Consider the following 114,060-nt stretch of genomic DNA (forward strand, 5'->3'; position numbering starts at 1 on the left):
CAAATCCTGATCGCGGCCATGGGCCGCTCCTACAACAAGATGAGAACAACGGAGGTAACAAGATGAAAAAAACTCTTTACGCCCTCTCCCTGCTCCTCCCCATGCTCGCCCAGGCTGAAACCCTCTATATGGCCGGCGATTCCACCATGGCGTTCAAACCGGTCAAGGACCACCCGGAAAACGGTTGGGGCATGCCCTTCTCGCTGTTTTTCAATGAAAGCGTCAAAGTGGAAAACCGCGCGATGAACGGCCGCAGCACCCGCACTTTTATCGAGGAGGGGCGCTGGGGAAGTATCGAAAAATCCCTGCAGCCCGGGGATTTCGTCGTCATCCAGTTCGGCCACAACGACGAGTCGGAGAAGAAGAAGGATCGCTACACTCCTCCGGAACAGTACAAAGCCAACCTGGCCCGCTTTATCCGCGAAACCCGCGCCAAGGGCGCCACGCCACTGTTGATGAGCCCGATCACCCGGCGCTATTTCAAGGAGGACGGCACCATCAAACACACCCATCCCTACGCTCCCTTGAGCCGGGAAGTGGCCAAGGAAGAGAAGGTGGATTTTATCGACATGGAAGCCATTACCCGCGAACACTTCCAGCAACAGGGCGACGAGAACTCCGCCCTGCGCTTCCTGCACATACCGCCGGACACCCATCCAAACTACCCTAACGGCGTACGCGACGACACCCACCTGAATCAATTGGGCGCGCGGGAAGTTGCACAGCTGGCACTAAGGGAAATGAAAAAAATGGGCCACCCACTGGCAAAAAAATTACGCGAACCGGAAGCCAAGCACCTGACGTTCAGTTATTGATCGGGACTCGGGACTCGGGACTCGGGACTCGGGATTCGGGGTTCAATATGATCGTTCGCTGTAGGAGCGGCCCATGGCCGCGATCGACATCCGCTACGAAGCGAGGCAGATTGCGGCCATGGACGGATGGCCGCCCCGCCGTCCCCACAAGGTGATGGCCCCCCCTGGGACCGCGGAGCTCCAGCTCCGCAAGTGGGCCGCAGGCCCGCCCCCGGGCTACGATAGAACTTGGGAAGCAACACCATGCGATATCTGATTATTGCCATCACGGCGCTCTTCTTCTGCAACGTCAGCATCGCCCAGTCCGACTACCACGCGGTAGTGGACCCGCAATCCCCAATCACAAAGAACACCTACCACACCATCGGCGCAGCTCTCGAAGCCGCACCCGCCGCCGCGGAGAAACCCCATATAATCTATATCCGCAACGGCCACTACCGCGAAAAACTCACCGTGGACAAACCCAACATCACCCTGCTGGGTGAGAACACGGACAATACGGTAATCACCTACGACGCCTACGCCGGCCAGAAAATGCCCGGCTCGGACGAAACCTGGGGCACCTTCCGCTCCGCCACCCTCTCCGTATACGCACCCGGCTTTCGCGCGGAAGACCTCACCATAGAGAACAGCTTCGACTTCCTCGCCAACGACGCCCTGGAGCCGGATGCCACGGAAAAAGTACGCGGCACCCAGGCGGTGGCCCTCACCCTTGCCCAAAACAGCGACCGCGCCGCCTTCCGCAACGTGCGCCTCTCCGGGTACCAGGATACCCTCTACGCCAACAGTGGCCGCAGTTATTTCCTCGACAGCGAAATTCTCGGCAATGTGGATTTTATTTTCGGCGCCGGCACTGTGCTGTTTGAAAACAGCGATATCATCAACCGGCCGCGGGCCAGGAAGATGGGCACCACCGGCTACGTCACCGCGCCCAGCACCAATATCGGCAACCCCTACGGACTGGTATTCCTCAACTGCCGCCTGTTGAAGGAAACCGGCGTACCGGCGGATTCAGTGCCCCTGGGCCGCCCCTGGCACCCCACCACCACCTTTGCCGACGGCCGCTACGCGGACCCGGATGCGATAGGCGCTAGCGTATTTATCGGTACCTGGATGGACGACCATATCGCCCGCGACGGCTGGGCTTCGATGGGCGGCACCAGCCGTGACGGCGGCAAGCGCACCGTTTTCGAGCCGGAAGGCGCGCGCTTTTACGAATACCAAAGCCGCGGCCCTGGCGCCGCCGTCAATACCAAACGGCGCCAGCTCAGCGATGAGCAGGCCGTAGAATACACCCGGGAAAAAATCCTCGGCGACTGGTTGCGGCCCTTTAAAGAGCCCTCCTCTGAATAACAGCGACAACCAGCCATGAAACGATTACTACAATTCATCGCCCTGGCCTGCAATCTGCTGGTTGCCGTGGCCCCAGCCGACGCCACCACCCGGGAAAAGGCCGTAGACCCGGAGGATAAAAGCCTCACGCTTTGGTACGAAAAACCCGCGGAAAACTGGTCCCAGGCCCTGCCGGTTGGGAGCGATGATCTACGTCGGTGTGGTTCGCGAGGAGCTACAGCTCAACGAGGACACCGTGTGGGCCGGGGGGCCCAATAACAACGTCAATGAAGACTCAGCCCCTTATGTCGGCAAGGTAATCGAGGCTTCCACCGCCTCCACCTGGATCTGGGAACTACGGAGGCAGCGGCCCTGCCCACAGACAAGCGCGTTGAGAACTTCGCCAAAACCCAAGATCCGGAGCTGGCCGCGCTCTATTTCCAGTTCGGGCGCTACCTGCTGATCTCCAGCTCCCAGCCAGGCACCCAGCCGGCCAACCTGCAGGGAATCTGGAACCGCCACCTCAATCCACCCTGGGACAGCAAGTACACGGTAAACATCAACACCGAGATGAATTACTGGCCCGCCGAAAGCACCAACCTGTCGGAACTGCACCAGCCGCTCTTCTCCATGCTTGAGGATCTTTCCGTAACGGGCCGGGAAAGCGCCAGTAAAATTTACGGCGGCCGCGGCTGGATGATGCACCACAACACCGACCTCTGGCGCATCACCGGCGAGGTCGACGGGGGCTTTTACGGCCAGTGGCAGGGCGGCGGCGCCTGGCTGAGTCAGCATATCTGGCAACACTACCTGTATACCGGCGACAGGGAATTCCTGCGCAAGTATTATCCGGTACTGCGCGATGCCGCTCTGTTCTTCGCCGATACCTTGCGCAGGGAACCAGAGTCAGGCTGGCTGGTAGTCGCACCCTCGAATTCTCCCGAGAACAAGTATCTGGGTGGCGAACCCCGCGTATCGGTTTCCGCCGGGACCACAATGGACAACCAACTGGTATTTGATCTTTTCTCCGCGGTAATCGATGCCTCGGCGGTTCTGGACGTCGACCACCGCTTCGCCAAAGAGCTGGCCGACAAGCGCGCGCAGTTGCCGCCGATGCATATCGGCCGCTTCAGTCAATTGCAGGAATGGCTTTGGGACTGGGACAACCCCGAGGACCGCCACCGGCACGTTTCCCACCTGTACGGTGCCCACCCCGGCAACCTGATTTCCCCCTACCGCACCCCCGAGCTTTTTTCAGCGGCGAAAACCTCCCTGGAACACCGCGGGGATGTTTCCACCGGCTGGTCCATGGGCTGGAAGGTAAACCTGTGGGCCCGGTTCCTGGATGGCAACCGCGCCTATAAACTGCTGCAGGACCAGCTGACCCTGGTGGATGAGCGGGAAGACAAGGTCAATAAACGGGGCGGAACCTATGCCAACCTGTTCGACGCCCATCCCCCCTTTCAGATCGACGGCAATTTCGGGGTCACCGCCGGTATTGCGGAAATGCTGGTGCAGAGCCACGACGGCGCCATCCACCTGCTGCCCGCCCTGCCCGATGCCTGGCCGGACGGCAGCGTGAAGGGATTGGTGACCCGCGGCGGTTTCGTGGTGAATATGAGTTGGAAAGAGGGCGCCGTTGAAAGCCTGGAGGTCACCTCCCGACTGGGCGGCAACTGCCGCTTACGCCTGCACAGCCCCCTGCGGCCCGCGCAAAGCCTGGAACTCCGCGAGCCGGGGTCGGAAAGCACCAACCCCAATCCGTTCTTCTCGGTACCGGCCACCGCGGCCCCGGTAATTTCACCCCTGGCCAGTCTGCAGAAGGTGATTTTGCCGGATACCAAGCTGATCGAGTTTTCCACTACCGCCGGCGAAAGCTATCGCTTTCGCGCGCCGGAAGGAAAACTTGCCAGGCGGAAATAGGGGAGCAGTTAGGGCCGCCGGGCTGTTCTTCACGCAATTCTTACTTCCTCAAATTTCGGGCTTCAGAGATGGGCCGGGGACTGGTACTTGGTAATGGGTGGCCAGCTGTGGGAGCCGGCCCTGCTGGCGAGAAGGCCACTGCGCATAGCAGTATTGTTCTCATCTGCAGGGCAGCCGTAGGGTGCGCCGTGCGCACCAAAAGTCTGAGACCCCCACCAGTCCTGGAGCGGTGCGCACGGCGCACCCTACGGCTGTCCCGGAAGCGTTGCCACGCCAATAGTGGACGGCAGTCAATTGTAGTGATTCTCTCTGGTCTATGCTTGGGCGGATGACACATCGCTCCCTCCGACAAGGGACTGACAAAGTGGGACAGCCCCCACAATCCAACGACCTCGTGTGTAACTTCGCGCCGGAGCGGCTTTACAGTATTCCTTTCAAGAACTAGCCTCTCAAACCCAATTTGGTTGGGCTAAATTTATCTTGACATGCCAGCGGTATAGCGAGGAAGTCACGGATTACTCACCCCGACAGTCCCCTCTCCCCTTTGGGGAGAGGGGAGAGTAATTACCAATCAACAACAACAAAATGGAGCGATGAAAACAATGATCCGACCAAAGAAAAAGGTCTTGGGGCTTGCACTACTCCTGTTCGGCTCTGTGAGCCTGCAGGCACAAACGGGCGATAATCTTTCCATCGGTGCCGGCGCTGACGGCTCATCAAAGCTCAGCGGCACCAGTTACGGTAACGTTATTGACGGCGACACCGGCACCTACTGGATACCTGACAGTTCAACCGGTCGCGTATCCGTGAAGTGGCCTTCGGCAACCACTGTCAGCAGCGCGGTGATTCGGGAAGCCGAAGGCTTCGCGGGCAATATCGGTTCATGGCGGATGGTCAACCACAGCACCGGCGATGTGCTCGCAAGCGGTGCGGGTGCGGGCACAATCAACTTCAGCAGTACCAGCCTCACCAAGCTGAATTTCGAAATCCTGAGCAGCAACGGCACGCCAGCGGTTGCCGAGTTCGAAACCTATGAAAGCGGTTCATCCGGCGCCACCGGAAACGTAAACCTGGCGGTGAGTGTTTCCGGCGCCGATGCGACTCTGAACTGGGATGTCAGCAATATCGATATCTCCTACCAGTCGGTTTACCGCGACACCGACTCCAACCCGCAGGGTCGCACCCGCATCGTCGCCAATGTCGCGGGAAACAGCTACACCGACCGCGACCTGGCCGATGGCACCTATTACTACTGGGTCAAAGTCGTTGACACCAGTGGTAACGTCTTCAACTCCAATGGCGATGACGCGGTTATCGCCGCCACTACAGCGCTGACCCTTCAGGAAAGCGACGGTTTCTGTTCGGTGGACGGTTCAATAGATAGTAATCATGCTGGTTTCACCGGCAGTGGATTTGCCAATACGGATAACAAACTTGGCGCGAGCGCTACCTACAGCATTAATGCGGACTCGGCGCAGAGCGTGCAGGTCGATATTCGATATGCTTCGACCAGTAATCGCCCGGCAGACATCGAGGTGAACGGTTCCGTAGTGGGTACGGTTGATTTTACTTCCAGTGGGGCATGGACAAGCTGGACCACCGAAGGCGTTACTGTTCCCTTGCAGGCAGGTGAAAATACCATCAGGTTGGTTGCGCAAACCGCAGATGGATTACCCAATATCGATTCCCTGACTGCCGTTGGCGTCAGTTTGCTTCCGGGGGCCTGTGGTGTTGGACCTGACCCTGCTGACTGTAATGATGTCACAGGTGTGCCGGTCATAACGGTCGCTAAGGACGGCAGTGGGCAGTACAGCACGGTGCAGGCTGCGATCAACAGTGTTTCATCCTCGAATAGCCAGCCGACACACATTCGCATCAAGCCCGGCGTCTACTATGAAAAACTCGTTATCGACCGGCCGAACCTGACCCTGTGCGGTGAAACCGGGAAAACCGCTTCGACCGTTCTGACCTATGACGACACGGCGGACACACCCGACGGAAACGGAGGCACCCTCGGTACTTTCGGTAGTACGAGTGTTGCTATTAAAGCGGACGATATTTCGGTGGAAAATATCACCATGGAAAACAGCCATGGCCCGGGAATCCAGGCGGTTGCCGTACGGATTACGGCGGATCGTGTGCAATTCCGCAATACCCGCTTTCTCGGCAACCAGGATACGCTCTATGTGCACAGTGGATCCCAGTACTTCAGGGACTGTTATGTCGAGGGAACTGTCGATTATATTTTCGGCCGCGCCGCGGCGGTCTTTGATAACTGCCGGATTCACAGTGTAGGCAACGGCACGGCGATTACCGCACCCAGCACGGAACAGGCAGAGCCTTACGGTATCGTCTTTCTTGGCGGGCAGGTGACAGCTTCTTCCAATGTCAGCAACGGCAGTGTTGCACTCGGCAGAAACTGGCGCCCCTACGGTTCGGCAACCTATCTGGGAGTAGATCTGGGTGCGCATATTTTGCCTGAGGGCTGGAGACCCATGGGCGGCAACACGCTCGACACTGCGCGTTTTGCCGAATATGAAAATACCGGTCCCGGCGCGGATACCTCACGACGGGTGCCCCAGTCCAGGCAGCTGTCCTTTGCGGAAGCAGCAGACTACACCGTGGAAAACATCTTTGGCGCCTGGGTACCGAGCTATAGTGGCAGCAGTGTTAACAGCGCCCGCGTCCCCCTATTGCCACAGGAGGGCAACCCGGTACACAGCCGCTTTAACCGATATCTGACTGAGTGGAGCCTGAGCACCAATCAGGCGGATATCATTCTCTCTTATCAGTACGACAACGGCGGCTGGCCGAAGAACCAGTCCTACAGCAGCATGGGCAGCGGCGGCACCGGTCCCGCCACCATTGATAACGGTGCGACCACGCTGGAAATGACCTACCTGGCGGAAATGTATAAACGCACGGGCAATACCACTTACCGCGATTCCGTCAGAAGAGCCATGGATTATCTGTTGGAAGCGCAATATTCCACAGGCGGCTGGCCGCAGTTTTATCCTTTAAAGGGCGGCTACGCGGATCATGTCACCTTTAACGATGACGCCATGACGCGTGTTTTGACTGCGCTATATCATGCGGAGAAGGGTTCAGCGCCTTTTGATACGGATATTTTCAACAGTAGCGACCGAGCGGAATTCCGGGCTGCCATTGACAAAGGGGTGGAATATGTCTTGCGCGCACAGTGGAGGCAAAACGGTGTATTGACAGCGTGGTGCGCGCAGCACGGGGCAACGGATTATTTACCGAAGGCCGCGCGCGCATACGAACTTGAATCACTCAGTGGCAGCGAATCGGTTGAAATCATCGGGTTCTTGATGACTCAACCGCAAACGCCGGAAATTGAAACTGCAGTGAAAGCTGCTCTGGCTTGGTATCGCAGCCCGAATACCATTCTGAAAGATTACACCTACGACAAATCCACCGCAGAAAAAATCGTTTCCTCACCTGGCGACAGAATGTGGTATCGCTTTTACGACCTCGACACCAACGAAGGTTTCTTCAGTGATCGCGATGGCGGAAAGTATTACGACATCATGGACATCTCGGAAGAGCGCCGCGAAGGCTATAGCTGGGGCGGAAGTTATGGAGAAAAAATAATATCCTATGCCGGGAGTGTAGGTTACTGATAAATAAAATACCTCTGGCTCGGCAAATGCCGAGTCACAGGAAACTCTGTCGAAAGCCGCTTTCAAAAGCGGCTTTTTATTACCTGGGTGTAACTGCTCTCCCCTCTCCCGCTTGCGGGGGAGGGGCCGGGGGAGGGGGACTGTCGGGGTGAGGTGGCCTCCTTGAACCGCGAGGCCATCAACCCGTCTATGGCGGGCTAGTGCCCATCAAGGCTGGAAGATGAGCAAGTCGCTGCGCTCCCCGATCCTCGCTGCAGGGTGCGCCGTGCGCACCATCCCAGAGCTGACGTGGACTCCACTCTCCATGGTGCGCACGGCGCACCTGCGTCCGAGCTTATAGAGACCCTCCATTACTCCTTATTCCTGCGCCCGGTATAGAACCGGCCACTCGGACGACTCCACAGGTTCACCCCCGCATTCGCGGGCCCGGAACTCGACGAGTTGAAATGTGCCGGCACGCCAGAGCCACTTGCCCATGGAGCCGCAATCGCCAATCCCGCGGGCTTTGTTGAAGCTGGTCAATACACCACTCTCCGGATTGAATGCGGCATTGACCAGGACTTCCGTTCGTGTGCGTTTGCCATCCGGCAGGTATTCATCAAACGTAACCAGTTGCGGCTCCTCGCCTTTCGCCCCCGTCACGAAAACCAGGCTGCCGAGATTGTAGGCGCCGGCCCAGCAGGGGACGATATGAAGTAGCCGGCCGGCGCCCAGGGGATGGGTCGTCGGCTCAAGCCCTTCCGGGAGCTCTTCGTGTCGGCATTCCCCATGACTGTCGCGAAGCTCGGCGGGGAATCCATCGGTGGAAGCGCTATCGGCCTTGTCCATTGGATTGACGTAAGTGGCTGCAACGACCGCTGCGGCCACTACGATGACGATGACAAGAGCGAAGTTTCTGTTGGAAATCATGAAGTTACGGATCCAGGTATCCCGATTCGGGAGCGGCTATCGAACTCAAGTTTCGGGGTTCAACCGTAGGGTGCGCCGTGCGCACCGCTCCAGGCCGGCGGGCCCGGGGCTTTCGGTGCGCACGGCGCACCCTACGGCTGTCCCGGAAGCACTCCCCCGGCTTTCGCCTTTGACAGGACCCTCGAATCCCGAAACTTGAGTATCGAATTTAGTGGGCACAGGCCTTAGAATGAAGGCTGCCAGGCTCCGTGGAATATAAAGATGAAACAAAGCGATTCACCCAATATACCGGTTCCCAACCTTGGGGTTGCATTGATTCCCATCGTGCTGACCATCGGATTGCTTGGTATTCAGATTTTCTACTACGATGACTTTACTCCGCATATCGCCTTGGCGCTGGGTTTCGCCATTACCGCATTGGTGGGCTGGTTTCAGGGCTATCGGTGGAAAGATATTGAATCCGGTGCCTTCCATGTGCTGCACGTTGCAATGCCCGCTGTCGCCACGCTGATTCTGGTGGGAATGTTGGTGGGGACATGGATTTCCAGCGGCACGGTGCCACTGCTGATCTACTATGGGTTGGAATTGATCAACCCTGCCTGGTTTCTCGCGGCATCCATGCTGCTGTGTTCCGTGGTTGCCGTGGTTATCGGTTCCAGTTGGACAACCGTTGGGACTGTCGGTCTCGCGCTTGTTGGAATCGGGACTACATTCGGCATTCCCGTTTACTGGACCGTGGGTGCGGTGGTATCGGGGGCTTTCTTTGGGGACAAGGTTTCTCCCCTGTCGGACACGACGAACCTGGCGGCCGCCGTTACCGAAACCAATGTGTTTGATCATATTCGCAACATGATGCCCACTACAATCCCGGCAATGATTATTGCCTTTTGCATTTATTTGATTGTGGGTGGGGAAGCCAATGTCGAAGCGGCGCAACTGGCGCAAATTGAGCAACTTAAAGCGGGGCTGAAAGCCCATTTTGATATGGGGTTCCTCCCGGTAATACCCTTGCTGGTTCTAATGGGGCTGGCATTCTTTAAAGTATCACCGATTCCCGCTTTATTTATTGGCTGCTGCTTTGGGGCATTGGTGGCGGTTATCAACTACGGCTACAACCTGCACGACGTGCTGACGATCGCCCACAGTGGCTTCAAAATTTCCAGTGATTCAGAGTCGCTGAACACTTTGTTGAACCGGGGCGGCGTCACTTCAATGACCTGGGTGGTGACTCTGATTATGTTTGCGCTGACCTTTGGCGGCGCCCTGGAACGCACCCGCTGCCTGGAATCGGTGGTTGGGGCCATTATGCGCTTAACCAGGGGTTTTCGCGGTTTGCAGACAAGCGCCATCCTTACATCTATCGCCACTAATGTGGTGTCGGGTGATGTCTATCTGTCCATCGCGCTTCCCGGCCGCATGTATGGTCCCGAATACGACAAAATTGCCTACAGCCGGCTCAACCTGTCCCGCGCGATTGAGGAGGGTGGGACACTGATTTCACCGTTGATCCCCTGGAATGCCGGCGGGGCGTTTGTCATAGGTGCCCTCGGGCTGAGCATGGGCGCGGGGGATTTCAGCGCATTGCTGTATATACCGCTGTCGTTTGCCTGTTGGCTGTCCCCTGCAATTGGCATTTTGTACGCACAGACCGGTTGGTTTTCCAAACGCGCAGAGGCAACGGCTCCCCGGACTGCAGCAACCCCTCAGTCGGATGACTATGTTGTAAAAACACCTAAGGAGACGTCTGATGCAGGGCTGGGGCTGTGACGGCACAGCTGGCGCCCAGGCTAGCCCGCATTTCTCACAAAGAGCCGCAGTAGGAGATTTGTGAGAAATGCGGGCTAAGACGGTTGCCATTGTCGGCGCAGGGGTGGTGGGGCTCTGTACGGCATTGGAGGCCCAGCGAAAGGGCTACAAAGTAACTCTTGTAGACAAGGGTGCACCGGGACTGGGTGCTTCCTTTGGTAACGCCGGCTATCTTGCAACGGAATTGATCGATCCATTGTCGACGCCGAAAACGCTGCGATCAGCCCTGCCCATGTGGGCTAACCCCTATGGGCCATTGTCATTACCGCTTGCCTATATCCCCCGAATAATACCCTGGTTGATGCGGTTTATCCGGGCCGCCCGCCCTGCCGCCGTTGAGTCTGGCCGCAGCGCCCTGCAACAGCTCAATCAAGCCGCGGTGCCGGCCTGGAAGCGGTGCCTGGCGGATATCCAGGCCGGGGAGCAATTGGTGCACTCGGGATATCTGCTGGTATGGGAGTCACCGGAAAAATTGGAGGAAGCCAGGCAGCACGCCGCCTATCTGTCACAGTGGGGCGTTAGATCGGAACTGGTCGATGGTGAGAGGCTGGCACAACTGGAACCTGAACTGGCGGAGAACATCAGTCACGCCTTATTTTTCCCCGAAGCCTGCCGGGTCAGAGATCCCTATCAGCTGTGCGGAATACTGTTTTCCGCTTTCCAGGCCCGGGGCGGAACCTTTGTACAACAGGCGGTTGACGCCTTGTTGCCCGATACGAAGGGTATAACCCTGCAGACATCGACAGCGCGGCTCGCGTTTGATTATGCCGTGGTTTGCGCCGGGGCGTGGAGCAAATCCTTGCTGGAAAGCGTCGGTTTACACATTCCACTTGAAGCCGAGCGGGGCTACCAACTGACCTTCAATGCACCGCATGTCACCCTCAATCACCCGATAGGATCCGCGGAACGCCGTTTTGTGATGACGCCTCTCGACTCCAGTTTGCGGGTGGTTGGTATAACCGAACTGGGGGGGTTAAAGCTCAAGCCGTTTAAACGGCGCTTTGCTGCGCTCTACCATCACTGCCGCAAACTCCTGGGGGGGCTGAACGATCCATTCGTGCAGGTCAGCGAGTGGATGGGGCATCGCCCCACGCTACCGGATTCACTGCCTGTCATCGATAGGCATCCGCGGCATCCGCAACTGTTGTTTGCTTTTGGTAATCAGCACCTGGGGCTGACCCAGGCAGCCGTCAGCGCGGAACTGGTCGTGAGCCGGTTAACGGGAAAAAATCCCACGGCCATTGATGCCGCGCCGTTTAGCGTTGACAGGTTTTAGAGGTATCGGCAAGTCTGGGACAAAAAAAGGCGCCCCGAGGGGCGCCCAATAGATCCTGCGAGAGAGGAATTACTGTTGACCGGCGCCGGTTCGGCATTGGCCGTGGCTGGGCATATGGCCGTCGATCATCGCTGAACGGTTGCTTCAGACTTTGGCCTGCCCGCCCCCGAAATTGGCAATACCAAAATTTCAAAAAGGTTAGTCAGGTGGTAAATTTTTGTAAAGCCTTTTATTGGACGGAATGTGCGAAAAGGCAGGAAAGCTAAGAGGGTCGCGTCCTGGCTCACGGTAACAGGTTGATTCTGATACCAATGGCGCAAACAGAATCTGGCGTCTAGTCTTCGTAGAGTGGCGTATTTTTCGCCCGACACCTTATCGATTGACACCGATTGACTAGTAGTTCCGAGAGAGGTAGACCATGACCAAGGCCGCCAAGAGAGAAGTGCACCGGAAAGAGCCCCCGCAGCTCAAAACCCCCACCGCCCTGGGCGAGAGTGCAAGGGAGGATATCGCCGGGGCGGTGAATGCCCTGCTCGCCGACACTTTTGCGCTCTATATGAAGACAAAGAACTTTCACTGGCATGTAAGCGGTCCCCATTTCCGGGATTATCACCTGCTGTTCGATGAGCAGGCGGGGGAGATTCTGGAGATGACCGACGAACTGGCCGAGCGGGTGCGCAAGCTCGGCGGCACCACCCTGCGCTCCATTGGCCAGGTCGCCAAGCTGCAACGGAGTTCGGACAACGACGCGGACTTTGTCGATCCGCAGGACATGCTGGCGGAGTTGCGCGAAGACAACCTGACGCTGGCCGAACGCCTGCGGGAGACTCACGAATTGTGCGACGAGCACCGGGATCTGGGCACCAACAATCTGTTGGAAGAGCTGATCGACCAGGCCGAAGAACGCGCCTGGTTCCTCTTCGAAGCCAGTCGCGAGGGCCCTGTAATCCGACACTGACGGGCGTGGCGGCTGCGATACCAACAAGGAGTAGTATGAGACACCACACTGGTATGTCACAGCGGGATGACCTTCTGCTCTGGATCGGCGGCCGCTATACCCCCGCCCGCGGCGGGAACTTCTTCGATACCCTGAACCCCGCCACTGGCGAGGTGATCTGCCGGGTCGCCGAGGCCAGCGCCGAGGATGTGGACCTGGCGGTGGAAGCCGCGGCGCGGGCGCAGCCCGAATGGGCCGCCATAGGCGGCGCCGCGCGTGGCCGGATACTGGCGCGGGCCGCGCAGTTGCTGCGCGATCACGGTGACGAACTGGCGCGCCTGGAATCCCTGGACGGCGGCAAGCCGGTGGTGGAGACCCCGGAGGCGGACGTAGGCTCCGCCGCGGACTGCCTGGAGTTCTTCGCCGGCCAGGCCTCCTCCCTGGCCGGGGAATACCAGCCGGTCCCCGGCGGTTTTTTCTATACCCGCCCGGAACCCCTGGGTATCTGCGCCGGCATCGGCGCCTGGAACTACCCGCTGCAGATTGCCGCCTGGAAGTCCGCGCCGGCCCTGGCGGCGGGCAACGCGATGATTTTCAAGCCGGCGGAACTGACCCCGCTGTCCGCATTGCGCCTGGCGGAGCTGTTCCGCGAGGCGGGCCTGCCGGACGGGATTTTCAATGTGGTACAGGGGTTCGCCGAAACCGGCCGTGCACTCACCCGTCACCCGCACATTGCCAAGATCTCCCTTACCGGAAAGGTGGACACCGGCAAAGCGGTGATGCGCGACGCCGCCGAGGGCCTGAAGGCGGTGACCCTGGAGCTGGGGGGCAAGTCGCCGCTGATCGTGTTCGAGGACGCCGACCTGGACAATGCCGTGGGCGCGGCCATGCTGGGTAACTTTTACACCCAGGGGCAGATCTGCACCAACAGCACGCGGGTATTTGTGCACGAGTCGGTCAAGGATGCCTTTGCGGAAAAACTGCTGGTGCGCACCGCCAAGCTCAAGGTGGGCGACCCCCTGGACCCGGCTACCGACGTGGGGCCTCTGATCAGTACTGAGCATATGCAGGGTGTCCTGAATTACATCGACAAGGGCCGTCAGGAGGGCGGAAAACTGCTGATCGGTGGGGGCAGGGCCGAGGTGCCGGGCTTCGAAGGGGGGAATTTTGTCGAGCCCGCCATCTTCGACGGCCTCGATGACGATATGACCATCGTGCGCGAGGAGATCTTCGGGCCGGTACTGTCGCTGCTCAGTTTCCGCAACGAGGACGAGGTGCTCGCGCGGGCCAACGACACCGCATTCGGCCTCGCCGGCGGGGTGTTTACCCGCGATATCCAGCGCGCCCACCGGGTGGTGGACAATCTGGACGCGGGTATCGTGTGGATCAACCACTACAACCTGACCCCGGTGGAAATGCCCTTCGGCGGATTCAAGCAGTCCGGTATCGGCAAGGAAAACAGCCGCAGGGCCCTTGAGCACTATACGCGGCTGAAAACCGTGTATGTGGCGCAGGGGGATGTGGAAGCGCCGTATTGAATACCGAATACAGGGGCAACCCCATTCCCATGTAGGAGCGGCCCATGGCCGCGATCGATCTGTGGGATGGCACCTTGTTGGATACCCCGCTCGCGGCCATGGGCCGCTCCTACAGGGATTTGCTTTGCCTGAAGGTGCAGGGAGGGTTGGGGTCGCTCCCTGGGAACGCCGAGCTCCAGCTCGGCAACGGGCCGAAGGCCCGCATGAATAAAAATTCCGGGCTTTGCCGGCTATTCCGATCGCGGCCATGGGCCGCTCCTACAAAATCTTCGAAATTAATTTACTTCGGCGGCCGATCCGGTTCCCTTTCTCTCTGGGTATTTTGCCAATTCTCTGCCACGTAGCTCTCCGCGGAAGAAGGCTCCAGTAGCTTTTTTCCCAGAATATGATCCGCCGCTTTCTCTGCGATCATAATCGTCGGCGCATTGATATTGCCGTTGGTCAGCGTGGGCATGATGGAGGAATCCACCACGCGCAGGTTTTCCACCCCGCGCACCCGGCACTCCGGGTCCACCACCGCCATGTCGTCGGTGCCCATGCGGCAGCTGCCGGCGGGGTGGTAGGCGGTCTCGCAGCTCTCCGCCAGCCAGTTGTCGATCTCGTCGTCGCTCTGCACCTCCGGCCCGGGGGATATTTCGCGGCCGCGGTAGGGGTCCATGGCTTTTTGCGCGAAAATCTCGCGGGTGAAATGCAGGCCGGCGCGGAAGGCCCGTTTGTCCTCTTCGTGGGCAAAATAGTTGAACACCATCTCCGGCGGTTCCTCCGGACTGGTGGATTTCAGCTTTACCCAGCCGCGGCTCAGGGGTTTGTTCGCCCCCAGGTGCACCTGGAAGCCGTGCCCCTTCACCGCGCTGGAGCCGTCGTAGGCGATGGCGCCGGCGAGAAAGTGATACTGGATATCCGGGTACCTGAGGCCGGCGCGGCTGCGGATATAGCCGTTGGATTCGAAGTGATTGGAAGTGCCGAGGCCGCGCTTGAAGAACAGCCAGTTGGCGCCGATCCAGGCCTTGGCCAGTGGATTCAGCCAGCCGTTCAGGGTGATTTTCTGCGTGCACTCCTGCTGCACCCAGCATTCCAGGTGATCCTGCAGGTTCTGGCCCACCCCGGGGAGGTCCTGTATCACCTCGATGCTGTGCTCCTTCAAATGCTCCGCCGGGCCAATGCCGGACAGCATCAGCAGTTTGGGGGAGTTGAATGAACTGGCGGATAGGATGACTTCTTTTTCCGCCTTTGCCCGAAAGGTTTTACTGCCCTGACGGTATTCCACGCCCAGGGCTTTTTTCCCCTGCATGATCACCCGGGTGGTGAGCGCGTGCATTTTCAGTTCGAGATTTTTGCGCGGGTACGCCGGCTTTAAATAGGCCAGCGCAGTGGAGCAGCGCACGCCGTTGCGCACGGTCATATCCATGCGCCCGAAGCCCTCCTGGCGGTAGCCGTTGTAGTCCTCGGTGAAACCATAACCCGCCTGTTTGCCCGCTTCGATAAAGGCGCGGTACAGCGGGTTTTTCATATTGTTGCCGTTGCAGGTGGTCAGCGGTCCCTCGGTGCCGCGGTATTCGTCGGCGCCGTAAACGCAGTCCTCGGCGCGTTTGAAATAGGGCAGCACGTCCGCATAGCCCCAGCCGGTCGCGCCCTGTTCCACCCACTCCTCGAAATCCCCTGCGCAGCCGCGCACATACACCATGCCGTTGATGGAGGAAGAGCCGCCGATCACCTTGCCGCGGGCCTGGTGGATGCGCCGCCCGTGCAGGCCGGGTTCCGGTTCGCTGTAAAATCCCCAGTCGAAGCGCGGCATATTCAGGGGAATGGAAAATGCTGTGGGCATTTGGATATAGATGGAATTGTCCTTGCCGCCGAACTCCAGCAGCAGCACGGTATTTTTGCCGTCTTCACTGAGGCGGTTGGCGAGCACCGCACCGGCGGAACCGGCGCCGACGATAACGTAGTCGAATGCGTGGTCGAAACGGATTGCGTTCATTACCGGTTTCCTATGTCGGGCCGGGTTGGCCCTCTTCCCCCGGCGTGCGGGCGGCCCGCTCGCGGCGTGTATACAGGTACTGCAGATGGGCTTCGAAGTGGTCGATGATATCGCCGATGACCTGGTCGCGGGTGTAGCCCATCAGGTCGTAGGTGAGGCCGCCCTCGCGCAGGTGTGGCTCCAGGCGGTAGTAGCTGGAGCGCGGTTTTTCCGCGAGCAGGGTAAAGGCGGGCATGGAGCATTGGCGCGGCCACACCTGGTAGGTGAAATCCACTTCCTCTCCCAGGTCCACGTCCAGCTTCAGGTGCAGATCCTCACCGGTTCCGCCGCTGATCCGGACGGGATAGCCCTTTTCGGTGAGCTCCTCCTTCACCGCTTCGAAAGCCGGCTGCACTTCGCGCTGGATATACTGCTCCACCTGCTTCAGGGAGGGGAAGCTTATCGCCCGCGACAGCCGTTGGGCCCAGTTGCTGGGGCCTTCCCGGGAGACGGTGCGGCCCGACAGGTGGCCGGAGAGAGCCTCCTGCATGCTGGCGGATTTCAGCCCCTCCAGACTCAGCGCCCTGTACAGGCTGAGCATGATCAGGATCAGCACGATGGCGAATGGCAGGCCCATGATCACCACCGCGCTCTGCAGCGCTACCAGTCCGTCGGCCATCAGCAGCGCCACTGTCACTATGCCGATGATCGCCGCCCAGGTGATGCGCATCCACGGCGGTGCATCGTGGTTCGGGTCCTTTAGGCGGCTGGTGAGGTTGGACAGTACCAGCGAACCGGAATCCCCGGAGGTGACGAAAAACACGATGGACAGGATGGTGACTGAAATGGTGGTAATCAGCACCCAGGGCAACTGTTCCAGGAAAAGATAGATCGCCGAGCCCGGGCGAGCCATCGCCTGTTCGCCAAATCCGGTGGCGCCGCCCATCACCATGTCGATCGCCGAGTTGCCCATGATCGCCATCCACGCGGCCATAAAGGTGAATGGCAGTATCAGGGTGCCGGCGACGAAGGCGCGGATGGTGCGCCCGCGGGATATCCGCGCGAGGAAGAGCCCCACAAAGGGCCCCCAGGCGATCCACCAGGCCCAGAAGAACACCGTCCAGGCGTTCAGCCAGTCGGTGGGCGGGTCGAAGGCGTAGGTGTTGAAGGAGAGCTCCATGAAATGCTGCAGGTAGTCCCCCAGGTTGGTGACAAAGGCGTCGAGCAGGAAGCGGGTCTTGCCGCTGACCAACACGAACAGCATCAGCAGCACCGCCAGCAGCATATTGAACTCCGACAGGCGGCGGATACCCCGCTCCACCCCGGTGGCGGCGGAAATGGCGGAAAACAGCACAATCATCACCGCCAGCGCCGCCTGGGTGGCGGTGCCCTCCGGAATCCCGAACATATAATTGAGGCCGAAATTGAGCTGGATAATGCCGATGCCCAGGCTGGTGGCCACCCCGAATACCGTGCCCAGCACCGCGGCGATATCCACCGTGTTGCCCACCGGTCCGTAGATACGCTTGCCGAACAGCGGATAGAGCGCGGAGCGGATGGTGAGCGGCAGCCCGTGGCGGTAGCTGAAGAAGGCCAGTGCCATACCCACCAGGGTGTAGACCCCCCAGCCGGACAGCCCCCAGTGCAGGAGGGTCAGTTCCATCGCGTGGCGCGCCGCTTCCACGGTACCCCCCTCCATATCCGGGGGCGCCAGGAATTGGGTCACCGGTTCCACGATGCAGTAGAAGATAAGATCGATGCCGATACCGGCGGCGAACAGCATCGCCGCCCAGGTGACCACATTGAACTCCGGCTCCGCGTGGTCCGGCCCCAGCTTGATATCGCCGAACTTGGACACCGCCACTACGATCACGAACACCAGGTAGGCCACTACCGCGAGAAAATAGAACCAGCCGAAGCTGCTGGAAATCCACGACAGCACCAGGCCGATCACCTCGTTGGCCTGCTCGGTAAAGAACATGACCCAGAGGGAGAAGAGCACTATGCCGATCACCGAGCCGTAGAACACCAGCGGCTTGATATGGGCTTCCTCTGTTGTGGCTTTGGACGTCTCTGGTGAGGGCTTCTCGGCGTGCATGGCGCTTTCCTTTGCCGTGATCCGTTGATGGACGGTTCACTTTTGCGGGTTACCGCATAGGATAGACGACTGGTAAACGAGTCACGCTTCGCCGCCTTCGAGGCGGCCGACATCATCCGGGAGACTTGGCACCTTCGCAGTGATTCTGGCAACCTTGTCAGGTCTTCTCGCATGGAGCTGAAGCATGTCAGAGGTCCTGATTCCCTTCGCCATCCACCGCGATAACCACATGGTGGAGGTCTTCGACGTTCCCCGTGGTCGGGACTGTAACTGCCGTTGTCCGTCATGCGGGCAAGGTGTGATTGCGCGTCACGGACAAAAGACCGTCTGGCATTTCGCACACGACCCCAAGGCTGATGACAAACCGTATCAGGCCTGCGAACTCTCGTTCTTCAGTTGTTGCAGGTTGTACTTGATTGAGCGGGCCCTCGCCGGCGAGCTAAGCAGCCTCTCTCTACCCGAGCTGGTGGTGGCCGAACGCATCGGCAAATACCGCCCGATACTGAAGAAAGGCCGGGTTAACCGGGCTCAGAAACTGGAGATTTCCGAGTATCGAACCGATGGCCCCTTCGATCTGCAGGCCAGACTCGGTAACCACACACTGGCTATATACATTGACTACCCTGGCCGCTTACCGCCGGATCTCCCGGAAGATGAGTTCACCGGGGTCCTTGCTGTCGATATAACCCAATTGGAGGCCCGGTATCGTCGAGGTCCCGAACGCCAGAAGCGTATACTTCCGGTCCTTCAATCCCTTTTCAGCGACTCACCGGATTGGCCCGAGAGTATTTACTGGCTGTACCATCCCCGTACCGAGGCAGTGCGTGCGAAACTGCGCAATGCCCTCTTGAAAGAGTATGACCCCGCAAAAGATCAACCTTGTTTCACATCCCAGTCCCGGCGTCGAGTTCCAGGGTTCAATCCTGCCCCTCCCAAGCCACCGCAGCCAGTGCAGATTCGTGAAAGTGGTCCATCTGGCGTTTTCCGTTGTCTGAAGTGCCAAAGCAAATGGAAGGGGCGCAAGTTTCTCCACGCTACATGCGATTCCTGCCGGACTCACCTGTACAGCCAGTTTCACGAGCATCAAATCCCTGACCGATCAGTCTAAGCTTGAGTTGTTCATATTTGAACAAATATCTATAATCCGTATAGATATGAACGTCCGAGGTGGATGATGTCTCTTTCGCAACCTGCCCCTCAGAAGATATCTACAGCTGCCATGGCCGCTGCCGGCCTGCAGTTCTTTTTCAATGTCACCGGCCCGGAGCACTGGAAACTGTCCCAGGACGAGCAGTGCCAGCTGCTCGGCATCAGCTCCCGGACCACGCTCCATGCCTGGAAAAAGAAGGTGGAGAGCGGTGCTCCCGTGCAGCTCAGCCATGACACCCTGGAGCGGCTCAGTCTCCTGATGGGGATTCGCAAGGGGGTGGAGATCCTGGAGGAGCGCCGCGACTGGGACGAGTATATGCGCCGGCCCAATCGGGCCTTTGGAGGTCAGTCCGCCCTGCAGCGCATGCTCGCGGGCAATGTCTCCGATTTGTTGGACGTGCGCCGGTACCTGGACAGCTGGAGAGGCGCGCATTTTGGCTAAGCGGGACTATTCGCGCATGGATGCGCCCACCTACCGCATTATCCCCAGCTGGTATCCCCCGATTCAGCTTTTCGAGTCCCTGGTGGACCCGGAGCATCTGGATGCTGCTTATGCCCTGGAATCCATGACGAATGACCGGTTGCGAGACGAGGTTGGTGAAATCGCTTTGGTTCCTCCCGAGGACCGGGTTGTGGGCCCCGGCACTTCCCCTATCATGGCGGCCTTCACCCATATCGGGATGGCATCGCGATTCACTGACGGGAGTTTTGGGATCTACTATGCCGGACTGAGCTTCGAGACTGCAGTAGCCGAGAGTATGCACAGCCAGCGCCGGCGAATGGAGGATACAGAGGAACCTCCGCGACAGCTCACCATGCGTTGTTTCCGCTGTACGGTGACTGCAGACTTGGTTGACGCGAGAGGGATTGCCGACCTGCACACGCCGGATTCGTGGAACGCAGGCCAGGCGTTCGGCCGCGACTGCAGGGACCGCTCGGAGTTCGGAATTCACTACCGGTCAGTCCGCTACGATGGAGGTGAGAGTGTCGCAATACTCCGCCCGCCGGCTCTCATCCCCCCGGCCGTCCAGACGCGACATTTGGCCTATCACTGGGATGGCGAGAGATTCACGGGCTTCAGTTATATGCAGGAAGGTCAGTTGTAACTTCAGCGGATAGTGTTCTTGGGGTCATAAGTTGTCCGGTTTTTGAGGCCACAGTTTGACGAGGCAAAAATCGGTTGCTCGCAAATAAACTCACTATCACGCCGCGCTCGCTCCGCCAGGGTTCACTGTCCCTCACCGACCACCTTCTTGGCATCGGGCCCGGAAATTCCCTTTTGGACGGCTTTCACCTGGGCGGCGGGCGACAAGAAGGTGATAGGGTCTTGGTGCAGAACCTCGGCGGCCTGTTCATAACTAAGGACGGCGGTCGTCACTCTACCTCGTGAGAGGTTTTGGTACTCATATTGACAATCATGGCTGCAGCTATACAGGTCGCCAGTCCCGAGAAAACCCTCTTCCCGGCCGCGGGCATCGGCAAGCGGCAGCTTCTCTACTACCCGCTCGCCTTTGCCCCCAACCGCTGCAGGAGCTGCGCAACCGGCCGCTGGCGTTGTTGCGCTGCCCGGATGGCGCGGGCGAGCACTGTTCTCTACCAGAAGCACTGCCCCTGTGGGCGCTGCTGTGCGCGTACGTGGAGGTGGGAAAAGCAGTCTGAACATAAAATGACCAATCCAGATAACTTGCTGAAAAATAAAGATATATTTGTTCTTTTGGGGTGGGGAAATATCTTTTGGCGGGTTTGGTTTGCGTGGAAGATGGGGACTTTGCAGTGGAATAAAATATAACATATATACACTATTTTTTCTTCAAATCTATTCTATATATGCTATGGTTTGGGTTTTTATCTAGTTGGTATATGTTATGTCCTGGGATAAAGAGCTGAATCTGCAACACATGGACGAAACCGTTGCTGCAGTCAAAAGAGCAAAGATCGCACGTCCGGCGACGGGTTGGTTGAAGGCCATCCGCTGCGCCCTTGGGATGAGCACGCGCTCCCTGGGAGAGCGGATCGGCCTGTCTCAGGCGCGGGTGAGTGGTATCGAGAAGGGGGAGATTAACGGAGTCCTGACTCTTAACACCCTGGAAAAGGTGGCTCAGGGACTGGGCTGCCGGGTCGTATACGCGCTGGTGCCAGAGTCGGAGTCTCTGCAGGCTATGCGTGAAGACCAGGCTATGAAGAAGGCGCGAGCTTTGAATCGGTATGCTGAACGCCACATGGAATTGGAAGATCAAGGGACCGAGGCCAGCTTCCGGGAAGATGCCACCCGAAAGCTCGCCGAGGAGTACCTTAGGACTTGGCCGAGGGATTTCTGGGATGATTAACGATGACCTCCCGGTTGGAGCCACACCGCTCACGCCTGACGACTCGAAAGGTCTGATCCCATCGGGTATCTCAACTCGCGGCCAGCTCGACCAGTTTGAATCCCGGAATATCCAGCAGGCGTTGTCGTGGGCGTTTCGCGGCAATCGGGCGCCGGACAAGGTATTGACCCTGGATTTCTGTCAGTCGCTACACAAGCGGATGTTTGATAAGACCTGGCAATGGGCTGGCCTGTTTCGTCGGTACGAAGTGAACATTGGCAATACACCCCCGCTGCAGGTTCCTATGAGCCTGCGCAACCTGTGTGACGATGCCAAGGTGTGGGTAGAGTGTGACACTTACCCGCGAGAGGAGCTTTGCGTTCGATTCCACCACCGTATGGTATGGATTCACCCCTACCCCAATGGCAATGGTCGCCATTCCCGGATCATGGCTGACATTCTGGCGAAAGCGCTGGGCTTGCCCATTTTCACCTGGGGGAGCGCCAATTTAATGTGGCCGGGTAAAAGCCGGATTGATTACATTGCCGGGCTGCAGGCCGCGGATGCGGGGGATTACGGCCCACTGATGGCGTTTGCGCAATCCTGAAAATTCTTTTCCCCTTTCTATGGGTTGGCGAGGAAGCCCCACCAGTCAGGTGGAAGGTACCCGTCTGCGTTTGCTATGCGGCCAATGTGGACGGGCTTCGGTCCCAATAACAGGAGGGAAGGCAAATACCTGGCCCTGCGGGAAGGGGGGGCATTTGGGATACCCTATGCGACCAATGTTTGGCCAAAGCGGACAAACTTAGGTCTCAATACACACACACTTTTTGCTTTGGATTTGGGTGGTGGTGGGCCCTCCGGGACTTGAACCCAGGACCTGCCGATTATGAGTCGTGAATCGTGTGCTACAGGCTGAAATGCAATGCAATGAAATACAAGCCTAAATAGTTGAAATTCAAGCGTTTTTACCACTCCCGTTTATTTCACCTCATTGCAAACAACCGCACTAAGTTGCACACTAACAGCACCCATAACAGCACCCATGGGAGGGGCAGGGAAATGGCGCTAACTGATCGGCAGGTCCTGGCGGCGAAGCCCAGGGCCAGCAAGTACGAGCTCACCGATGACACCCGCGAGCGAGGTGTCGGCCGCTTGGTGGTGAGGGTTCACCCTTCCGGGGCTAAGTCGTTTGAGTACAAATACGCATGGGAGGGTAGACGCAAGTACATACAGATCGGCCGGCACCCGAGCATGAGACTGGCGGACGCGCGGGAGGCTATCAGACCGCTGGCGGCACAGGTGAAAGCCGGTATTGACCCCAAGGAGGAACTCGAGCGAGAGCATCGCGAAAAAGCGGAGACGGCGCGCAGGGAGGCCAGTCGCGGCGACTTGGAACAGCTCTTCAGGGCCTACACAGCGCACATGAAGAAGAACGACAAGCGCACCCATCAAGCTGTGCTCTACTCCCTGGAGAAGGAGGTGTACCCGGTGATCGACAAGAGCACCAAAGCCAAGGACGTGACCCGCGATGATGTTAAACAGGTACTGGCCCGGATGATCCAGCGCGGCGCGGCGACCCAGTCAAACCGAGTGCGCAGCTACCTGATGGCCGCGTTCAACTACGCCCTCAAACACGACAACGACCCCGCCAGCGAGGCCGGGGGAGTTACCTTTGCGGTGGAGCACAACCCCGTTGTGGGTATTCCCAAGCAAACGTCCGCCGAGCGCGTGGGAGATAACCACCTCACCCTGGATCAGGTGCGCATCCTACTGGCTGAATTCGTCCACACTCCTAAGGTTGGCGAAACCGTGGCTGCACTGCTGAAGCTGTGTTTCTACACTGGTGGGCAGCGCCCTTATGAGCTGGCGGCCAGCAGGTGGGAGTCGGTCAACTGGGAAGAGAAGACGCTGCTGATTACCGCGGACATCTCGAAGAACAAGCGCGAGCACCTTGTTCCGCTCACCAAGAGCGCCATGGTGATGCTCAGGGATATGCACAGCCGTGCCGCAGACAATCGCTTCATCTTCCCCCACGGCCACGACAAGACGCGCCATATCCGTACTGACAGCCTGGCGCAAGCCATTGCCCGGTTCCGAGCTGCGCACCCTGAGTTCGCCGGATTCATACCTCGAGATATTCGGCGGACCTGCAAGACGCTCTTAGGCGAGTTGGGGGTGTCGAAACTAATCCGAGACATCCTGCAAAATCACGCCCTGCAGGATGTGTCTGCCAAGCATTACGACCGGTACAGCTACCTGCGAGAAAAGCGGGGCGCCCTGGATAAGTGGGAGCGGCGGCTTAGCGGTGTTCGTGACAATGTGATCGAGATGGAGGTGACCGCATGATCGACGAATTCGATACGCCTACACATAAGCGGATAGGCTTCCTGTTAGATGAGTTCATCTTCGGCCCCGCCGGAGACAGGGAGCACCTAAACCTAGACGATAGCGATGACCTGCTCGCTAGGATAACCAACATATTGGCGGAAGAGTGCGGGCATAGAGTTGTATTTCGAGATGCCGCACGGGATCTATTTCGATACGGGATGGACGAGGCAAGAGCATTAGCCGGTAGAGACGAGGACACTCGCGAGTCGGTGGAGTTCATGTTGGGCAATATAACTATGGGCATGGTATGTCTGATTAATGAGGTGGTCTGTGCCAATACTCAGGAAGAGCGTACCAATAATGTACGAACCAGCAACCACGCGAAGGGTGAAGCCAAGAAAGCATTGATACCCATTATTCAAAGGAAAATCCGGGATGATGTGGACCAGAATTATAGAATCGGAAGACTTCTTGACGAGTGTTTTAATGAACTGAAAGGTACCGAACACGAACCGATTTTGCCTCAGTCACAACAATCGAAGCGCCGGTGGGCAAGGGAATTGAAGTCGGATATGGGGCTTTCAATCCCTGAATATATGAGCCGACCGGGCAAAAAATAGTGTAAAGAAGTGTAAAGATTAAACCCATCAACCGAACGGTTAAACATATCAACCGGCCGGTTGATGGGAAAAGGGGGTTGTAGACTTCTAGCCGATTCGCAATACATTGGGTGACGTCATTTCAACACGAGACGTCGCCATGCAAGCTACACAAAACCATTCCACCGAAGCCGACCGGCTTCTCAAGTTAAAGCAGGCCCAAGAAATCGTGCCGGCCAGCCCAGCCACATACTGGCGTTGGGAGCGCGCCGGAAAGCTCGTGCCTGTCCGTGTGGGCCCCAGCAAATACTGGCGGCACTCTGACCTGATGCGGATAGTCCGCGAGGGGGTGTGAATGATGCACCCGACAAAAAACCCGCGAGCGGTGGGGGCCGCAGGCGGGTTATCAAATTACTTTCAGCCCGCACAGTATAACAGCATGGCCGCCCCCCTGGACAAGGTGCTGGCGCGCCTGGACAGAGTGAAACCCGCAGGAAAAAGCCGCTGGCGTGCGCAGTGCCCGGTACACGACGGGCACAGCCTGCAGGTGACTGAAGCCGACGATGGCAAAGTACTCTTCAAGTGTTGGGGGTGCGATGCCCCCGCGGCGGAAATCTGCCGCGCCCTGGGGCTGGAGCTCCGCGATCTTTTCCCGTACGACCCTGCATTGCGGTCTATCCCCAGCCGCCCACGCCTGACTGCTGAGCTGCGCGAGCAGTTGGCCTTGGACCGATGGTTGGGTCACATCTGCCTATATGACCTATTTCTCGATCGCCCTGTTTCCGACCGGGACCTTGATTGCGCCGCTACGGCTTTCAACCGACTCCGCCGGTACCGGCCACATTTCTTCGATGAAGCTGCTCGGGTTCACCGCCTGGAGGTGAGCCGATGAAAGACCTCACACCGATGGAGGAAGAAGCAATCGCTGCGCGTATCGCCAAGGACACACAGCGCTTGGCGGAAAGACACAACGCCAGTTTTGCCCATGCTGCTCCAGTTTTGCCCACTCCGGGAGAGGGCAAAACTAACGAAAAAGGGCAACACTGTGAAGCGGAGATAGGTTGGAAAGTTGAGGCGCTCAGGGCGTCGGCAATCATACCCGAGCCGATCAGCTGGATATGGCCCGGCTATATCGCCCGCGGAAAAATCACGGTCCTCGCTGGTGCTGGCGGGGATGGGAAAACCACCTTACTCCTGGGCCTGATCGCGATCATAACCACCGGAGGGTTCTGGCCGGATGGGTCCCGCTATTCCTCACCCGGGCACGTCGTCATCTGGAGTGGAGAAGATGATGCAAGGGATACCCTGGTGCCCCGCCTAATCGCCGCCGGAGCCGACTTGGACCGCGTGCACATCATCCTTGGCCGCGTTGATGACAGGGGCGAGCGCGAGCCTTTCGACCCCGCCGTACACATTGGCTCCATGTACGAGGCGATCCGGGAAATTGGAGGCGTTCACTTGGTCATGATCGACCCGCTTATGAGCGCCATTAAAGGTGATGCGCACAGGGCGAATGACGTGCGCCGCGGTCTGCAGGTTGTCGTGGATATGGCCGCAGCAGCGGATTGCGCGGTAGTCGGGATCAGCCATTTTGCCAAAGGCAGCGCCGGATCTTCACCGGCCGATCGCGTGATTGGAAGCCAGGCCTTCGGCGCACTGGCCCGCACCGTACTGGTAACCGCGAAGGAGGAGGACGGTGAGACGCGGGTGCTGGCCCGCGCCAAGTCCAACATCGCGTTGGATACGGGCGGAGTGCAGTACACCGTCGAGTCCGCCACTCTGGGGAACGGGATTGAAACCACCAGGGTGGTGTGGGGCGAAGCCCTGGAGGGGAGTTCGCGGGACATCCTCGCAGACATTGAACGCCGATGCGATATGGAAGAGGTGGACGAGCCTGTCGAAACGCTGCGGGATGTTCTGCGCGAAGGGCCCATGCCAAGTAAACAGGCAGAAGCGGTAATGAAGCGCAGCGGGTTCACCGACAAGCAGATCAGGCGCGCCCGCGAGAAACTGGGGGTGGTTTCCAGTCGGTCTGGTTTCGGCGCCGACTTGGTTAGCTATTGGTCCCTGCCCGACGGCCCTAAGCCATCTGGACCCACAGGCCCCGGCGCGACAGTTTTGCCCCTGAATGTCAGTTCTGCCCACTCCCTGGAGAGGGCAAAACTGGACACAGAGGGCAAAACTGACAAAAAAACGCCAACAGAAAAACCCATCTGCCAGCGCTGCGCCGGTGAGGGGTGCGCGCACTGTGGGGGTGGCCGATGAATCAGATTTCGCCTGGCCAAGCCATCCTGGAGGCTTATTGGGGAAGCTGGAAGATTTCCCCGGAACCCGCCGCGCGGGTGTGGCGCTGCCGCATAGACGGACGCCGCGTTACGTGCATCGATCCTTCCAGGCTGACAGCGACTGCGATGCGTCGATCCTTGGGGGTGAAATTCGGCCGGCATCGCGTCGGTGATCTTCGGGAGGGTGGCCATGAATGAGACGCTGAGTGATCGCGCCCTGGCGACAGCACGGTTGTGGGCCGAGGCCGCGCGGGAACGCGGCTGGTGGATCTCGCCGGATAGTCGAGTGGGGCTCCGCACTGCTGCCGACCTGATGGGGCTCTCCTACGGCACAGTGCGCAATCTGGTATCAGAGGGGAAATTTGCTCCTACGTATCGGATAGGTGGCGGTGGGCACCAAAAAACGGTCCGCCTGCTGGAACTCGCCGAGTGGCTGGAGCAAAAAAGGGAATCTTGATTCACTGGCTGTCATTACTTGTCACCGCGCGGTTTTATCTTTCTGGCTCTCCGCGGTTCAATGACAACCAGCTATCGATTTATTTTTTTTGGAGAAGGAATACATGAACAGAGTGGAAAAAGTGGACCAGCTCACGCTGGAGTCTGAAATTCGCGAACGCCACGTTCAGAGAAATCGCAAAAAAGATTTTGTTCTCGCGGCCCGGCTGATTACCAAAACCGGCGGCGATGCCAAAGCGCTGCGCTCCGCGATTCGGGAACGCACCGGCCACGGGTTCCATCATTCCGACGGGCTGAGAAATATCACCGAGCGCGCTGTTGCTCAAACCCTGAGTGATGCATGGGGCTCTGAGGGCGGCCGGGAGCTGGCGCAGGCGTACCTGGGAGAGATCGCGCACCGGGACGGTTTGAGCATCTTGGCCATGTTTGCCCGCACTATTCCGTTGACGCTGAACCGCGCACTCGTCGCAACCGGTGCCGTTGCTGGGCCGGTGGGCGAAGACCTGCCGAAAGCTGTTCGGGATTTGACCCTGAACGACCTGGGCGTCGATCCGCTGAAGGTGGTTTCGCTGGTTGTCTTGTCAGAAGAGTTGATCGACTCAAACGACGGCGCAGCGCAGACGTTGTTCGAGCGCGAGCTGGAGAATGCGGTTATCGGGGGCGGGAATAACGAAATTCCCCGTGCGTTTATTAATTTCGGAACCACTGCCGCGCCTGCTGGCGCCGACATGCGGGGAACCCTGCAGAATATGCTGGAAGCGGCGGAACCGAGCGCCGGTTATATCCTGTTCGCGCCCGCCGGCACGGTGCAGGGACTGGCCGCAGACGCGTTCGCGACCAACATGACCCCGCGCGGGGGAGAGTTTGCGCCAGGAATATTTGTTCTGCCGTGGGAACCGGATTCGTCCGACTCGGACCTGGCCTTGGTGCCGGCTTCAAAGTGCGCGTTCAAAGACTACGGCCTGGCCATCGAGTCCGCCCGCCACGCCACTGTTGACATGTCCGACACGCCGCAGTCGCCTTCGGAGCAGGTTTCACTTTGGCAAACTAATTCGGTGGGGGTGGTCGTCGAGCGTCGCTTCGCAATCGTGCCGTCCGCACCAGCAGTTACAGCTGACTTGCCGGCGTGAGGTGCGCAATGGATCAGACCATAATGGCATCGGCCCTGGGCAAGGCCGTAGGAAAAAGACTGTCAACGATACGCAAAGCGATTATCCAGCTTACGGAGGCGGCGATTGATACAGAAAAGCGGCTGCAGGCCTTGGAGGAGCGGGTCGCGAAGGGCGGCGAACAGATGCGATACCGGGGGCTTTGGCAGCCGTCGCAAAGCTACCAGGCCGGTGATGTGGTGACGCACGAGGATTGCTTGTGGCATTGCAGCGCAGATTCCGAGGTCGGAGTCAGGCCGAGGCGCGCGGATCAGTTTTCAAAAATGTTTAACCCAAAGGCGAGTGAGCGATGATTGACGAAACTCCAGCTTGGCGCGAGCTCTCAGACAGGGAGGTGGAAGAGCTGGCGCCCGTCACACTGCGGGCCGCGGGGCTGGGTGACGATGCCGTTGCCGGCCTGTGGCAGGAAGCTCGCGAAATGACCCGAAGGTCGTATGGCGCGGCGGCGGACACTCTGGGCCGCGAGCTGACCGAGAGGGAGTTCCATATGCTGGTGGAAGCTGTGGTTTCTCACCTGAATCGGTACCGGATACCGGAACTACGGGCGCGCGAGGTTCTGCATTGATGGCCAGGCGATTCAAGTTCAGGGCCCAGCAGTGGGAAGGACGCGGCGGAAAGAGGGACGCGAAGGGAAGACCGGCCGTGGACCGTGACACTCGCAAGGCTGTGAGAGCGCCTAAGCGGCGATCTCATCGCGATTAGATCCGGCCTACCAGCGCACTGAATGCGCGACAGGGGGGGGTGGGTAGCCATGAAATATCGCATCCAGCGGACACCGCGCCCCAACTAAATTTTTCGCAAAGCCACATTAAAATTTCAAACATGGAAACATGGCCATGACTCGAGGAAAAAAACCCAAACCAGCCGCCCTTAGACTGGTAGATGGAACCCATCGACCCACCCGCCACGGACCCGCCACGGAACTGAAGGCGCGCTCTGACCGCGCCCGTGCCGCTTTCGGGGAGCTGAGAAAGCCCCCAAGCCTGAAGGGCGAGGCCGCGAAAGCCTGGAAGCGCTGGATTGAGCCCGCCGTTTGGCTGGACGCATCCAGGGAGCCGGCCGCTATCGCGTTCTGTGAGTTGTACCGCGAATTCCTGATGGCACCGGCTGCATTCCAGGCCGCGAAGCACTCACAATTGCGCGCCTACATGGCCGACCTCGGCCTGACCGATGAGCGCAATCGACCGGAGAAGCTAGGTGACGACGCAGACGAGTTCTTCGAGGATTAAAAAATGGGAGGAATTGTTTTTTAATGGGAAACATTTTTAAGCCGCGCGGCATACAATCCCCGAATAGTCCTAACTTCCAGTCGGGAAAAGTCGGCGCCCCAAGACCAATTATTTTCGGCACCGTTCGCCCGGTCGTTGGAAATCTAATTGCCACGACCCCGCCTTTGATTGTTCGGGGCGCGGACAAGACCAGGATCGCCTCTTTCCCCTTCTCAACTACCATCAGAACGCCGCGAAAGGAAATTTTTCGAACCTACGCCATACGCATATGCGAGGGCCCGGTGACCTCGGTCGACAGGATTTGGCGAAATAATGAATTATTTTACGTGCGCGATCCAGAAAGCTATGTGACGACTTTTTACAAAGATGCCGATCTGCCTGACCAACTTGAGTACGTTGAAGCTATTACTGGGAACAATAGTCTGTTCGATGCAAAGTTCGAGATTTTTTTGGGCGGCTTCGACCAAATGCCCTCGGCTGCGATGCAGTCCGCGTTCGGGATTGAGAATGTGCACGCCTATCGCGGTACTTGCTATATCGTCGCCGAGGGTGACCAACTGACCGCAACCGGCGGTGCTATCCCACAATATGCTTTTGAGGTTTCGCGCTGCCCCGGGACGCCCATGATGTTCGACGTTGAAGGCGAGCACCTAGCGAATCAGCAGGAATAAAAAAGCCCGGCGGTGCCGGGCTTTCTTGTTTTTGCATGTGCTTACCGACTGGCCGTTCCGGTAACCATATATTCAGAAAAGACAGCAAAGAACCCGCTGGCCACCCCGTCATCTGAGCTTCTCTCGCGCACGATTTCTTGCGCCACACATCTAAAAACGTGGTCAACCTCTCCTTTCTTGTTGGGATTGTTAATCAGGTCCAGCAGCTCAAACGCATACCCGCGCCCGAGATACTCCAGGGCATGCCAATAATCGGTCTTTGGCCGCGTTATATCCCACCACCGGATACGACCTTCTGGATCGCGTGAGGTAAAGTTGAGCTCGTCAACTGTGCGCGGGGCATCATCAGGAACGCGCCATTTAGCTTTGCGGTTTACCTTGGCGGTTGAGTTAAGACGTTGGACTTTGGCTTTCATTGCTTCGCCCCCTCCTGCAGATTTTCTTGCAGACAGTCGATGTGGTTTTCCATATCGTCGGCGAGATACCGGCCGATTTCGGCAAGTCCCTTTGTGGCGTCCTCGCTGCGGTCACCTATCGCCACGAATAGCGCGCTGAGTTTGTTGAGGGTATCCAGCGCGCAGTCTGCGATTTCCTGAGCCAATTCCTTCGCCTGTTCCACATCAACGGTAAGCGCCCCGAACGCTTCGGTCGCCCTAAGCATCCTGAGTATTTCTTTTTCGTCGGATGTGGTGAGTTGAGTGGTCATAGTGAGCTCCTTATTTTTGTGGAGCCCCCAGCCGGTACCGCTGGCAGTGGAGGCGGGCGTACGGGTTCGCAGTACCGTACACAAGGTGACGGCCACCCAGAGGGTGCCCGTACGCCCACCATAAAAAAAACCGCTGGACGCGGTTCTGGCGTCTCGTGTTTTCAGGCTGCGAATCCCGGCCGCGGATGTGCCGCGGCAGCGCCAGTATCCGCCGATCCCTCCGGCGCCGTCAACCCTGTCGCCCGACCTGGTGCCCGTCACGCACCCGCTGAGCAGCGCCCCTGCAGGTTTTCAGTATCCTGTACGTCCGTACAAATATAGCTAAATAATCTAGTTTGAATTTCGATCGTTTTTAAAAATAAGCAAATACTAACTTGTTATTACTTAGAATTACTTGATTTTATAGAGTCAAAAATCATGCCGGTTAATTTGGGACATTTTCACTTTGTTATAAGGGGAAAATTCGTGCTACATGATGGGCCGCTCAGGGACTGCCGATGGCCCCTGGCGCGCGGCCACCGCCCCGGTGGTGCCTGCCGGCGGGTGAGCGGCGGCCGGTTCCGTGCCGGGATCAGCAGCACCTGGCCCGCGGCGCCCGCAGTTGGGAGTTCGGCGAAGGGTTGAGCAGCGGTACCCTAACAGCACCCATAACGACACCCGCAATCAGGTTTTGCTTTCTTTTGTGAGTGGGTGCTAACGGGGGAGGTGTTGCTGTGACTGGTGGGCCCTGCTGGACTTGAACCAGCGACCTGCCGATTATGAGTCGGATGCTCTAACCAACTGAGCTAAGGGCCCCCACGGCGCCCACGGCGAGACGCGCGAGCGGGTTGGCAAATTACTCGATTTTTCCTTGTAGATCAATGCTTTTCGGCACGGCGGCGGCGGCCGGCACCCGGCGAAGCCGAGCGGCGTTGGGCCGGGCAGATCGCGGGTGTCGCAGGGGGGGGTAAAAAGGGCAGGGGCCTTCCGGCCCCTGCCGCAGGCGGTTACTCGAAGTCGTGCGCGTGAGGGTGGGTGTCCCGGCCCTTTTCTTCGCTGGGCCTGTCGGCCACCATCACTTCCGTCGTGAGCATCAGGCCCGCAATTGACGCGGCGTTCTGCAGCGCGGAGCGGGTGACCTTGGTGGGGTCGATAATGCCCAGCTCGAGCATGTCGCCGTATTCACCGGTCTGGGCGTTATAGCCGTAGGCGTTGCTCTCTCCGGTGCGGACCTTTTCCAGTATCACGCTGCCCTCGACGCCGGCGTTGGCGACTATCTGGCGGAAGGGTTCCTCCATCGCGCGCAGGGCGATGTTGATACCCAGCTGCTGGTCGTCATTGGCGCCCTTCAGGCCGGATTTGCGCAGTTGGTCCGCGGCGCGCACCAGGCTGATGCCGCCGCCGGGAACTATGCCCTCTTCCACGGCGGCGCGGGTCGCGTGCAGGGCGTCGTCCACCAGGTCCTTTTTCTCCTTCATTTCAGTCTCGGTTGCCGCGCCCACCTTGATCACGGCGACACCGCCGGCGAGCTTGGCCACGCGCTCCTGCAGCTTTTCGCGGTCGTAGTCCGAAGTCGACTCCTCGATCTCGGCACGGATCTGGGCCGCGCGCGCGTCTATGTCGGCCCTCTTGCCGGCGCCGTCGACGATAGTGGTGTTCTCCTTGCTGATCACCACGCGCTTGGCACTGCCCAACTGCTCCAGCTCGACTTTCTCCAGGGACAGGCCGACTTCTTCGGATATCAGGGTACCGCCGGTGAGGGTGGCGATATCCTGCAGCATGGCTTTGCGGCGGTCGCCGAAGCCCGGAGCCTTCACCGCGGCGGCTTTGAGTATGCCGCGCAGGTTGTTGACGACCAGCGTTGCCAGCGCCTCGCCCTCGATATCCTCGGCGATGAGCAGCAGCGGGCGCCCGGCCTTGGCCACCGCCTCGAGCAGCGAGAGGAGGTCGCGGATATTGCTGATCTTTTTGTCGAACAGCAGGATATAGGGGTTTTCCAGCTCGACCTGCATCTTGTCCTGGTTGGTGATGAAGTAGGGCGACAGGTAGCCGCGATCGAACTGCATACCCTCGACGACTTCCAGTTCGTTTTGCAGCGACTTGCCTTCTTCGACGGTGATGACCCCGTCGCGACCCACTTTCTCCATGGCCTCGGCGAGAATCTCCCCTATGTCGGGGTTCCAGTTGGCGGATACCGTCGCCACCTGGCCGATGGACTTACTGTCGTCGCAGGGCTTGGACAGCTCGGTCAGCTGTTCGGTGGCGGCCCTGACGGCGGCGTCGATACCGCGCTTGAGGTCCATCGGATTCATGCCCGCGGCGATGGCCTTGTGGCCTTCGCGAACCAGGGCCTGGGCCAGCACCGTCGCGGTGGTGGTGCCGTCGCCGGCCACGTCGGCGGTCTTGGATGCGACCTCCTTCACCATTTGCGCGCCCATGTTTTCGAACTTGTCTTTCAGCTCGATTTCCTTGGCGACGGATACGCCGTCTTTGGTGACCCGCGGTGCGCCGAAGCTTTTATCGAGCACGACGTTGCGGCCCTTGGGGCCGAGTGTGGCCTTTACCGCGTTAGCCAGAATGTTTACGCCGGACAACATGCGTTCGCGGGCATCGTCGGAAAATTTTACGGTCTTCGCACTCATGCTGCTTGCTCCTGTACGCTGGTTTGATCGAGTACCGCCAAAATGTCGGATTCCTTGATGATCAGGTAGGTCTCGCCGTCGATCTTGACTTCCGGGCCGGAGTACTGGCCAAACAAAATGCGATCGCCGGCTTTTACCGCCAGCGGCCGCAGTTCTCCATTGTCCAGTAGAGCACCTTCACCCACCGCGTAAACCTCACCCTGGGTGGATTTCTCGGCGGCCTTGTCCGGAATAACAATGCCGCCTTTGGTGACGGTTTCTGCGGGAAGACGTTTGACAACCACCCGGTCGTAGAGCGGTCTGATACTCATTGGATTTCCTCCTATAAGTAAACGCAACAATTGCAGGTAAAAGCAGAAATCATAAAATGGATGCAGGAAAGCTGGGGAATGCGGTATATATTCCTCCCGGCCTCCTGAACGGCAAAATAGGATCGACCCGATGCTTTTCAAGAGAGGCCAATGGGTAATTTTTATAATTTTTTTTTATTAAAAGTGACCCAATGGAAATGGAAATTTTCTAAGCCTGGTTTATAGTTTTTGAAAGGCTTCTAGTGAGCCCGAAGAGCCCGAAGAGCCCGAAGAGCCCGAAGAGCCCGAGGAGGTCCCAGATGTCCCTGGTGCAGCAACAAAAATTTGCAATGACCCTGGCCGACTACTTTCGCGAGCGACTGGAGGAGTGCGGACAGCAGCTGACGCCCCCACCGCACAAGGACACGCTCTGGTATATGGCCACTATGCTCGCCCGTTTCGGCGACAGTGACCAGCTCTTCAGCTACGACCGGGGCGAGGTGAGTATCCGTCCCCTGGCCATGCTCTACAAGGACGCCTGGGAGGCCGGTGATCCCAGGGAGCGCTGCCTGATCCTGCGGCAGCTGGGTGACCTGGCGCTGTTTCTCGGGGCGCTGTTTCCGGAGAGTTTCGCCCGCCGCGGCATCCTCAAGGATTACTTTATCGGCATGGGTGGCGGTGCCTATGACTACCTCTCTGAAAATTCGCGGCAAAACCGCCATATCTTTTCCGAACTCGCGGCGATGTTTGCGCGTATGTTGGAACTCGTTGCACAGGTATGTGCCCGGCAGAAGCTGTTCGACGCCGCCGATGTCCTGAACCTCTACCAGCGCTGGCGCCAGAGCCGGGACCCGCGACTCGCCGGCCAACTGCTGGCCCTGGGAATCAGTCTGCCCGAGTCGGACCTGCCGCATTAGGCTCAATACTGTTGAGTTAAGCCCGGCCGTAGGGTGCGCCGTGCGCACCAAAAGGTCTGAAATCCGCGCGAGCCCTGGGGCGGTGCGCACGGCGCACCCTACGGCCGGATGCGCTCGGAATCGGGATCGGCATCGGGCCCTCCGGTATCGCCACGGCTACCAGCGCCAGTCGAAGCCGAGGTTGGCGCTGCCCCCCTTCCAGTCCAGGTCGTCGATGGAGCGCTGGTAGCCGATATTGGCGAAGGCGCTGCCGCCGCGCCCTTCCAACCATACAAAGCCCGCGCCTATCTCCGCCCAACTGGTGCGGCGCTCGCCGTCCAGCCGGGTCTTGCCGAACAGCAGTTCGTCGTTGCCGCCGAGGGTGTGCCAGAGGTTGGTGAACAGATAGTAGCGGTTGTCCCCGCGGCTGTTGTAGCCGCGCAGGCCGGCGCGCAGGGTGGCTTCCGGGGTCATGTCCGGTTCCGCGAGGGAGATGTCGTCGCGAAAGGCGCTGAAATTGGTGTAGTTGGCCACCGCCTGGAGCTGGGGTTCCAGGTTGATGCCGTCGGTGGCGGCGAAGGTGAAGCCTTTCTCCACCGAGATCGTCAGCTGGGGGCCGCGGACGGTATCGCCGATATCCCGGGTGGAGAGGCTTTCCAGTTCCAGTAAGGCGGCCCTGAATACTATGTCCAGGTAGCCGCGGTCCGCTTGGTGGTGGGTCATATAGCCGCCCAGGTAATAGCTGTCCAGCTCGTTGCGGCCTGCGCGGTAGTCTTTGAAACCCCGGGCGAATCCGCGCACGTCGCCGCCGGTGCGGCTGCCGCCGAAAAACAGGCCCCACTCCCGCAGGCCGGCGTCGGTGGGCCAACTGAAGAGATTGGCCCCCAGTTGAAAGCCGCTGGTACGGCCGTCGAAGCGATTTTCCACCGCGCCGCCCCAGCCGAGCCGCCCGTCCCTGTGGTGCAGGCGTACCCAGGCGCAGCTGTTCGCTTCGGTCCAGTTGCCCTGGTCGCCGCAGCGGTCGCGATAGCTGCCGATCTCCTCCAGGGCGACCCGGTGGGCCAGGGGTTTGGCCTGGGCGTAGAGGGGGATTTCCGGTCGGTAGAGTGGCAGTGGGTCCGCGCCCGGCGGTGGTGCCGGTGCCACCAGGGGAGGGGAGGACGTTCCCGTGGCCGGCGGTGCGCTGCCCGCTAGCAGGCTGGAGCGCAGGTACCAGTTGTTCTCCAGAGACCGGTTCTCTCCGGCGCCGCGAAACAGGAAGTATTCGTAGGGGCCGGCGGACAGGGAGTCCTGCATGTGGAAGGCGTCGCCTGCGGTAGCGCCGCCGCCGGTAGTCTCTACCAGGAGTATGCCGGTGTCCGTCTGCGTTCCCCTGCCGCCCGCCCAGTTGACCTGGATTTCGGTGCTGCCGGTGGCGCGGCCGCCATCGATAACCAGCCTGTCCGCCGGGGAATCGTCGCCCAGGAGCACCCCGTCCAGATGCAGGGTGCCGCTGCCGATGTAGTCGCCGCCGATGGTGAGATGGTTCGCGGTGTTTCCCCGCAGATCGATGGCTCCGCGATTTTCCACCACCAGATGTCGCCCGGCGGGAGGGTCGATACGGGCATTGATTTCCGGCACCCGCAGTACCCCGTCGGGGTTGACGATCAGACGGGTGGGCGGGGAGTCGCTGCCGGCGGAGAGGGCGATTCTCGGGGCGCAGTAGCCGGCGCAGAGCGTTAAGAGGAGAACGGCAGCGCGGCGGATATGGGAAATACGCGGGCGCGTCATAAACCTGTCCCTGGTTTATAGCGGTATTGGTACGTTAGTGCAGGAAGTCTAGTGGAGCCGGGGATAGGTGGGGGCCGCGGCGGCGGGTAAAACTCTGGGTTGGGATGGGGGTGGAACCGAATGCCGCTAAGTTAAGGGGGCCGGACATTTTTGTAGGGTGGATAAGCGAAGCGCATCCACCAGAAGCCTGGAGTGGTGGATGCGCTTCGCTTATCCACCCTACATCGGGCCAATCGCGCTTAACTTAGTGCCATTCGGGTCGGAACTGAATGGCACTAAGTTAAGCGGAAAATCCGAGTCCCTGTAGGATGGGCAAAGCGTAGCGTGCCTATCAAGACCTCGGAAGATGGGCACGTCGCTTCGCTCCTTTGCCCATCCTACAAGGGACCTCTGCTTAATTCAGATCAAAGCCAGCGCGGCAGCAGGATGCAACTCCAGGTGGTGAGCCACAGCAGGAGGGAGAGGGAGACGGCGGCGGAGCCGGTGTCCTTGGCGATTTTCGACAGCGGGTGTTTTTCCGGGCCCACCCGGTCCACCACCGCTTCCACCGCGCTGTTGAGCAGTTCCACGATCATCACCAGCAGGGTGACGCCGATCAGCAGCGCGCGCTCGAGGCCGCTCTGTCCCTGCCACAGGGCGATGGGGATCAGGAAGGTGGCGAGGGTCACCTCCTGGCGGAAGGCGGCCTCGTTGCGCCAGGTGGCGGCGAGACCGTGCCAGGAATAGCTGGTGGCGTCGATCAGGCGGGCGACGCCGGTTTTGCCGGGTTTGTTGACGAACTCTTCTTGCATGCTGTGTTTCTATCGGCCTGTTTGCCAAACGCTGGCCTCAATCGCGGCCATGGGCCGCTCCTACAGGAGGAGCCCCATGGCCATTCCGCATTCGCATTACCCCTCGTCCAGGAAGCTGCGCAGGTGCTCCGAGCGGGACGGGTGGCGCAGCTTGCGCAGGGCCTTGGCCTCGATCTGGCGGATGCGCTCGCGGGTGACGTCGAACTGCTTGCCCACTTCCTCTAGGGTGTGGTCGGTGTTCATGTCGATTCCGAAACGCATGCGCAGGACCTTGGCCTCGCGCGCGGTCAGGCCGGAGAGCACGGAGCGGGTGGCATCGTGCAGGCCGGTCTGGGTGGCGGTGTCTATCGGCGAGGACTGGTTCTGGTCCTCGATGAAGTCGCCCAGGTGCGAGTCCTCATCGTCGCCGATGGGGGTCTCCATGGAGATGGGTTCCTTGGCGATCTTCAGCACCTTGCGCACCTTGTCCTCGGGCATTTCCATGCGCTCGCCCAGCTCTTCCGGGGTCGGCTCGCGGCCCATCTCCTGCAGCATCTGCCGGCTGATGCGATTGAGCTTGTTGATGGTCTCAATCATATGCACCGGGATGCGGATGGTGCGCGCCTGGTCCGCGATGGAGCGGGTGATGGCCTGTCGGATCCACCAGGTGGCGTAGGTGGAGAACTTGTAGCCGCGGCGGTATTCGAACTTGTCCACCGCCTTCATCAGGCCGATGTTGCCCTCCTGGATCAGGTCCAGGAACTGCAGGCCGCGGTTGGTGTACTTCTTGGCGATGGAGATCACCAGGCGCAGGTTGGCCTCCACCATCTCCTTCTTGGCGCGGCGGGAGCGGGCCTCGCCGATGGACATGCGGCGGTTGATCTCCTTGATCTGGCCGATCTCCAGGCCGGCGTGCTCCTGGCACTGGGCCAGCTTGCGCTGGGCGCGGATGATGTCCTCGGCCATCTGGCGCAGGGCGTCGGAGTAGTCGCGCTTCTTCTTGATGATGCCCGGGATCCAGTCTTCGTTGGTTTCGTTGCCGGGGAACTCCTTGATGAAGGTCTTACGCGGCATCTTCGCCCGCCTGATGCACAGGTTCATCACGGTGCGCTCCTGCGCGCGCACCTCGTCGAGAATGCTGCGCACCTCGTTGTACAGCGGGTCGAACTGGCGCGGGGCCAGCTTGAAGTAGCGGAATACCTCGGCCACCGCCTCCAGGGCCTCGCCGGCCTCTTTGGAGTCGCGGTCGTGCTTCTTGATCGCGGCGTCGGCTTTCTTCTGCGCGGCGATCAGCTTCTTCATGCGTTCGGCGAGTTCTTCCGGGTCGATGCCGCCGGTGTTCTCCTCCTCCTCCTGGGTGGAGTCGTCGTCGTCATCGTCGGAGTCGTCGTCCTTGGTGCTGGTGTCGGGAGCGGCGCTCTGGCCGGTCTGTGCCCCGGGGGGCACGTCCTCGGCCGGGTCGAGCCAGCCGGCGATCACGTCGGGGATGCGGCGCTCTTCCTTCTCGATCAGCCTGTATTCGTCGATGACATGCTGCACGGCGCCGGGCCAGTAGGCCAGGGCGGCCATCAGTTCGCGCAGGCCCTCTTCGATGCGCTTGGCAATGGCAATCTCACCCTCGCGGGTGAGCAGCTCCACAGTGCCCATTTCGCGCATGTACATGCGCACCGGGTCGGTGGTGCGGCCCACGTCGGATTCCACTGCGGCCAGGGCGGCGGCGGCCTCGGCGGCGGCGATTTCATCGGCGGAGCTATCGCCTTCGGCCATCAGCAACTCTTCGGCATCCGGTGCGATTTCGTACACCTTGATGCCCATGTCGTTGATCATGCCAATGATGTCTTCCACCTGATCCGGATCGGAAATGTCCTCCGGCAGGTGATCGTTTACTTCTGCGTAGGTCAGATAGCCCTGCTCTTTACCGCGGGCGATCAGTTCCTTGATACGGGAAGTCTGCTGTTGGGTGTTGTCGGTCATGCACAACCCTGAAAAATTTGGTGGGCTAATAACGGAGTAATAACGGGACAAAGACTCGAGATTATAGCGTATTTGCGATAGCAATAACCACTGTGACTGTCAAGTGACGTCTGGGTTCGGTGTCTGGAGTGCTCGGGTTTCCCGGCCCCGTCCGGGGTTGACTGGATATGGTGTTGTACCGCGGGTTTTCAAGGGCTGCAGCGGAGTTATTCGCGACTGCGTCGCCAGTGTGCCAGCAGCGCCATCTGCTCCTCCGCGCTGAGCTTGCCGCTGCCGCCTTTCAGCTGCTCCAGCAGGTCGCGGTTGCGCCGCTTCTGCTCGGCCAGCTCCAGACGTCGCAGGCAGTCGGAGAACTCCGCCTGGGGGTCGTACTCCATCTGCCTGTCGTGGTTTCCGGCAATCGGATGGTTGGAGGACAACCGGGTCAGAATCTCCAGTGACTGCTTGTCCTTGTGCGCCATCCAGTGACCGAAGAACTGGTTCTGGTTGCAGTCCGGGCGCTGGTGGATAACCTCAAGCACCTCGCCGAAGAGACGCAGGTCGGGGTGGTCGCTGTCGAGAAACCGGCGGCTGTCGCCGATCTGCTGTGCCAGTTGGGGGTGGTGCAGCAGCAGGGCGATCAGCATCCGCTCCGCCGGCAGGCGGTACTGGCCGCTGCGGCGGGGTTCGGGGGAGGGCGATCGCCGGGGTTCGCGGGCCGGTTCGTATTCCGGCGGCGGCGGTATATCGCCGTGGTCATCGGGGCCGGGGGGCCGCTCGGCCCCGGCCTGTTCCGGCTGCGGCTCGCGCCGGGGCTGGGCCTGGGTCTGGACCTGGGCGGCCTGGGCCCTGGTCTTTTCCGTGCTGATCACTTCTTCCAGGGTGTCCCTGTCCAGGCCGGTGCGCGCGGCCAGTTGCTGGAACATCAGTTGGCGATAGACGCCGGCGGGCAGCTGGTCGAGCAGCGGCGCGGCCAGTTTGGACAGGCGCGCGCGGCCGTCCATGGTCTGCAGGTTGATGCCCTCGGCGAGCAGGTCGAACAGGAAGTCCTCCAGCGGTCGCGCCTGCTCTTCGATCAACTGGGTAAAGCGCTCCCCGCCCAGTTGGCGCACCAGGGTGTCCGGGTCCTCGCCCTCTGGCAGCAGCAGGAAGCGCAAGCTGTGCCCGTCCTGCATCTGCGGCAGGGCGGACTCCATGGCGCGGCGGGCGGCGCTGCGCCCGGCGCGGTCGCCGTCGAAGCAGAACACCAGCTCCGGCGCGTGGCGGAAGGCCAACTGGATATGTTCTTCGCCGCAGGCGGTGCCCAGGGTGGCCACGGCGCAGCGGATGCCGAACTGGGCCAGGGCCACCACGTCCATATAGCCCTCCACCAGGATCAGCCGCTCCAGTTCGCGGTTGGCCTGGCGGGCTTCCCAGAGGCCGTAGAGCTCGCGGCCCTTGTGGAAGATGGGGGTCTCCGGGGAGTTCAGGTATTTGGGTTTTTCGTCCCCCAGCACCCGCCCGCCGAAGGCGATGGCGCGCCCCTGGCGGTCGCGGATCGGGAACATAATGCGGTTGCGGAAACGGTCGTAGTGGTGGCGTGCGCCGGGTTTGGTGGTGCCGTCGCTGTCCTGGCGGCGGATGGCGAGGCCCGCGAGCTCCAACTGGTCGGCCTTTTCGGCGCTGTCGCCCAGGTGGTTGAGCAGGTTGTCCCAGCCCGGTGGCGCCAGGCCGATGCCGAAGTCCCGGGCTATCTCGCCGGACAGGCCGCGCTGCCTGAGGTAGGCGATCGCGCGGCCGGCGGACGGATGCTCGCGCAGTTGCGCGCGAAAGTAGTCCGCGGCCTTTTCGGTGATCTGGTACAGCGACTGGCTCCGGCGCTGGCGCTGCTCTTGCCCCGGGGCCAATTGCTCTCGCGGGACTTCCAGCCCCTGGCTGGCGGCCAGTTTTTCCACCGCCTCGGGGAAACCCAGGCGGTCGTACTCCATCAGGAAGCCGACGGCGTTGCCGTTGGCGCCGCAGCCGAAGCAGTAGTAGAACTGCTTTTGCGGGCTGACGGTGAAAGACGGGGTCTTTTCATCGTGGAACGGGCAGCAGGCGGAATAGTTTTTCCCGGTCTTGCGCAGTTTGACCCGGCTGTCGATCACCTCGACGATATCCGCCCGCGCGAGCAGGTCGTCGATAAAGTGCTGGGGGATCTTGCCGGCCATAGATTCTCTGCTGTGTAGGTAAGAGCCTGCGCCCTTAGCCGAGCTGCGCCTTGACCAGTCTGCTTACCGCGCCCATGTCCGCGCGGCCCTGCACCTGGGGCTTCACCAGGGCCATTACCTTACCCATGTCCGCCATGCCGCTGGCGCCGGTTTCTTTTACCGCGGCGGCGACGATTTCACTGATCTCCGCCTCGGAGAGCTGCTCCGGCAGGAATTCCTGGATTACGTCGATTTCTGCCTGTTCCACCGCCGCTAGTTCTGCGCGGCCGGCTTTCTCGTACTGGGCGATGGAATCGCGGCGCTGTTTGGTCATCTTGTCCAGCAGGGCGAGAATACGCGCGTCGTCCAGCTCGATGCGCTCGTCCACCTCCACCCGCTTGATCTCCGCATTGATCAGGCGCAGGGTGGCCAGGCGCTCCTTGGCGCGGGCTCTCATGGCGTCTTTGGTGGCTTGGGCGATGGAGTCCTTCAGTGTGCTCATGGTTCTTATTCCGGGTGGGGTTGCACTGATTCTGTAGGGGCGGCCATGGGCGGATGGCCGCCCCGCCGCTCCTACAGGTGGCAAGCTTGTGGGTGAGAGCCAAGAATAACGCTTTCCCCAACAACAAAAAACGGCGCGCGGGTTCGGCCCGCGCGCCGTTCTGTGTTCTGTTCCGGGCCTCTGGCTTCTGGCCAGTGGCGCCTGCAGACCCTTTTTAATGGCGCCTGCAGCCTCTTTTTTTTAGTAGAGGCGCTGGAACTTGCGGTTCTCGCGCTGCAGCTTCTTGGCGTGGCGCTTCACAGCCGCGGCCGCCTTGCGCTTGCGCACAGCGGTGGGCTTTTCGTAGAACTCGCGGCGGCGCACTTCAGACAGTACACCGGCTTTTTCGCAGGAGCGCTTGAAGCGGCGCAGGGCGATATCAAAAGGTTCGTTGTCTTTCAGTCGTACTGATGGCATTGGTTTACCTGTAATTCGTTTCTCTCGGCCTTTCCGGCAATCGCGTCTCGCAGCTGCATTCCGGAGGCCGGTCCAGAGCGAGGGCGCAAATTCTATACACTCGCCCCGGCGATCGCAAGCCTCATTTCAGGTATGATAGCCGGCCTCGAAAATGGTCCCCAACGGAGTCGAAGTGCGAGTCCTCGGTATTGAAACCTCCTGCGATGAAACCGGCGTCGCCCTGTACGACAGCGAGCAGGGGCTGCTGGGTCACGCGCTGTTCAGCCAGGTGGACCTGCACGCGGACTACGGCGGTGTGGTGCCGGAGCTGGCCAGCCGCGACCACGTGCGCAAGCTGCTGCCGCTGGTGCGCCGGGTGATGGAGCAGACCGGTACTCGCCCCGGCGACCTGGACGGCGTCGCCTATACCGCCGGTCCCGGCCTGATCGGCGCGTTGATGGTGGGCGCCTGCGCCGGCCGCGCCCTGGCCTACGGCTGGAACCTGCCGGCGGTGGCGGTGCACCATATGGAGGGCCACCTGTTGGCGCCAATGCTGGAGGAGAATCCCCCCGCCTTCCCGTTTGTGGCCCTGCTGGTCTCCGGCGGCCACACTCAATTGGTGGACGTGTGCGGCCTGGGGCAATACCGACTCCTGGGGGAATCCCTGGACGACGCCGCCGGCGAGGCCTTCGACAAGGCCGCCAAGATGCTCGATCTGGACTACCCCGGAGGCCCGCGCCTGGCGGCGCTGGCGGAAAAGGGCGACCCGCGGCGTTTCACCTTCCCCCGCCCGATGACCGACAGGCCGGGCCTGGATTTCAGCTTCTCCGGGCTCAAGACTTACACCCTGAACACCGTGCGCGATCACGCCCTCGAAGACGGCCTGCCGGACGAGCAGACCTGCGCGGATATCGCCGCCGCTTTTCAGGTGGCGGTGGTGGATACCCTGGTGATCAAATGCCGCCGGGCGATCCGGGCCACCGGGCGCAAGACCCTGGTGGTGGCCGGTGGCGTGTCCGCCAACAGGCTGCTGCGCGAGCGGCTGGAGGCGCGTTTGGCGCGGGAGGGCGCCGGCGTCTACTATCCGCGCCACGAATTCTGTACCGACAACGGCGCGATGATCGCCTACGCCGGCTGCCTGCGCCTGAAGGCGGGCCAGCGCGAGAACCTGAGCATCACAGTGCGGCCCCGCTGGCCGCTGACGGAACTGGCGGAGAGTTGAGTTGGATGGAGAGTTGAGTTGGATGGAGAGTTGAGTTGGATATCGTCTATATACGCGATTTGAAGGTGGACACCATTATCGGTATCTACGACTGGGAGCGGGAAGTGCGCCAGACGGTGAGCCTGGACCTGGAGATGGCGTTCAATATTGCCGAGGCTGCGCGCACCGACAATATCGAGTACACGCTCAACTACAAGGCGGTGGCCAAGCGCCTGATCGCCTTTATCGAAGGCAGTGAGTTCCTGCTGGTGGAAACCATGGCGGAGAAGGTTGCGGCCATAGTGCGCGAGGAGTTCGGGGTACCCTGGCTGCGCCTGCGCCTGTCCAAGCCCGGTGCCGTGCGCGGTGCGCGGGATGTGGGGGTGCTGATCGAGCGGGGCGAGCGTGGGGCTTTATCGGCCGCAGGCGCCAAACCGGCAGGGGCCGGATAACCGTGGCACAGGTATTTCTGAGCCTGGGCAGCAATATCGACCGGGAACGCCATATCCGCGCGGGGCTGGACGCGCTCGCAGCGGAATTCGGCGAACTGCAGATTTCCCGCGTCTTCGAGAGCGTGGCGGTGGGTTTCACAAGCGACAACTTCTACAACCTGGTAGTGGGTATCCGCACGGAACTGCCACTGGGGCAGCTGGCGCTGCGCCTGCGAGAGATCGAGGACGCCAACGGCCGCCTGCGCAGCGGCCCCAAGTTCAGCGCGCGCACCCTGGATATCGATATCCTCACCTACGATGACCTGAGCGGCACCGTCGACGGCGTCAAACTGCCCCGCGCCGAAATCGAGAAAAACGCCTTTGTACTGCAGCCGCTGGCGGAGCTGGCGCCGGAGGTCGTACACCCGCTGACCGGCAAAACCTTTGCGCGGATGTGGGCGGAGTACGACAAGTCGAAGCAGAAACTCTGGCCGGTGCCTTTTACTTGGCCTTGATAGCACTTGGCCCAAAGACGCGGAAACCTAAAAGAATAGCTCCCCTCTTCCGCCTGCGGGAGAGGGGCCGGGGGAGAGGGCCAGGCCGCAGGTCCGCTTTCTGTAGGAGCGGCGGGGCGGCCCCGCCCATGGCCGCGATCGACATTTCAGGTTCGCTGCGGCCTGATCGCGGCCATGGGCCGCTCCTACAGCCGCTCAGCCAAAACTTCCACGTAACTGTCCGGGAGTATATGGCCTCCGCTAAAGGTCAGGTGTTCCTTACCCTCGCTTGCAACCGAATCATACAGGCGCAGGTTATCCTCTTTCGACGCATATTCGTCATCATTTGCCGTGATCAGAAGTACCGAAGATTTTTTTATCAGGGCGGCGAGATTCTTGGGCGCCACTAAGGCCGTTTTATCGCTGATGTGGGGCGGGACCATGGCGATAACCCGGTCCACCCGCGGGTCGAGAGCAGCGGCCAGTAGGGCGACCTGCGCCCCCATACTGTAACCCGCGAGAGTGAGATTGCCTCCGTCCAGATTCGGTTGCCGTGAAATCCAGTCGATAAGAACCCGGTAATCCAATACGGTGTTCCGGACCATTTCTTCGTAGTAACTTTTGTTTCCGAAGAAATGGAGGTCGCTCATTATCGATCTGAGGGACCTGTGCGAATCTTTTCTGGTTCCGTGATAGCGGGCATCGATGGCAATCATCGCGTAGCCTTTTTCGGTAGCGAGCCGGGTAATTTCATTTACCCGGGTTACCGTGGGCCGCCCCTTGAACGAATCCACCCACCAGCGCTGATAACCTCTTCCCATCGCCGAGATGCCGATCAGCACTGGGTACTTTTCCCGCTCGATGGGTGGATAGCTGATTCGGCCGTTGACTGGTGCCCCGTCAAAGCTCCTGTAGGAAAAAGCAAACTGGCGGTCGCCGATATCCCTGAAGGACATTTCAATATTGTCTGGCGTCCGGTAAGCGTAAGACGCCACAATTTTATCCTGTGGTATCGGTTCCTCCTTGAGAGCAATAAAGGCGTACCAGAGTGCGGCAAGGAAGCAGAAGGCCAGCCCCGGGAAAAGGAAGACCTTGACCGTAAATGGCAGTTTTTTGTCCATATGTAGTTCTCCTGATTGACAGGAGAACTTTACAAACCGCAGGGTAAAATTCAGGTGAAAGCGGGTGCCGGTTAGGCTGCGGCCGGGTGCAGGGCGCGAACAGGCTCTCTCTCCCGGCCCGCAGGCTCACTTTCTGTAGGAGCGGCCGCTGGCCGCGATCGATCCGGGTTCGTAGAAATATTGATCGCGGCCAGCGGTCGCTCCTACAGGAATTATTGGGCTTCGTATTTCCCGGCCCGGGCCAGCAGCCGGACAAGATCCAGCGATTTGCCTATCTCGCCGCGCATAGCGGCCACTATCCCATGCATCGCCAACAGCCGCCGGTCGATGGCCTTGCTCTCCTGCTGTTGCATTTGCTGCAGCCTTTTCCCCGCCGTTGCGATTCCCCGTTGTTCATAGGTCAACAGAACTTCCACGGTATTTTCCGCCGGCGTGATTGCGCGCGGAACCGGCTTGTAGCCCAGCGCCTTCACCATCGCCTCCGCCACAGGCCAGGTGGACCAGGGGTTCTGCCCCGTCAGCAACTGGCCGTCGATACTGACCCGCTTCAGGTAGGCCGGTCCCGGCTCGAAAATCGCACCGCTGTTGCGCAGCCGGTCTTCCAGCAAATAGGGAAATATTTCCCGTGCATCGGGAATCAGGAACAGCTCCTCTTCATTGGTGAAGCCCGTCACCCGACGGTTGGACACCAGCGCTTCGCCGTTTTCCATTGTGACATTGGCCAGCGCCGCCGGCCCGTGGCACACGGCGCCGATCACCTTGCCGTCCCGGTATAGCCCGCGCACCAGGCGCTGGATCGCTGGGTTGTCGGGAAAATCGAACATGGCGCCCTTGCCGCCGACGAAGAATACCGCCCGGTAATTTTTGTCGGCTACCTGCTCTATCGGAATGCTGTTGTGCAGCTTCTCCTGTGCTTCCATATCGTTGAGAAAGGCGTAATCGAAGGGACCCATGTCGTCGTTGTCGATAACCACGGGCGGCAGGCCGCCCTGGGGGCTGGCGATATCCACGTCAAAACCGTTGGCGACAAACACGTAGTAGGGGCGGGCCAGTTCGGTCAGTTCGTAGCCGGTGGATTTTCCGCTGTCGCCCAGGGTGGCGGTACTGGTGACTACCGCCAGTATTTTGCCCCGGTTTTTCCCGGGCCTCTGCCGCAGATAATCCAGGTCCGCGGGGAGGGTTTGCGCCAGTGCGTGGTGATCCTGCGGCGGCGGAATCAGGCTCTTCAGCCAGAACCCGCTTGCCAGCAACAACAGAACAAAAGAGGAAAATATAAATAGCAGTTTTTTACCCATGGTGTAGTTCTCCTGATTGACAGAAGAACTTTACAAGCCGCCGGGTAAAATTCTGGTGAAGGATGGATACCTGTCAAGCCGCAGCCGGATAGACAGCGCAGGTGAACAGCTCTTCATCGCACTTGGTGGACAAGTGCCAGCCCAGTGCACCGGCTATTCTTTTGACCAGGTAAAGGCCCTGGCCCATTCCGTCACTCTGTTCACTTTTTTCTCCCGGGAGCAGGGAGATATCCGTATCGAAGAGCTCGCCAATCGGGTTCTCGAAAACCAGGGCATATCCGTCTTCCCTGACGCGCAATTGCGGCCGGGACGCGTGCCGGACGGCGTTGTTGAGCAGGTTGTCGATCAGCAGAGTCGCAAGATGGCTGTTGCCGGCAACCGGGTAGCTGTCCGGTATCTCCAGCCGCACCTGGAACTGCCTTTCCGGAACTCTGCTGTGCAGGGCGAGTATGCGATTTTCCAGCAGCGGGCGGAGGTCGAATGGCCTCTGTTCGATGGACTCGGCGCGCGCCAGTGCGAGCAGCGCGGAGATGGTGTTCTCCATGGCTTCCACGGTAGTGCGCAGCTCTTTCGTCTCCTGTGGCGACAGGTTTCGCAGATGGGAGAGCGCCAGGGTGTTTTTGATGATGGTGATCGCCGTGCGCAGCTCGTGGCTGACATCCCGGGTAAATTCGGATTCGCGCCGCAACGCGAGCTTGAGTTGATTGAGCGACCTTTCCAGGGTTCTGGCCAAAAAGCCGATTTCATCCCTGTCGGCACTGGAGGGCAGGGACAGTGGCGCGTCGCCGTGCTGCCGGTCTTTGACCTCTTCGGCGAGGGCGATCACCGGCCTGACAGTCCTGGAGGACAGCCGGTAGGCCAGCCACAGTGCCAGCGCAGAAGTGGCCAGCAGGGCGGCGAACAGCAGCCAAAGCAGTTCGCCGGAATGGCGGGAAACAGTGAGCAGCCGCCCCACCTCCGCGGCGAGTATCGGCGAAGTGTCGCTGTCGAGGCTGAGCCTGCGCAGGTGAAAGTGCCGTTCGCCGTCGCTGAACCACTCGGCTCTTGTTGTCCCCTCGGGCAGTGCAGCTGGGACACCGGCCGGGGGCGGGTTGCTCTCGGAGTAGAGCTCGACATAAGGAAGCCGCGGCGGGGGAATTTCTCCGTTGGCCCGGAACCGCTGTTCGATGTAGCGGGCCTCATCGGCTAGCAGGTTGTCCAGCACCTGGTCCTCGATGACATAGGCCACCAGCACGCAGATGCCGGTGTAGACGAGGCAGAGCAGCAGGGTGAAGGCGCCGAAGGCGGTGACCACTCGCCGGTGGATACTGTGCTCAATCTTCACGGGGTGTTTCCAACTGGTAGCCCACATTGGTGATGGTTTTCAGCATGGGTGTGGCGAAGGGTTTGTCCAGGGACTGGCGCAGGCTGTAGATATGGGATTTCAGCGCATCGGTTTCCGGCGGGTTGTCCCCCCAGAGCTGGTGCGTGATGGCCGAGCGGCTCACCGCTTCCGGGTAGGCGTGGGCGAGGATGGTCAGTATGCGGAAGCCGATGGAAGTGAGTTTCAACGGCCGTCCGGCCCGGTATGCAATATGTTCGCGGTGGCGAATGGTCAGTTCGCCGATACAGGTCCGGTTGCTCCGGTGCAACTGGTTTCTGCGCGCCAGGGCGCGGCAGCGCAGTGCCAGTTCCCTGGGGTCGAACGGCTTGGTGAGGTAGTCGTCGGCGCCGGTATTGAAACCCTGCGCCTTGTCCGCAAAGGCATCCCGCGCGGTGAGCATCAGCACCGGTAGGTTTACCTGGGCTCTCTCCCCAATCTGCCGGCAGACGTCCAGGCCGTCGATATCCGGTAGGTTGAGATCGAGGATGACCAGGTCGTAGATCTGGTCCAGCGCCAGCCCGATGCCCAGGCGCCCATTGTGGGCGAAGTCCAGCTGCCAGCCGTGCGCCTGGAGGAGTTCGCCAATCTGGCGGGCGATGGTGGGGTTGTCTTCGATCAGCAGTATCTTAAGGGGTTTCACCGGCGCGCTTCTTTATTTGTCATCTGCTCGCCGGGTCATTGTGACAAAGTGCGGGTGAAATTGAAGTGAAATCTAGAGCGGCCGCGGGATAATCTGAAGGAATGATCGCGGCCATGGGCCGCTCCTACAGGGCAGCCATTTCCTCCTCGGGGTTTTTAAGTCTGTTCAACAGTTTCAGATGTTTTCGCAGCGCGGGCTTATGCCGGGCGATTTCCTCCGGAGTCAGGCCCTTCAGTTCGTGGGGAAACACCAGCCACTCGTCGGTGCTGTGCAGATAGTAGTCGGGTACGCGGCCGGTCTGGTTGCGGCCGGGCTTGTAGTAGGGGCAGGCCACGCGGATGTCCGGGGTGTTTTTCTTGCAGGCGTTCCGCAGGTCGCTGACCGCCTGTTGGATGCTGAGGCCGGTGTCGTAGACGTCGTCGACGATCAACAGCGATTCGTGGGACTGCACCCGCTTGATCAGGTAGGTGAGGCCGTGCACCCGGACCTCTTTGCGCCGCTGGTCGATGCCGTGGTAGGAGGAGGTGCGGATGGCAATATGGTCGGCGTGCATGCCCAGGTAGTCGAACATCTCCTGCACCGCGATGCCCACCGGCGCGCCTCCGCGCCAGACGCCGACGATATAGTCGGGCCGGAAACCGCTTTCGAACACCTGCAGGGCCAGGCCGTAGGAGTCTTCCAGCAGGGTCTGGGCGTCGATAAAGGTTTTGCTGTCCACTCCGGTTGCTCCCGCTTCAAATATTGAGGCTGCGGCCGCCGTCCACCGCGATGACCTGGCCGCTGATATAGGGCGCCTCGCTCACCAGGAAACGCAGGGTGCGGACTATATCCTCCTCACCGCCGGTGCGGGCCAGGGGAATGCGCGAGAGTATCCGCGCCCTGGCCGCGTCGTCCACCCTTTCCTGCTCGGGCCCCCCTTGGTTGGGCCCCCCTTGGTTGGGCCACAGTATCGCACCGGGGGCGATGGCGTTGACCCGCACCCGGGGGGCCAGTTCCAGCGCGAGGCTTTTGGTCAACATCACCAGGCCGGCCTTGGCGGCACAGTACAGAGTGTGACGGGGCATGGGGCGCTCGGCGTGGATGTCCGCCATATTGACGATGCAGCCGTTGTCCCGGGCCAGTGTCTCTGCCAGGGCCTGTGAGAGAAAGAAGGGCGCCTTCAGATTGCTTCCGATCAACCGGTCCCACTGTTTCTCGTCCGCATCACCGATTGGCGTGGGGTGGAAGGCGGAGGCGTTGTTGACAAGGGTATCCACCCCGCCCCAGAGGTCCACCGCTTCCGCGGCGAGCCGCTCGCAGTCACCGGCGCCGGCCAGTTCGCTGTGCAGGGCCGCGGCGGAGTCGGGACGGATTCCATTGAGTTCGTCCACCAGTTCCGCGGCCGCGGCCGCGGAGTTGCGGTAGTGCACTATCACCCGGTGATCCCGGTGCAGCTCGCGGGCCATGGCGCGGCCGAGGCGGACGGCGGCTCCGGTGACAAGGGCGTTACGCATCGTAGGTTTTCCTCAGCCGGGTGAGTGCGGCGACGCGCTCCCGGTCCAGGGCTTTGCCCAGTGCGGCGCCCTCGAAGCCCTGCGCCATCAGCGCCTCCGCGGAAACTGCCGCGGCGGCCTCGCGCACCGCGCGCAGGTAGTCCACCTGCGGGTAGTCCCGGTCCCGCAACCCTGTGCGTCCGCGGGCGTCGGCTTCGCAGGAGAGCAGGAACTGCTCGAAACGCTCCGGTCGTCGGAGGGCGTCCAGAGCCCGCAGGATCTTGAGCAGGGTCTGCGGGCGCAGTTCGAAGGCCTTGTGGCAGTGCAGATGGTATTCGCACACGCCCAGGGCCAGGGCGGTGAGCTGTCGGGGCGCGCGCAGCCGCCGGCAGACATCCCGCACCAGGGGCAGGCCGGCGCGCTCGTGGCCGCGGTGGCTGGGCAGTATGTCGGCGGGGGTGACGCCTTTGCCCAGGTCGTGCAGCAGTACCGCAAAGCGCACCGGCAGTTGCGCGGGGGCGGCGCGCAGGGCCAGGAGTACATGTTCTCCGGTGTCGATTTCCGGATGGTGCTGTGGTGGCTGGGGCACACCGAACAGGCGGTCCACCTCCGGCAGCAGGATTGCCAGCGCGCCGCAGTCCCGCAGCACGCGGATGAATACGTCCGGGTCGGGCTCGGTGAGGGCGCGGCTCACTTCCTTCCAGACCCGCTCGGCCACCAGGTGCTGGACTTCCCCTGCATCCACCATGCGCCGCATCAGCGTCATAGTGTCGTCGGCGATGGTGAAGCCCAGGTGGTGATAGCGGGCGGCAAAACGGGCCACCCGCAGGATGCGCAACGGGTCTTCGGCGAAGGCGGAGGAGACGTGGCGCAGCAGGCGCGCCTCCAGGTCGGCGCGGCCGCCGTAGGGATCGATCAGTTCGCCGTCCTCCCCCTCCGCCATGGCGTTGATGGTGAGATCGCGGCGCAGCAGGTCCTGTTCCAGGGTGACGTCCGCTTCGGCGTGCACGGTGAAGCCGCCGTAGCCGTGGCCGCTCTTGCGCTCGGTGCGCGCCAGGGCGTATTCCTCGCCGGTGTCCGGGTGCAGGAATACCGGGAAGTCGCGGCCGACCGGGGTAAAGCCCAGGTCGCGCATCCGCTTTTCGTCGGCACCCACGACCACCCAGTCGCGCTCCTGTATCGGGCGCCCGAGCAGTTTGTCGCGCACTGCGCCACCCACCAGGTAGACCTTCATGTTGCGGGAGCCCCGCCGGAGGGAGTGGTTTGTCGGGTAGCGCTGTGAGCTGCCATAGATCCGCTGGTGCTGGCGCCCCGGAAGGGCGGAGGGAGGGAATTGGAAGAATTCAGCAAGATAAAAAAAAGGCCCCGAAATTACAAGGGGGCCAGGGTCTTAGGGTATTCGCTAGGGGAGTATTCACTCGCCATTCAATACCGGCTATTCTATTTAACCTGTCATAACTGTCAACTCTATCTTTCGAGGTTTTTTTGAGGGGCTTGGCTTTCTGTTCGTCTCACAATGAGCAAGGCCCGAGCTAAAGACTGGTTTTGCAGTATTGAGCAGCATAATTTATAAGGTTTGTGCGAAATAACAGAATTTTTTGTGACAAAGTGCCGGTTTTGGTCATTGGCACAAAAAAATACTATCGCAATGACTTATTTAGCAATCGCCGGATGTTTGGGGGAGAAATAATAAGATGAACGAACTGCACGTGCTCACCACTGGGGAGGCAGCCAAATACTGCGGGGTGAACTTTCGCACCGTAATCCGCTGGATCGAGCGGGGCCAGCTGAAGGCCTACAAACTGCCCGGGCGCGGCGACCACCGTATCTGTGTCGAGGACTTTGTCGGCTTTCTGCGCGACAACGCCATGCCGGTGCCGAACGAGCTGGCCGCCGCCAGTCGCAAGGTGCTGATTCTGGCGAGCGATCCGGAGCTGACCGCCGCCGGGCGCCAGGCGCTGCAGCAGGCGGGCTGTGATGTGGATGTCGCCGGTGACATCTTTGTGGCCGGCACGCTGATGGCCGGCTACAAGCCGGCGCTCCTGGTGCTGGACGCCGGACTGGTGGGGGCGGACGGCTTCCGCATACTGGACCACCTGCGCTCGCGCAGCGAGTACTCCACGGTGCGTGTACTGGTGATAACCCCCGCCGGGGAGTCAGACCGGCAGCGCTGGCTCGATGCCGGTGCCGATGCGTTGGTGGCGCACCCGGGGGAACGCAGCGAGTTGGCGGCCAAAGCCAGGTTGTTGCTGGAAGTGTAATCAATTCGTTAGTGACCAAAGGCCAGCAACCAGTTCTCCGCTATTGGTCATTGGTTAAATCGGCTTAGGTACCAGCATGGATTCCTCTTCCCCTTCCAGCTGGTCGCGCCCCAGTTCCGGGCAGTGGTAGCTGGCGGTGATTTCGTCCCCGAGCAGGCTGTGCAGGTGCACGTCGAACCCCCACAGCCGGTGCAGGTGGCGCAGCACTTCGCCGGTGTCCTTGCCCAGGGGGCGGCGGCGGTGCTGGGTGTGGTGCAGGGTCATTGAGCGGTCGCCGCGGGTATCCACGGTGAACACCTGGATATTCGGCTCGCGGTTGCCCAGATTGTATTGCCCCGCGAGGTTGGCCCGCAGCTGGCGGTAGCCGTCTTCGTCGTGGATGGCGTTGACTACGATTTCGTTTTCGCGGTCGTCGTCGCTGATGCAGAAGAGTTTCATGTCGCGCATCACCTTGGGCGAGAGAAACTGCAGGATAAAGCTCTCGTCCTTGAAGTCGCGCATGGCAAATTGCAGCGTTTCCTTCCAGTTGCTGCCGGCGATGTCCGGAAACCACTGGCGATCCTCTTCGGTGGGATTTTCGCAGATGCGCCGCAGGTCGGTGAAAATACTAAACCCCAGGGTGTAGGGGTTGATGCCATTGTAATAGGGGCTGTCGAAGGGCGGCTGGTAGATCACACTGGTGTGACTCTGCAGGAATTCCATCATGAAGCCTTCGGTCACCCGCCCCCGCTTGTACAGTTCGCTGAGCAGGGTGTAGTGCCAGAAGGTGGCCCAGCCTTCGTTCATCACCTGGGTCTGCCGCTGCGGGTAAAAGTACTGTGCCAGTTTGCGCACGATGCGCACCAGTTCCCGCTGCCAGTTTTCCAGCAGCGGTGCATGCTTTTCCACGAAATAGAGAATATTTTCCTGGGGTTCCTCGGGGAAGCGCTGCTGTTCCTCTTCCTCTTCCGCGGCACCGAGGTTGGGGATGGTGCGCCACAGATCGTTGAGCTGGCGCTGGCGGTATTCCTCCCGCTCTTTCTGCCGCCGCTCCTCTTCTATCGCGGAAATGGGATAGGGGCGTTTGTAGCGGTCCACGCCGTAATTCATCAGCGCGTGGCAGGAATCGAGGATTGCTTCCACCTCGTCCACTCCGTGGCGCTCCTCGCAGCGGGCGATGTAGTTTTTGGCAAAGATCAGGTAGTCGATGATGCTGCTGGCATCGGTCCAGCTGCGGAACAGGTAGTTGCCCTTGAAAAAGGAATTGTGGCCGTAACTGGCGTGGGCGATCACCAGCGCCTGCATGGTCATGGTGTTCTCTTCCATGAGGTAGGCGATGCAGGGGTTGGAATTGATCACGATTTCGTAGGCCAAACCCATGAGCCCGCGCTGATAATTGTTATCCACGCTGATAAATTGCTTGCCGAAGGACCAGTGGTTGTAGCCCACCGGCATGCCCACCGAGGAGTAGGCGTCCATCATCTGCTCGGAGCAGATCACTTCGATCTGGTTGGGGTAGGTGTCCAACCCGAACTCTTCCGCCAGCGCGGAGATTTCCCGGTCGTATTCCTGGATCAGTTCGAAAGTCCATTCGGAGCTGGTGGATATGGGCCGGCGCTCTGTGGGTTCTGAGGTGGTGAAGGTATCGAGCATCAGGCGGCCACCTTCTGGCTGAACAGTTGGCGGAATACGGGGTAGATGTCCTGCATGTCGACAATCTGTTCCATGGCGAAGTGATCGGGGAACACCGCCCGCACGCTCTCGTATTCCTCCCACAGGGCCTGGTGGTCCCGCGGGGTGATTTCCACATAGGAGTAGTACTGCACCGCGGGCATGATGTCGTCGATCAGTATCTTGTGGCAGGTGCTGGAGTCGTCGTTCCAGTTGTCGCCGTCGGAGGCCTGGGCGCCGTAGATGTTCCACTCGCTGACGGGATAGCGCTCGCGCATGATGCGGCGCATTAGTTTGAGTGCGCTGGAGACAATGGTGCCACCGGTTTCCCGGGAGTAGAAAAATTCCTCTTCATCCACTTCCTTGGCGCTGGTGTGGTGGCGGATAAACACCACCTCGGTGTACTCGTAGCTGCGTTGTAAAAACAGGTACAGCAGCAGGAAAAAGCGCTTGGCCATGTCCTTGGTGGCCTGGTTCATGGAGCCGGAAACGTCCATGAGGCAGAACATGACAGCGCGCGAGCGGGGTTTTGGCTGGCGTACCAGCAGGTTGTACTTGAGGTCGAAATCGTCGAGAAAGGGTACCCGGCCGATGCGTGCGTGCAGTTCTTCGATCTTGCTGTTCAACTGGTCGATTATGCGCTGGTCGCGCAGGGTGGGGTCCTTGCTCTCCTCCAGCGCGAGTTCCTTTTCCAGTTCGCGGATGCTGCGCCGCTTGCTGCCGGTGAGTGCGATGCGGCGGGCGTTGGCGGCGCGCATGGAGCGCACCACATTGAGCCTGCCGGGGGTGCCCTCGTTGCTGATGCCGGCGCGTACCACCTGGAAGGACTCGTTGCCGGCCAGGCGACGCTTGATCATGTTGGGCAGGCGCAAGCCTTCGAACATGAAATCGAGGAATTCTTCCTGGGATATCTGGAAGACAAATTCATCCATCCCTTCGCCGCTATCGCTGGCGCCACTGCCGTTACCTCCCCCGCCGCCTTGTTGCCCCTGGCGGGGAATGCGGTCGCCGGCGATAAATTCCCGGTTGCCGGGCAGCACCCGCTCCACGTGTCCGCCGGGGCCGTGGGCGAATACCGGCTCGTTGATATCGCGGGTGGGGATGCTGATGCGCTCGCCCTTGTCCATATCGGTGATGGAGCGGCTGTTCATCGCCTCTCCCACGGCCTTCTTGATATGGGCCTTGTAGCGCCTGAGAAAGCGCTGCCGGTTGACAGTGCTTTTCTTCTTGCCGTTGAGGCGGCGGTCGATGATATAGCTCATATTACTGCCTTTGACCGGGGGGCTCGATTGGCGCAGTGGCGGCCGCGCTGCCGGGGGCTTTTTGCGGGACACGGGCTGGGCGCCCCCTTAAATCCATCCCTGGAAGCTTGTCCGCGAGGTCCTTCTCGCAGGCAAAACGGCAGGATTGCCGTTTTGGACGCCTAAGGCGTCCGTAGGGCGAGCGGGTCGGCGCTCCGAGCCATGGATGGCTCGAGTCACAGTCTCGCAAAGCATCACCCGGCATCACGTCCTTCGCATCACGCTTTTTGCTATCCCAGATTTCCAGCCCCTTTTGCTTATCGATCTATCACTGCGATTTCCGTACTCTCAGATACCACTCAGAAAGCAACCGCACCTGCTTCTCGGTATAGCCCCTCTCCACCATCCGCGCGACAAAATCCGCGTGCTTTTTCTTGTCGTCGGCGGAGGCCTTGGTGTTGAAGGAGATAACCGGCAGCAGGTCTTCGGTATTGGAAAACATTTTCTTTTCGATCACTGCGCGCAATTTCTCGTAGGAGCGCCAGTCCGGATTCTTGCCCTGGTTGTTGGCGCGCGCGCGCAGTACGAAATTGACGATCTCGTTGCGGAAGTCCTTGGGGTTGGAAATGCCGGCGGGCTTTTCGGTCTTTTCCAGTTCTTCGTTCAGGGCGCCGCGGTCGAGAATTTCGCCGGTTTCCGGGTCGCGGTATTCCTGGTCCTGGATCCAGAAGTCGGCGTAGGTGACATAGCGATCGAACAGGTTCTGGCCGTACTCCGCATAGGATTCCAGGTAGGCGGTCTGAATTTCCTTGCCGATAAACTCCACATAGCGCGGCGCCAGGTATTCCTTGATGAATCCCAGGTAGTTTTCCTGCACTTCCGGGGGAAATTGCTCCTGCTCTATCTGCTGCTCCAGCACGTAGAGGAGATGCACCGGGTTGGCGGCGACTTCGGTGGCGTCGAAGTTGAATACCTTGGACAGGATTTTGAATGCGAAGCGGGTGGACAGGCCGTTCATGCCCTCGTCCACACCGGCGTTGTCGCGATATTCCTGGATGGTTTTGGCTTTGGGGTCTGTGTCCTTGAGGTTTTCGCCGTCGTAGATGCGCATTTTGGAGTAGATGCTGGAGTTCTCCGGGTTTTTGACCCGCGACAGCACCGAGAACTGCGCCAGCATGCGCAGGGTGTCCGGCGCGCAGGGCGCCTTGGACAGTGAACTGTTCTCCAGCAGTTTCTGGTAGATTCGGATCTCTTCCTGCACCCGCACACAGTAGGGCACCTTGACGATATAGATGCGGTCGAGGAAGGCCTCGTTGTTGCGGTTGTTGCGGAAGGTCTGCCACTCGGATTCGTTGGAGTGCGCCAGGATGGTGCCGTTGAAGGGGAGGCAGCCCAGGCCCTCGGTGCTATTGTAGTTGCCCTCCTGGGTGGCGGTGAGCAGCGGGTGCAGCACCTTGATCGGCGCTTTGAACATCTCCACGAACTCCATCAGCCCCTGGTTGGAGCGGCACAGGCTGCCGGAGAAGCTGTAGGCGTCCGGGTCGTTCTGCGGGAAGTCCTCCAGCTTGCGGATATCCACTTTGCCCACCAGGGAGGAGATATCCTGGTTGTTTTCATCCCCCGGCTCGGTCTTGGAGATGGCCACCTGATCGAGGATCGAGGGGCGGATTTTAACCACCCGGAACTGACTGATATCCCCCTGGTATTCGTGCAGGCGTTTTACCGCCCAGGGGGACATGATGGTGTTGACGTAGCGCCGGGGAATACCGTAGTCCTCCTCCAGGATCTGGCCGTCCTCATCGGGAGAGAAGAGGCCCAGGGGGGACTCGAATACCGGCGAACCTTTTATGGCGTAGATGGGGATTTTTTCCATCAGTGCTTTCAACCGCTCCGCCAGGGAGGACTTGCCGCCACCTACCGGGCCCAGCAGGTAGAGAATCTGTTTTTTCTCCTCCAGCCCCTGGGCGGCGTGGCGGAAGAAGGAGACAATCTGCTCTATCGCCTCCTCCATGCCGTAGAATTCGTTGAAAGCTTCGTAGCGCCGGATTACCTTGTTGGAGAAGATGCGCGACAGGCGCGGGTCGCGGGAGGTGTCTACCAATTCCGCCTCGCCGATTGCCATCAGCATGCGCTCGGCGGGCGACGCGTAGACGCTGCGGTCGGTTTTGCACAGTTCCAGGTACTCCTGGATACTGAGCTCCTCTTCCTGAATGGATTCGTACCTTTCCAGGTAGTGGTTGAAAATCGTCATGGCGGTAAACTCCCTGTCGCGTGTTCGGCAGCACTCGGCGTCCATTCCCGGAGCGCTGGTTGTTCTGAGTCCGCGGGTTGGGTGCGCTTTGCGGGCCCAACAGGCCGCGGGCACTCTGGAAGGCGCTTGCGCGCGAGAACACTATCTTTATTGCCGGCGGCAGCGGTGCTATCCGCTGCGCAGGGGAAACATCGTTTCTCCCCGCTTATTGAGCATAGTGGGCCCGTTCAATTGGCGCCAATGCGCCTGGTCTCAATTGGCGGGAAAAAACACAGCCTGAGTGGCGCAAGTGCGCTTGAACTTGGTGGTGGTTTTGCGCTCTACTGGGCGCCCTCGACTACCTCACAGGGTTTATAGGAAGTTGTTATGACAATCCTGGTTACCGGCGGCGCCGGCTATATCGGCAGCCATACCTGCGTCGAACTGCTGGCCGCAGGGTTTCAGTCGGTGGTGGTGGATAACCTGGTCAACAGCAGCGAAGAGGCGCTGCGGCGGGTGGAGGCGATCGCCGGCTGCGCGATGCCTATGCACCGCGCGGATATCCGCGATGCCGACGAATTGCGCAATATTTTCCGCGAGCACGAGATTGAAGCAGTCATTCATTTCGCCGGTCTCAAGGCGGTGGGGGAATCCGTTTCCCAGCCACTCCGTTATTACCGGAACAATGTGGCCGGTACCCTGACCCTGTGCCAGGTGATGGAGGAATTCGGCGTGCGCCGGCTGATCTTCAGCTCCTCCGCCACCGTCTACGGCGACCCGGCCAGCGTGCCCATCCGCGAGGACTTTCCCACCGGCGCCACCAACCCCTACGGAGCCAGCAAACTGGCGGTTGAGAATATCCTGCGGGACCTGTGCGCGGCGCCGGACAGCTCCTGGAAGGTGAGTCTGTTGCGCTATTTCAATCCCATCGGCGCCCACGCCAGCGGCACTATCGGCGAGGACCCGCGGGGCATCCCCAACAACCTGTTGCCCTACGTGGCCCAGGTGGCGGTGGGTCGGTTGCCCCGGCTGCAGGTGTTTGGCGACGACTACGGCACCGTCGACGGCACCGGCGTGCGCGACTATATCCACGTGGTGGACCTGGCTCGCGGACACCTGGCGGCGCTGGAGAAACTGCGCCGGGAGGAGACCGCCGACGGCTGTTACACCTACAACCTGGGTACCGGCCGCGGCAGTTCGGTGCTGGAAATCGTGCGTGCCTTTCAGGAGGCCAGCGGCCGCGAGATCCCCTACCAGATTGCCCCGCGCCGCCCCGGCGACATCGCGGAATGCTACGCCGATCCGGCGCTGGCGGAGCGAGAACTGGGCTGGAAAGCCGAATACGACCTGGCGCGAATGGTGGAGGACACCTGGCGCTGGCAGTCACAAAACCCTAACGGTTACGAAACCTAAGTTTCACAAACTGCCGCAAGAATGATCCCCGAAAGAACGATTTGAGGGGGCTGGTGTGAACGTAACCATCTTTGGCGTGGGCTATGTGGGCCTGGTCACCGGTGCCTGCCTGGCGCAGGTGGGCAATCGGGTGACCTGTGTCGATATCGATGCGACCCGTATCGACGACCTGCGCAACGGCCGCTGTCCCATCTTCGAGCCGGGCCTGCCCGAGCTGTTGCGCGAAGGCACGCAGAGCGGGCGGCTGCAGTTCACCACCGACAGCATTGCCGCGTTGGAAAACGCCGAACTGGTGATGATCGCCGTGGGTACGCCGCCGGACGAGGACGGCAGTGCCGATGTGCGCCACGTGCTGGCGGTGGCCCGCACCCTGGGGCGCCAGCTGCGGCACTCGGTGACCGTCGCGGTGAAATCCACCGTGCCGGTGGGCAGTTGCGACCGGGTGGCGGCGGTGATTCGCGAGGAACTGGACAAGCGCGGAGCGAACGTCCTCGTGGAGGTGGCCTCCAATCCGGAATTCCTCAAGGAAGGGGCGGCGCTCAAGGATTTCAACAAGCCGGACCGCATCGTGGTGGGCAGCGACAGCCCGCTGGTGCAACGGCAATTCCGCACTCTCTATGCGCCCTTCAACCGCAATCGCGACCGGCTGATGTTTATGTCGGTGCGCTCCGCTGAACTCACCAAGTATGCGGCCAACGCCCTGCTCGCCACCCGCATCAGCTTTATCAACGAGATTGCCAATATCGCCGAGCATATGGGGGCGGATATCGAGGAGGTGCGCCAGGGCATAGGTTCGGACCCGCGTATCGGCCACCATTTTATCTATCCCGGCTGCGGCTACGGCGGCTCCTGTTTTCCCAAGGATGTACGCGCCCTGGCCGCCGCCGCGCACAACAGCGGCTACCGGGCGGGGCTGCTGGCTGAAGTGGAAAACGTCAATCAGCGGCAGAAGCGCGCGCTGTTCCACAAGCTGGAGGCGCTGTTCGGCGGCGATCTGCGCGGTAGAACCATTGCTATCTGGGGGCTGGCGTTCAAGCCGGAGACCGACGATATGCGCGAGGCGCCCTCGCGGGAATTGATGGAACAGCTGTGGCGTGCGGGCGCCAGGGTGCGGGCCTACGACCCGGTGGCCATGGAGCAGTGCCGGCGCATCTACGGGGAAAGGGACCAACTGGTGCTCTGTGACAGCGCGGAGGAAGCCGCGGACGGAGCCGATGCGCTGGCCATCTGCACCGAGTGGCGCTGCTTCTGGGCGCCGGATTTCGCCGAACTCAGACAGCGCCTGCAGCGGCCGTTGATTGTGGACGGGCGCAATCTGTTCGACCCCGCCTATGTTCGAGAGCGGGGCTTTACCTACTGTGGCGTAGGACGGGGCCAGCGCTTGGCTGTCGATGTCGCGGAGCGAAAAGTCACGCGCTCCGCCTGATGGGGGTTCGACCGCCGGCGGCGGTCGATACACCCCGGTCCGGTGCTATTGCAGCTTGGCGAGCTTCTCCGCGAGGGCCGGATCGTTCATTGCCGCCTGGGCTATCTCGTTATATTTCTCGCGGGAGAGACCGGCGGCCTCCACTGCGGCGATCATCTTTACATTGGCTTCCTCCTGCAGCTTCCGGGCCTCCTGCGGGTCCTGTGCATTCTGCAGCTGGGCGGATATTTCCGAACGAATGGCATCCACACTCTGGCGCGCCTGGGCGAAGGATTTCAGCTCTATGTCACTGAAGCTGGCCGCCGTGGCTGCCGGCTGCGCATAATCCTGCGCAGCGGCGGTCGGGTCGGGCTGCTGGGCCTGGGCGGCGAGGCCCGGTGCCAGCAGCAGAAGAAGGGCGACCAGTTGGCCAGGGCGAAAGCTAATCCATTTGTGCATTGGTTTGTACTCCTGAACGGTTTGTAGAATGATGATGTCCATCATTGCTACCAACAGGAGTCGTTGCCATTCAGTTCCAAAAAATTTCCGTTTTCATAAAATTTTCCCGATTTGGGAACCTGTAAGCTCTGTGCGCTGTTATTTAAATTGAGTGAAAATAATGCGCATAACGGTCAACCATGAGTTTTGAACAAAAAGTCTGCGATCAGATTCCCCATCTGCGCCGTTATGCGCGCAGCCTGTGTGGCGATGTCACGGAAGCGGAAGACCTGCTGCAGGATTGCCTGGAGAGGGCGCTGCGCAAGGGGCATCTCTGGCGCACCAGCGGCGCCATACGCTCCTGGCTGTTCCGGCTGCTCTACAATATCTACCTCAATCAGCGCGTATCCGCGCGGGCGAGGCGCGAATCCACGGCCTCCGACGCGGGGGCCGCGCTGACCGTCGATCCGCGCCAGGAGTCCCACGTACAGTATTGTGACGCGGTGGCGGCGATCGATATCCTGCCGCCGGAGCAGCGCGCCGCGCTGATGTTGATAGTGCTGGAGGCCCCCAGTTACAAGGAGGCAGCGCAAATCCTGGGCATCAATATTGGGACTTTGCGCTCGCGGTTGTCGCGGGCGCGGGAAACCCTGCGCGGGCACTGTGAACGGGATGTGGATAGAGCGGAAGATGCCCACCTCAGGAGGGTCAAATGATGATACGTCGAGAAAAGCCGCGCAGTGTGACCCGGGAGGATCTTAGTGCCTTTGCCGACGGACAGTTGTCGCGGGCGCACAGTGCCCGGGTGGCCGCTCACCTGCGCGCGAACCCGGAGGATGCGGATCGCGTACACGCCTACTGGAAACGGGAGGCAGAGCTTTACCGCACTTTCACTTCCGCCCGGGAGCAGGCAGCGGAACCTTTTGTCCCTCCGCGCGAGAGACGATTTCCACTCTATGTCGGAGTGGCGGCCGCGTTGCTGGTGCTGGCAATCAGTGTGCCCTGGCTTTGGCGGGATGGCACTGGACAGCTGCCCGCAACCGCGGGGGTGGGAGCAGCGGGAGTGCAGGCGGGGGGCCATGCGGGAGGGGAAGTCGCGCCCACTTACGCCGGCCTGGAGCTGCAGCCGCAAGTTGATGGGAGCTTTGCCCTGAACGGGAACACATTGGAGTATCATTTTACCGCCGCGGACGGCGCCAGCCTGACATTCTATGAGACCGACTTACACGGCAACGCTGGCAATACCACTGTTCCGACGGGTGGCATTGCGATGGTGGAATGGGTGGATGGCGGCAGGCACTACGCGCTGACCGGGCCGGAAAACGATGCGCGGCTGATCGCCATGGCCGCTCTCCTGCGCCGGCAACTGACCGTGCCGGCGCCTGTCACTTCCAGCGCCAGCGCGGTCCCCGAGGCTCCCGCTGCCGATCCCGCGCTGCAACCGGTGCAGGAGGAAATTGTGCCCGCCGGGGTCAGCAGAATGTAATTTATCTGTCCCCGCGTAACAGCAGGGAACCGCTGTCCCGATCCTCTATCAAACCCAGCCGGCGGCATTCGCGTTTCAGGGTGCGGTGCAGCCACTCCCACTGCTCCGCCGAAGCCCGCCGCAGGCGAAAGCGGTACATTTCAAACGGAATCAGCTCCAGGCGACGCAGTGCGCCGCTGTCCCGGTCCAGGTCGACACAGTAGAGCAGGCGCAGTTGTGACCGGTATTCCTCGTGGCCGCCGATGCCTTCGTAGTCGTTGATAAGGTCCCCGCAGCCGTAGAGCACTGCGCGCTCATGGTAGATCTCGATGCCCTGGGGATGGTGGGAGGAGTGCCCGAAAACCAGGTTCACACCCGTGCGGTCGATCAGTGCGTGGGCAAAGTCGCGTTGGGCCTGCGCAATCCGATAGCCCCAGTTGCCACCCCAGTGAATGGAAACTATGGTCAGGTCTCCCGGGCGGCGATGACTGCCCACCTCGTCGGCCAACTGTTGTGCGCTCTTTTCCGACAGGTCCTGCAGGACATTGACGCCGGGTTTGTCGGCTCGCGCCCTCCACTCCTCGGGGACGCCGCTGCTGGGATGCCCGAAGGCGAACAACAGCACCCTGCCGCTGTGGTGGGAAAGCACCGCGGGGGTGCCCGCCGCAATTGAATTTTCCCCGGCGCCGGCGGTTTCTATATCCGCCTTGTGCAATGTCGCAATGGTCTCCGTCAGCCCCTCGTAACCCCAGTCCAGCACGTGGTTGTTGGCCAGGGCGCAGGCATCGATGCTGGCGGCCTCCAGGCAGGAGATATTGTCCGGGTGCATGCGGTAGTTGATACCCTTGCCCGGCCAGTAATCCTCGCTGCGAGTGACCGCGGTTTCCAGGTTGATGATTCTGAAATCAGGGGTGCGGGCGTCCATTGCCGCCAGTGCGTCGCCCCACAGGTAGGCGGGTTCCGCCGGTTGGGGGATGGGGCCGCTGTGCTGTTCGGCGAGCGCTACATAGCCCTGCGCCGAGCGCATATAGGGCTCGTAGATCTGCGCTGGGGAAGGGTGCGGCAGTATCTGGTCCACACCGCGGCCGGTCATCACATCGCCGGCCAGGATCAGACGCACCGTCTCTTTGCTCATGGCTTTATCCTCCCGCAGGATGGCTCCCTGGGAGCGCCGAGCTCCAGCTCGGCTTGCGGGCCTTAGGCCCGCTATCGCGGCCAGCGGCCGATCCGCCGCCGGCTGGTGGATGCGCTGACGCTTATCCACCCTACAATCCTGCTCGAGTCCCGAGTCCCGAGTCCCGAGTCCCGAGTCCCGAGTCCCGAGTCCCGATCAAAGCGTACAGTCGCTGCAGAAAAATTCCTCGCTGCCCAGGCGCATGGCGGTGAGATAGCCGCCCCAGACACAGCCGGTATCCAGCGCATAGACATTTTGGGTATTGGCGCAGCCCTCGAGGGCGGCCCAGTGGCCGAAGATGATTTTCTCCTTTAGGGTCTTGCGCTCGGGGAAGCTGAACCAGGGTTTGAATTCGCCGTGGGCCGCCTGGGGACCGCGCTTGGTGACCAGGTCGAGGGTGCCGTCGGCCTTGCAGAAGCGCATACGGGTGAAGTAGTTGGTGATGGAGCGCAGCCGCTCGATGCCGATCAGATGGTCGCTCCAGCAGTGGGGCTCGTTGCCGTACATTCCGTAAAAATAAGCTTTGGCCATGGCGTCGTCGGAGAGGGCCCGATGTACTTCCCTCGACAGTTCCAGGGCTTTGCTGACGCTCCAGATGGGCGGAATACCGGCGTGCACCATGGTGTAGCCCTCCTTGTGCACTGCCAGCGGCAGGCCCTGCAGCCAGCCGAGCAGTTTGTCGGCGTCCTTGGCGAGCAGTATTTTTGCCAGGTCGTGCTCCTTGTCGGTCAGGCGCTTGGCGCCGTGGGCCAGGGCCAACAGGTGCAGGTCGTGGTTGCCGAGTACGGCGGTGACCTGGCTGCGGTGTTCGTAGAGAAAGCGCAGGGTGCCCAGGCTGTCCGGGCCGCGGTGCACCATATCGCCGGCGAGCCACAGTTTGTCGCGGTGCGGGCGAAAGTGGATTTTTTTCAACAGTTGCTGCAGCGGCTCCAGGCAGCCCTGGATATCGCCGATGGCGTAGGTGGCCAAAATCAGTCCCCAGTCAATGTCTCGCAGTAATCCGCCAGTTGTACGAACTCCTGTACGCTCAGAGTCTCAGGCCGGCGCCCCGCATCCACCGGCAGCAGTGCCGGATCCAGTTCAGGATACAGGGGTTTCAGCGCGTTGCGCAGGGTTTTGCGGCGCTGCTGGAAAGCCACGTTGACGATGCGCTCCAGCAGTTGCTCGTCCTTCGCCGGGTGGGGCGGCGCGGTGTGGGGAACCAGGCGCACGATTGCGGATTCCACTTTCGGTGCCGGGCGGAAGGATTGCGGCGGCACCGGAAAGAGCCCCTGTACGCGGCAGTGGTACTGCACCATCACACTGAGACGGCCGTAGGATTTACTGCCGGGGGTGGCACTGAGCCTATCCACCACTTCCTTTTGCAGCATAAAGTGCATGTCCTGCACCGCACCCCGGAAACTGAGCAGGTGAAACAGCAGCGGTGTGGAGATGTTGTAGGGCAGGTTGCCGACGATGCGCAGGGGACGGCCGCCGGCCCTGATATCTCCGGCAAGTGTGCCGAAATCGAATTTGAGCGCATCCTGCTCGATGATGTTGAATTCCGGGTAGTCGCGAAACTTGAACTTCAGCATCGGGATCAGGTCCCGGTCCAGTTCCACCGCGGTAAGCGACGGGCAGCGCTGGAGCAGCAGCCGGGTGATGGCGCCCTGGCCGGGGCCGATTTCCACCAGGTTGTCGCTCTCTTTGGGGGCGATGGCGCGGACGATGCGCTCGATAATATTTTCGTCCACCAGGAAATTCTGGCCGAAGCGCTTGCGCGCTTTGTGTTGGAAAAAGTTGTCCATAAAAAACTTGTTCAGTGCGTAGGATGGGTAAAGGAGCGCAGCGGCGTGCCCATCATTGTGGTGGCGATGAGCCCGCCATGGATGGCGGGAATGCAGCGCAAACGCATGAGTACTTCCCTGCCTGTGCTTTGCCCACTACAGGTGGCGCAATTGCGCTAACTCAACGGCCTGCGCCAGCGCGGCCTGCAGGCTGCCGCAGTCGGCGGTGCCGAGGCCGGCGATATCCAGTGCGGTGCCGTGGTCCACGGAGGTGCGGATAAACGGCAGGCCCAGGGTGATATTCACCGCGTGTCCAAACCCTTTGAATTTTAACACCGGCAGTCCCTGGTCGTGGTACATGGCCAGCACCGCGTCGCAGCGGGCGAGCTGCGGTGGGGTGAAGAGGGTATCCGCGGGCAGGGGACCGGTCAGCTGCATGCCCAGGGCCCGCAGCTTGTCCAGCGCCGGCGAGATGATATCGATTTCCTCGCGCCCCAGGTGGCCGCCCTCGCCGGCGTGGGGGTTGAGGCCGCAGACGCCGATGCGCGGCTGTTCGATACGGAACCGGTCGCGCAGCCCGCGGTGCAGGATGGTGAGAATCTGCTCCAGTAACTCGCCGCTGATCGCGGCGCTGACGTCCCGTAGCGGCAGGTGGGTGGTGGCCAGGGCCACGCGCAGGTCGTCGGCGGCCAGCATCATCACCACCCGCTCCACACCGGCGAGTCCGGCAAAAAATTCCGTGTGGCCACTGAAGGGAATGCCGGCGTCGTTGATCACCCCTTTGTGCACCGGACCGGTTACCAGGGCGTCGAAGCGCCGGGAGAGACAGCCTTCGGCGGCGGTGCGCAGGGTTTCCAGCACATAGGGGGCATTGGCGGTGTCCAGTCGTCCGGGCCGCGCCGATCGGGGCATTGGCACCGGCTGGATATACAGGCTGCCGGAGGGGGTGCCGGCGGCGGGTGCCTGCGGATCAAAGGGGAGCAGTTGCAGCGGCAGGCGCAGTTGGGCGGCAGCCTGTTCGAGCAGCTGCGGGTCGGCGGCGGCGACTATCTGCGCGCGGCTGCCGGAACCGGCGAGTTTGACGGCCAGCTCCGGGCCTATGCCTGCGGGTTCACCGGGGGTGAGGGCGATTCTGGGTATCATGCCTGTGTCAGCTTAGATCGCGGCCATGGGCCGGGCCCGGGGCCGGTGTGCGGAGCTCCAAGATCAGCAGCTCCGCGGTCCGGTGGGTTATTGCTGTCCGGAGTCCTCGGACTCCTCCTGCATATCCGACAGTTTGATTTCCACGAAGGCCTGGTCGCGGATCTCGCGGCGCCAGTTCTGCGCCTCCTCCTCGTAGCGGCGGTTGCGCAGCAGGTTGGCGGCTTGGTTGCGGATGTACTGATCCGTCATATCCTGTTTGCGGCGGCCGTCCACGCGCAGGATATGCCAGCCGAACTGGCTGCGGAACGGCATGCTCACTTCGCCCTCCGGGGTGCTGTCCATGGACTGGGTGAACTCCGGCACAAACTGCCCGGGCGTGGACCAGCCCAGATCCCCGCCCTGGAGCATGGTGCCGATATCTTCCGAATTCTCCCGCGCCAGTTTGCCGAAGTCTGCGCCGTCGAGGATCTTCTGGCGCAGCTCGACCAGCTTGTTGTAGGCGTCGTCGTCGCTGACGATGGCGGAGGTCTTGATCAGGATATGGCTCACCTTGGTCTGTTCCACCACTTGCTCGGTGGAGCCGCGCTGGGCGTGGATCTTCAGCAGGTGGAAGCCGGCATCGCTGCGGAAGGGCTTGGTGACATCGCCCACTTCCAGCCCGTCCAGCGCGTCGGCGAACAGGGTGGGCAGTTCCACGGTCTTGCGCCAGCCCAGGTCGCCGCCGGAGAGCGCGTTCTGGCCGGCGGAATTGGCGATCGCCAGGCGGCGGAAATCGGCGCCCCCGGTGGCCTGTTGGACCAGTTGTTCGGCTTTTTCGCGGGCCTCGGTCACTTCGTTGGCGGGCGCGCTGGAGTTGACCGGGATCAGGATATGGCCCAGTTGATACTGGGGGGATTTCCAGAACTCGCCCTCTTTGGAGCGCAGGAAGTTGTCGATGTCCTGGTCGGTGATCTGGATGCGGCGGTTGACGCTGCCCTGTTCCACCCGGCGGATCAGCAGCTCCTGGCGGATCTGCTGGCGGAAGGATTTCATGGACAGGCCGTCGGCCTCCAGGCTATTGCGAAACTCCTCGGGGCTCGCGCCCATATTCTGTTGCACCCGGGCGATCGCCTGGTCCAGTTCCGCTTCGGACACGGTGACGCCGGCGCGGTTGGCCATCTGCAACATCAGTCGTTCGACGATCAGCTGTTCCAGCACCTGGCGGCGCAGGATATCCATCGGCGGCGCCTGTACCTGCTGCGCCTGGATCTGCGCCACGATGGTGTTGAGGCGCTGCTGCAGCTCGCTGGCCATCACCACGTCGTCGTCCACCACCGCGACCACCCGGTCGAGTGTCTGCACCTGGCCGTGGGCGGTGCCGGCGGCGAGTGTGAAGGTGGCCACCAGTGCCAGCAGGGCTCGTGCGGTAAACTTGCTCGTTATTCTCATCACTGTTTCAGTACTTCTCTCTGGTCAAAGTTGGGGATGCCCTGGCTGAGCATACGGGTGACCGTGGTGCCCAGGCCGGCGAGGCCCTTCAGTTGTACTTCAAGATAGATCCCTTCGTCGTATTCCAGTTCTTCCGGGGTGACTACATCCGCCAGATCGTTGTCCAGGGTGCGGCGCCACACCAGGCGGGCGCGATAGCAGCAGCTGTCGTATTCGACGCCGGCCAGGTACTCCAGTTCCCGGTCAAAGGTTATATCGTAGTTGGCCCGCGCCAGTATGGAGGTATTGGTGTTGATCGGCACGACGGCGGAGGCGTCCACCTGTTCGATGGAGCCCCGGATCAACTGGCCGCTGCTGGTATCGAACCGCTCTTCGCGGCGCAGGTAGCGATAGCCCAGGTTGAACAGGCGGAAGTCGTCGTCCAGGTAGCGCAGGCTGAAGTTGCCGCGGTTGAGGTCGCCCTCCGTGTCGTCATAGATCAGTTCGCTGCCGATGCGCAGGTACTGGATGGGGCGGCTCTCCAGGCGCGCGGCGAATTCCGAGCGGGGCGCCGCATTCTTTATTATCTTATCGCGATCGATGCGCGTATCGTTCGAATAGAAGATCTGCCCGGCGCTGGCGGTAAGCAGATCGCGGCCGCTGGAAGGGTCGATGAATCGGGTGGTCAGGCCGAAGGCCACCCGGTCGGCGTCGTCGATGCGGTCGTTGCCGTTGAAGCGACTGTCGCGGAACAGTTGGTCGTAACTGAAAGTGAACAGTGAGGTGTCGAACAGCAGGTTGTTGCCGCCATCGGAGGGTCTCTGGCCGACGTTGAAGAAATCCTTCTGGTCCGCGGTGGAGCTGGCCAGGGCGAACAGGCGCGGCTCCAGGGTCTGCACATAGTCGCGGCCGAAGACGTTGCCGTCGCGCTCGAAGAAGAGACCGGTATCCAGGGTGAACTGGCCGGCGGAGGCCTCCGGGCTGGCGCTTTTCTCCGGATTGAGGAACTGGTCGTCCAGGCGGTAGGAGAGGTAGCGGGCCGCCAATCCCGGCGTGAAATAGCCCCACAGCCACTGTTTGTCCCAATCCAGCTCGTAGTCCACGCGGAATCGCTCGGCGGTGACGAAGTTGCGGGTGGCGTCCTGGATGCTCTCGGGGTCGCCCGTGTCCCGGATACGGGTGATCGTCTGGGTGTCCTCGTGGTCCCAGCTGGTGACTTCGTGGTCCATCGCCAGCAACCAGTCGCCCCACTGGTAGTTGCCGTCCAAGTCCAGGCGCGGCAACTGGCTGTAGGTGTCGAACCTGTCCTTCTCCAGCAGCTGGTATTTCTGTGTGCGCAGGGTGGCCTGCCAGTGCTCGCCGGTGAGGCTGCCCTGAACCCTCTGGTTGACCTGCCTTTCCGCGGAGACGCTCAGGTTGGCGGTATCCAGGTCGCGAAAGTAGTCCGGGTCGCTCACCCTGGTGTAGTCGATATTGGTGCGCCAGAGACCGCCGCTGCCGCCCTGCTGCTCGAAGTTGACCAGCCAGCGGTCCTCCCCCTTGGCGGGGTTGACCAGGTCCTCCGGGAAGCCTTCCCGGATCAGTCTGCGCTTGTCCTCATCGTCGCCGCCCTTATCGTCCGGCAGGCCGGCCAGGCGCAGCTCGCTGTTGAACCACTGGCTCAGGTGGCGCACCTCCAGTTCCGCCCCGGTGCCCCGGTGCTGTATGTAGCGGGGCACTATGGTGGCGTCCATCTGCGGGGCGATATTCCAGTAGTAGGGAACGGCGATATCCCAGCCATTCTCGTCGCTGTTGCTGATGTTCGGAAACAACAGCCCGGACAGCCGGGCGTCGCCCACCGGAAAACGCAGGTAGGGGAAGTAGAACACCGGCACGTCGAGAATCTCCAGGCGCACGTCCCGCGCCACCCCCTGGCGCTCCACATTGTCGATGGTGATCTCGCCGCCGCTGACGCGCCAGATTTCCTCGCCGGGCTCGCAGCGGGTATAGCTGCCCTCGGTCAGGGTCAGCTCGCCACTGGCCTCGCGGGCGGCGTGGCGGGCGGCGCCGTGAACAAAGTCGTCGTGGATCACGTAGGTGGCGTCTTCGATGGCCGCCGCCTCGCTGTCGGTGTGCACCTCCGCCGCCACACCGCGCACCAGCAGGTTGGGCTCGCGCATCTCGATGGCGCCGCTCAGGTAGGCGCTGTTCTCGTTGCGGTTTACATCCACGCGGTCCGCGAACAACTCGCGGTAGCCCTGGGTGACATGCACATTGCCGCGCAGCCGTGCGGTGCCGTCGTCGAGCCACTCGGATTCGTCGGCGGTGGCGCGCAGCGGGGCCACCTCCGGCGGCAGATCAGCGTCGGGATAGTCGCGGGGCGGCGCCACGAAGGCGCCGGAGCAGACCGTCGGCACGGCCGCGCGCTGCTCCGGCGCCAGCTGCCAGCGGGGCAGCCAGTCGAGGTAGAGATAAGGGTTGTAGTTGTCCACTGCGGGCGGCTCGGACTCCGCGGCCTGCCCCCACAGCGGTTGTGCGGCTATCAGACCGATGGCGAGCGAGCGCGGGCGTGAAATTTGTGCAATCGCCAGTGTGAGACGACGCCACCGGGAAGCTTCCAGCATCAGGTGATATGTTCCGGCTATCTTTAGAGTTCCGTACGCGCTGTGTGCCGCGCAAAAATCAGCGGTCGATTCTACTTGAATGCAGAGACCGTTAACACTGATTGCGGGTTCCCGGCGCCCGGTTGAGGGAAATAAGCGGCCGCGGCTGGACGGCGGCGCCGGTGCCGTTACAATGCGGCCGGTAATCACTGGAGTAGTATCGGCGCATGAGTGAGCGTCCACTGACAGGCGGGACAGACAGGCGGCGCGAGGAGTTGTGCCTGTGGGCCGGCCGCGCGCTGCGGACGGGCGAATCCGTGGCCCTGCAGACCCTGGCCGGGGATGCGGGCTTTCGCCGCTATTTCCGCACCCTCAGCGCGCCCAGCCTGATCGCGGTGGATTCACCGCCGGAACGCACCAATCCCGGGCGCTTCGTCGCCGTGGCCGACTACCTGCGCCGCCACGGCATCCACACCCCAATGGTGGTGGCGGCGGATGTGGAGCGCGGCTATATGCTGCTGGAGGACCTGGGCGACCGGCAGCTGTTGGGCCTGCTGAACGAGGATTCCGTGGAGGGGCTCTACGCGGAGGTACTGAGCGAGCTGCTGTGCCTGCAGCAGGTCCCGCCGGAGGACGACCTTTTCCCGCCCTACGACCGGGAGTTGCTGCTGGCGGAAATGCGTATCCTGCCGGAGTGGCTGGCCGGCAGACTGCTGGGCCACTCCCTCAGTGAAGAGGAGAGCCGGCTTCTCGAGGATACTTTCAGCCTGTTGTTGGACTCTGCCACCGAGCAGCCCCAGGTGCTGGTGCACCGGGACTACCACAGCCGCAATCTGATGGTGCGCGACGGCGAGCGCCCCGGGGTGGTGGATTTCCAGGACGCGGTCTGGGGCCCGGTCACCTACGACCTGGCCTCTCTGCTGCGCGACTGCTACGTGCGCTGGCCGCGGGAGCGGGTGGAACACTGGGCGCTTTGCTACGCCGACACCGCAGAATCCGCGGGCATACTGGAGCCGGTGCCGCCGCAGACCTTTCTGCGTTGGTTCGACTGGATGGGCCTGCAGCGACATATCAAGGTGCTGGGCCTGTTTCCGCGCCTCTACCTGCGCGACGGCAAGCGGGGTTACCTGCCGGACCTGCCGCTGGTGATCCGTTACACCCTGGAGGTGGCCGGGCGCTATCCGGAATTGAAACCCTTCGCCGACTGGTTTCGCAGCGAGCTGCTGCCGCTGGCCGAACGCCAGGACTGGTACCGGGATTATCGCAGCGCCGGCGAGCGGCGCACGCGAGCCGGTGAGGCGGCGGAGCAGAGAGTGCCAGAATGAGCAATACAGACAAAATACCTGCCGCCATGGTGCTGGCTGCCGGTTTCGGCAAGCGCATGCGCCCATTGACCGAGCAGGTCCCCAAGCCGCTGCTGCCGGTTGCGGGCCGGCCGCTGATCGAATACACCCTGGAGCGGCTGGCGAATGCCGGCGTACGCCGGGTGGTCATCAACCTGAGCCACCTGGGGGAGAAGATCCGCGACCAACTGGGGGAGGGCGCCCGCTGGGGCCTGGATATCCGCTACTCCGTGGAGACGGAGCCCCTGGAAACCGCCGGCGGCATCCTCAAGGCGCTACCGCTGCTGGATGACAACCCCTTTCTGGTGGTCAACGGCGATGTCTGGTGCGATTTCGACTTCTCCCATTGGCTCGCGCGGCCATTGCCCGAGGGCTGCCCGGGGCGCCTGTTGATGGTACCCAACCCGCCGCACAACCCGGAGGGAGACTTCGGTATCGAAAATGGCCTGCTCTCCGGCACCGCCAAACCCCGCTATACCTTCGCCGGCATCAGTTGGCTGCGCCCGCAGATCCTGAGCGAATACCCCCGAGTGCGCACCCGCTTCGGGCTGGGGGAGGTGTTCACCCACAGCGAAGACCGGTTGCAGGCGGAGCTGTATGAGGGAGACTGGTGCGACGTGGGCACCCCCGAGCGCCTGCAACGGCTGGACGAGCGCCTGAGCGGACACAGCGAATAAACATCGATAACAGGAAGCCATTATGCCGGACTACAAGATCGCCCCCTCCATTCTCTCCGCCGACTTCGCCCGCCTGGGCGAGGAAGTGGATGCGGTACTGGCCGCCGGCGCCGACTGGGTGCATTTCGACGTAATGGACAACCACTATGTGCCCAACCTGACCATAGGGCCCATGGTGTGCCAGGCGCTGCGCAAGCACGGCGTCGAGGCCCCCATCGACGTGCACCTGATGGTGGAACCGGTGGACGAGATGATCCGTATGTTCGCCGACGCCGGCGCCAGCAGCATCACCTTCCACCCGGAGGCCTCGCGCCACGTGGACCGGTCCCTGCAACTGATCCGCAGCCTCGGCTGCAAGGCGGGCCTGGTCTTCAACCCGGCCACCGGCCTGGACGCGGCCAGGTACGTGATGGACAAGCTGGATATGCTCCTGCTGATGTCGGTGAACCCGGGCTTCGGCGGTCAGAAATTCATCCCCGCCACCCTGGGCAAGTTGCGCGAGGCGCGCCGTCTGATAGACGAATCCGGCGAGGATATCCGTCTGGAGATAGACGGCGGCGTCACCCGGGACAATATCGCCGGGATAGCCGCCGCCGGCGCCGATACCTTTGTTGCCGGTTCGGCGATTTTCAGCGCGGACGACTATGCGGAAGTGATCGAGGCTATGCGCGGGGCCCTCGCGGCCTGAGTCTGTCCGGGGAGTGGCGAGAGTGATTCAAAGTGAATAGCGGGAAAGAAGGGTTCTTATCCGCGAAGTCTTGTCCGAGGGGCCTCGCCCCAGTACACTCATCCGCCTGCAACGAGGAAACCCCGTGAATTGCACAGCCCCCCACATTCACAGCTGGCGATGGTGCCGCTGACCCGCTGAGGCCCGCACCGTTTGCGGGCCACCTGTCTTGCGGGCGGAATCTGTCGGAACCGCCCGGGAACCAAAACTCTCGAGAAATCATCCCGGAGTCGCCATGACCCCAAGCGAATACGCCCAACTTGCGTCCGCGGGATACAACCGCATACCGCTGGTGCGCCGCGTGCTGGCGGATATCGAAACGCCGCTGTCTACCTACCTGAAACTGGCCGCCGGCCGCTACAGCTACCTGCTGGAGTCGTTGCAGGGCGGCGAGAAGTGGGGCCGCTACTCGATTATCGGCCTGCCGGCGCGCACCCTGTTGCGTGTGCGCGGCCATCAGATCACCGTCGAGCGCGACGGCGAAGTGGTGGAGCAGTGTGAATCCGCCGACCCGCTGGCCTTCGTCGAGGAATTCCAGCGCCGCTACCGGGTGCCGGAATTGCCGGGCCTGCCGCGCTTCAACGGCGGCCTGGTGGGCTACTTCGGCTACGACTGTGTGCGCTACATAGAGCCGCGCCTGGCCGACAGCGCACCCGCGGATACCCTCGGCAACCCGGATATCCTGCTGATGGTCAGCGATGAACTGGTGGTGTTCGACAACCTGGCCGGCGCGGTGATCTTTATCGTGCATGCGGATCCGGAGCGGGAGGACGCCTTCGAGCATGCCCAGGAGCGCCTGGACGAACTGGTGGGCAAACTGGCGCAGCCGCTGCCGGACACCGTGCCGCTGGACCTGGACGGCAACGCCATCGACGAGTCCGCGTTCAAATCCCATTTCGGCGAGGCCGCCTTCAAGCGCGGTGTCGACCGAGTGAAGGAATACATCCTCGCCGGCGATGTGATGCAGGTGGTGCCGTCCCAGCGCCTGTCCGCGCCCTTCGACGCGCCGCCGTTGAATCTCTACCGCGCCCTGCGCAGCCTGAACCCGTCGCCTTATATGTATTTCCTCGACCTGGGCGATCACCAGGTGGTCGGCTCCAGCCCGGAGATCCTGGTGCACCTGGAGGAGGGGGATATGACGGTGCGGCCGCTGGCCGGCACCCGCCGCCGCGGCGCCAGCGAAGAGGAGGATGCGGCGCTGGAGCGGGAGCTGCTGGCGGACCCCAAGGAGCTGGCAGAACACCTGATGCTGATCGACCTGGGCCGCAACGATGTGGGCCGGGTGGCGGAGACCGGCAGCGTGCGGGTCACCGAGAAGATGGTGGTGGAGCGCTATTCCCACGTTATGCACATCACCTCCAATGTGACCGGCAGGCTGAAATCCGGACTTCATGCCATCGACGCGCTGCGCGCGGCGCTGCCCGCGGGCACTCTCTCGGGGGCGCCGAAGATCCGCGCGATGGAGATCATCGACGAACTGGAGCCGGAAAAGCGCGGTATCTACGGCGGCGCCGTGGGCTACCTGGCCTGGAACGGCAATATGGATACCGCCATCGCGATCAGGACCGCGGTCATCAAGGATGGTCAGTTGTACATCCAGGCCGGCGCCGGCCTGGTGGCCGATTCGGACCCACAAGCCGAGTGGGAGGAGACCATGAACAAGGCCCGCGCGCTCTTCCGCGCCGCGGCCATGGCGTTGTCCAGTAGCAGTGACGCAGCGAAGATCATCAGCGATGAACGAAGTTAGTACTCCGCAGAAACTGTCCCTGGCCGAACAGTGCGAGCGCTTGGCTGCGGCGCCGCTGTTCAACCAGGTCATTATCGGCCTGATCCTGCTCAACGGCGTCGCCGTGGGCCTGGAGACCTCCACCTGGGTCACCGAGCGCTTCGGCAGTCTGTTGGGCGCAATCAACCAACTGATCCTGACCGCCTTTGTTGTGGAGGCCGCGATCAAGATGGCCGCTCACGGCAGCCGTCCCTGGCGCTATTTCGCCAGCGGCTGGAACTGCTTCGATTTCGCCATCATCGCTCTCAGCCTGATTCCCGCGGCGGGATCGCTGGCCACCCTGGCGCGCCTGGTGCGGGTGCTGCGGGTACTGCGCCTGGTGTCCGCGTTTCCGGAGCTGCGCCTGCTCGTGGACACCCTGCTCAGGAGCCTGCCGAGCATGTTCCATATCGCGCTGCTGATGAGCATTATTTTCTATATCTACGGCGTGGCCGGTTATTTCCTCTTCCACGAGATCGATCCCACCCACTGGCGCAGCCTGCCCATCGCGCTGCTGAGCCTGTTCCGCATCGTCACTTTCGAGGACTGGACCGATATCATGTACACCGCCATGGAGGTCATGCCCTGGGCCTGGGTTTACTTTATCAGCTTCGTGGTGATGGGTGCCTTTGTGATGATCAACCTGTTTATCGGCGTGGTGCTCAACAACCTGGAGGAGGCCAAGCTGCGCCGCCTGGACGAGCTGCAGCTGCCCCCCAGTCAGACCGAAATCCTGCGCGAACTGCGCGCGACGCAAGAGGCGTTGGCGCGCCTGCAAAGGCGTATGGAAAAATCCGAGAGAGGAGCCGCACAATGATTCTGATGATCGACAACTACGACTCCTTCACCTGGAACGTGGTGCAGTACCTGGCCGAGTTGGGCGCGGAGGTGGTGGTTGTGCGCAACGACGAAATTTCTGTGGCGGATATCGATGACATGGCGCCGGAGAAAATCGTGATTTCCCCCGGTCCCTGTACGCCCAACGAGGCGGGTATCTCCATGGACACCATCCGCCGCTTCGCCGGGCAGGTCCCGATCCTGGGCATCTGTCTCGGGCACCAGAGCATCGGCCAGGTGTTCGGCGGCCGGGTGGTGCGCGCGGGCCAGGTAATGCACGGCAAGACCTCGCAAATCGTGCACAACAACCTGGGGGTGTTCCACGGGCTGTCCAACCCGTTCGAGGCCACCCGCTACCACTCGCTGGTGGTGGAAAAGGGCAGCCTGCCGGAGTGCCTGGAGATCACCGCCTGGACGGAAACCGAAGACGGCGAAATCGATGAGATCATGGGCCTGCGCCACCGGGAGCTGGCGGTGGAGGGGGTGCAGTTCCACCCGGAATCCATCCTCACCCAGCACGGTCACGATATGCTGAGAAATTTTCTGGAGTCGTAGGAGGCATGGGTTGCGCCTTCGCATTTCGCTTCTAGTCTTATCGGAGTCTTGGGGAGAAAGATAATGAATATTCAACAGGCCATCGCCAAACTGGTGGGCGGCGAACACCTCACCCGCGCGGAAATGCGCGAGGCCATGGGCCAGATCATGCGCGGCGAGGCGGAGGACGCGCAGATAGGCGCGCTGCTGGTGGCACTGCGCATCCGCGGCGAAACCGTCGACGAGATCGCCGGCGCCGTGGAGGTGATGCGCGAGCTGGCGAAGAAGGTGGAGCTGGACCTGACCAATGCCGTCGATATCGTCGGCACCGGCGGCGACGGCGCCAACCTGTTCAATGTCTCCAGTGCCGCCAGCTTTGTCGCCGCCGCTGCCGGCGCGCGGGTGGCCAAGCACGGCAACCGCTCCGTGTCCTCCAGCAGCGGCGCCGCCGACCTGCTGGAGCAGGCGGGCATCTACCTCGAACTGACTCCTGAACAGATGGCCCGCTGCGTGGACACCGTCGGCGTGGGCTTTATGTTTGCCCCCAGCTACCACAGTGCCGTGCGCCATGTGGGCCCGGCGCGCAAGGCGCTGGGTATGCGCACCATCTTCAACCTGCTCGGCCCGCTGACCAACCCGGCGGGCGTCAAGCGCCAGGTGATCGGCGTCTACGACAAGTCCTATTGCCGTATGCTCGCGGAGGTGCTGCGGACCCTGGGGGCCGAGCACGTGCTGGTGCTGCACAGCGAGGACGGCCTGGACGAAGCCAGCCTGTCGGCGGACACCTTTGGGGTGGAGCTGAAAGGTGGCGAACTGCACGAGCGGGTGATTCGCCCGGAAGATTTCGGTATGGTGCGCCGCAGCCTGGAAGGTCTCTGTGTTTCCGGTGCCGGGGAGTCCCTGGCGCTGATCGGAGAGGCGCTGGGCAAATGCGAGAGCGAGGCCGCGCAGAAGGCCGCGGATATCATCGCCCTCAACGCCGGCCTGGCGATCTATGTGAGCGGTGTGGCGGACAGCCCGGAACAGGGCGTTGCCATGGCCCGGGACGCTATCCACAGCGGCCTGGCGGGAGAGAAGATCGCGGACCTGGCGGCCTTTACCAGCGCCTTCCGGCCGGAGGAAATACAGCCATGAGCGGAAATACAGCCATGAGCGGAAATACAGCCATGAGCGCAAATTACAGCCATGAGCGCAAAGGAGATACAGCCTTGAGTACGCCCACGATTTTAAAGACCATTGTCGAGCGCAAATGGGCGGAGGTGGCGCAACGCAAACAGCAGTGCCCGCTTGAGGAGATACAGGCTCGGGCGCTGGATCAGTCCCCGGCCCGGGGGTTTGTCACCGCGATCGAGAACAAACTGAAGGCGGGCGAGGCGGCGGTGATCGCGGAGATCAAGAAAGCCTCTCCAAGCAAGGGGGTGATCCGCGCGGACTTTATTCCCGCGGAGATCGCTACCAGCTACGAAAAGGGTGGAGCCGCCTGCCTGTCGGTGCTCACCGATGTGGATTTCTTCCAGGGCTCGGACGCCTACCTGCAGCAGGCCAGGGGGGCGGTGCGCCTGCCGGTGCTGCGCAAGGACTTTACCGTGGACCCCTACCAGGTCTACGAGGCCCGGGCCATCGGCGCCGACTGCATACTGCTGATCGCCGCCTGCCTGGAAGACGGGCAGATGCGCGATCTCAACGAACTGGCCCGGGAACTGGGGCTGGACGTGCTGGTGGAAGTGCACAATCGCGCGGAGCTGGAGCGCGCTCTGGCGCTGCCCAATCGTCTGATCGGCATCAACAACCGCAACCTGCACACTTTCGACGTGCAACTGGAAACCACCTTCAAACTGCTGGAGCTGATTCCTGACGACCGTATCGTGGTGACCGAGAGCGGCATCCACACCACCGACGACGTGGCGGCCATGCGCGGGCACGATGTAAATGTGTTTCTGGTGGGGGAAGCGTTTATGCGCGAGGCAGAGCCGGGGCGGAAGTTGATGGAGATGTTTAACTAGTGGACAGAAGCCAGAGATCAGAGATCAGAATCGCCAAATTCTGACCTCTGTTTTCTGTCATCTGGTACCGTAGACCACCATCGTCTTACCCTTCACCGAGACCAGCCCCTGCTCCTCGAGAGTCTTCAGCACCCGCCCGACCATCTCCCGCGAACAGCCCACGATACGGCCGATCTCCTGGCGGGTGATCTTGATTTGCATGCCCTCCGGATGGGTCATTGCATCCGGCTCGTTGCACAGGTCGAGCAGGGTGCGCGCCACGCGTCCGGTCACGTCCAGGAACGCCAAGTCGCCCACCTTGCGGGTGGTGTTGCGCAGGCGCAAGGCCATCTGGGTGGACAGTGCGAAAAGGAACTCGGGGTGTTGGCGGCTGAGCTCCTGGAACTTGCTGTAGGAAATCTCCGCCACCTCGCACTCGGTCTTGGTGCGCACCCAGGCGCTGCGGGTGTCCTGGTCGAACAGACCCATTTCGCCAAAGAAGTCACCGTCGTTCAGGTAGGCCACGATCATCTCGCGACCCTCGTCGTCCTCGATCAGCACGGTCACCGAGCCGCGCATAATAAAGTACAGTGATTCGCAGCGGTCGCCCGCGTAGATGATTGTGCTCTTGGCGGGGTAGCGGCGCCGGTGGCAGTGGGCAAGGAAATCTTCGATATTGCCGATAGCGATGTTCTCTTCGGTAGCAACCGTCACGGATTTACTCCTTATTTTTTCTTTGGCCTGTTCCCGGCTGTGAAAGGATTATGGCGCTAAATTCCCACTCCCAACAGAGCGGGCATTCGGGAAACTCCCGCAGTGTGACCTGCGGCACTTTTTAATGCCAACTGCCCTTATAGCGGCTGAACCGGGTGCTGGCAACCGTCACTTCCGCCCACTATACCGGAAATCGCCCAGGATGGGCCGGCGTGCTAAGCTCTGCGGCCCCAAAATTTGCAGGAGTACAGCGATGCAGGCCAGAGTAACCTGGGTGGATGATGTGACCTTTGTCGGCGAGGCCGGCAGCGGCAACTCGGTGGTGATGGAGGGGGGGCGCAAGAACAACGGCATACGTCCCATGGAGATGATACTGCTGGGGGTGGGTGGTTGCGCCTCTTACGATGTGGTCTCCATACTGAAGAAAGCCCGCCAGGATATTCAGTCCTGTCATTGCGAACTGGTGGGCGAGCGCCCCGATGCCACCCCGTCGCCCTTTACCCGTATCGAAATGGCGTTCGTGGTTTGCGGCCGCAACCTGAAGGAGACCCAGGTGGCGCGGGCGGTGGAGCTGTCGGCGGAGAAGTATTGCTCGGCGTCCATCATGCTCAGAAATGCCGGGGTGGAGATAGTGCACACTTACCGGGTGGAGGAGCTGTAGAACAGGTTTTCGGGTGGTTCTTCGGGGTAAGGTCGGGTTCCGGTGTGCCAGTAAGCGGGCTCCGGGCGGCCCTGCTGCCGGTAGCCGTTTGTTCAACAGCCTCATCGGCAATCGTTTCTCAAACGGCTCCCGGCATCAGAGCCTTCGCATCCAGGTTCGCTATTTCTTTCCGAGTCCCGCTCAGGCCCGATAGCTGGCCGAGGTCATCACCTTGGACACCAGCGTCATCAATCCCTTGAGCGGCGCCGGGAAGCGGGCGCCGCCCGCTTCCAGCGCGGCGTGGCCGTGCTTTTCCTCGTCCACCAGCATCTGCTCCACCACCGCGCGGCTCTTCCGGTCTCCCTCCGGCAGGCGGCTCAGGTGGTTCTGCAGATGGTCGCACACCCGTTCCTCGGTGGCGGCGACGAAGCCGAGGCTGACTCTGTCACTTATCTTGCCGGCGGTGGCGCCGAGCCCGAAGGAGAGGCCGTACCAGAGGGGGTTCAGCAGGCTGGGCCGGCTGTCCAGCTCGCGCAGCCGCTGTTCGCACCAGGCCAGGTGGTCAATCTCCTCGTCCGCGGCCCGCTCCATCTCGCCGCGCACTTCCGGCAGCCTGGCGGTCAGCGCCTGGCCCTGATAAAGCGCCTGGGCGCAGACTTCGCCGCTGTGGTTTACCCGCATCAGCCCGGCGGCGTGCCTGCGTTCCGCCTCCGTCAACTCCGCCTCCTCCTCGGCCCTGGCCGGCGACGGGCGCCCATGGGCCGGGGCGCCGGGGCTCAGGGTGCGCAGGGCGCGGTCCGCCTGTAGCAGCAGGCGATCGAGGCCGGTCAGTTTGCGTTCACTCATCTCTGCTCTTCCGCTGTTTGGTTTTATGTAGGAGCGGCTGGGCGGCCATCCGCTCCTACAAGGGGGATCTACTGCTCGCTGGCCACGGCGTCTTCCCGCTCTATGGCACGGTAGCCGATATCCTTGCGGTAGAAGACCCCGTCCCAGTAGATGCCGCGGGCGGCGGCATAGGCGTTGGCCTGGGCCTCGGCCACGGTATCCCCCAGGGCGGTGGCGCAGAGCACACGGCCGCCGCTGGTGACCACCCGCTCACCGTCCAGGGCAGTGCCGGCGTGGAAGACCTTGGCGTTTTCACCGTCGGCCCGCTCCAGGCCGCTAATGGCGTCGCCCCTGCGGTAGCTGCCGGGATAGCCGCCGGCCGCCAGCACCACGCCCAGGGCCGGGCGCGGGTCCCAGTCGGCAGTGACCTCGTTCAGGCGCCTGTCCAGCGCCGCCTGGCAGAGTCCCACCAGGTCGGATTTGAGGCGCATCATGATGGGCTGGGTCTCCGGGTCGCCGAAGCGGCAGTTGTACTCGATCACCTTGGGGGCGCCGTCCGCGTCGATCATCAGCCCGGCGTAGAGGAAGCCGGTATAGGGCATGCCCTCCTCAGCGAGGCCCCGGACCGTGGGTTCGATAACCTCTTTCATGATGCGCTGGCGCACGGCGTCGGTCACCACCGGCGCCGGGGAATAGGCGCCCATACCGCCGGTGTTGGGGCCGGTGTCGCGGTCGCCCACCCGCTTGTGGTCCTGGCTGGTGGCCATGGGTAGTATGTGCTCGCCGTCCACCATCACGATAAAACTGGCTTCCTCACCGGTGAGGAATTCCTCGATCACCACCCGGCAGCCGGCCTCGCCGAAGGCGTTGCCGGAGAGCATCTCGCGCACCGCCAGTTCCGCCTGCTTCCCGGTTTCGGCGACGATCACCCCCTTGCCCGCGGCCAGTCCGTCCGCCTTGACCACGATGGGGGCGCCCTGCTCGCGGATATATTCAATGGCCGGCTCTATCTCGGTAAAGTTGCGATAGGCGGCGGTGGGAATCCGGTGGCGTTCCAGGAAGTCCTTGGTGAAGGCCTTGGAGCCCTCCAGTTGCGCGGCGTCTTTGCCCGGGCCGAAGACGGCCAGGTTGCGGCTGTTAAAAAAGTCGACGATGCCGCCCACCAAAGGCGCCTCGGGACCGACGATGGTCAGCTCCACGCCCTTGTCCTCGGCGAACTCCGCCAGTGCAGAAAAGTTGTCCACGCCGATGGCGACGTTCTGCAGCTTGGGCTCGCGCGCAGTGCCGGCGTTGCCGGGCGCCACGAAGACGGTGTCGACGGCGGGATTTTGCGCCGCCTTCCAGGCCAGAGCGTGCTCGCGGCCGCCGGCGCCGATAATCAGTATGTTCATGTTCGTTCCCTGTGCGTGGCTTTGCAGTTGGGGGAGTTTAACAGACGGGTCCCGGGATGACGGTGCTTTGTAGGAGCGGGCCATGCCCGCGAACGGGGCCGGCTCCCCTCTCCGGGCTCCGATCACTTTCGAGTTTTGAGTCCCGAATAGCGGGCCTGCGGCCCGTGTGCGGAGCTGGAGCTCCGCGGTGACTCGCGCCATCCCTGGCGCTCGGCCTGCGGCCAGCTAAAGCTGTCCAAATCGGCAATCCTGCCGATTTGTCCCAGGGCTCTAGTGCCGGAAATGGCGCATACCGGTAAACACCATCGCCATATCGTGCTCGTCCGCGGCGGCGATCACTTCCTCGTCGCGCATGGAGCCGCCGGGCTGGATCACCGCGACAATACCTACTGCGGCGGCGTTGTCGATACCGTCGCGGAAGGGGAAGAAGGCGTCGGAGGCCATCACTGAGCCCTTCACTTCCAGGCCCGCGTGCTCCGCCTTGATCGCGGCGATGCGCGCGGAGTTGACCCTGCTCATCTGGCCGGCACCCACACCGATGGTGCGGCCGTCCTTACCGTAGACGATGGCGTTGGACTTGACGTACTTGGCGACTTTCCAGGTGAACAGCAGGTCGCGGATCTCCTCTTCGCTGGGCCGGCGTTTGCTGACTATCCTGAGGTCGGACTCGGCGACGAAACCATCGTCGCGGTCCTGGACCAGCAGGCCGCCGTTGACCCGCTTGTAGTCCAGCGCGGCTACCCGCTGCTCTCCAAGTTGGCCGCAGGCGCCCCCCCACTGGCCGCACGCCAGCAGGCGCACATTCTTCTTCTCCGCCACCGCGGCCCTAGCCTCTTCGCTGACCGAAGGTGCGATGATCACTTCGACGAACTGGCGCTCGACGATGGCTTTCGCGGTGGCGCCGTCCAGTTCGCGGTTGAAGGCGATAATGCCGCCAAACGCCGATTCATTGTCGGTGGCGTAGGCCAGTTCGTAGGCTTCGCCGATATTGGCGGCGATGGCCACGCCGCAGGGGTTGGCGTGCTTGACGATCACGCAGGCCGGCTCATTGAACGATTTCACGCACTCCAGCGCGGCGTCGGTATCGGCGATATTGTTGTAGGAGAGTTCCTTGCCCTGCAGCTGTGCGGCGGTGGCGATGCCGGCCTCCACCGGATTGGCCTCCGCATAGAAGGCGGAGCGCTGGTGTGGGTTCTCGCCGTAGCGCAGGTCCAGTTTCTTGATGAACTGGCTGTTGAAGGTGCGGGGGAAGGTCTGCCTGCCGCTGTCTTCGGTCGATCCCGTGATGGTACCCAGGTAATTGGCAATAGCGCCGTCGTAGCCGGCGGTGTGTTCGAAGGCTTTCACCGCCAGGTCGAAACGGCTGGCCTGGCTCAGGGCGCCGTTGTTCGAGCGCATCTCGGAGATGATGCCGTCGTAGTCGCCGGCATTGACCGCGATCGCCACGTCTTTGTGGTTCTTGGCCGCCGCGCGCACCATGGTGGGGCCGCCGATATCGATATTCTCGATGGCGTCCGCGAGAGTGCAGTCGGGTTTTGCGACTGTCTGTGCGAAGGGATAGAGGTTGACCACCACCATGTCTATGGGCCGGATGCCGTGCTCGTCCATGACCGCGTCGTCGGTGCCGCGGCGGCCGAGGATGCCGCCGTGTACCTTGGGGTGCAGGGTCTTGACGCGACCGTCCATCATCTCGGGAAAACCGGTGTAGTCGGAGACTTCGGTTACCGCAATACCGGCTTCCTGCAGTTGGCGGAAGGTGCCGCCGGTGGAGAGGATTTCCACGCCCATATCGGCCAGTTGGCGGGCAAAGTCGACGATTCCGGTCTTGTCCGACACGCTGACCAGCGCGCGGCGAATGGGTTTGGTCATGGGTTGGTGTTTCCTGTCAGATGAGTATTGGGTTGGAGTTTAGTGGTGGTCGGGGGCGGGGATGCGGGACCCGGGACCGCCGGGACCCGGCGTAAGCGAGTTCTCAGCCAGTTCAGAGTTTTCCGTTTCTTGCGGCGCCGTGCGCGGACACTGTCCCGGGCCCCGATCCCCTCCGAAAAGCAAAAGCCGCGCACTGCGCGGCTCTGTCATCTGGTCATCTGGCCTCTGTCCTCTGAACTACAGCAGCCCGTAGCGCTTCAGTTTCTTGCGCAGGGTGCCGCGGTTCAGGCCCAGCAGTTGGGCGGCGCGGGTCTGGTTGTGGCGGGTGTACTTCATCACCACTTCCAGCATCGGCGCCTCTATCTCGGACAGCACCATGTCGTAGACGTCGGTGACCATCTGCCCGTCCAGGTGGCGGAAATAGTTCTCCATCGCCTGCTCAACCGCGTCGCGCAGAGACTGTTGCTGCGGCTCCGCCAGCTGCGTCTGCCCCCCGCTGGATACCTCATCGCTGCCGGTATCCGGAATAAGTGCTTCGTTATTCATGCCGCTTGTGCCCCTCTCGTTATTCGGCGTTCAAACCAGGTCTGAACGCTGGCATGTTGTGCTTCTGCGCATTCCAGTTGGAAAAAGGTCTTGCGAAAGGACTCGCTCCCCGCGAGTGTCTTCAGGTACCAGCCCACATGCTTGCGGGCGATACGGACCCCCATCACTTCACCGTAGAAACGGTGCAATTCACCCAGGTGGGCGAGCAAAATATCCCTGACTTCTTCCAGTGAGGGCTCGGGCAGCCGCCCGCCGGTGGCGAGGTAGTGGGCTATCTCCCGAAATATCCATGGCCGTCCCTGTGCTGCACGGCCAATCATGACTGCAGCGGCACCGGTGTGGTCGAGCACCTCGCGGGCCCGCTCCGCACCGGTGATGTCGCCGTTGGCGAAAACCGGAATTCCAACCCTGGATACAATCTCGGCAATGGTATCGAATTCGGCCTGACCGTGGTAGCCGCAGGCGCGGGTGCGCCCGTGTACCGCGAGGGCCGAGATACCGATATCCTCGGCCATTCTGGCCACGGTGACCCCATTGCGCGAGTCGGTGCACCAGCCGGTGCGGATCTTCAGGGTCACTGGTACCGAGACGGACCGGACCACGGCTTCCAGAATATCCGCCACCAGTTTTTCGTCTCGCAGCAGGGCCGATCCCGCCGCTTTTTTGCACACCTTCTTGGCCGGGCAGCCCATATTGATGTCGATGATCTGGGCGCCACGGCGCACGTTCTCCCGGGCCGCCTCCGCCATCATCCGCGGGTCGCCGCCGGCGATCTGCACCGAGACCGGCGCCGCTTCGCCGCGGTGGTCCAGGCGCAGGCGGGATTTGCGGCTGTTCCACAGGCGGGTATCCGCGGTGACCATCTCCGATACTACCAGCCCCGCTCCCAGGCGTCGGCACAGTTGCCGGAAGGGGCGGTCGGTCACCCCGGCCATGGGCGCCAGGATTACCGGCGTGCCGATAACGTGGGGGCCTATGGCGATATCGCTGGGCAAACCTTGCTCCGCTCGGGTGTCAGGTGTCAAAGGGGAGCCATCAGCCCCGATAAACGGGGCTTTCGGCCCCGGAACAAAGAGCCGCCTATGATAGCCGTTGCCCCGGTATTGGAAAAGCGAAAAAGCGCGCAAATTGGTCGCAAACTGCACGTTTAGCTTGAGGTTTGCGCAGTTTTTGTTGTTTTAGGCGCCGGTCATAGGTCCGTGAAGAGATTCAGGGGGCGATATGCAACTCGTAGTTCACCGCCTCGCTGCCCGGGTCGACGATCTCGATGGCGATATGTACCGGGCTTCCCGGCGGCATCAGTTTGCGGCCGGCCAGTTCGCCCTGCAGGTACTCCCGGGGGGTGAAGCGGCGGCTGGCCACCGGCCTGTTCTTGAGGTCGGTGAAGGAGAGCAGCAGGCCGGGGAAGGGCTGCGCGAAGGGCGCCGTGTTGAGCAGCACCGCGTCCACCACCAGTGCCCCCTGGGTCTGGGGGTGGCTGCGCACCACCAGGTTGGAGGTGCGAATCGCGGGCGGGTCCACCAGCGCCGGTAACTGGCAGCCGAGGAGGGGGCAGGCTGCGGCGTAGAGGCCGCGCCAGGGCTCCTGCCTGCTCAGGCTGTCGAAGCGAAAATAGGCCAGTTGGGCGGCGAGGGCGGTGCACAGCAGCAGGGCCAGCAACGTCCAGGCCCAGTTGGGAAGGCGGCGGTCGCGAGCCGGCCTCCAGCTGACTTCCAGGGGCGCCGGTTCGATGCCGGAGATCAGCCGCTCGCGCTCGCGCTCGCGTTCGGGAGTCGCGGAGAAGTCCGGGGTTTCGCTGTTGCGCGCGGTTTTCGCCCCCTGCCTGGGCCGCTGTGGGCGCCGGGGAGGCCCGTCTGTGGGAAGGCCTTCATCCCAGCGGGAGGAGAATGTGGGCTCGCGCCTTTGCGGTGGCTTGGGGGATTCATCGGCCCAGGGATCTTCCCTCAGGCCCGTTGTCAGCGGGTCGTTGTAATCGTCTTCATCTTCATCTTCATCGGCATCGGGCTCCGCGCCGCCGGATTCCAGTTCCTGCCACTGGCTGTCGCCGAAGGCTTCGTCGATCAGGGGGCTGTCCCGCTTTTCTTCCCGTTTCACTTCGGGCTCCGGCCTGTTCGCGGGTACGGTGGGCGGCTCCCCCTCGCCGTCCAGGTTGATATCGTCGTGAATCAGGAAGTCGTCGTCTTCCAGCAGTGCCTCCAGGTCCCGACCCGCGCCGGGATTGCTCTCGGTGAAAACGATGTTCTCGTCGGCGCGGAAAACCTGCAGGCAGGAACCGCAGCGCACGGCGCCGCGGGCGGCGCGCAGCTGCTGTTCGTTGACATGGAAAGAGGTGCTGCAGTGGGGGCAGCGGGTAACCAGTTGCGACATTCGATTTCGGCAGTTTTTATTCGGCCGCCAAGTTTAGGCGGCCATCGATACCTTGGGCAAGGGCGGGCTTGCGGGGTGAGTGGGTGCTAGCACACACGGGTGCCGCTGAGGCGCACCCATTCCTCGCGCTGCCCGTCCTCGTCGAAGTCCACCCACTGGCGGTAGGCGGCTTTCACCGCTTCCGCCTGGGTGGCGAGCACACCGGACAGGCACAGGCGACCGCCGGTCCTGGTCAGTTCCACCAGTTGTGGCGCCAATTCCACCAGGGGGCCGGCGAGAATGTTGGCCAGCAGGATATCCGCCGGCTCCCGCGGCAGCTGGTCCGGCAGGTAGACCGGGAAGCGCTCCGGGTCTATGCCGTTGCGCTCGGCGTTGTCGCGGCTGGCGAGCAGCGCCTGGGGATCGATATCGGTGCCCATGGCGCGCTCCGCGCCCAGCAGCAGCGCGGCGATGCCGAGGATGCCGGAGCCGCAGCCGAAATCGATCGCGGCCTTCCCCGCCAGCGGCTCGGCGGCCAACCACTGCAGGCACAGGAAGGTGGTGGGGTGGGTGCCGGTGCCGAAGGCCAGGCCCGGGTCCAGCAGCAGGTTGACCGCCTCGGGCTGCGGCGGTTCGCACCAACTGGGGCAAATCCACAGGTTGTCGGCGCATTGGATGGGCTTGTAATGGCTCATCCACTCCCGCTCCCAGTCCTTGTCTTCCAACTGCTCCCAGCGGGCATTGGGCAGCGGTTCGCACAGGAAGGAGGCGGCTTTGGCCTCGGTGACCGCGGTGTCCACGGCGGCATCGAACAGGCCGGTGACGCGGGTCTGGTCCCACAGCGGGGTTTCTCCCAGAGCGGGTTCCAGCAGCGGCTGGTCGGCGTTGTCCTGCAAGGTGACGGAGACGGCGCCGGCAAACAGCAGCGCGTCCTCGATTTTTTCAGCGTGTTCGCGATCAGTGTCTACGCGGAGTTGTAGCCAGGGCATGGAGTGTCAGTTATCAGTGAACAGTTATCAGTGAACCGTGTAGGAGCGGCCGCCCCTACACGGGCGCGGTCAATTCAGCAGGCCGCGAATCCTCTCGGTCACCTGGCCCAGCTCCCGCCGCGGCAGATCGGCGGCGTCGCGGTAGCCGAACAGCAGGGCGTCGATCAGCTCCGGGTGCAGGTGGGCATTGTCCTTGGCGCAGCGCAGGAAGTGCAGCCAGTTGCGGCGGCGCGCCCAGCGCGACAGGGACCAGGGGAGCAGGCGCATGTCCAGCAGGTCGATCAGGCCGATGTGCAGGCCGTCGACCACGATATTGCCGGGGTGTACCGAGCGAAAAAGAACGCCCTGGCGGTGCAGGCGGGCAATGAACACGCCCACCCGATACATCAACTGGCGGTCGGCGCGGCCCTCTGCCAGCAGTTCGCGCAGGGTGTGGCCGGGCAGTGGTTGGTAGATGGCCACCGTGTGGGGCTCGCCGGTGATTCGGTGCAGACTCAGCACTTCCAGTGTGGGAATGCCCAGGCGATGCAGGCTGTGCGCGTGGCGCGCGAAGCGCAGCGCTGCGGGGGCCAGCAGCTCGCGATTGAACCAGCGCTTGCGCCGGAAGTACTTGAGGTAGCACCCGTCCGCCAGTCGCAGCACCTTAATGCCGAACCTGTCCCGCTCCAGGACCTCGGCGTGGCGGGACAGCTCTTCCAGCTGCGCGCGGCCGAGGGGGTGAATTTCCATGATAGTAACTCTCCTTGAAATCGTATTCAGCGATCGCGCGGCCAGCGGGGCAGTATGGCGCCGGTGCGTTCCATATAGTCCAGGTAGTGGTGCCCGTGGCGCTCGAGCAGGCGTTGTTCCTCCAGTGGCACCCGGAGCAGGTAGACGGCGACAAAGGTGAGTGCCGCGGCCGGGCCCGCAAGCCAATTCTGCAGCAGCAGCAGTTGGGCGAGGGTCCAGAGCAGCATGGCCGCATAGTGAGGGTGGCGCAGGTGGCGATAGATGCCGCGGTCCACCAGCGTGTCGTCCCGGTTGCGGCAGAAGCGCAGCCAGTCGGTTTCGGCACGCCAGAAGAGCCAGACCGCCGCGCTGCCGAGGCCGAGGCCGATCCAGGCCACTTCGTCGAGAAACACCAGGTCGGCGAACTCGAACCAGGGCACGAACAGGTCCAGCAGCGGGATCAGTACCATGGTTACCGCCACCAGCACCAGCAGTGCCACCTTTTCAAGGTCCGGAGCGGCTCCCCGCCGGGAGGCGTAGCGCCGCCGACGGCGAACCCCCAGCCAGTGCAGTTGCAGGCTGGCCAGGGCGATCAGTACCAAGATCAGTTCGGCAGAGTCTTCGGTCATAGACCTAGCTTCTTCTCCAGGTAGTGAATATTCACCCCGCCCTCGGCGAAGGCGCTGTCGCGCACCAGGTCTTCCTGCAGCGGAATATTGGTCTTGATGCCGTCGACGATCAGTTCCGACAGGGCCATGCGCATGCGCGCCAGCGCCGTCCCGCGGTCTTCGCCGTGGGTGATGACCTTGGCGATCATGGAGTCGTAGTTGGCGGGCACCGTGTAGCCGGAGTAGAGGTGCGAGTCGACGCGCACGCCCAGGCCGCCGGGGGTGTGGAAGTTGCTCACCTTGCCGGGGCAGGGGAAGAAGGTCTTGGGGTCTTCGGCGTTGATGCGGCACTCGAAGGCGTGGCCGCGGATCTGGATATCCTCCTGCCGCAGCGACAGCTTCTCGCCGGCGCAAACGCGGATCTGCTCCTTGATCAGGTCCACGCCGGTGACCATCTCGGTGACCGGGTGCTCCACCTGGATGCGGGTGTTCATCTCGATAAAGAAAAAACGCTCATCCTCATAGAGGAACTCGAAGGTGCCGGCACCGCGGTAGCCGATGTCGATACAGGCCTGTACGCAGGACTGCTGCACCTGCGCGCGCACTTCGTCGGGAATGCCCGGCGCGGGGGCCTCCTCCAGCACTTTCTGGTGGCGTCGCTGCAGTGAACAGTCGCGATCGCCCAGGTGCACGGCGTTGCCCTGGCCGTCGGACATCACCTGGATTTCCACATGACGCGGGTTCTGCAGGAATTTCTCCATGTATACGGTGCCGTCGCCGAAGGCCGCCTGGGCCTCGGACCGGGTCACCGAGATGGCGTTGAGCAGCGCCGCTTCGGTGTGCACCACGCGCATGCCGCGCCCGCCGCCGCCAGCGGCGGCCTTGATAATCACCGGGTAGCCGATGTTGCGCGCTACCTCCAGGCATCGCTCGCCGTTGGCGGGGAGCGGGCCGTCGGAACCGGGCACCGTGGGCACGCCGGCTTTTTTCATTGCGGCGATGGCGGAGACCTTGTCGCCCATCAGGCGGATCACGTCCGGGTCCGGGCCGATAAAGGTGAAGCCGCTCTTCTGCACCTGTTCGGCGAAGTCGGCGTTCTCCGCCAGGAAGCCGTAGCCCGGGTGCACCGCCACCGCGTCGGTGATCTCCATCGCGGAGACAATCGCGGGGATGTTCAGGTAGCTCTGGGGCGAGGGGTTGGGGCCGATGCACACCGCCTCGTCCGCCAGGCGCACATGCTTCAGGTCGCGATCCACCTGGGAGTGCACCGCCACGGTGGAGATACCCATTTCCTTGCAGGCGCGCAGTATGCGCAGCGCGATTTCGCCCCGGTTGGCGATCAGTACTTTGTCAAACATGCTGTTTCACCCCGCTCAGACGATGGTCACGAGCGGCTGGTCGAACTCCACCGGCTGGCCGTCCTCCACCAGAACGGCCTCGATGGTACCGGCCTTGTCTGCCTCTATCTGGTTCATCATTTTCATCGCCTCGACGATGCAGATCACGTCGCCGACCTTGACCTGCTGGCCCTCCTTGACGAAGGGCTCGGCGCCGGGGCTGGGGGAGCCGTAGAAGGTGCCCACCATGGGGGATTTGACCTGGTGGCCGCTCGGCGCGGGCACGCTTTCCGGTTCCGCCGCCGCGGGTGCCGGTGCGGGAGCCGCGGCGGCCGCGGGGGGCGGCGCTATCGGAGCGGCAGCTACCGGCGCCGCCAGGTGGGCGGAGCCGCGGCTGATACGCACGGATTCTTCGCCTTCCTTGATCTCCAGCTCGCCAATATCCGATTCCTCGAGCAGTTCAATCAGTTTTTTTATCTTGCGGATATCCATAGTCTCTCTCGCAGTTCTGGTTGAATACCGTTAGTTATTGGGGTTGTTCAAAGTGTTGTATGGCCGCCTGGATTGCGAGGGTGTAGCTGAGCGCGCCGAAGCCGCATACCACCCCCCGGGCCAGGTCGGAAAAATAGGAGTGGCGGCGGAATTCCTCCCGCGCGTGGGGGTTGGACAGGTGCACCTCGACAAAGGGGATGCCCACCGCCGCCAGTGCGTCGCGCAGTGCCACGCTGGTGTGGGTGAAGGCGGCGGGATTGATCACGATAAAGTCCACCTTCCCGGCGGCCGCCTGGATTCGCCCGATCAGTTCCGCTTCACTGTTGCTCTGCAGGGTTTCCAACTGGTGGCCGGCGGCGGTGCACCGGGCGCGGGCGTCGCTGTCGATCTGTGCCAGGGTGGTGGCACCGTAGATCTGCGGCTCGCGGGTGCCGAGCAGGTTGAGATTGGGGCCGTGCAGCAGAAGGATATTTGCCATAGGTTGCCCTGCAGAAAAAGCGCGAAAGTTGACAAAAATCAGACGAAAATTGGCAATCTTGCCGACAAACTCGGATTTCCAGTGAGAAATCGCGAGTGCCGCGGCGAGTGTGCCGCAAAAGTGACTCTCTGTCCATGCCTAGCGCACAGTTTATTGAAGTTAGCCGCAGTTCGGCGAAGTTTTCTTGAAAATCCCCGCAAAACGGCTGGAGAGGTGGCTCGATTGCCCGGGAAGTTGGCTACAAAGGCTGCTTGTGGAAGAGTTCGGGCGGCAGGGGGGCTTCGCATCGCGTTCACCGCGACACGGTTTTCCGTTTTCCATCACCTGCTCCCGCGGCCGCACGGAGTTCCGCCAGCAATCCATCGCGGGTGAGTACCTGGGGCAGTATCCTGGCGTCGCCGCCGTCGGCGGGATAGAGGAGATAGAGGGGCACGCTGGTGCGCCCGTAACGGGCCAGCAGTTCGCTGATCTGTGGGTCCTGGTTGGTCCAGTCGCCCTTGAGCGCGACCACGCCCAGCTCCCGCACCGCATCGGAGATGGTATCGCTCGCCAGCACCATCTTGTCGTTGGCCAGGCAGGTGATGCACCAGGCCGCGGTCATATTGGCGAGCACGGGGCGGCCCTCGGCGCGGGCGCTCTCCAGCCGCTCCGGGGAGTAGGCCTGCCAGTAGCCGGCGGCCTCGGGAGCCCCGCCGCCGGCAGGCAGCCGCGGCAGCAGCAGGACTGCGGCGGCCAACGCGGTTATCGCCACCGCGCCCTTGCCCCAGTGCCAGTCCGGCCGCGGCCACAGCCACAGGGCGAAGGCGATGCCCACGCCCCCCGCCAGTACCAGGGCCACGCCGTCGCTGCCGGTCTGCCGGCCCAGTACCCACAGCAGCCACACCGCGGTGAGATACATGGGAAAGGCCAGCAGCTGCTTCAGTTTGTCCATCCAGGGGCCGGGGCGCGGCAACCGGTCCGCCAGCGCCGGGATATAGGTGAGCAGCAGGAAGGGCGCCGCCATCCCCGCCCCCAGGGCGGCGAATACCGACAGCGCCACCGCGGCGGGCTGGGTTACCGCGAAACCGAGCGCCGAGCCCATCAGCGGAGCGGTGCAGGGGCTGGCTACCACCGTGGCCAGCACGCCGCTGGCAAAGGAGCCGCCCAGACCCTTGGTGGTGCCGAGGCTACTGCCCAGCCCCATCAGCCGCCCGCCCAATTCCGCCACCCCGGACAAACCGAGGCCCATGGCGAAAAACAGGTACGCCAGGGCCGCGATCAGCACCGGGGACTGCAACTGGAAGCCCCAGCCCACCGCCTGGCCGCCGGCGCGCAGAGCCAGCATCAGTGCCGCGATCAGCACGAAGCTCAATACCACTCCGGCGCTGTAGGACCAGCCGTGCCGCTGCCGCCCTCCGGGCAGTTGGGCGATCGCCAGCAGCTTGATGGAGAGCACCGGAAAGACGCAGGGCATCAGGTTCAGCAGCAGGCCGCCGGCAAACGCCAGCAGCAGCGCCACCGGCAGGGCCAGGCTGGAGCTACTCCCGGTTGTCGGGGGCGGGCTGGCGCCGGCCCCCGTCCCCGGGGCTGACACCGGTTCGGCGGTGCCGGTGGCGGGGTCGACGGAGAAATGGCGCACCTGGGGCGGATAGCAGAGACCGGCGTCGGCACAGCCCTGATAGTGCACTTCCAGCTGTAGCGGGCCGTCTGTCCGCGGTATCGCCAGCGGCACCTCTAGCTGTATCCGGTAGACTTCGGTTTCCTTCTCGAAGTAGTCATCCCAGATAACTTCGCCCTCCGGCAGGGTCAGCGGCAGGGGCGTCTTTTGGTCGCCGTCGATCCGGTACAGGGCCAGTTTGTCGCGGTACAGATAGTAGCCGGGGGCTATCTGGAAGATGGCGCTGGCTCCCTGCTTCGAAAACAGGAAGTCCTGTTGGTAGGCCTCGTCCACCGGCAGGAATTCGGCGTCCTGCGCGGCGCCCGGCGACTGGCCGGCGAAGGGGGGCTGCGGTTGTGCGGTCGCGCCGCTGCCGAGAAAAAAAATCAGTACAGCCAGTGCGCCGAGGAAATTTTTGTGGAAACTGCCAGTCTTCACAGCCATGGGAATAAAAATTCTTTATAGTCGGGTGCGACAGGTTTCGACTGCCCGGGCCCGGCTGGGGTTCATTCTGGCCCGCTGAGGGCCGCCGTGCCGGCAGTATAGCGAGCAACATTACAACAGTGGAGGGGAAGGGTCTTGTCGTCGGCGAATATCTTCCGCAGCGGTGGTCTGGTGCTGGCGTGTCTGTTGTGGCTGGCCGGCTGCGGCGGCAGTGCCCCGCCGCAACCCCAGCCGGTGCCGCAGCCCCAGCCGGTGAAGCCGCGGGGGCCGTCGCCGGAGGAGATCCGCCAGCGGGCGGTGAACTACTTCCTGCAGCGCGCGGAGGAGGCGGAGCGGAGGGGATTCCTCACCGAGCCCGCCGGAGCCAGCGCCTACGATCACTACTTGAGAGTGCGGCAACTGGACCCGGGTAATATCCGCGCCACCAGCGGCATCCAGAGCATCGTGCTGGAACTGGTGGCGAGCGCCCGCGACGCTCTGCGCCGGCGCGCCTTCGGCGAGGTGAACAGTTTCCTGAACCGCGCCGAGGAACTGGCCCCGGGCAACCCATTGACGGCGGAGGTGCGCGCACAACTGGCCCGCGAGCGCAGTCGCGCCAGTGTAAACTTGCCAGAAGGGGAATCGGTGCCCCTGCCCGCGGCGCAACTCGCGGCCCGCTCCGACGCGATAGTTGCACTGCTGCGCAGCACTGCGCTGCGCATTCGCCGCGAGGAACTGCGGGTGATCATCGTCGCCCGCAACGACGCCGAGGGCCGCTGGGTCTACCAGCAGCTGCGCGAGGCGGTGCCCGGCTACCGGGTGCGCGGGGATATCAAACTGGGCGCTTCGCCCCAACTGCTGCTGATACAGCCGGCGCGGGAGGCGGGACAGTGAACCGGATCGCCGCGCTCCTGCTGGGTACCCTGTTGCTGGCCGCCGTCGCCAGTTCGGAGGAGAGACAGCAGGGGGGACAGGAGGAGGAACAGAAAGCCCCGCTGCAGGTCGAGGGCTATGCCCGCGAGACGCCGCCCGGTGTGGAAATGAGTGCGGCCTACCTGACCCTGCACAACCGCGGCACCGCGGCGCGACGCCTGCTCGCGGTGGAACTGCCGGGGCGGGCCCAGGCCTCCGCCGACCTGCACACCACCGTCGAGGAGAACGGCGTCAGCCGAATGCGCCCCCTGGAACTGCTGGAGGTGCCCGCGGGCGGCAGCCTGCGCATGGCGCCGGGGGGCGTGCACCTGATGCTGCACGGGGTGCGGCTGCGCGCCGGCGAGCAGTTGCCGTTGCGGCTCCGTTTTGCCGACGGCCAGGCGATCGAGATTTCGGTGCCGGTGCGAAAGCTGCGGGCGACTGCAGATCCCCATCGCCACCATCACGGATAATTTTTTACGCTGGAGGAAGTCATGAAAAAAATGCTCTTGTTCCTGGGAGCCATCGCTCTCGCCGCCTGTGCCCACAGCCCGCTGCAGATCCGCCTGCAGCCTCAGGTGGAGGTGGCGCCGGACACCATCGGCGCCGGCCACACGATCAACGTGCGCGGGGCCAACAAGCTGCCCGGCGGCGGCCTCGGCTCCCTGGGCGGTATCTATGCGGATAGTTCCAACGTCACCCTGGCCAACGGCGTGGAAACCGCCATGGCGGACGCCCTGAGCGAGGGTTTTGCGGCCTGGTCCTTCCGCCCGGTGGAAAGCGGAGCGGCGGACGTCCAGGTGGTGGCCAATCTGACCGGGCTCAGCTACGACAGCCCGAACAAGCTCTACACCAGCAAGGTGAACACCTCCGCCGAGGTGCAGTTGCAGGTGACCATCGGCGGCGCCACCTACTATGGCAATTACAGCACCAGCGGTGTGGACCGCAGCCTGGTCAAGCCCGACCGCGCGGAAGTGGAAGCACGGGTCAACGGCCTGCTCAGCGCCACCCTGCAGCGGGCCTTCGCAGACGAGAAGCTGAAGAGCTTCCTGCGCCAGCATCTCTGAGCCGTGCCCAGTAGAGGCTGTGTTTTATTTTGCGTGACGGCATTGGCAGAATTGCGGCATCGCCGGTCGGGCAGGGCTCCCGTTTTCCATACCCGTTCCCCGTCGTCCGACACAAGACAGAAGAATAAGGCGTGGACTTGCACCTTTGACTGAATTTGATCCGAAATCCGTCGAGTTTCTCGGCCTGCTGACCCAGGTCGAGGACGAGCTTCTGTCCGGTGGGCAACTCAGCCTGCAGGCGGCGGAGGTGGCCCTGGGCGAGATCGCCGACGGGGTGATAGTGACCGACGCCCGGGGCCGGGTGACCTACAGCAACCCGCTGGTGAGCGAGATGACCGGCGATCTGGTGGGATTGCTGCCGGGCCAGTTGCTCAACGACAGCCTGCAGCTTGTCGATAGCAACGGCGCGCCCCTGCCGGTGCTGCCCGCCGCCGACACCGATCCCGCCGACCTGCCCAGTGTGCGCGAATTCCGCGCCTGTATCCTGCGTATCGACGACGGCGCCGAACCGGTGGAGGTGAACGTGCAGGTGATCGCGGTGCGCGAGGCCGCGGCGCTGAAGAACTTCGTGCTGATACTGCGCCACACCACCGCCGCCCGGCGCATCTCCTCCCGGCTCAGCTGGCAGACCAGCCACGACCCCCTCACCCAGCTCCCCAACCGGCAGTTTTTCGAGAGCGAATTGCAGCGGGTGCTGTCCCTGTGTGTCGACAAGCGCCAGCACCATGTGCTGCTCTACCTGGATGTCTACCACTTCAAGGTGGTCAACGACACCCTGGGCTACAGCGCCGGCGACCAGCTGTTGGTGCAGCTGGCCCAGTTGCTGCGCCGCTGCCTGTCCGGCGGCGATATCTTTGCCCGTGTGGGCAGCGACGAATTCGCCATCCTGCTGCGGGACTGCACTGTGGAGGAGGCGCGCCGCGTGGTGCTGCGCCTGCGCAATGCGGTGAACGGCTTCGCCTTCCGCTGGGAGGGCAACGACAGCCGCGTGGCGCTTTCCATCGGCGCGGTGACCGCAGACCGCCACGCGCCCCCCGCGAGCCAACTGCTGGCCACCGCCAACGACGCCTGCTGCGCCGCGCGCGACCAGGGGCGCAACCGGGTCAAGCTGTTCAGCGACTCCCGCAAGGTGCTGGAGAAGCGCCGCCAGACCACCTGGGTGGCGGAGATCAACGCCGCGCTGCGGGAGGATCGCATGCTGCTCTACCGCCAGCCGGTGGTGGCGCTGCAGCAGGGCCAGCGCATCCACCACTACGAGATACTGGTGCGCATGCGCGGTCGCAACGGCGATATCATCTCCCCGGGAATGTTCCTGCCGGCGGCGGAGCGCTACGGCCTGATCGAGGAGGTGGACCGCTGGGTGATCCGCAAGGTCTTCGCCTATATGGCCCTGGAGCAGCGCCAGGGAGAGGGCGGTTTCAGTTACGCGATCAATATTTCCGGCATCAGCCTGGGGGACGAGACCTTTGCGGACTATGTGCTGCAGGAACTCACCGAGGCCGGTGTAGCGCCCTCGCGGGTGCAGTTCGAGATCACCGAGACCAGCGCCATCGACAACCTGGAGCGGGCGCTGATCTTTATCCACAAACTGCGCGCCGCCGGTTGCAGCTTCGCCCTGGACGACTTCGGCCGCGGCGTCTCCTCTCTGGCCTACCTGCGCCAGCTGCCGGTGGACTTCCTGAAAATAGACGGCAGTTTTGTGCGCAATATGCTCGAGGATGAGATCGACAGCGCTATTGTCAGCACCGTCGATCACTTGGCCAAGCGGATGGGCATCAGCACCATCGCTGAGTACGCGGAGACACCTGAGTTGCTGGAGAAGTTGCGCCTTATGGGGGTGGACTACGCCCAGGGCTTCGGCATCGCCGCGGCCTCCTGCCTGCCGGAAATACACGGTAACAATGCGGAATGATCAATATTCCGCATTCCGCATTCCGCATTCCGCATTCAAAAGCTCGCCGTGCTGTTCCGGACGCAACCGAGGCCCGTACTGGCTCACCACCCGAGCCGCCGCGCGGCAGGCCAGTTCGCCCGCCTCGGCGAAGGGCATATCCCGGTTGAGACCGTAGAGAAAGGCCCCTGCAAACATATCCCCCGCGCCATTGGTGTCCACCGCGTGTACCTGCGGAGATGCCACCCGGTACTGCCGCCCGCCGTCCCACAGCAGGGCACCCTCGGCGCCCAGGGTGATCGCGAAACTGCGGCAGTAGTCGCGCAGGGCCAGCGCGGCGCTCTCCACCGAGTCGGTCCCGGTGAAGCCCAGGGCCTCGTCGCGGTTGCAGAACAGCAGGTCGACACCGCCGCCGATCATCGTCCCCAGGCCGTCGCGGAACAGGTGCACCATTGCCGGGTCCGAGAGGCTGAGGGCGGTTTTGACCCCCGCGGCTTCCGCCTGCTCGCGCAGGGCGATGGCGGCGGCGCGGCCGGTGTCGGAGGACACCAGGTAGCCCTCGATATAGGCCCAGCGGGAAGCGGCCAGGGCCGCGCTGTCCACTTCGGCCACCGACAGCCGCTCGCTGATGCCCAGGAAGGTGTTCATGCTGCGCTCGGCGTCCGGCGTGATCAACACCAGGCACTTGCCGCTGGTGCCGCCGTCGGCGCTATCCAGCACCCGCGGATAATCCACCCCGGCGGCATCCAGGTTGGCCAGGTAGAAGTCGCCGTTGTCGTCCGCCGCCACCTTGCAGGAGTAAAAGGTGCGGAGGCCGAAGTAGCTGGCGGCGATCACGGTGTTGGCGCCGGAGCCTCCGCAGGCGCGGCTGGCGGTCACCAGGTGGTCGGTAAGGTCGTCCACCAACTGGCGTTGGCGGGTGTCGTCCACCAGAGTCATCACCCCCTTTTCGACCCCCAGGGCCTCCAGATCGCGGTCCGAGACTTCGATTTCCGTGTCGAGCAAGGCGGCGCCGATGCCGTAGAGATCGTACTGATGCATGTTTTCCCCTGGGGTTTCCGTCAAAAGGCGCATTATGGCGGCCCGCCGGTCGAGTGCAACAATTGACAGTTTGCTCTCAAGCCTTATAAAAGCGCCGGTGAACCAATCGACAAGCCCCCTATCTATAGTTCATTTGAGAAGTCTGGTATTTCCTTAATATATGGCATCCACAAAGCGCCGGCGCCGCAAAGCGTCCAAACCCGGAAGATTTCGCCGCTGGATGGTCCGCCTGGGCCTCCTGGGGCTGGTGGGCGCGCTGGTGCTCGCGGGCTATATGGTGTTCCTCGACGTCGAACTGCGCGAGCGGCTGGATAGCCGCCAGTACCAGTTGCCCGCGCGGGTGTTCGCGCGCCCGCTGGTGTTGAAAGAGGGCATGGTGATGCGCCCGGACGAACTGGCGGCGGAGTTCGAGGCGCTCAACTACCGGAAAAAGGATCAGTTGATCGAACCCGGCCAGTGGTCCCGCGAGGGCATGGACTACCGGGTATGGCGGCGGGATTTCGTGCATGCGGATGAGCGCGAGCCGGCGGCCCAGGTCAGCTTCCGCCTGCGCAATGACGAGCTCAGCAACCTGCGCGGGGAAAACGGAGAGCGGCTGAAACAGTTCCGCCTGGATGCGGCGCCCATCGGCACTCTGCTGGGCGGCGGCGACGACCGCACCCCGGTGCGCTTCGCGGATATTCCGCCGCTGCTCGGAGCCACCCTGATCGCGGTGGAGGACCAGGATTTCGTACATCACTTCGGTGTCTCGCCGCGGGGTATAGCCCGCGCCATGGTGGCCAACATAAAGGCCGGCAGGGTGGTCCAGGGCGGCAGCACCATCACCCAGCAATTGGTGAAGAATATCTTCTTCGACCACGATCCCAGCCTCTGGCGCAAGTTCAATGAAGCGCTGATGGCGATACTGATCGAACTGCATTACGACAAGCCCTACATCCTGCAGGAGTACGTCAACGAAGTGTGGCTGGGCCAGCAGGGCAGCCGCGCCATCTACGGTTTCGGCCTTGCCTCCCAGTTCTATTTCCAGAAGCCGCTGGACACCCTGGAGCCGCACGAGATAGCCCTGCTGGTGGGCCTGGCCAAGGGAGCTTCCTACTACAACCCCTGGCGCAATCCGGAACGGGCCCTGGAGCGGCGCAACACTGTGCTGGACGTGATGTTGGAGCAGGGGCTGATCTCCGCCGGGGAACACAAGGCCTACACCGCCGAACCCCTGGGAGTGGCAACCGCCGGCGCCTCTGCGCAGAACCCCTATCCCGCCTTTACCGAACGCCTGCTGGAAGAGATGCGCCCCTACTACTCTTACGAGGAACTGCGTACCGCCGGCCTGCGGGTCTATACCACCCTCGCGCCCTCGGTGCAGCAACTGGCCGAGGACGCAGTGAGCGGGGGAGCCGAGAAGCTGGAGAAGGATCGCGGTATCCAGGCGGACTCCCTGCAGGCCGCCACCGTGCTGCTGGACAGCTACAGCGGCGACGTGCTGGCCATGGTGGGCGACCGCCGTCCCAACTACCCTGGCTTCAACCGCGCTCTGGAGGCCCGGCGCCAGGTGGGTTCCCTGATCAAACCGGCGGTATTCCTCACAGCCCTGGAACGCCCGCACCGCTACAACCTGGCCACCCTGATCGAGGATGCCCCCATACGTGTCGAGGGTGACAACGGCAAGGTGTGGATGCCGGCCAACTTCGGCAACCGCAGCCACGGGCAGGTGCCTCTCTACGTGGCGCTGGCAAACTCCTACAACCAGGCCACTGCGCGCCTTGGCCTGGATCTGGGGTTGGAAAACGTGCGCCAGACCATCCGCCGCCTGGGGGTGCAGGCGAACCTGCCGCGGGTGCCGTCGCTGTTTTTGGGCGCCGTGGAGCTGACTCCGTTTGAAGTCGCGGGCATGTACCAGACTATCGCCAACGGCGGTGAACACGTGGAACTCCGCACCCTGCTGGCGGTGTCCGATGCCGAAGGCGAACAGGTGCAGCATTTCCGCCGCCGCACCAACCGCGGCGTGGACCCGGTGCCCGCCTACCTGCTGCGCTACGGCCTCGAGCAGGTGATGCGCGAGGGCACCGGCAAGAGCGCCTATCGGCGACTGCCGAGTACCGTGCCCTTCGCCGGCAAGACCGGCACCACCAACGACTACCGCGACAGCTGGTTTGCGGGCTTCTCCCCCGGCGTTACCGCGGTGGTCTGGCTCGGCCGCGACGACAACCAGCGCACCAGCCTCACCGGCGCCACCGGAGCGCTCACCATCTGGACCGAGATTATGCGCCAGCTGCCCCACCGCCACGGCCGTATCGAGCCGCCGCGGGGGGTGGAGTTCAAGTCGGTGAATGCCCGGGGGCAGTATATGGACCCGCGCTACTGCCGGGGCGGTATCGAGATGCCCTTCTCCTATGAGACCCAGTTGGAGCCCGCTCCCGAGTGTGTCGGCCGCGACCGCTGGCGCTGGTTCCGCGACCTGTTCGGCCGCGAGCAGGGGGAGGCAGCGCCTCGGGAAGAGATGACCCCCGGTTGGGGAATAGACCCGCGGGAGCAGCAGCTCCGGGAAGAGCGCGAGCGCCAGTTGCGGGAACAGCTGCGCGGCGACGACGAAATGCAGTGGCCAGAGGAGGAACCCCTGGATATGCCGGGCGCTGAGCAGGAGCAGCTAGAGCGCATGGAGGAGGAGGAGCGACTGCGGCAGGAGGAGCCCTACCTGGAGGAGGAGCGCCTGCGCCGCGAAGAGGAATTGCGCCGCAGCCGGCAGCCGGGCGCCCCGGTGGAAGAGGCCGAGCCTTGGCCTCCGGTGGAGGAGGACGAGCCCTGGCCGCCGGAGGAAGAGGAACAGTGGCCCTGATTGCGCCGGGGCCAGCGGAGTGGGGGCAGCGGTGAGCGAATTTCTGTCATCCGCCACCGGGGTGCTGCTGGTGGCAACTACCACCTTCAGCCTGATCGCGCTCTACCTTTTGCCGGGCCTGCTGGCCCGCTGCGCCTTTCAGCCCTATCGGGTCTGGCGCGGCGAGCAACTGGGTTCGCTGGCCCTGGCGGATTTCGTGCACGCCAACCTGCTGCACCTGGCGGTAAACATGTGGTGCCTGTGGGTGTTCGGCCCGCCGCTGGAGCGGCGGATGGGCACGCCCGCATTCGCGCTGCTCTACGGGTTGGCGCTGGTGGGCAGCCACCTGCCGACGCTGCTCAAGGAGCGTCAGAATCCCCAGTACGCCAGCGTCGGCGCCTCCGGAGCCATCTCCGCGGTGGTGTTTGCGTTTATCGTCTACTACCCACAGGCGGAACTGTTTCTGCTGTTCCTGCCGATCCCCATCCAGGCCTGGCTGTTCGGCCTGCTCTATCTTGCTTACAGCTATTACGCCGGCCGGGACCGCACCCGGCGTATCAACCACGATGCGCATTTCTGGGGAGCGCTGGTGGGGCTGGTCTTTGTGGCAGTGGTCGATCCGGGCGCCTGGAAACGGCTGCAGTTTTAATCCTGCAGTAACCGCGCCGCCTCTTCGGCGAAATAAGTCAGGACCCCGTCCGCCCCGGCGCGCTTGAACGCCAACAGGGATTCCATAACCACCGCCTCCCGCGCCAGCCAGCCGTTTTCGAAAGCGGCGCAGTGCATGGCGTACTCGCCGCTCACCTGGTAGGCGAAGGTGGGCACGCGCAGCTCGTCCTTTACCCGCCGCACCACGTCCAGGTAGGGCATGCCCGGCTTGACCATGATCATGTCCGCGCCTTCCTGAATGTCCAGGGCGCACTCGTGCAGCGCCTCGTCGCTGTTGCCCGGGTCCATCTGGTAGCTGGCCTTGCTGCCGCCTTTCAGGTTGGCCGCGGAGCCCACCGCATCCCTGAAAGGCCCGTAGTAGGCGGAGGCGTACTTGGCCGCATAGGACATGATCAAAGTGTTTACACAGCCCTCCCGCTCCAGCGCGCTGCGGATGGCGCCGATGCGCCCGTCCATCATGTCCGAGGGGGCCACCACGTCGGCGCCGGCGGCGGCGTGGGACAGGGCCTGCTGCACCAGCACTTCCACGGTGTCGTCGTTGACGATGTAGCCGCTGTCATCCATCAGCCCGTCCTGGCCGTGGCTGGTAAAGGGGTCCAGGGCCACGTCGGTGATCACGCCCAGTTCCGGCGCGGCATCCTTGAGTGCGCGCACCGCGCGCTGGGCCAGGCCGTCGCTGTCGTAGGCGGCGCGGGCGTCGTCGGACTTGTGCGCGGCGTCCACCACCGGGAACAGGGCCACCGCGGGAATGCCCAGCTTCACCAGCTCGCGGGCCTTTTTCGCCAGCAGGTCCACGGTGAGGCGCTCCACTCCGGGCATGGAGGCCACCCGCTGGGTTTCATTGCGGCCTTCGATCACGAACAGGGGCAGGATCAAGTCGTCGACGCTCAGGCGGTTTTCTCGCACCAGGCGGCGGGAGAAATCCTGCGCGCGCAGGCGGCGCAGGCGGGTGTTGGGGTAGGCGCCGCGGTGAAGGCTGATACTCATAGGGAAAATCACTCCAGCTGGGACGAGGCGGCAATCATAACAAACAGGCCGCCACTCAGCTCAGATGCTGTCTAGCCCGGATATTGCACCACGGGCCACGCCCTCGCTTGATCTCTGCACGCTCAGCACATTTTTGCGGCTAATACGTGCAATAAGCATGCATCTACGCCGCAAAAATGCACTGAGCGCACAGATCTCGGCGCGATCATCGCGGCCCCTGGCGCAATATCCGGACTAGTGCCCGCCCCGCGGCGGCGATATGCTGTTCGAGTATTTCCGCCGCTTCTTCCGTATCGCCCCGCTGCAACGCATCCAGAAGTGCGTAATGCTCCCGCTGGCTGGTGTGCTGGTAGTCGAGACTGCGGGACTGGTAGCCGATATAGCGCTCGCACTGGCGGTGCAACTGCGCCACGGTGGCGAACAGGGTGGGGCGGTCGGCGGGGCGGTAGAGGCAGGTGTGGAACTGCCAGTTGAGCGCGCCTATTTCCGCGGCGGAGAGCGTTTCCTCCTTTTCCATCCTGTCCAGAATGTCCCTGGCCCTGCCCAGGATTTCGGCGTTGAGCTTCGGTCCCGCCAGGGTCTGTAGCAGCGGTTCTAGGCGCATGCGCATCAGGTAGATGTCTTCCACCTCCAGCGGATCGAACCGGGGCACGGCGACGCCGCGCTTGCCGTGGGCGGTGAGCCAGCCTTCGTTTTTCAGGCGCTGGATCGCGTCCCGCACCGGGATGCGGCTGACGCCGTACTGCTCGGCCAGCTCCGCCTGCCGGAGCACCGTGCCGGGAGGGAAGCGCCCGCTCTGCAGGTCCGCCTTGAGTTGCCGGTAGAGGCTCACTGATTCACCTTGGCCTGGAACAGTCGGGAGGCGAGCAGGCCGCCCACCAGCCCCCAGAAGGCGGCGCCTATGCCCCAGAAGGACACGCCGGAGGCGGTGATCAAAAAGGTGATCAGCGCGGCTTCCCGGCTGTGCTCATCGCCGGTGGCAACCGCCAGGCTGGCGCCGATGGTACCGATCAGCGCCAGGCCGGCGAGGCTGGCGACCAGGGCCTCGGGAAAGGCGCTGAACAACGCCACCACGCTGGTGCCGCACAGCCCGGCCAGCAGGTAGAAAACCCCGGCGGCGATGCCGGCGGTGTAGCGTTTGGCCGGGTCCGGGTGGGCCTCAGGGCCGGTGCAGATGGCGGCGGTGATGGCCGCGAGATTGAACGCGAAGCCGCCGAAAGGGGTCAGCAGCAGCGAGGTCAGGCCGGTGCCACTGATCACCGGCGAGATGGGTACATCGCCGTAACCGCTGGCCCGCAGGGTAGCGACGCCGGGAATATTCTGCGAGGTCATAGTGACAATAAACAGCGGCAGGCCGACACCGAGCAGGGTGGACCAGCGGAACTCGGGGGACACCCACACCGGCGTGCCGAGCGTCCAGTGCAGCTGTTCGAAGTGGATCAGGCCCAGCAGCCAACTGGCCCCGAAGCCCGCTGCCAGCACCAGGATAATCGCGTAGCGGGGGAGCCAGCGCCGGCCGGCCAGGTAGCAGGCCAGCATGATGCCCACCAGTGCCGGCTGGGTCTGCAGCGAGGTGAACACCGACAGGCCGAACTGCACCAGGATTCCCGCGAGCATGGCGCTGGCGATGGGCATGGGGACTTTGCTCATCAGCTTTTCGAAGCTGCCGGACAGTCCCAGCAGCAGGGTGAGCAGGGCGCTGAACAGAAAGGCGCCGACCGCCTCCGCCATGGGGACGCCCACCAGCCCGGTGGCGAGCAGGGCGGCGCCGGGCGTGGACCAGGCGGTAATCACCGGCGCCTTGTAATACCAGGAGAAGGCGATGCAGGTGAGTCCCATGCCCAGGCCCAGAGCGCCGATCCAGGAGACCATCATCGCCTCGGTGGCCCCCGCCGCCTGGGCGGCCTGGAAGACGATGGCCACGGAGCTGGCGAATCCCACCAGCACGGCGACAAAGCCGGCGCTGATCGCGGACAGGCCGATATCGGATCGGAGTGAGGCCAAAATGTATACTCAATTAAAAATGTATACATTTATCTTTAACCACAACGGACCCGAATACAACCCTCGTGGTTAAGTGGAATGTAGGATGGGCACAAATCGGCAGGAGCACCATTTGGACGCCGTAGGCGCCCGAAGGGCGAGCGCCATGGATGGCGTGAGTCAATGGGTAGCGTGCCCATCAGTCGGGCCGCGGGATCAGTCTGCCAGTTCGGCAAACACCTTTTGTGCGGCGGCGATGGTGCGGTCGATATCCTCGTCGCTGTGGGCCGCGGACATAAAGCCCGCCTCGTAGGAGGCGGGTGCCAGGTAGACGCCCTGTTCCAACATGCCGTGGAAGAAGCGGTTGAAGCGCTGGTTGTCGCAGGCCATCACCTGCTGGTAGTTGCTCACCTGCTCCTCTTCGGTAAAGAAGAAGCCGAACATGCTGCCGACTTTGTTGGCGGTCAGCGGGATGCCCGCTTCTTTCGCCGCGCCCAGTACACCCTCCACCAGACGGTCGGTTTTTTCCGCGAGTCGCTCGTAGAGGCCGGGCTCCTGGATCAGTTTCAGAGTTTCCAGCCCTGCGGCCATGGCCACCGGATTGCCGGACAGGGTGCCGGCCTGGTAGACGGGGCCCAGGGGAGCGATCTGTTCCATTACCTCGCGCCGGCCGCCAAAGGCCCCCACCGGCATGCCGCCGCCGATCACCTTGCCCAGGGTGGTGAGGTCCGCGCGCACGCCGTAGTAGCCCTGGGCGCCGGTGAGGCTCACCCGGAATCCGGTCATCACCTCGTCGATGATCAGCAGCGCGCCGCTCTTGTCACAGACTTCGCGCAGAGTTTCCAGGAAGCCCGGCAGCGGCGGCACGCAGTTCATATTGCCGGCCACCGGTTCGACGATTACGCAGGCGATTTCATCGCCCATCCTTTCGAAGCAGTCGCGCACCGCGTTCGCGTCGTTGTAGCTCAGGGTAATCGTGTGGTCGGCCAGCGCCGCGGGTACGCCGGGGGAGGAGGGCACGCCCATGGTCAGCGCGCCGGAGCCGGCCTTCACCAGCAGCGAATCGGAGTGGCCGTGGTAGCAGCCCTCGAATTTGACGATCTTGTCGCGCCCGGTAAAGCCGCGCGCCAGGCGAATGGCGCTCATGGTGGCCTCGGTGCCGGAATTGACGAAGCGCACCAGGTCCAGCCCGGGCCACAGGCGGCAGAGTTCTTCTGCCAGTTGGGTTTCCAATTCCGTGGGTGCGCCGAAACTGAGCCCGGAACGGGCCCGTTCGATCACCGCCTCGATCACCCGCGGGTGTGCGTGGCCCAGCACCATGGGGCCCCAGGACTGCACATAGTCGATATAGCGTTTGCCGTCGGTGTCGTAGAGGTAGGCACCCTCGGCGCGCTCGATAAACAGCGGCGTGCCGCCCACCGCGCGGAAGGCGCGCACCGGCGAGTTGACGCCGCCGGGGATGAATTGCTGGGCGCTGGCGAACAGTTGCTCGGATTTGCTCATGGGAATCAGAATTCTGGGGAGTTTGGCGGGCCATTATCGCGGTCGTGGGGCGTCTCTACAATGTGTTCTTACAGAGCCTGTTTGCGATCTATGGTAAATACTCCCGGTACGCTCGTAATCGGCATCCCTGCCTCATACGGTCCCGAAAAGAGGCACCCCTCCCGACCTGGAGAGTTCTTCGCGAGATTCTAAACAGGCTCTTAGCCCGGATGGTGGCGGCCCTGATACCGGTGGCCTTCGCATTGAATTCAGTATTCTTTTCGAGTCCCGAGTCCCGAGTCCCGAGTCCCGAGTCCCGAGCCCCGCCCTGCAGTTCGTGTGCGGAGCTGGAACGCCGTGCTCCCGGGTTACTTCTTATTAGTCCAGAACAACCGATTCGGTATCGGCCGCCCCATACCCAGCCGGCGGCTGTCGGCGATGGCGTTCCAGGTGAACTGCTGGCTGCGGCTGACGGCTTCGATCACTGTGAGGCCGTGGGCGATATGGCAGGCGATGGCGGTGGCCAGGGTGCCGCAGGAGCCATAGGCGGCGGGGGGCAGTTGCTTCCAGTGGAACTGGCGCACCAGGCCGCGTTCGTCGTAGAGGCGGTTTTCCAGCTGTTTGTCGCAGGCGGGCACGCCGGTGAGCAGCAGATAGCGGCAGCCGCTCTCCAGCAGTTCCTGGGCCATGGCGTCGAACACATCCGCCTCCACCGCCATGGCGCGTGCCTCGCGGCGGTTGGGGCAGACCATGGTGGCGTAGGGCAGCAGGAGGGAGGTGGCGGCCTCCCACAGCGGCGGCGCCAGCAGGCTCTCCTTGTCCGCCAGGGTGGCGTCCGGGTCGATTACCACGGGAATCTCGGGGTAGTCCCGCAACACGCTGTGCAGCGCGCGGACGTTTTCCACTGAGCCGAGGTAGCCAATCTTGATCGCTGCAATCGGCATATCCTCCAGGATCGCGCGGGCCTGCTCCACCAGCAGGCTGTCCTCCACCGGCGCGACCCCCAGTAATTCCCGGGTATCCCCCACACTGATCGCGGAGACCACCGAGGTGATGTGGCAGCCGAGGCTCACTGCGGTCTCTGTATCCGCGGTAAGGCCGGCACTGCCGCTGGGGTCGTGGTGGGTTACTGTCAGGACGATGGGTTGGGATGTGTCCATGTCGCTTCGTGGGGTAGCTGCTGGTTGGGTAATTCTAGCAGCCCGGCGGCCCTGGCCGACGCTGCAGCGGATAGAACAGTATTCGCCTAGAAGGGTTTCACTATCACCAGTATTGAGATGACTACCAGCGCGATCACCGGCAACTCGTTGAAGACCCGGAAGTAGCGCCCGCTGCGGGTGACGGTGCCGGCGGCAAACCGGCGCACATAGACGCCGCAGGCGTGGTGGTAACCGATCAGCAGCAGCACGAACACCAGCTTGGCGTGCAGCCAGCCGGCGCTCTTGTAGTAGTCCCAGTTGAAGCTCAGGAGCCAGATGCCCAGCGCCAGGGTGGCGATCATCGACGGTGTGGCAATGCCGCGGTAGAGCCTGCGCTCCATAATGCAGAAACGGTCGCGACTGACCGCATCGGTGGCGTCCTTGTGGTACACGAACAGGCGCGGCAGGTAGAAGAGCGCGGCGAACCAGCAGACAACGGCGACCAGGTGGAAGGCTTTGACCCAGAGCATTATTCGGATCCTAAAAGGTTATTTGCGGTAAAAGTTGTCGATATGCTGCGCCAGGATAATGCCGGCGACATTTCTGTCCAGTGTTCCGCCGCGGCCGCGGTCGACGTAGAGGGCATCGGCGCCGCTGGATTCCAGGTGCTGTTGGGCCTCCAGCAGGGTCGCGCGCCAGTTGAGCGGTGCCAGTTGCAAACGCTCGCCGGGGAGCTTGAGCAGGTCCACCGGCGGCTTCTCGCCGGCGGTTTTCTGCTCCCTGCCCTGTTCCCGCGCCTCCGCCAGCCGCTGCATGAAGCTGGCCAAGTCCGCCGCGCGCAGCAGTTGCGCCGGTTCCCCGGGGAGATCGATCACAATCCACTGGGGATGCCGCTCGATCAGGCGCACCGCGTCCTCCTCGACGATCTCCCGGGGCGTCACCGCGAAGTGCCGGTCCATAACGCTGGCCACTCCCACCCGGCTCAGCATCTGCTGGCGCCAGCTGGGGGTGCCGCTTTTGCCCAGCGCGCGCAGGGTTTCCTGGAAAATCCCCTCAGTGCCCAGGAGGTGCCGGCTCACCACGCAGGCCACCACGATCATCATCATCCCGGGGAAGAGCACATTGGGGTTGTAGGTGAGTTCGAGAATTGCCAGCAGTGCCGCCAGGGGGGCGTTGAGCAGCGCGGCCATCATCGCCGCCATGCCCACCATGGCGTAGAAGCCGGGGCTGGCGGTGGCGTCGCCCAAAAAGAGGTTGGTGAGGCCGCCGGCGATACCGCCCATGCAGGCGCCGAGAAACAGGCTGGGGCCGATCACTCCGCCGGGAATGCCCAGGCCGCTGGCCAGGGCGGTGGCCACCAGCTTTGCCGCCACGATTGCGGTCAGCGCGCCGAGCCCCAGTTTGCCCAGCATGGCCATTTCCAGGGTGTCGTAGCCGGTACCGAGAATCTCCGGTACCCAGATGGCCAGTGTGCCGGTGACCAGGCCGGCGGCGAGGAAACGCAGCAGAGGAGACTTGCGCTGCAGCGGTGCCAGCCGGCGCTGGGCGCGGATAAACAGCCCCGCCAACAGGCCGATCGACAGGGCGCACAGGAACAGCAGTGGCAGCTCTGCCAGGGAGCCGAGCTGGATGGCGGGAACATTGAATGCCGGCTGGCTGCCGAAGGTGATCTGCGTGACGGCGCTGCCGGCCACCGCCGCCAGTATCACCGGCAGGAAGCCGGCTACCGAGTACTCCATCATCACCACTTCCATCGCAAACACCACGCCCGCCAGCGGCGTGTTGAAGGAGGCTGCGATGGCGGCGGCCACGCCGCAGCCCAGCAGGCTGCGCACGGAATTGTTGGGCAGCTTCAACCGGCCGGCCACCCAGCTGCCGCTGGCCGCACCCAGGTGTACCGCCGGCCCTTCGCGCCCCACCGACTGACCGCTGAGAAGCGCGACGGCACCGGCAAAAAACTGCAGCAGGGCGTTGATGCCGGGCATCTGTCCCTGGTGGTTGTGCAGCCGGTCGAGCACGTGAACCACGCCCACGTAGCGGCGGTTTGACTCGATCAGGTAGTACATGCCCGCCAGCGCTACGGCGCCGATCAGCGGCAGTGCGAAACACCAGTGCGGCGGCAGGGATTCAAAATGCCCCGGCGTTGTCAAAAACCATTCCGCGGGCCATTCGCTGAGGTAGCGAAAGCCGATGGTGACCGCGCCGGCGCAGAAACCGATGAGCAGTGCCATCGCCAGCAGGGGCGCCAGTGCATCCTGGGCGGAGAGTTCCAGCCGGAGTTTTTCCAGGCCGCGTTCCCCGAGCGGCCAGCTCGGCGGATTGTTTTTGACGGAAATCCGGGGGCGCTGTGACACCGCACATCCTTATCGGATAGAAGCTTGTGGTAGAGTGCGAACTATTATCCTGGAAACCGCAGTTGGATCACGAAAGTCCAGGCAAACTCTTGGCGCGCCTGGCAAATTTAAAAATCGACTCATCACCAATAAGGTGACCGCGCGATTTTTAAATTCACTATGCACACCTATATCTTACCTGTCTTTTTCGCGCCCAACTGCGGTTTTCAGGATTATAAGACAGGTTCAATGCAGGAGATTCGGACAAGGTGATCAAGGTAGCAATTGTGGGCGGTACCGGCTACACGGGAGTGGAGCTGCTGCGCCTGTTGGCGGGGCACCCGCAGGTGAAGTTGACCGCTATCACATCCCGCGCCCTGGCGGGCACCCCGGTGGCGGAGCTGTTTCCCAGCCTCCGCGGCCACTGCGAACTGGCCTTTTGCGAGCCGGATGTCGACCAGTTGTCCCGCTGTGACCTGGTGTTTTTCGCCACTCCTCACGGTGTCGCCCAGGCCCAGGTGCCGGAGCTGATGAAGCGCGGTGTGCGCGTGATCGACCTGTCCGCGGACTTCCGCATTGTGGATGTCCCCGCTTGGGAGAGGTGGTACAACCAGCCCCACGGTGCTCCCGAGCTGGTGGAGACGGCGGTGTACGGCCTGCCCGAGGTCAACCGCACCGCGATCGCCGGCGCCCAGCTGGTGGCCTGCCCGGGCTGTTATCCCACTGCGATCCAGTTGGGCTGGATTCCCCTGTTGGAGGCGGATGCGGTGGACCCGCAGCAGCTGATCGCCGACGCCGCCAGCGGCGCCAGCGGAGGCGGTCGCCAGGGCAAGACCGAGCTGCTGCTGGCAGAGAGCAGCGACAACTTTCGCGCATACTCCGCCGGTGGCCACCGCCACCTGCCGGAGATCGAACAGGGCCTGCGCCGGGCGCAACCGGCCGGCAGTGCGGAGGCGCGGGTGACCTTCGTGCCGCATCTGCTGCCCATGATTCGCGGCATTCACGCAACCCTCTACTCCACCCTGCGGGGCGGCCGGGAGTTGGAAGAGCTGCAACAGCTGTTCGAGCAGCGCTACGCCAGCGAGCCCTTTGTGGATGTCATGCCCGCCGGCAGTCACCCGCAGACCCGCAGCGTGCGCGGCAGCAATATGTGCCGGATTTCCCTGCATCGGCCCCAGGGGCGGGATACCCTGGTGGTGCTCTCAGTGATCGACAACCTGGCCAAGGGCGCTTCGGCGCAGGCGGTGCAGAATATGAATATCATGTTCGGCCTGAATGAGGCGCTGGGGCTGGAGAGCCCGGCGTTGCTGCCTTAGAATCGGCAGACTCCGACGGACGACAAACGATAACAACACAGCGGATTCCAATGGCGCGGAAAAAAGTCAAAGGCAGCAAGCAGTACCGCATGAAGGTGGTGCCCCACCGGCCCTTTTTTGGAGCCTTTTCCGTGTTGGGGGTGACGCTGCTGGTGCTCGCCACGTCGGCCGCCGCCTACTTCGCCGGCCAGCACAAGATGCGGCTCGCCCTGGACCGGAAAACCCAGGTGCATGAGAAGGCCGAGAGCCATCTGGACAAGTTGCGCAGAGAGAACGAGGAGCTTCGCATGCGCGTGGCGACCGCGGAGCAGTCGGTGGCCATCGGCGAGCAGGCCAATGAGAAGGTGCGTGCGGAGCTGGTGGAGAAGGAAAGCCTCATCGCTGAACTGCGCCAGGAAATTTCCTTCTACCGCGGCATCATGGCCCCCGCCGACGGCAGCAAGGGTGTCTCCATCGGCCGCTTCATTATTTCCCAGACCGGGAATGCGCGCCGCTACCAGTACAAGCTGCTGGTGCAGCAGTCGTCGGCCCGTCACAATGTGGTGACCGGCAGCGCCACTTTCACTGTTGTCGGTACCGAGGCGGGGCAGCCCAAACGCTATCCGCTGAGCACGTTGTCGCAACAGGTGGACAGTGAGTCGATACCGCTGCGTTTCAAGTATTTCCAGAATATCGAGGGAGAGCTGCATCTTCCCCCGGACTTTGAACCGGAAGGGGTGGAGTTGACGCTCAAATCCAGCGCGCGCAAAGGCTTCAACATCGAGCGGCGTTACGGCTGGCTGGTGCAGAAAACATAGATAGCGGAGTAAATCAGACTCCGTGAAATAAGAGGTTTCATTTGGCTTATGTTGAGAAAAAAAGAGAAGGCAGTTATGGCGAGCTCCGGTGGTAACAACACAACCCTGATCGCGCGGCACACCGAGGTGGCGGGCGACCTGCACTTCCGCGGCAACCTGGTGATCGAGGGCAAGGTGCGCGGCAATGTCAATGCGCACAGCGACAGCGATGCGCGCCTGCAGATTGTCGAAGGCGGCATCGTCGAGGGTGAGATCCGCGTGCCCCACGTGGTGATCAACGGCAACGTCAAGGGCGATGTACACGCCACGCGTCACCTGGAGCTGTCCTCCAAGGCGATGGTGGAGGGCAATGTGCACTACAAGCTGATCGAGATGGTCAAGGGCGCCCAGGTGAACGGTTCCCTGGTCTCCAATGTGGATATGGATTCCGCCGGTGAGCCGCGCATGCTGGAGTACTCGGAAGAAACGGTAGTGGACGTAGACTAAGCTTGTTTACCTGCGCACCCGGCAATACTTGACTGTATTGCTGGGATTTAAGGATAATGGGCCCCAATTTGCACTGTATACTTTTCGTTCGGTGCGACCTCTTATTGGTGTCGAGAGAAACCTATGTCAGAAGCTGTTTCCTTTTCTCCCGAGCCGGTTGTGGTGACCGACCAGGCGGTGGCCAAGGTCAAAAGCCTGCTGGAAGACGAGGGCAACCCGGAACTCAAATTGCGGGTTTTCGTGACCGGCGGCGGCTGTTCCGGTTTCCAGTACGGATTTACCTTCGACGAACTGGTGGCCGAGGACGACGCGGTGGTCGAGAAAGACGGCATCCAGGTGCTGGTGGACGCCATGAGCTATCCCTACCTGGTGGGCGCCAGCGTCGACTATGAGGAGGGGCTGTCCGGCTCCCGCTTCGTAGTGCAGAACCCCAACGCCTCCTCCACCTGCGGCTGCGGCTCCTCTTTCTCCATCTAGCTGGACTTCCCCTGTAGGAGCGGCCGTTTGGCCGCGCGCCTGGGAGCGCCGAGCTCCAGCTCGGCATTGCGGGCCGGAGGCCCGCCTGTCGGCGGCGGTCCTGCTACCGGTGGCCTTTTGCCAGACACGCTGTGAGTACATCCCGAGTCCCGAGCTCAAGCCGGATAAATCCCCCCCAGCACAGTCTCTTCCCGAGCCCCGGTCACACTCGGGCAGTTGCCCGGCAGCCCGTGCAGCGTCTGTCGCGCCAGCCAGGCGAACCCCACCGCTTCCAGCCAGTCGGCGTCTATGCCGTAGCTGCCGGTACAGGCGATGGACCAGGTGGGCAGGCGCCGGCGCAGGCGCGCCAACAGGTCCTTGTTTCTGGCCCCGCCGCCACACACCAGCAGCTCACCGCCATCGGCGAACTGGTGCGCCGCCTCGGCAATACTGGCCGCGGTCACCTCCGCCAGCGTGGCCTGCACATCCGCTGGCGCCAGTTCCAGGCCGGCACAGGCCTGTTCCAGCCAGCGGGCATTGAAGGTTTCGCGGCCGGTGCTCTTGGGGGGGCTGGCGGCAAAGTAGGGGTCTGCCATCAGCCGGTTGAACAGCTCCGTCTGCACCCGGCCGCTGGCGGCCCAGGCGCCGTCGCGGTCGAACGGCTGTCCTCGATGCAGGGATACCCAGTAGTCGAGCAGGACGTTGCCGGGGCCGGTATCGTAGCCGTAGACGGCCCCATCTACGGCCAGTTCGGTGATATTGGCCATGCCGCCGATATTGATTACTGCGCGGTTGCGGTCGGTGGCGAAGGCGGCGCGGTGAAAGGCTGGCATCAGCGGCGCGCCGTGCCCGCCCAGGGCCATGTCGCGGCGGCGGAAGTCCGCTACCGTGGTAATTCCGGTGAGGGCGGCAATGGTGTTGGGATCGCCCAGTTGCAGACTGAAGGGCGTGGCAACTGTGCCCGGTGGGCGGTGGCGCACCGTCTGCCCGTGGCTGCCAATGGCGGCGATATCCCCGGCTTCGACGCCGGCGCGCGCCAGCAGGGTGTTGGTGGCTTCGGCAAACGCCTGGCCGATCTGTCGGTCCAGT

Annotated in this window: 105 protein-coding genes, 1 tRNA gene and 2 pseudogenes (1 of these 108 only partly in view); 53 read left to right on the forward strand and 55 right to left on the reverse strand. The window is 62.4% G+C overall.

Going from position 1 to position 114,060, the window contains the following annotated elements:
• Positions 1–62 precede the first annotated feature (62 nt).
• The 6 genes and pseudogenes from ACRC0P_RS07980 (at position 63) to pelA (ending at position 7,714) form a co-directional block, all read left to right on the forward strand.
• Positions 63–815: a rhamnogalacturonan acetylesterase gene (locus tag ACRC0P_RS07980; RefSeq protein ID WP_438629666.1), complete on the forward strand. Its 753-nt coding sequence runs from the start codon at positions 63–65 to the stop codon at positions 813–815.
• A gap of 243 nt (positions 816–1,058) precedes the next feature.
• The gene (locus ACRC0P_RS07985; protein WP_438629668.1) at positions 1,059–2,168 is read left to right on the forward strand and encodes a pectinesterase family protein; all 1,110 of its coding nucleotides are present in this window, start codon (positions 1,059–1,061) and stop codon (positions 2,166–2,168) included.
• Between the two features lie 184 nt (positions 2,169–2,352).
• Positions 2,353–2,454: pseudogene (locus ACRC0P_RS07990) on the forward strand (hypothetical protein); the annotation flags it as partial.
• A gap of 29 nt (positions 2,455–2,483) precedes the next feature.
• Positions 2,484–3,647 (forward strand): annotated as a pseudogene (locus tag ACRC0P_RS07995) (glycosyl hydrolase family 95 catalytic domain-containing protein); the annotation flags it as partial.
• Positions 3,648–3,653: 6 nt separating this feature from the next.
• Positions 3,654–4,070, forward strand: a complete 417-nt coding sequence (locus ACRC0P_RS08000; protein ID WP_438629865.1) for a glycoside hydrolase family 95-like protein — start codon at positions 3,654–3,656, stop codon at positions 4,068–4,070.
• Between the two features lie 593 nt (positions 4,071–4,663).
• Positions 4,664–7,714 (forward strand): pectate lyase, encoded by a 3,051-nt coding sequence (gene pelA, locus ACRC0P_RS08005; RefSeq protein ID WP_438629670.1) that lies wholly within the window; start codon positions 4,664–4,666, stop codon positions 7,712–7,714.
• A gap of 357 nt (positions 7,715–8,071) precedes the next feature.
• Here the strand turns inward: pelA and ACRC0P_RS08010 are convergent, their stop codons facing one another.
• Positions 8,072–8,623 carry a DUF1176 domain-containing protein gene (locus ACRC0P_RS08010; protein WP_438629672.1) on the reverse strand — a complete coding sequence of 184 codons (552 nt, stop codon included), beginning with the start codon at positions 8,621–8,623 and terminating at the stop codon, positions 8,072–8,074.
• A gap of 261 nt (positions 8,624–8,884) precedes the next feature.
• Here ACRC0P_RS08010 and nhaC point away from each other — a divergent pair, with 261 nt between their 5' ends.
• The 4 genes from nhaC to betB all read left to right on the forward strand — a co-directional run bounded on the left by nhaC (position 8,885) and on the right by betB (position 14,180).
• Positions 8,885–10,390, forward strand: a complete 1,506-nt coding sequence (nhaC, locus tag ACRC0P_RS08015; RefSeq protein ID WP_438629674.1) for a Na+/H+ antiporter NhaC — start codon at positions 8,885–8,887, stop codon at positions 10,388–10,390.
• Between the two features lie 67 nt (positions 10,391–10,457).
• The gene (locus ACRC0P_RS08020; protein WP_438629676.1) at positions 10,458–11,705 is read left to right on the forward strand and encodes an NAD(P)/FAD-dependent oxidoreductase; all 1,248 of its coding nucleotides are present in this window, start codon (positions 10,458–10,460) and stop codon (positions 11,703–11,705) included.
• A 418-nt stretch (positions 11,706–12,123) separates the two neighbouring features.
• Entirely contained in the window at positions 12,124–12,663 is a 540-nt protein-coding gene (locus ACRC0P_RS08025) for a Dps family protein (protein WP_438629678.1), read from the forward strand.
• Positions 12,664–12,698: 35 nt separating this feature from the next.
• The gene (betB, locus tag ACRC0P_RS08030; RefSeq protein WP_438629680.1) at positions 12,699–14,180 is read left to right on the forward strand and encodes a betaine-aldehyde dehydrogenase; all 1,482 of its coding nucleotides are present in this window, start codon (positions 12,699–12,701) and stop codon (positions 14,178–14,180) included.
• A gap of 280 nt (positions 14,181–14,460) precedes the next feature.
• Here betB and betA read toward each other — a convergent pair whose 3' ends face one another.
• Together betA and betT are read right to left on the reverse strand one after the other, a co-directional pair.
• Positions 14,461–16,158, reverse strand: a complete 1,698-nt coding sequence (gene betA, locus ACRC0P_RS08035; protein WP_438629682.1) for a choline dehydrogenase — start codon at positions 16,156–16,158, stop codon at positions 14,461–14,463.
• 10 nt (positions 16,159–16,168) lie between these two features.
• Positions 16,169–18,235: a choline BCCT transporter BetT gene (betT, locus tag ACRC0P_RS08040; RefSeq protein WP_438629684.1), complete on the reverse strand. Its 2,067-nt coding sequence runs from the start codon at positions 18,233–18,235 to the stop codon at positions 16,169–16,171.
• Between the two features lie 184 nt (positions 18,236–18,419).
• Between betT and ACRC0P_RS08045 the strand changes: the two genes are divergently transcribed.
• From ACRC0P_RS08045 to ACRC0P_RS08055, 3 genes are all read left to right on the forward strand, one after another.
• Positions 18,420–19,343 carry a competence protein CoiA family protein gene (locus ACRC0P_RS08045; protein ID WP_438629686.1) on the forward strand — a complete coding sequence of 308 codons (924 nt, stop codon included), beginning with the start codon at positions 18,420–18,422 and terminating at the stop codon, positions 19,341–19,343.
• Between the two features lie 111 nt (positions 19,344–19,454).
• Positions 19,455–19,826 carry an MbcA/ParS/Xre antitoxin family protein gene (locus ACRC0P_RS08050; protein WP_438629688.1) on the forward strand — a complete coding sequence of 124 codons (372 nt, stop codon included), beginning with the start codon at positions 19,455–19,457 and terminating at the stop codon, positions 19,824–19,826.
• Complete coding sequence (locus ACRC0P_RS08055; protein ID WP_438629690.1) at positions 19,819–20,490, forward strand: RES family NAD+ phosphorylase; 672 nt, start codon at positions 19,819–19,821, stop codon at positions 20,488–20,490. Before ACRC0P_RS08050 ends, ACRC0P_RS08055 begins: the two co-directional genes overlap by 8 nt.
• A 122-nt stretch (positions 20,491–20,612) precedes the next feature.
• On the opposite strand, the gene ACRC0P_RS08060 is transcribed toward ACRC0P_RS08055, so the two are convergent.
• Entirely contained in the window at positions 20,613–21,176 is a 564-nt protein-coding gene (locus ACRC0P_RS08060; protein ID WP_438629692.1) for a hypothetical protein, read from the reverse strand.
• Between the two features lie 73 nt (positions 21,177–21,249).
• On the opposite strand from ACRC0P_RS08060, the gene ACRC0P_RS08065 reads away from it, so the two are divergent.
• The 12 genes from ACRC0P_RS08065 to ACRC0P_RS08120 all read left to right on the forward strand — a co-directional run bounded on the left by ACRC0P_RS08065 (position 21,250) and on the right by ACRC0P_RS08120 (position 30,430).
• A complete protein-coding gene (locus tag ACRC0P_RS08065) occupies positions 21,250–21,711 on the forward strand; it encodes a mobile mystery protein A (RefSeq protein WP_183463750.1) in 462 nt (153 codons plus the stop codon).
• A complete protein-coding gene (locus ACRC0P_RS08070; RefSeq protein WP_438629694.1) occupies positions 21,704–22,297 on the forward strand; it encodes a mobile mystery protein B in 594 nt (197 codons plus the stop codon). The genes ACRC0P_RS08065 and ACRC0P_RS08070 overlap by 8 nt, the downstream gene beginning before the upstream one ends.
• A 455-nt stretch (positions 22,298–22,752) precedes the next feature.
• Positions 22,753–24,039: a tyrosine-type recombinase/integrase gene (locus tag ACRC0P_RS08075; RefSeq protein WP_438629696.1), complete on the forward strand. Its 1,287-nt coding sequence runs from the start codon at positions 22,753–22,755 to the stop codon at positions 24,037–24,039.
• Positions 24,036–24,641 carry a hypothetical protein gene (locus tag ACRC0P_RS08080; RefSeq protein WP_438629698.1) on the forward strand — a complete coding sequence of 202 codons (606 nt, stop codon included), beginning with the start codon at positions 24,036–24,038 and terminating at the stop codon, positions 24,639–24,641. The genes ACRC0P_RS08075 and ACRC0P_RS08080 overlap by 4 nt, the downstream gene beginning before the upstream one ends.
• 418 nt (positions 24,642–25,059) lie before the next feature.
• Complete coding sequence (locus ACRC0P_RS08085) at positions 25,060–25,512, forward strand: hypothetical protein (RefSeq protein ID WP_438629700.1); 453 nt, start codon at positions 25,060–25,062, stop codon at positions 25,510–25,512.
• Positions 25,509–26,885 (forward strand): AAA family ATPase, encoded by a 1,377-nt coding sequence (locus ACRC0P_RS08090; RefSeq protein ID WP_438629702.1) that lies wholly within the window; start codon positions 25,509–25,511, stop codon positions 26,883–26,885. The genes ACRC0P_RS08085 and ACRC0P_RS08090 overlap by 4 nt, the downstream gene beginning before the upstream one ends.
• 210 nt (positions 26,886–27,095) lie before the next feature.
• A complete protein-coding gene (locus tag ACRC0P_RS08095; protein WP_438629704.1) occupies positions 27,096–27,362 on the forward strand; it encodes a helix-turn-helix transcriptional regulator in 267 nt (88 codons plus the stop codon).
• Between the two features lie 103 nt (positions 27,363–27,465).
• The gene (locus ACRC0P_RS08100) at positions 27,466–28,491 is read left to right on the forward strand and encodes a hypothetical protein (protein WP_438629706.1); all 1,026 of its coding nucleotides are present in this window, start codon (positions 27,466–27,468) and stop codon (positions 28,489–28,491) included.
• Between the two features lie 8 nt (positions 28,492–28,499).
• Entirely contained in the window at positions 28,500–28,823 is a 324-nt protein-coding gene (locus tag ACRC0P_RS08105) for a hypothetical protein (protein WP_438629708.1), read from the forward strand.
• On the forward strand, positions 28,820–29,095 hold the full coding sequence (locus ACRC0P_RS08110) for a hypothetical protein (RefSeq protein ID WP_438629710.1): 276 nt from the start codon (positions 28,820–28,822) through the stop codon (positions 29,093–29,095). The genes ACRC0P_RS08105 and ACRC0P_RS08110 overlap by 4 nt, the downstream gene beginning before the upstream one ends.
• Before the next feature lie 271 nt (positions 29,096–29,366).
• Positions 29,367–29,759: a hypothetical protein gene (locus ACRC0P_RS08115; RefSeq protein ID WP_438629712.1), complete on the forward strand. Its 393-nt coding sequence runs from the start codon at positions 29,367–29,369 to the stop codon at positions 29,757–29,759.
• A gap of 23 nt (positions 29,760–29,782) precedes the next feature.
• Entirely contained in the window at positions 29,783–30,430 is a 648-nt protein-coding gene (locus ACRC0P_RS08120) for a hypothetical protein (protein ID WP_438629714.1), read from the forward strand.
• A 41-nt stretch (positions 30,431–30,471) separates the two neighbouring features.
• On the opposite strand, the gene ACRC0P_RS08125 is transcribed toward ACRC0P_RS08120, so the two are convergent.
• The 5 genes from ACRC0P_RS08125 to ACRC0P_RS08145 form a co-directional block, all read right to left on the reverse strand.
• Positions 30,472–30,846 carry a hypothetical protein gene (locus tag ACRC0P_RS08125; RefSeq protein ID WP_438629716.1) on the reverse strand — a complete coding sequence of 125 codons (375 nt, stop codon included), beginning with the start codon at positions 30,844–30,846 and terminating at the stop codon, positions 30,472–30,474.
• On the reverse strand, positions 30,843–31,136 hold the full coding sequence (locus ACRC0P_RS08130) for a hypothetical protein (protein WP_438629718.1): 294 nt from the start codon (positions 31,134–31,136) through the stop codon (positions 30,843–30,845). The genes ACRC0P_RS08125 and ACRC0P_RS08130 overlap by 4 nt, the downstream gene beginning before the upstream one ends.
• Before the next feature lie 718 nt (positions 31,137–31,854).
• Positions 31,855–31,931: transfer RNA gene (locus tag ACRC0P_RS08135), tRNA-Ile, on the reverse strand.
• Positions 31,932–32,122: 191 nt separating this feature from the next.
• Positions 32,123–33,757 carry a chaperonin GroEL gene (gene groL / locus ACRC0P_RS08140; protein WP_438629720.1) on the reverse strand — a complete coding sequence of 545 codons (1,635 nt, stop codon included), beginning with the start codon at positions 33,755–33,757 and terminating at the stop codon, positions 32,123–32,125.
• On the reverse strand, positions 33,754–34,068 hold the full coding sequence (locus tag ACRC0P_RS08145) for a co-chaperone GroES (protein ID WP_438629722.1): 315 nt from the start codon (positions 34,066–34,068) through the stop codon (positions 33,754–33,756). The genes groL and ACRC0P_RS08145 overlap by 4 nt, the downstream gene beginning before the upstream one ends.
• 299 nt (positions 34,069–34,367) lie before the next feature.
• Here ACRC0P_RS08145 and ACRC0P_RS08150 point away from each other — a divergent pair, with 299 nt between their 5' ends.
• Positions 34,368–34,964, forward strand: a complete 597-nt coding sequence (locus tag ACRC0P_RS08150) for a hypothetical protein (RefSeq protein WP_438629724.1) — start codon at positions 34,368–34,370, stop codon at positions 34,962–34,964.
• 156 nt (positions 34,965–35,120) lie between these two features.
• Here ACRC0P_RS08150 and ACRC0P_RS08155 read toward each other — a convergent pair whose 3' ends face one another.
• From ACRC0P_RS08155 to rpsU, 6 genes are all read right to left on the reverse strand, one after another.
• On the reverse strand, positions 35,121–36,713 hold the full coding sequence (locus ACRC0P_RS08155) for an autotransporter family protein (RefSeq protein WP_438629726.1): 1,593 nt from the start codon (positions 36,711–36,713) through the stop codon (positions 35,121–35,123).
• 404 nt (positions 36,714–37,117) lie between these two features.
• Complete coding sequence (locus ACRC0P_RS08160; RefSeq protein ID WP_438629728.1) at positions 37,118–37,504, reverse strand: diacylglycerol kinase; 387 nt, start codon at positions 37,502–37,504, stop codon at positions 37,118–37,120.
• A 96-nt stretch (positions 37,505–37,600) separates the two neighbouring features.
• Positions 37,601–39,457, reverse strand: a complete 1,857-nt coding sequence (rpoD, locus tag ACRC0P_RS08165; RefSeq protein ID WP_438629730.1) for an RNA polymerase sigma factor RpoD — start codon at positions 39,455–39,457, stop codon at positions 37,601–37,603.
• Between the two features lie 206 nt (positions 39,458–39,663).
• Positions 39,664–41,625: a DNA primase gene (gene dnaG, locus ACRC0P_RS08170; protein ID WP_438629732.1), complete on the reverse strand. Its 1,962-nt coding sequence runs from the start codon at positions 41,623–41,625 to the stop codon at positions 39,664–39,666.
• Between the two features lie 34 nt (positions 41,626–41,659).
• Positions 41,660–42,106 carry a GatB/YqeY domain-containing protein gene (locus ACRC0P_RS08175; RefSeq protein ID WP_438629734.1) on the reverse strand — a complete coding sequence of 149 codons (447 nt, stop codon included), beginning with the start codon at positions 42,104–42,106 and terminating at the stop codon, positions 41,660–41,662.
• Between the two features lie 240 nt (positions 42,107–42,346).
• Positions 42,347–42,562: a 30S ribosomal protein S21 gene (gene rpsU, locus ACRC0P_RS08180; protein ID WP_183461320.1), complete on the reverse strand. Its 216-nt coding sequence runs from the start codon at positions 42,560–42,562 to the stop codon at positions 42,347–42,349.
• Between the two features lie 172 nt (positions 42,563–42,734).
• Between rpsU and tsaD the strand changes: the two genes are divergently transcribed.
• The 3 genes from tsaD to folK are packed head-to-tail and all read left to right on the forward strand — an operon-like array spanning position 42,735 to position 44,688.
• On the forward strand, positions 42,735–43,763 hold the full coding sequence (gene tsaD / locus ACRC0P_RS08185; protein ID WP_438629736.1) for a tRNA (adenosine(37)-N6)-threonylcarbamoyltransferase complex transferase subunit TsaD: 1,029 nt from the start codon (positions 42,735–42,737) through the stop codon (positions 43,761–43,763).
• Positions 43,764–43,798: 35 nt separating this feature from the next.
• A complete protein-coding gene (folB, locus tag ACRC0P_RS08190; protein ID WP_438629738.1) occupies positions 43,799–44,194 on the forward strand; it encodes a dihydroneopterin aldolase in 396 nt (131 codons plus the stop codon).
• 2 nt (positions 44,195–44,196) lie between these two features.
• Positions 44,197–44,688, forward strand: coding sequence for a 2-amino-4-hydroxy-6-hydroxymethyldihydropteridine diphosphokinase (gene folK, locus ACRC0P_RS08195; protein WP_438629740.1), 492 nt, complete (start codon positions 44,197–44,199; stop codon positions 44,686–44,688).
• Positions 44,689–44,873: 185 nt separating this feature from the next.
• Here the strand turns inward: folK and ACRC0P_RS08200 are convergent, their stop codons facing one another.
• The 7 genes from ACRC0P_RS08200 to ACRC0P_RS08230 all read right to left on the reverse strand — a co-directional run bounded on the left by ACRC0P_RS08200 (position 44,874) and on the right by ACRC0P_RS08230 (position 51,792).
• Positions 44,874–45,788, reverse strand: a complete 915-nt coding sequence (locus tag ACRC0P_RS08200) for an alpha/beta fold hydrolase (RefSeq protein WP_438629742.1) — start codon at positions 45,786–45,788, stop codon at positions 44,874–44,876.
• 212 nt (positions 45,789–46,000) lie between these two features.
• Positions 46,001–47,083 carry a type 1 glutamine amidotransferase domain-containing protein gene (locus ACRC0P_RS08205; protein ID WP_438629744.1) on the reverse strand — a complete coding sequence of 361 codons (1,083 nt, stop codon included), beginning with the start codon at positions 47,081–47,083 and terminating at the stop codon, positions 46,001–46,003.
• A 73-nt stretch (positions 47,084–47,156) separates the two neighbouring features.
• Positions 47,157–48,407: a sensor histidine kinase gene (locus ACRC0P_RS08210; protein ID WP_438629746.1), complete on the reverse strand. Its 1,251-nt coding sequence runs from the start codon at positions 48,405–48,407 to the stop codon at positions 47,157–47,159.
• The gene (locus tag ACRC0P_RS08215) at positions 48,397–49,086 is read right to left on the reverse strand and encodes a response regulator transcription factor (RefSeq protein WP_438629748.1); all 690 of its coding nucleotides are present in this window, start codon (positions 49,084–49,086) and stop codon (positions 48,397–48,399) included. The genes ACRC0P_RS08210 and ACRC0P_RS08215 overlap by 11 nt, the downstream gene beginning before the upstream one ends.
• A gap of 124 nt (positions 49,087–49,210) precedes the next feature.
• Complete coding sequence (locus ACRC0P_RS08220) at positions 49,211–49,804, reverse strand: phosphoribosyltransferase (protein WP_438629750.1); 594 nt, start codon at positions 49,802–49,804, stop codon at positions 49,211–49,213.
• Positions 49,805–49,820: 16 nt separating this feature from the next.
• Positions 49,821–50,579, reverse strand: coding sequence for a pteridine reductase (locus tag ACRC0P_RS08225; protein WP_438629752.1), 759 nt, complete (start codon positions 50,577–50,579; stop codon positions 49,821–49,823).
• A complete protein-coding gene (locus tag ACRC0P_RS08230; protein WP_438629754.1) occupies positions 50,572–51,792 on the reverse strand; it encodes a multifunctional CCA addition/repair protein in 1,221 nt (406 codons plus the stop codon). The genes ACRC0P_RS08225 and ACRC0P_RS08230 overlap by 8 nt, the downstream gene beginning before the upstream one ends.
• Before the next feature lie 460 nt (positions 51,793–52,252).
• Between ACRC0P_RS08230 and ACRC0P_RS08235 the strand changes: the two genes are divergently transcribed.
• Complete coding sequence (locus ACRC0P_RS08235) at positions 52,253–52,819, forward strand: response regulator (protein ID WP_438629756.1); 567 nt, start codon at positions 52,253–52,255, stop codon at positions 52,817–52,819.
• 54 nt (positions 52,820–52,873) lie between these two features.
• Here ACRC0P_RS08235 and ACRC0P_RS08240 read toward each other — a convergent pair whose 3' ends face one another.
• From ACRC0P_RS08240 to ACRC0P_RS08250, 3 genes are all read right to left on the reverse strand, one after another.
• Positions 52,874–54,451 carry a SpoVR family protein gene (locus ACRC0P_RS08240; protein ID WP_438629758.1) on the reverse strand — a complete coding sequence of 526 codons (1,578 nt, stop codon included), beginning with the start codon at positions 54,449–54,451 and terminating at the stop codon, positions 52,874–52,876.
• Positions 54,451–55,731, reverse strand: a complete 1,281-nt coding sequence (locus ACRC0P_RS08245; protein ID WP_438629760.1) for a YeaH/YhbH family protein — start codon at positions 55,729–55,731, stop codon at positions 54,451–54,453. Before ACRC0P_RS08245 ends, ACRC0P_RS08240 begins: the two co-directional genes overlap by 1 nt.
• Positions 55,732–56,038: 307 nt before the next feature.
• A complete protein-coding gene (locus ACRC0P_RS08250; protein WP_438629762.1) occupies positions 56,039–57,961 on the reverse strand; it encodes a PrkA family serine protein kinase in 1,923 nt (640 codons plus the stop codon).
• 366 nt (positions 57,962–58,327) lie between these two features.
• Between ACRC0P_RS08250 and galE the strand changes: the two genes are divergently transcribed.
• On the forward strand, positions 58,328–59,353 hold the full coding sequence (gene galE / locus ACRC0P_RS08255) for a UDP-glucose 4-epimerase GalE (protein WP_438629764.1): 1,026 nt from the start codon (positions 58,328–58,330) through the stop codon (positions 59,351–59,353).
• Positions 59,354–59,408: 55 nt separating this feature from the next.
• Entirely contained in the window at positions 59,409–60,779 is a 1,371-nt protein-coding gene (locus ACRC0P_RS08260; RefSeq protein WP_438629766.1) for a UDP-glucose dehydrogenase family protein, read from the forward strand.
• 45 nt (positions 60,780–60,824) lie between these two features.
• On the opposite strand, the gene ACRC0P_RS08265 is transcribed toward ACRC0P_RS08260, so the two are convergent.
• The gene (locus ACRC0P_RS08265) at positions 60,825–61,217 is read right to left on the reverse strand and encodes a DUF4168 domain-containing protein (RefSeq protein WP_438629768.1); all 393 of its coding nucleotides are present in this window, start codon (positions 61,215–61,217) and stop codon (positions 60,825–60,827) included.
• 179 nt (positions 61,218–61,396) lie between these two features.
• Between ACRC0P_RS08265 and ACRC0P_RS08270 the strand changes: the two genes are divergently transcribed.
• Both ACRC0P_RS08270 and ACRC0P_RS08275 read left to right on the forward strand, forming a co-directional pair.
• Positions 61,397–61,912 carry a sigma-70 family RNA polymerase sigma factor gene (locus ACRC0P_RS08270; protein WP_438629770.1) on the forward strand — a complete coding sequence of 172 codons (516 nt, stop codon included), beginning with the start codon at positions 61,397–61,399 and terminating at the stop codon, positions 61,910–61,912.
• A complete protein-coding gene (locus ACRC0P_RS08275; protein WP_438629772.1) occupies positions 61,909–62,682 on the forward strand; it encodes an anti-sigma factor family protein in 774 nt (257 codons plus the stop codon). The genes ACRC0P_RS08270 and ACRC0P_RS08275 overlap by 4 nt, the downstream gene beginning before the upstream one ends.
• Before the next feature lies 1 nt (position 62,683).
• On the opposite strand, the gene ACRC0P_RS08280 is transcribed toward ACRC0P_RS08275, so the two are convergent.
• The 6 genes from ACRC0P_RS08280 to ACRC0P_RS08305 all read right to left on the reverse strand — a co-directional run bounded on the left by ACRC0P_RS08280 (position 62,684) and on the right by ACRC0P_RS08305 (position 70,754).
• Complete coding sequence (locus tag ACRC0P_RS08280) at positions 62,684–63,796, reverse strand: CapA family protein (RefSeq protein WP_438629774.1); 1,113 nt, start codon at positions 63,794–63,796, stop codon at positions 62,684–62,686.
• 195 nt (positions 63,797–63,991) lie between these two features.
• Positions 63,992–64,804 carry a symmetrical bis(5'-nucleosyl)-tetraphosphatase gene (locus tag ACRC0P_RS08285; protein WP_438629776.1) on the reverse strand — a complete coding sequence of 271 codons (813 nt, stop codon included), beginning with the start codon at positions 64,802–64,804 and terminating at the stop codon, positions 63,992–63,994.
• 2 nt (positions 64,805–64,806) lie between these two features.
• Positions 64,807–65,622 carry a 16S rRNA (adenine(1518)-N(6)/adenine(1519)-N(6))-dimethyltransferase RsmA gene (rsmA, locus tag ACRC0P_RS08290; protein ID WP_438629778.1) on the reverse strand — a complete coding sequence of 272 codons (816 nt, stop codon included), beginning with the start codon at positions 65,620–65,622 and terminating at the stop codon, positions 64,807–64,809.
• Positions 65,623–65,757: 135 nt separating this feature from the next.
• Positions 65,758–66,744, reverse strand: coding sequence for a 4-hydroxythreonine-4-phosphate dehydrogenase PdxA (gene pdxA / locus ACRC0P_RS08295; RefSeq protein WP_438629780.1), 987 nt, complete (start codon positions 66,742–66,744; stop codon positions 65,758–65,760).
• Positions 66,745–66,831: 87 nt separating this feature from the next.
• A complete protein-coding gene (locus tag ACRC0P_RS08300; protein WP_438629782.1) occupies positions 66,832–68,172 on the reverse strand; it encodes a peptidylprolyl isomerase in 1,341 nt (446 codons plus the stop codon).
• Positions 68,172–70,754, reverse strand: a complete 2,583-nt coding sequence (locus tag ACRC0P_RS08305) for an LPS-assembly protein LptD (RefSeq protein ID WP_438629784.1) — start codon at positions 70,752–70,754, stop codon at positions 68,172–68,174. Before ACRC0P_RS08305 ends, ACRC0P_RS08300 begins: the two co-directional genes overlap by 1 nt.
• Before the next feature lie 206 nt (positions 70,755–70,960).
• On the opposite strand from ACRC0P_RS08305, the gene ACRC0P_RS08310 reads away from it, so the two are divergent.
• The 8 genes from ACRC0P_RS08310 (at position 70,961) to trpC (ending at position 78,619) form a co-directional block, all read left to right on the forward strand.
• Positions 70,961–72,058 (forward strand): aminoglycoside phosphotransferase family protein, encoded by a 1,098-nt coding sequence (locus ACRC0P_RS08310; protein ID WP_438629785.1) that lies wholly within the window; start codon positions 70,961–70,963, stop codon positions 72,056–72,058.
• Complete coding sequence (murU, locus tag ACRC0P_RS08315; protein WP_438629787.1) at positions 72,055–72,753, forward strand: N-acetylmuramate alpha-1-phosphate uridylyltransferase MurU; 699 nt, start codon at positions 72,055–72,057, stop codon at positions 72,751–72,753. The genes ACRC0P_RS08310 and murU overlap by 4 nt, the downstream gene beginning before the upstream one ends.
• 22 nt (positions 72,754–72,775) lie before the next feature.
• A complete protein-coding gene (rpe, locus tag ACRC0P_RS08320; protein ID WP_438629789.1) occupies positions 72,776–73,441 on the forward strand; it encodes a ribulose-phosphate 3-epimerase in 666 nt (221 codons plus the stop codon).
• Between the two features lie 274 nt (positions 73,442–73,715).
• Positions 73,716–75,227, forward strand: coding sequence for an anthranilate synthase component I (trpE, locus tag ACRC0P_RS08325; RefSeq protein WP_438629791.1), 1,512 nt, complete (start codon positions 73,716–73,718; stop codon positions 75,225–75,227).
• Positions 75,214–76,062, forward strand: coding sequence for an ion transporter (locus ACRC0P_RS08330; RefSeq protein WP_438629793.1), 849 nt, complete (start codon positions 75,214–75,216; stop codon positions 76,060–76,062). Before trpE ends, ACRC0P_RS08330 begins: the two co-directional genes overlap by 14 nt.
• Entirely contained in the window at positions 76,059–76,637 is a 579-nt protein-coding gene (locus ACRC0P_RS08335) for an anthranilate synthase component II (protein ID WP_438629795.1), read from the forward strand. The genes ACRC0P_RS08330 and ACRC0P_RS08335 overlap by 4 nt, the downstream gene beginning before the upstream one ends.
• A 63-nt stretch (positions 76,638–76,700) precedes the next feature.
• Complete coding sequence (gene trpD / locus ACRC0P_RS08340) at positions 76,701–77,750, forward strand: anthranilate phosphoribosyltransferase (protein ID WP_438629797.1); 1,050 nt, start codon at positions 76,701–76,703, stop codon at positions 77,748–77,750.
• Positions 77,751–77,782: 32 nt separating this feature from the next.
• Entirely contained in the window at positions 77,783–78,619 is an 837-nt protein-coding gene (gene trpC, locus ACRC0P_RS08345; RefSeq protein WP_438629867.1) for an indole-3-glycerol phosphate synthase TrpC, read from the forward strand.
• Between the two features lie 57 nt (positions 78,620–78,676).
• Here trpC and crp read toward each other — a convergent pair whose 3' ends face one another.
• Positions 78,677–79,312, reverse strand: coding sequence for a cAMP-activated global transcriptional regulator CRP (gene crp, locus ACRC0P_RS08350; RefSeq protein ID WP_438629799.1), 636 nt, complete (start codon positions 79,310–79,312; stop codon positions 78,677–78,679).
• A 253-nt stretch (positions 79,313–79,565) separates the two neighbouring features.
• Between crp and ACRC0P_RS08355 the strand changes: the two genes are divergently transcribed.
• The gene (locus ACRC0P_RS08355; protein ID WP_438629801.1) at positions 79,566–79,973 is read left to right on the forward strand and encodes an OsmC family protein; all 408 of its coding nucleotides are present in this window, start codon (positions 79,566–79,568) and stop codon (positions 79,971–79,973) included.
• A gap of 180 nt (positions 79,974–80,153) precedes the next feature.
• On the opposite strand, the gene coq7 is transcribed toward ACRC0P_RS08355, so the two are convergent.
• From coq7 to ACRC0P_RS08420, 13 genes are all read right to left on the reverse strand, one after another.
• Positions 80,154–80,798: a 2-polyprenyl-3-methyl-6-methoxy-1,4-benzoquinone monooxygenase gene (coq7, locus tag ACRC0P_RS08360; RefSeq protein WP_438629803.1), complete on the reverse strand. Its 645-nt coding sequence runs from the start codon at positions 80,796–80,798 to the stop codon at positions 80,154–80,156.
• Between the two features lie 68 nt (positions 80,799–80,866).
• A complete protein-coding gene (gene purD, locus ACRC0P_RS08365; protein ID WP_438629805.1) occupies positions 80,867–82,168 on the reverse strand; it encodes a phosphoribosylamine--glycine ligase in 1,302 nt (433 codons plus the stop codon).
• A 270-nt stretch (positions 82,169–82,438) separates the two neighbouring features.
• Positions 82,439–84,037, reverse strand: a complete 1,599-nt coding sequence (purH, locus tag ACRC0P_RS08370) for a bifunctional phosphoribosylaminoimidazolecarboxamide formyltransferase/IMP cyclohydrolase (protein ID WP_438629807.1) — start codon at positions 84,035–84,037, stop codon at positions 82,439–82,441.
• A gap of 237 nt (positions 84,038–84,274) precedes the next feature.
• A complete protein-coding gene (gene fis / locus ACRC0P_RS08375; RefSeq protein WP_183461245.1) occupies positions 84,275–84,583 on the reverse strand; it encodes a DNA-binding transcriptional regulator Fis in 309 nt (102 codons plus the stop codon).
• A complete protein-coding gene (gene dusB / locus ACRC0P_RS08380; RefSeq protein ID WP_438629810.1) occupies positions 84,580–85,578 on the reverse strand; it encodes a tRNA dihydrouridine synthase DusB in 999 nt (332 codons plus the stop codon). The genes fis and dusB overlap by 4 nt, the downstream gene beginning before the upstream one ends.
• 214 nt (positions 85,579–85,792) lie before the next feature.
• On the reverse strand, positions 85,793–86,950 hold the full coding sequence (locus ACRC0P_RS08385; protein WP_438629812.1) for a DUF3426 domain-containing protein: 1,158 nt from the start codon (positions 86,948–86,950) through the stop codon (positions 85,793–85,795).
• An 86-nt stretch (positions 86,951–87,036) separates the two neighbouring features.
• Positions 87,037–87,918, reverse strand: a complete 882-nt coding sequence (gene prmA / locus ACRC0P_RS08390; protein WP_438629814.1) for a 50S ribosomal protein L11 methyltransferase — start codon at positions 87,916–87,918, stop codon at positions 87,037–87,039.
• Between the two features lie 69 nt (positions 87,919–87,987).
• Positions 87,988–88,647 (reverse strand): hypothetical protein, encoded by a 660-nt coding sequence (locus ACRC0P_RS08395; RefSeq protein WP_438629816.1) that lies wholly within the window; start codon positions 88,645–88,647, stop codon positions 87,988–87,990.
• A 26-nt stretch (positions 88,648–88,673) separates the two neighbouring features.
• The gene (locus ACRC0P_RS08400) at positions 88,674–89,255 is read right to left on the reverse strand and encodes an isoprenylcysteine carboxylmethyltransferase family protein (RefSeq protein WP_438629818.1); all 582 of its coding nucleotides are present in this window, start codon (positions 89,253–89,255) and stop codon (positions 88,674–88,676) included.
• The gene (gene accC / locus ACRC0P_RS08405) at positions 89,252–90,592 is read right to left on the reverse strand and encodes an acetyl-CoA carboxylase biotin carboxylase subunit (protein ID WP_438629820.1); all 1,341 of its coding nucleotides are present in this window, start codon (positions 90,590–90,592) and stop codon (positions 89,252–89,254) included. The genes ACRC0P_RS08400 and accC overlap by 4 nt, the downstream gene beginning before the upstream one ends.
• Before the next feature lie 15 nt (positions 90,593–90,607).
• Positions 90,608–91,063: an acetyl-CoA carboxylase biotin carboxyl carrier protein gene (gene accB / locus ACRC0P_RS08410; RefSeq protein ID WP_438629822.1), complete on the reverse strand. Its 456-nt coding sequence runs from the start codon at positions 91,061–91,063 to the stop codon at positions 90,608–90,610.
• Between the two features lie 34 nt (positions 91,064–91,097).
• Positions 91,098–91,541 carry a type II 3-dehydroquinate dehydratase gene (gene aroQ / locus ACRC0P_RS08415; protein WP_438629824.1) on the reverse strand — a complete coding sequence of 148 codons (444 nt, stop codon included), beginning with the start codon at positions 91,539–91,541 and terminating at the stop codon, positions 91,098–91,100.
• A gap of 292 nt (positions 91,542–91,833) precedes the next feature.
• Positions 91,834–93,621: a protein-disulfide reductase DsbD family protein gene (locus ACRC0P_RS08420; protein WP_438629826.1), complete on the reverse strand. Its 1,788-nt coding sequence runs from the start codon at positions 93,619–93,621 to the stop codon at positions 91,834–91,836.
• Positions 93,622–93,756: 135 nt separating this feature from the next.
• Between ACRC0P_RS08420 and ACRC0P_RS08425 the strand changes: the two genes are divergently transcribed.
• The 4 genes from ACRC0P_RS08425 (at position 93,757) to ACRC0P_RS08440 (ending at position 97,491) form a co-directional block, all read left to right on the forward strand.
• Complete coding sequence (locus ACRC0P_RS08425; RefSeq protein ID WP_438629828.1) at positions 93,757–94,494, forward strand: N-acetylglucosaminyltransferase; 738 nt, start codon at positions 93,757–93,759, stop codon at positions 94,492–94,494.
• Positions 94,491–94,985, forward strand: a complete 495-nt coding sequence (locus ACRC0P_RS08430) for a copper chaperone PCu(A)C (RefSeq protein ID WP_438629830.1) — start codon at positions 94,491–94,493, stop codon at positions 94,983–94,985. The genes ACRC0P_RS08425 and ACRC0P_RS08430 overlap by 4 nt, the downstream gene beginning before the upstream one ends.
• Before the next feature lie 21 nt (positions 94,986–95,006).
• Positions 95,007–95,579 carry a YajG family lipoprotein gene (locus ACRC0P_RS08435; protein WP_438629832.1) on the forward strand — a complete coding sequence of 191 codons (573 nt, stop codon included), beginning with the start codon at positions 95,007–95,009 and terminating at the stop codon, positions 95,577–95,579.
• A 145-nt stretch (positions 95,580–95,724) separates the two neighbouring features.
• Positions 95,725–97,491 (forward strand): EAL domain-containing protein, encoded by a 1,767-nt coding sequence (locus ACRC0P_RS08440; protein WP_438629834.1) that lies wholly within the window; start codon positions 95,725–95,727, stop codon positions 97,489–97,491.
• Here ACRC0P_RS08440 and ACRC0P_RS08445 read toward each other — a convergent pair whose 3' ends face one another.
• A complete protein-coding gene (locus ACRC0P_RS08445) occupies positions 97,492–98,511 on the reverse strand; it encodes an adenosine kinase (protein ID WP_438629836.1) in 1,020 nt (339 codons plus the stop codon).
• A gap of 160 nt (positions 98,512–98,671) precedes the next feature.
• On the opposite strand from ACRC0P_RS08445, the gene mrcB reads away from it, so the two are divergent.
• Positions 98,672–101,344, forward strand: a complete 2,673-nt coding sequence (gene mrcB, locus ACRC0P_RS08450; RefSeq protein ID WP_438629838.1) for a penicillin-binding protein 1B — start codon at positions 98,672–98,674, stop codon at positions 101,342–101,344.
• Between the two features lie 31 nt (positions 101,345–101,375).
• Positions 101,376–101,972: a rhomboid family intramembrane serine protease gene (locus ACRC0P_RS08455; RefSeq protein WP_438629840.1), complete on the forward strand. Its 597-nt coding sequence runs from the start codon at positions 101,376–101,378 to the stop codon at positions 101,970–101,972.
• Here the strand turns inward: ACRC0P_RS08455 and hemB are convergent.
• From hemB to ACRC0P_RS08490, 7 genes are all read right to left on the reverse strand, one after another.
• Positions 101,969–102,979 carry a porphobilinogen synthase gene (gene hemB, locus ACRC0P_RS08460; protein ID WP_438629842.1) on the reverse strand — a complete coding sequence of 337 codons (1,011 nt, stop codon included), beginning with the start codon at positions 102,977–102,979 and terminating at the stop codon, positions 101,969–101,971. The two genes, ACRC0P_RS08455 and hemB, sit on opposite strands and share 4 nt — an antisense overlap.
• Positions 102,980–103,184: 205 nt before the next feature.
• Entirely contained in the window at positions 103,185–103,811 is a 627-nt protein-coding gene (locus ACRC0P_RS08465; protein ID WP_438629844.1) for a GntR family transcriptional regulator, read from the reverse strand.
• On the reverse strand, positions 103,808–104,983 hold the full coding sequence (locus ACRC0P_RS08470) for a benzoate/H(+) symporter BenE family transporter (protein ID WP_438629846.1): 1,176 nt from the start codon (positions 104,981–104,983) through the stop codon (positions 103,808–103,810). Before ACRC0P_RS08470 ends, ACRC0P_RS08465 begins: the two co-directional genes overlap by 4 nt.
• A 195-nt stretch (positions 104,984–105,178) precedes the next feature.
• Entirely contained in the window at positions 105,179–106,465 is a 1,287-nt protein-coding gene (gene hemL / locus ACRC0P_RS08475) for a glutamate-1-semialdehyde 2,1-aminomutase (RefSeq protein ID WP_438629848.1), read from the reverse strand.
• 347 nt (positions 106,466–106,812) lie between these two features.
• Positions 106,813–107,604, reverse strand: coding sequence for a bifunctional hydroxymethylpyrimidine kinase/phosphomethylpyrimidine kinase (thiD, locus tag ACRC0P_RS08480; RefSeq protein WP_438629850.1), 792 nt, complete (start codon positions 107,602–107,604; stop codon positions 106,813–106,815).
• A gap of 86 nt (positions 107,605–107,690) precedes the next feature.
• Positions 107,691–108,113, reverse strand: a complete 423-nt coding sequence (gene hemJ / locus ACRC0P_RS08485) for a protoporphyrinogen oxidase HemJ (protein ID WP_438629852.1) — start codon at positions 108,111–108,113, stop codon at positions 107,691–107,693.
• An 18-nt stretch (positions 108,114–108,131) separates the two neighbouring features.
• A complete protein-coding gene (locus tag ACRC0P_RS08490; RefSeq protein ID WP_438629855.1) occupies positions 108,132–109,937 on the reverse strand; it encodes a chloride channel protein in 1,806 nt (601 codons plus the stop codon).
• A gap of 248 nt (positions 109,938–110,185) precedes the next feature.
• Between ACRC0P_RS08490 and argC the strand changes: the two genes are divergently transcribed.
• The 4 genes from argC (at position 110,186) to erpA (ending at position 112,992) form a co-directional block, all read left to right on the forward strand.
• Positions 110,186–111,232 (forward strand): N-acetyl-gamma-glutamyl-phosphate reductase, encoded by a 1,047-nt coding sequence (gene argC / locus ACRC0P_RS08495; protein WP_438629857.1) that lies wholly within the window; start codon positions 110,186–110,188, stop codon positions 111,230–111,232.
• 50 nt (positions 111,233–111,282) lie between these two features.
• Positions 111,283–112,029, forward strand: coding sequence for a DUF6776 family protein (locus ACRC0P_RS08500; protein ID WP_438629859.1), 747 nt, complete (start codon positions 111,283–111,285; stop codon positions 112,027–112,029).
• A 75-nt stretch (positions 112,030–112,104) separates the two neighbouring features.
• The gene (locus ACRC0P_RS08505) at positions 112,105–112,515 is read left to right on the forward strand and encodes a bactofilin family protein (protein ID WP_438629861.1); all 411 of its coding nucleotides are present in this window, start codon (positions 112,105–112,107) and stop codon (positions 112,513–112,515) included.
• A gap of 123 nt (positions 112,516–112,638) precedes the next feature.
• On the forward strand, positions 112,639–112,992 hold the full coding sequence (erpA, locus tag ACRC0P_RS08510) for an iron-sulfur cluster insertion protein ErpA (RefSeq protein ID WP_183461206.1): 354 nt from the start codon (positions 112,639–112,641) through the stop codon (positions 112,990–112,992).
• A 155-nt stretch (positions 112,993–113,147) separates the two neighbouring features.
• Here erpA and ACRC0P_RS08515 read toward each other — a convergent pair whose 3' ends face one another.
• Positions 113,148–114,060: the 3' portion of an anhydro-N-acetylmuramic acid kinase gene (locus tag ACRC0P_RS08515; protein ID WP_438629863.1), read on the reverse strand. Its footprint extends 197 nt past the window's final position; the window shows 913 of its 1,110 coding nt (coding positions 198–1,110); its start codon lies beyond the right edge, outside the window — the gene reads right to left on this strand; it ends in the stop codon at positions 113,148–113,150.

The organism is Microbulbifer sp., from assembly GCF_051659245.1.
GTDB lineage: Bacteria > Pseudomonadota > Gammaproteobacteria > Pseudomonadales > Cellvibrionaceae > Microbulbifer.

Coding starts and splice junctions, on each gene's coding strand:
- ACRC0P_RS07980 (WP_438629666.1), top strand. CDS start 63: ATGAAAAAAACTCTTTACGCCCTCTCCCTGCTCCTCCCCATGCTCGCC.
- ACRC0P_RS07985 (WP_438629668.1), top strand. CDS start 1,059: ATGCGATATCTGATTATTGCCATCACGGCGCTCTTCTTCTGCAACGTC.
- ACRC0P_RS08000 (WP_438629865.1), top strand. CDS start 3,654: ATGCTGGTGCAGAGCCACGACGGCGCCATCCACCTGCTGCCCGCCCTG.
- pelA (WP_438629670.1), top strand. CDS start 4,664: ATGAAAACAATGATCCGACCAAAGAAAAAGGTCTTGGGGCTTGCACTA.
- ACRC0P_RS08010 (WP_438629672.1), bottom strand. CDS start 8,623: ATGATTTCCAACAGAAACTTCGCTCTTGTCATCGTCATCGTAGTGGCC.
- nhaC (WP_438629674.1), top strand. CDS start 8,885: ATGAAACAAAGCGATTCACCCAATATACCGGTTCCCAACCTTGGGGTT.
- ACRC0P_RS08020 (WP_438629676.1), top strand. CDS start 10,458: ATGCGGGCTAAGACGGTTGCCATTGTCGGCGCAGGGGTGGTGGGGCTC.
- ACRC0P_RS08025 (WP_438629678.1), top strand. CDS start 12,124: ATGACCAAGGCCGCCAAGAGAGAAGTGCACCGGAAAGAGCCCCCGCAG.
- betB (WP_438629680.1), top strand. CDS start 12,699: ATGAGACACCACACTGGTATGTCACAGCGGGATGACCTTCTGCTCTGG.
- betA (WP_438629682.1), bottom strand. CDS start 16,158: ATGAACGCAATCCGTTTCGACCACGCATTCGACTACGTTATCGTCGGC.
- betT (WP_438629684.1), bottom strand. CDS start 18,235: ATGCACGCCGAGAAGCCCTCACCAGAGACGTCCAAAGCCACAACAGAG.
- ACRC0P_RS08045 (WP_438629686.1), top strand. CDS start 18,420: ATGTCAGAGGTCCTGATTCCCTTCGCCATCCACCGCGATAACCACATG.
- ACRC0P_RS08050 (WP_438629688.1), top strand. CDS start 19,455: ATGGCCGCTGCCGGCCTGCAGTTCTTTTTCAATGTCACCGGCCCGGAG.
- ACRC0P_RS08060 (WP_438629692.1), bottom strand. CDS start 21,176: ATGTTATATTTTATTCCACTGCAAAGTCCCCATCTTCCACGCAAACCA.
- ACRC0P_RS08065 (WP_183463750.1), top strand. CDS start 21,250: ATGTCCTGGGATAAAGAGCTGAATCTGCAACACATGGACGAAACCGTT.
- ACRC0P_RS08070 (WP_438629694.1), top strand. CDS start 21,704: ATGATTAACGATGACCTCCCGGTTGGAGCCACACCGCTCACGCCTGAC.
- ACRC0P_RS08075 (WP_438629696.1), top strand. CDS start 22,753: ATGGCGCTAACTGATCGGCAGGTCCTGGCGGCGAAGCCCAGGGCCAGC.
- ACRC0P_RS08080 (WP_438629698.1), top strand. CDS start 24,036: ATGATCGACGAATTCGATACGCCTACACATAAGCGGATAGGCTTCCTG.
- ACRC0P_RS08085 (WP_438629700.1), top strand. CDS start 25,060: ATGGCCGCCCCCCTGGACAAGGTGCTGGCGCGCCTGGACAGAGTGAAA.
- ACRC0P_RS08090 (WP_438629702.1), top strand. CDS start 25,509: ATGAAAGACCTCACACCGATGGAGGAAGAAGCAATCGCTGCGCGTATC.
- ACRC0P_RS08095 (WP_438629704.1), top strand. CDS start 27,096: ATGAATGAGACGCTGAGTGATCGCGCCCTGGCGACAGCACGGTTGTGG.
- ACRC0P_RS08100 (WP_438629706.1), top strand. CDS start 27,466: ATGAACAGAGTGGAAAAAGTGGACCAGCTCACGCTGGAGTCTGAAATT.
- ACRC0P_RS08105 (WP_438629708.1), top strand. CDS start 28,500: ATGGATCAGACCATAATGGCATCGGCCCTGGGCAAGGCCGTAGGAAAA.
- ACRC0P_RS08110 (WP_438629710.1), top strand. CDS start 28,820: ATGATTGACGAAACTCCAGCTTGGCGCGAGCTCTCAGACAGGGAGGTG.
- ACRC0P_RS08115 (WP_438629712.1), top strand. CDS start 29,367: ATGACTCGAGGAAAAAAACCCAAACCAGCCGCCCTTAGACTGGTAGAT.
- ACRC0P_RS08120 (WP_438629714.1), top strand. CDS start 29,783: ATGGGAAACATTTTTAAGCCGCGCGGCATACAATCCCCGAATAGTCCT.
- ACRC0P_RS08125 (WP_438629716.1), bottom strand. CDS start 30,846: ATGAAAGCCAAAGTCCAACGTCTTAACTCAACCGCCAAGGTAAACCGC.
- ACRC0P_RS08130 (WP_438629718.1), bottom strand. CDS start 31,136: ATGACCACTCAACTCACCACATCCGACGAAAAAGAAATACTCAGGATG.
- groL (WP_438629720.1), bottom strand. CDS start 33,757: ATGAGTGCGAAGACCGTAAAATTTTCCGACGATGCCCGCGAACGCATG.
- ACRC0P_RS08145 (WP_438629722.1), bottom strand. CDS start 34,068: ATGAGTATCAGACCGCTCTACGACCGGGTGGTTGTCAAACGTCTTCCC.
- ACRC0P_RS08150 (WP_438629724.1), top strand. CDS start 34,368: ATGTCCCTGGTGCAGCAACAAAAATTTGCAATGACCCTGGCCGACTAC.
- ACRC0P_RS08155 (WP_438629726.1), bottom strand. CDS start 36,713: ATGACGCGCCCGCGTATTTCCCATATCCGCCGCGCTGCCGTTCTCCTC.
- ACRC0P_RS08160 (WP_438629728.1), bottom strand. CDS start 37,504: ATGCAAGAAGAGTTCGTCAACAAACCCGGCAAAACCGGCGTCGCCCGC.
- rpoD (WP_438629730.1), bottom strand. CDS start 39,457: ATGACCGACAACACCCAACAGCAGACTTCCCGTATCAAGGAACTGATC.
- dnaG (WP_438629732.1), bottom strand. CDS start 41,625: ATGGCCGGCAAGATCCCCCAGCACTTTATCGACGACCTGCTCGCGCGG.
- ACRC0P_RS08175 (WP_438629734.1), bottom strand. CDS start 42,106: ATGAGCACACTGAAGGACTCCATCGCCCAAGCCACCAAAGACGCCATG.
- rpsU (WP_183461320.1), bottom strand. CDS start 42,562: ATGCCATCAGTACGACTGAAAGACAACGAACCTTTTGATATCGCCCTG.
- ACRC0P_RS08200 (WP_438629742.1), bottom strand. CDS start 45,788: ATGGACAAAAAACTGCCATTTACGGTCAAGGTCTTCCTTTTCCCGGGG.
- ACRC0P_RS08205 (WP_438629744.1), bottom strand. CDS start 47,083: ATGGGTAAAAAACTGCTATTTATATTTTCCTCTTTTGTTCTGTTGTTG.
- ACRC0P_RS08225 (WP_438629752.1), bottom strand. CDS start 50,579: ATGCGTAACGCCCTTGTCACCGGAGCCGCCGTCCGCCTCGGCCGCGCC.
- ACRC0P_RS08230 (WP_438629754.1), bottom strand. CDS start 51,792: ATGAAGGTCTACCTGGTGGGTGGCGCAGTGCGCGACAAACTGCTCGGG.
- ACRC0P_RS08235 (WP_438629756.1), top strand. CDS start 52,253: ATGAACGAACTGCACGTGCTCACCACTGGGGAGGCAGCCAAATACTGC.
- ACRC0P_RS08240 (WP_438629758.1), bottom strand. CDS start 54,451: ATGCTCGATACCTTCACCACCTCAGAACCCACAGAGCGCCGGCCCATA.
- ACRC0P_RS08245 (WP_438629760.1), bottom strand. CDS start 55,731: ATGAGCTATATCATCGACCGCCGCCTCAACGGCAAGAAGAAAAGCACT.
- ACRC0P_RS08250 (WP_438629762.1), bottom strand. CDS start 57,961: ATGACGATTTTCAACCACTACCTGGAAAGGTACGAATCCATTCAGGAA.
- galE (WP_438629764.1), top strand. CDS start 58,328: ATGACAATCCTGGTTACCGGCGGCGCCGGCTATATCGGCAGCCATACC.
- ACRC0P_RS08265 (WP_438629768.1), bottom strand. CDS start 61,217: ATGCACAAATGGATTAGCTTTCGCCCTGGCCAACTGGTCGCCCTTCTT.
- ACRC0P_RS08270 (WP_438629770.1), top strand. CDS start 61,397: ATGAGTTTTGAACAAAAAGTCTGCGATCAGATTCCCCATCTGCGCCGT.
- ACRC0P_RS08275 (WP_438629772.1), top strand. CDS start 61,909: ATGATGATACGTCGAGAAAAGCCGCGCAGTGTGACCCGGGAGGATCTT.
- ACRC0P_RS08280 (WP_438629774.1), bottom strand. CDS start 63,796: ATGAGCAAAGAGACGGTGCGTCTGATCCTGGCCGGCGATGTGATGACC.
- rsmA (WP_438629778.1), bottom strand. CDS start 65,622: ATGGACAACTTTTTCCAACACAAAGCGCGCAAGCGCTTCGGCCAGAAT.
- pdxA (WP_438629780.1), bottom strand. CDS start 66,744: ATGATACCCAGAATCGCCCTCACCCCCGGTGAACCCGCAGGCATAGGC.
- ACRC0P_RS08300 (WP_438629782.1), bottom strand. CDS start 68,172: ATGAGAATAACGAGCAAGTTTACCGCACGAGCCCTGCTGGCACTGGTG.
- ACRC0P_RS08305 (WP_438629784.1), bottom strand. CDS start 70,754: ATGCTGGAAGCTTCCCGGTGGCGTCGTCTCACACTGGCGATTGCACAA.
- ACRC0P_RS08310 (WP_438629785.1), top strand. CDS start 70,961: ATGAGTGAGCGTCCACTGACAGGCGGGACAGACAGGCGGCGCGAGGAG.
- murU (WP_438629787.1), top strand. CDS start 72,055: ATGAGCAATACAGACAAAATACCTGCCGCCATGGTGCTGGCTGCCGGT.
- rpe (WP_438629789.1), top strand. CDS start 72,776: ATGCCGGACTACAAGATCGCCCCCTCCATTCTCTCCGCCGACTTCGCC.
- trpE (WP_438629791.1), top strand. CDS start 73,716: ATGACCCCAAGCGAATACGCCCAACTTGCGTCCGCGGGATACAACCGC.
- ACRC0P_RS08330 (WP_438629793.1), top strand. CDS start 75,214: ATGAACGAAGTTAGTACTCCGCAGAAACTGTCCCTGGCCGAACAGTGC.
- ACRC0P_RS08335 (WP_438629795.1), top strand. CDS start 76,059: ATGATTCTGATGATCGACAACTACGACTCCTTCACCTGGAACGTGGTG.
- trpD (WP_438629797.1), top strand. CDS start 76,701: ATGAATATTCAACAGGCCATCGCCAAACTGGTGGGCGGCGAACACCTC.
- trpC (WP_438629867.1), top strand. CDS start 77,783: ATGAGCGCAAATTACAGCCATGAGCGCAAAGGAGATACAGCCTTGAGT.
- ACRC0P_RS08355 (WP_438629801.1), top strand. CDS start 79,566: ATGCAGGCCAGAGTAACCTGGGTGGATGATGTGACCTTTGTCGGCGAG.
- coq7 (WP_438629803.1), bottom strand. CDS start 80,798: ATGAGTGAACGCAAACTGACCGGCCTCGATCGCCTGCTGCTACAGGCG.
- purD (WP_438629805.1), bottom strand. CDS start 82,168: ATGAACATACTGATTATCGGCGCCGGCGGCCGCGAGCACGCTCTGGCC.
- purH (WP_438629807.1), bottom strand. CDS start 84,037: ATGACCAAACCCATTCGCCGCGCGCTGGTCAGCGTGTCGGACAAGACC.
- fis (WP_183461245.1), bottom strand. CDS start 84,583: ATGAATAACGAAGCACTTATTCCGGATACCGGCAGCGATGAGGTATCC.
- ACRC0P_RS08385 (WP_438629812.1), bottom strand. CDS start 86,950: ATGTCGCAACTGGTTACCCGCTGCCCCCACTGCAGCACCTCTTTCCAT.
- prmA (WP_438629814.1), bottom strand. CDS start 87,918: ATGCCCTGGCTACAACTCCGCGTAGACACTGATCGCGAACACGCTGAA.
- ACRC0P_RS08395 (WP_438629816.1), bottom strand. CDS start 88,647: ATGGAAATTCACCCCCTCGGCCGCGCGCAGCTGGAAGAGCTGTCCCGC.
- ACRC0P_RS08400 (WP_438629818.1), bottom strand. CDS start 89,255: ATGACCGAAGACTCTGCCGAACTGATCTTGGTACTGATCGCCCTGGCC.
- accC (WP_438629820.1), bottom strand. CDS start 90,592: ATGTTTGACAAAGTACTGATCGCCAACCGGGGCGAAATCGCGCTGCGC.
- accB (WP_438629822.1), bottom strand. CDS start 91,063: ATGGATATCCGCAAGATAAAAAAACTGATTGAACTGCTCGAGGAATCG.
- aroQ (WP_438629824.1), bottom strand. CDS start 91,541: ATGGCAAATATCCTTCTGCTGCACGGCCCCAATCTCAACCTGCTCGGC.
- ACRC0P_RS08420 (WP_438629826.1), bottom strand. CDS start 93,621: ATGGCTGTGAAGACTGGCAGTTTCCACAAAAATTTCCTCGGCGCACTG.
- ACRC0P_RS08435 (WP_438629832.1), top strand. CDS start 95,007: ATGAAAAAAATGCTCTTGTTCCTGGGAGCCATCGCTCTCGCCGCCTGT.
- ACRC0P_RS08445 (WP_438629836.1), bottom strand. CDS start 98,511: ATGCATCAGTACGATCTCTACGGCATCGGCGCCGCCTTGCTCGACACG.
- mrcB (WP_438629838.1), top strand. CDS start 98,672: ATGGCATCCACAAAGCGCCGGCGCCGCAAAGCGTCCAAACCCGGAAGA.
- hemB (WP_438629842.1), bottom strand. CDS start 102,979: ATGAGTATCAGCCTTCACCGCGGCGCCTACCCCAACACCCGCCTGCGC.
- hemL (WP_438629848.1), bottom strand. CDS start 106,465: ATGAGCAAATCCGAGCAACTGTTCGCCAGCGCCCAGCAATTCATCCCC.
- thiD (WP_438629850.1), bottom strand. CDS start 107,604: ATGGACACATCCCAACCCATCGTCCTGACAGTAACCCACCACGACCCC.
- hemJ (WP_438629852.1), bottom strand. CDS start 108,113: ATGCTCTGGGTCAAAGCCTTCCACCTGGTCGCCGTTGTCTGCTGGTTC.
- ACRC0P_RS08500 (WP_438629859.1), top strand. CDS start 111,283: ATGGCGCGGAAAAAAGTCAAAGGCAGCAAGCAGTACCGCATGAAGGTG.
- ACRC0P_RS08505 (WP_438629861.1), top strand. CDS start 112,105: ATGGCGAGCTCCGGTGGTAACAACACAACCCTGATCGCGCGGCACACC.
- erpA (WP_183461206.1), top strand. CDS start 112,639: ATGTCAGAAGCTGTTTCCTTTTCTCCCGAGCCGGTTGTGGTGACCGAC.